This is a genomic window from Mycobacterium europaeum, from assembly GCF_002102155.1.
Lineage (GTDB): Bacteria > Actinomycetota > Actinomycetes > Mycobacteriales > Mycobacteriaceae > Mycobacterium > Mycobacterium europaeum.
The window spans coordinates 1-111,253 of record NZ_LQOU01000016.1 but is presented as its reverse complement, the minus strand read 5'-3'; the positions used below and the strand labels follow the sequence as shown (position 1 = coordinate 111,253).

Annotated in this window: 120 protein-coding genes, 4 tRNA genes and 3 pseudogenes (1 of these 127 cut by a window edge); 52 read left to right on the top strand and 75 right to left on the bottom strand. The window is 67.7% G+C overall.

The genetic code is table 11. From position 1 onward, the window contains the following. Window positions 1-169, bottom strand: partial view of a hypothetical protein gene (locus AWC03_RS08620; protein ID WP_085240087.1) — the 5' portion only. The gene continues 1,307 nt to the left of window position 1, outside the view; the window shows 169 of its 1,476 coding nt (coding positions 1-169); it begins with the start codon at window positions 167-169; the stop codon falls past the left edge of the window. 133 nt (window positions 170-302) lie between these two features. Beyond that, the gene (locus AWC03_RS08615) at window positions 303-1,112 is read right to left on the bottom strand and encodes a class II glutamine amidotransferase (RefSeq protein WP_085240086.1); all 810 of its coding nucleotides are present in this window, start codon (window positions 1,110-1,112) and stop codon (window positions 303-305) included. 5 nt (window positions 1,113-1,117) lie between these two features. Here AWC03_RS08615 and AWC03_RS08610 point away from each other — a divergent pair, with 5 nt between their 5' ends. Continuing rightward, window positions 1,118-1,669, top strand: coding sequence for a hemerythrin domain-containing protein (locus tag AWC03_RS08610; RefSeq protein ID WP_141659285.1), 552 nt, complete (start codon window positions 1,118-1,120; stop codon window positions 1,667-1,669). 265 nt (window positions 1,670-1,934) lie between these two features. On the opposite strand, the gene AWC03_RS08605 is transcribed toward AWC03_RS08610, so the two are convergent. The 6 genes and pseudogenes from AWC03_RS08605 to AWC03_RS08580 all read right to left on the bottom strand — a co-directional run bounded on the left by AWC03_RS08605 (window position 1,935) and on the right by AWC03_RS08580 (window position 8,780). After that, on the bottom strand, window positions 1,935-2,597 hold the full coding sequence (locus AWC03_RS08605; RefSeq protein WP_085240084.1) for a TetR/AcrR family transcriptional regulator: 663 nt from the start codon (window positions 2,595-2,597) through the stop codon (window positions 1,935-1,937). A 347-nt stretch (window positions 2,598-2,944) separates the two neighbouring features. Beyond that, entirely contained in the window at window positions 2,945-3,637 is a 693-nt protein-coding gene (locus AWC03_RS08600; RefSeq protein ID WP_142278353.1) for a hypothetical protein, read from the bottom strand. Between the two features lie 268 nt (window positions 3,638-3,905). Then, window positions 3,906-4,304, bottom strand: coding sequence for a cupin domain-containing protein (locus AWC03_RS08595; protein WP_085240082.1), 399 nt, complete (start codon window positions 4,302-4,304; stop codon window positions 3,906-3,908). Window positions 4,305-4,435: 131 nt separating this feature from the next. Then, window positions 4,436-5,222, bottom strand: a pseudogene (locus tag AWC03_RS08590) (integrase core domain-containing protein). 79 nt (window positions 5,223-5,301) lie between these two features. Then, window positions 5,302-8,571, bottom strand: coding sequence for a serine/threonine-protein kinase (locus AWC03_RS08585; RefSeq protein ID WP_085240081.1), 3,270 nt, complete (start codon window positions 8,569-8,571; stop codon window positions 5,302-5,304). Between the two features lie 134 nt (window positions 8,572-8,705). Further along, a tRNA-Val gene (locus AWC03_RS08580) sits at window positions 8,706-8,780 on the bottom strand. 182 nt (window positions 8,781-8,962) lie between these two features. On the opposite strand from AWC03_RS08580, the gene AWC03_RS08575 reads away from it, so the two are divergent. The 8 genes from AWC03_RS08575 to AWC03_RS08540 all read left to right on the top strand — a co-directional run bounded on the left by AWC03_RS08575 (window position 8,963) and on the right by AWC03_RS08540 (window position 12,338). Beyond that, window positions 8,963-9,035 (top strand) — tRNA-Gly (locus AWC03_RS08575). Between the two features lie 28 nt (window positions 9,036-9,063). After that, window positions 9,064-9,137, top strand: a tRNA-Cys gene (locus AWC03_RS08570). 14 nt (window positions 9,138-9,151) lie between these two features. Further along, a tRNA-Val gene (locus tag AWC03_RS08565) sits at window positions 9,152-9,226 on the top strand. Window positions 9,227-9,333: 107 nt separating this feature from the next. Then, entirely contained in the window at window positions 9,334-9,645 is a 312-nt protein-coding gene (locus AWC03_RS08560; protein ID WP_249025852.1) for a hypothetical protein, read from the top strand. Further along, window positions 9,642-10,118, top strand: a complete 477-nt coding sequence (locus AWC03_RS08555; RefSeq protein WP_085240080.1) for a hypothetical protein — start codon at window positions 9,642-9,644, stop codon at window positions 10,116-10,118. The genes AWC03_RS08560 and AWC03_RS08555 overlap by 4 nt, the downstream gene beginning before the upstream one ends. Then, entirely contained in the window at window positions 10,115-11,176 is a 1,062-nt protein-coding gene (locus AWC03_RS08550) for a tyrosine-type recombinase/integrase (RefSeq protein WP_085240079.1), read from the top strand. The genes AWC03_RS08555 and AWC03_RS08550 overlap by 4 nt, the downstream gene beginning before the upstream one ends. A gap of 135 nt (window positions 11,177-11,311) precedes the next feature. Beyond that, entirely contained in the window at window positions 11,312-11,605 is a 294-nt protein-coding gene (locus tag AWC03_RS08545; RefSeq protein WP_158089958.1) for a DUF732 domain-containing protein, read from the top strand. Between the two features lie 10 nt (window positions 11,606-11,615). Then, window positions 11,616-12,338 (top strand): DUF732 domain-containing protein, encoded by a 723-nt coding sequence (locus tag AWC03_RS08540; protein ID WP_085240077.1) that lies wholly within the window; start codon window positions 11,616-11,618, stop codon window positions 12,336-12,338. A gap of 871 nt (window positions 12,339-13,209) precedes the next feature. Here the strand turns inward: AWC03_RS08540 and AWC03_RS28100 are convergent. Next, the gene (locus AWC03_RS28100; RefSeq protein ID WP_085240076.1) at window positions 13,210-17,952 is read right to left on the bottom strand and encodes a phage tail tape measure protein; all 4,743 of its coding nucleotides are present in this window, start codon (window positions 17,950-17,952) and stop codon (window positions 13,210-13,212) included. Window positions 17,953-18,378: 426 nt separating this feature from the next. Between AWC03_RS28100 and AWC03_RS08530 the strand changes: the two genes are divergently transcribed. Together AWC03_RS08530 and AWC03_RS08520 are read left to right on the top strand one after the other, a co-directional pair. After that, window positions 18,379-18,888 carry a hypothetical protein gene (locus AWC03_RS08530; RefSeq protein ID WP_085240170.1) on the top strand — a complete coding sequence of 170 codons (510 nt, stop codon included), beginning with the start codon at window positions 18,379-18,381 and terminating at the stop codon, window positions 18,886-18,888. A gap of 712 nt (window positions 18,889-19,600) precedes the next feature. After that, entirely contained in the window at window positions 19,601-20,281 is a 681-nt protein-coding gene (locus AWC03_RS08520) for a hypothetical protein (protein WP_085240074.1), read from the top strand. Here the strand turns inward: AWC03_RS08520 and AWC03_RS08515 are convergent. From AWC03_RS08515 to AWC03_RS08455, 13 genes are all read right to left on the bottom strand, one after another. Further along, window positions 20,278-20,448, bottom strand: coding sequence for a hypothetical protein (locus AWC03_RS08515; RefSeq protein WP_249025851.1), 171 nt, complete (start codon window positions 20,446-20,448; stop codon window positions 20,278-20,280). The two genes, AWC03_RS08520 and AWC03_RS08515, sit on opposite strands and share 4 nt — an antisense overlap. Before the next feature lie 7 nt (window positions 20,449-20,455). Continuing rightward, window positions 20,456-20,725, bottom strand: coding sequence for a hypothetical protein (locus AWC03_RS26830; RefSeq protein ID WP_142278352.1), 270 nt, complete (start codon window positions 20,723-20,725; stop codon window positions 20,456-20,458). A gap of 135 nt (window positions 20,726-20,860) precedes the next feature. After that, a complete protein-coding gene (locus AWC03_RS08510) occupies window positions 20,861-21,289 on the bottom strand; it encodes a hypothetical protein (protein ID WP_249025850.1) in 429 nt (142 codons plus the stop codon). A gap of 2 nt (window positions 21,290-21,291) precedes the next feature. Continuing rightward, the gene (locus AWC03_RS27810; protein ID WP_249025849.1) at window positions 21,292-22,023 is read right to left on the bottom strand and encodes a hypothetical protein; all 732 of its coding nucleotides are present in this window, start codon (window positions 22,021-22,023) and stop codon (window positions 21,292-21,294) included. Between the two features lie 2 nt (window positions 22,024-22,025). Beyond that, window positions 22,026-22,472 carry a helix-turn-helix domain-containing protein gene (locus tag AWC03_RS08500; RefSeq protein ID WP_085240072.1) on the bottom strand — a complete coding sequence of 149 codons (447 nt, stop codon included), beginning with the start codon at window positions 22,470-22,472 and terminating at the stop codon, window positions 22,026-22,028. Beyond that, the gene (locus AWC03_RS26825; protein ID WP_142278351.1) at window positions 22,459-22,650 is read right to left on the bottom strand and encodes a hypothetical protein; all 192 of its coding nucleotides are present in this window, start codon (window positions 22,648-22,650) and stop codon (window positions 22,459-22,461) included. Before AWC03_RS26825 ends, AWC03_RS08500 begins: the two co-directional genes overlap by 14 nt. A 523-nt stretch (window positions 22,651-23,173) precedes the next feature. Next, window positions 23,174-23,443, bottom strand: a complete 270-nt coding sequence (locus tag AWC03_RS08490) for a hypothetical protein (protein ID WP_142278350.1) — start codon at window positions 23,441-23,443, stop codon at window positions 23,174-23,176. A 396-nt stretch (window positions 23,444-23,839) separates the two neighbouring features. After that, entirely contained in the window at window positions 23,840-24,121 is a 282-nt protein-coding gene (locus AWC03_RS08480; RefSeq protein WP_085240068.1) for a hypothetical protein, read from the bottom strand. A 256-nt stretch (window positions 24,122-24,377) separates the two neighbouring features. Then, window positions 24,378-25,598, bottom strand: coding sequence for an AAA family ATPase (locus AWC03_RS08475; protein ID WP_085240067.1), 1,221 nt, complete (start codon window positions 25,596-25,598; stop codon window positions 24,378-24,380). Further along, window positions 25,595-25,756 carry a hypothetical protein gene (locus AWC03_RS27805; RefSeq protein ID WP_249025848.1) on the bottom strand — a complete coding sequence of 54 codons (162 nt, stop codon included), beginning with the start codon at window positions 25,754-25,756 and terminating at the stop codon, window positions 25,595-25,597. The genes AWC03_RS08475 and AWC03_RS27805 overlap by 4 nt, the downstream gene beginning before the upstream one ends. A 284-nt stretch (window positions 25,757-26,040) precedes the next feature. Further along, on the bottom strand, window positions 26,041-26,253 hold the full coding sequence (locus AWC03_RS08465; RefSeq protein WP_085240066.1) for an excisionase family DNA-binding protein: 213 nt from the start codon (window positions 26,251-26,253) through the stop codon (window positions 26,041-26,043). Between the two features lie 93 nt (window positions 26,254-26,346). Beyond that, the gene (locus AWC03_RS08460) at window positions 26,347-26,898 is read right to left on the bottom strand and encodes a hypothetical protein (protein WP_085240065.1); all 552 of its coding nucleotides are present in this window, start codon (window positions 26,896-26,898) and stop codon (window positions 26,347-26,349) included. Next, window positions 26,888-28,069: a tyrosine-type recombinase/integrase gene (locus tag AWC03_RS08455; RefSeq protein ID WP_085240064.1), complete on the bottom strand. Its 1,182-nt coding sequence runs from the start codon at window positions 28,067-28,069 to the stop codon at window positions 26,888-26,890. Before AWC03_RS08455 ends, AWC03_RS08460 begins: the two co-directional genes overlap by 11 nt. Window positions 28,070-28,538: 469 nt before the next feature. On the opposite strand from AWC03_RS08455, the gene AWC03_RS08450 reads away from it, so the two are divergent. From AWC03_RS08450 to AWC03_RS08435, 3 genes are all read left to right on the top strand, one after another. Beyond that, window positions 28,539-29,141, top strand: coding sequence for a DUF4189 domain-containing protein (locus AWC03_RS08450; protein ID WP_249025847.1), 603 nt, complete (start codon window positions 28,539-28,541; stop codon window positions 29,139-29,141). A gap of 314 nt (window positions 29,142-29,455) precedes the next feature. Continuing rightward, window positions 29,456-29,893: a hypothetical protein gene (locus tag AWC03_RS08440; RefSeq protein ID WP_085240062.1), complete on the top strand. Its 438-nt coding sequence runs from the start codon at window positions 29,456-29,458 to the stop codon at window positions 29,891-29,893. Between the two features lie 12 nt (window positions 29,894-29,905). Then, the gene (locus AWC03_RS08435) at window positions 29,906-30,280 is read left to right on the top strand and encodes a hypothetical protein (protein ID WP_085240061.1); all 375 of its coding nucleotides are present in this window, start codon (window positions 29,906-29,908) and stop codon (window positions 30,278-30,280) included. Between the two features lie 313 nt (window positions 30,281-30,593). Here AWC03_RS08435 and AWC03_RS08430 read toward each other — a convergent pair whose 3' ends face one another. Together AWC03_RS08430 and AWC03_RS08425 are read right to left on the bottom strand one after the other, a co-directional pair. Continuing rightward, window positions 30,594-31,166 carry a hypothetical protein gene (locus AWC03_RS08430; RefSeq protein WP_085240060.1) on the bottom strand — a complete coding sequence of 191 codons (573 nt, stop codon included), beginning with the start codon at window positions 31,164-31,166 and terminating at the stop codon, window positions 30,594-30,596. Then, window positions 31,147-31,564: pseudogene (locus AWC03_RS08425) on the bottom strand (putative alpha/beta hydrolase); the annotation flags it as partial. The gene AWC03_RS08430 and the pseudogene AWC03_RS08425, both read right to left, overlap by 20 nt. 353 nt (window positions 31,565-31,917) lie before the next feature. Between AWC03_RS08425 and AWC03_RS08415 the strand changes: the two are divergent. Together AWC03_RS08415 and AWC03_RS08410 are read left to right on the top strand one after the other, a co-directional pair. Continuing rightward, window positions 31,918-33,687 (top strand): putative alpha/beta hydrolase, encoded by a 1,770-nt coding sequence (locus AWC03_RS08415; RefSeq protein ID WP_249025846.1) that lies wholly within the window; start codon window positions 31,918-31,920, stop codon window positions 33,685-33,687. Between the two features lie 163 nt (window positions 33,688-33,850). Beyond that, a complete protein-coding gene (locus tag AWC03_RS08410) occupies window positions 33,851-34,342 on the top strand; it encodes a hypothetical protein (protein WP_249025845.1) in 492 nt (163 codons plus the stop codon). Between the two features lie 277 nt (window positions 34,343-34,619). Here the strand turns inward: AWC03_RS08410 and AWC03_RS08405 are convergent, their stop codons facing one another. The 8 genes from AWC03_RS08405 to AWC03_RS08375 form a co-directional block, all read right to left on the bottom strand. Beyond that, a complete protein-coding gene (locus AWC03_RS08405) occupies window positions 34,620-35,597 on the bottom strand; it encodes an FkbM family methyltransferase (protein WP_276327179.1) in 978 nt (325 codons plus the stop codon). A gap of 93 nt (window positions 35,598-35,690) precedes the next feature. After that, entirely contained in the window at window positions 35,691-36,299 is a 609-nt protein-coding gene (locus AWC03_RS08400) for an Rv2253 family sensor-like surface protein (protein ID WP_244275430.1), read from the bottom strand. Beyond that, window positions 36,268-36,516, bottom strand: a complete 249-nt coding sequence (locus tag AWC03_RS26820; RefSeq protein ID WP_141659284.1) for a sortase family protein — start codon at window positions 36,514-36,516, stop codon at window positions 36,268-36,270. The genes AWC03_RS08400 and AWC03_RS26820 overlap by 32 nt, the downstream gene beginning before the upstream one ends. 65 nt (window positions 36,517-36,581) lie before the next feature. Then, window positions 36,582-36,914 carry a hypothetical protein gene (locus tag AWC03_RS08395; protein ID WP_085240057.1) on the bottom strand — a complete coding sequence of 111 codons (333 nt, stop codon included), beginning with the start codon at window positions 36,912-36,914 and terminating at the stop codon, window positions 36,582-36,584. A gap of 151 nt (window positions 36,915-37,065) precedes the next feature. Then, entirely contained in the window at window positions 37,066-37,344 is a 279-nt protein-coding gene (locus AWC03_RS08390) for a hypothetical protein (protein ID WP_085240056.1), read from the bottom strand. A gap of 124 nt (window positions 37,345-37,468) precedes the next feature. Then, window positions 37,469-37,699, bottom strand: a complete 231-nt coding sequence (locus AWC03_RS08385) for a hypothetical protein (protein ID WP_085240055.1) — start codon at window positions 37,697-37,699, stop codon at window positions 37,469-37,471. 33 nt (window positions 37,700-37,732) lie between these two features. After that, window positions 37,733-38,476, bottom strand: coding sequence for a hypothetical protein (locus AWC03_RS08380; protein ID WP_085240054.1), 744 nt, complete (start codon window positions 38,474-38,476; stop codon window positions 37,733-37,735). A gap of 96 nt (window positions 38,477-38,572) precedes the next feature. Then, window positions 38,573-38,920, bottom strand: coding sequence for a DUF732 domain-containing protein (locus AWC03_RS08375; RefSeq protein WP_085240053.1), 348 nt, complete (start codon window positions 38,918-38,920; stop codon window positions 38,573-38,575). Between the two features lie 390 nt (window positions 38,921-39,310). Between AWC03_RS08375 and AWC03_RS08370 the strand changes: the two genes are divergently transcribed. After that, on the top strand, window positions 39,311-39,523 hold the full coding sequence (locus AWC03_RS08370) for a hypothetical protein (RefSeq protein WP_085240052.1): 213 nt from the start codon (window positions 39,311-39,313) through the stop codon (window positions 39,521-39,523). Window positions 39,524-39,644: 121 nt separating this feature from the next. Continuing rightward, entirely contained in the window at window positions 39,645-40,565 is a 921-nt protein-coding gene (locus AWC03_RS08365) for a cation diffusion facilitator family transporter (RefSeq protein WP_085240051.1), read from the top strand. Window positions 40,566-40,580: 15 nt separating this feature from the next. Here AWC03_RS08365 and AWC03_RS08360 read toward each other — a convergent pair whose 3' ends face one another. From AWC03_RS08360 to AWC03_RS08345, 4 genes are all read right to left on the bottom strand, one after another. Next, window positions 40,581-41,519, bottom strand: coding sequence for a cytochrome c oxidase assembly protein (locus tag AWC03_RS08360; protein WP_085240050.1), 939 nt, complete (start codon window positions 41,517-41,519; stop codon window positions 40,581-40,583). 42 nt (window positions 41,520-41,561) lie between these two features. After that, window positions 41,562-41,906: a DUF732 domain-containing protein gene (locus tag AWC03_RS08355; protein ID WP_085240049.1), complete on the bottom strand. Its 345-nt coding sequence runs from the start codon at window positions 41,904-41,906 to the stop codon at window positions 41,562-41,564. Window positions 41,907-41,982: 76 nt separating this feature from the next. Continuing rightward, window positions 41,983-43,491 carry an alanine/glycine:cation symporter family protein gene (locus AWC03_RS08350; protein WP_085240048.1) on the bottom strand — a complete coding sequence of 503 codons (1,509 nt, stop codon included), beginning with the start codon at window positions 43,489-43,491 and terminating at the stop codon, window positions 41,983-41,985. Between the two features lie 251 nt (window positions 43,492-43,742). After that, window positions 43,743-44,063 carry a DUF732 domain-containing protein gene (locus tag AWC03_RS08345; protein WP_249025844.1) on the bottom strand — a complete coding sequence of 107 codons (321 nt, stop codon included), beginning with the start codon at window positions 44,061-44,063 and terminating at the stop codon, window positions 43,743-43,745. Window positions 44,064-44,186: 123 nt separating this feature from the next. On the opposite strand from AWC03_RS08345, the gene AWC03_RS08340 reads away from it, so the two are divergent. From AWC03_RS08340 to AWC03_RS08330, 3 genes are all read left to right on the top strand, one after another. Continuing rightward, entirely contained in the window at window positions 44,187-44,933 is a 747-nt protein-coding gene (locus AWC03_RS08340; RefSeq protein ID WP_085240047.1) for a Clp protease N-terminal domain-containing protein, read from the top strand. 87 nt (window positions 44,934-45,020) lie between these two features. Then, window positions 45,021-45,554, top strand: coding sequence for a hypothetical protein (locus tag AWC03_RS08335; RefSeq protein ID WP_085240046.1), 534 nt, complete (start codon window positions 45,021-45,023; stop codon window positions 45,552-45,554). Further along, a complete protein-coding gene (locus tag AWC03_RS08330) occupies window positions 45,542-46,057 on the top strand; it encodes a GNAT family N-acetyltransferase (protein ID WP_085240045.1) in 516 nt (171 codons plus the stop codon). The genes AWC03_RS08335 and AWC03_RS08330 overlap by 13 nt, the downstream gene beginning before the upstream one ends. Here the strand turns inward: AWC03_RS08330 and zapE are convergent. Next, on the bottom strand, window positions 46,035-47,126 hold the full coding sequence (gene zapE, locus AWC03_RS08325) for a cell division protein ZapE (protein ID WP_090423091.1): 1,092 nt from the start codon (window positions 47,124-47,126) through the stop codon (window positions 46,035-46,037). The genes AWC03_RS08330 and zapE overlap by 23 nt on opposite strands. Between zapE and AWC03_RS08320 the strand changes: the two genes are divergently transcribed. From AWC03_RS08320 to msrB, 4 genes are all read left to right on the top strand, one after another. After that, the gene (locus tag AWC03_RS08320) at window positions 47,125-47,886 is read left to right on the top strand and encodes a pyrimidine reductase family protein (RefSeq protein WP_085240043.1); all 762 of its coding nucleotides are present in this window, start codon (window positions 47,125-47,127) and stop codon (window positions 47,884-47,886) included. The genes zapE and AWC03_RS08320 overlap by 2 nt on opposite strands. A gap of 14 nt (window positions 47,887-47,900) precedes the next feature. Then, window positions 47,901-49,460, top strand: coding sequence for an alpha/beta hydrolase (locus AWC03_RS08315; RefSeq protein ID WP_090423090.1), 1,560 nt, complete (start codon window positions 47,901-47,903; stop codon window positions 49,458-49,460). Between the two features lie 18 nt (window positions 49,461-49,478). Then, the gene (aftC, locus tag AWC03_RS08310) at window positions 49,479-50,780 is read left to right on the top strand and encodes an arabinofuranan 3-O-arabinosyltransferase (RefSeq protein WP_085240041.1); all 1,302 of its coding nucleotides are present in this window, start codon (window positions 49,479-49,481) and stop codon (window positions 50,778-50,780) included. Window positions 50,781-50,862: 82 nt separating this feature from the next. Beyond that, window positions 50,863-51,273, top strand: coding sequence for a peptide-methionine (R)-S-oxide reductase MsrB (gene msrB, locus AWC03_RS08305; RefSeq protein WP_085240040.1), 411 nt, complete (start codon window positions 50,863-50,865; stop codon window positions 51,271-51,273). A gap of 98 nt (window positions 51,274-51,371) precedes the next feature. Here the strand turns inward: msrB and AWC03_RS08300 are convergent, their stop codons facing one another. The 5 genes from AWC03_RS08300 to hemE form a co-directional block, all read right to left on the bottom strand. Next, a complete protein-coding gene (locus tag AWC03_RS08300) occupies window positions 51,372-52,220 on the bottom strand; it encodes an endonuclease domain-containing protein (RefSeq protein ID WP_085240039.1) in 849 nt (282 codons plus the stop codon). 82 nt (window positions 52,221-52,302) lie between these two features. Beyond that, window positions 52,303-53,070, bottom strand: a complete 768-nt coding sequence (locus tag AWC03_RS08295; protein ID WP_085240038.1) for a class I SAM-dependent methyltransferase — start codon at window positions 53,068-53,070, stop codon at window positions 52,303-52,305. Beyond that, window positions 53,067-53,762 carry a hydrogen peroxide-dependent heme synthase gene (gene hemQ / locus AWC03_RS08290; protein WP_085240037.1) on the bottom strand — a complete coding sequence of 232 codons (696 nt, stop codon included), beginning with the start codon at window positions 53,760-53,762 and terminating at the stop codon, window positions 53,067-53,069. Before hemQ ends, AWC03_RS08295 begins: the two co-directional genes overlap by 4 nt. Before the next feature lie 5 nt (window positions 53,763-53,767). Beyond that, window positions 53,768-55,123, bottom strand: coding sequence for a protoporphyrinogen oxidase (locus AWC03_RS08285; RefSeq protein WP_085240036.1), 1,356 nt, complete (start codon window positions 55,121-55,123; stop codon window positions 53,768-53,770). Further along, window positions 55,120-56,169 carry a uroporphyrinogen decarboxylase gene (gene hemE / locus AWC03_RS08280; RefSeq protein ID WP_085240035.1) on the bottom strand — a complete coding sequence of 350 codons (1,050 nt, stop codon included), beginning with the start codon at window positions 56,167-56,169 and terminating at the stop codon, window positions 55,120-55,122. The genes AWC03_RS08285 and hemE overlap by 4 nt, the downstream gene beginning before the upstream one ends. Before the next feature lie 47 nt (window positions 56,170-56,216). On the opposite strand from hemE, the gene AWC03_RS08275 reads away from it, so the two are divergent. The 6 genes from AWC03_RS08275 (at window position 56,217) to AWC03_RS08250 (ending at window position 61,583) form a co-directional block, all read left to right on the top strand. After that, window positions 56,217-57,038, top strand: coding sequence for an enoyl-CoA hydratase/isomerase family protein (locus AWC03_RS08275; protein WP_085240034.1), 822 nt, complete (start codon window positions 56,217-56,219; stop codon window positions 57,036-57,038). Between the two features lie 174 nt (window positions 57,039-57,212). Further along, entirely contained in the window at window positions 57,213-57,848 is a 636-nt protein-coding gene (locus tag AWC03_RS08270; RefSeq protein WP_085240033.1) for a DUF3000 domain-containing protein, read from the top strand. A gap of 1 nt (window position 57,849) precedes the next feature. Further along, on the top strand, window positions 57,850-59,136 hold the full coding sequence (locus AWC03_RS08265; protein ID WP_085240032.1) for an HRDC domain-containing protein: 1,287 nt from the start codon (window positions 57,850-57,852) through the stop codon (window positions 59,134-59,136). A 183-nt stretch (window positions 59,137-59,319) separates the two neighbouring features. Then, window positions 59,320-60,579, top strand: coding sequence for an EspA/EspE family type VII secretion system effector (locus tag AWC03_RS08260; RefSeq protein ID WP_085240031.1), 1,260 nt, complete (start codon window positions 59,320-59,322; stop codon window positions 60,577-60,579). A gap of 56 nt (window positions 60,580-60,635) precedes the next feature. Further along, window positions 60,636-60,953, top strand: a complete 318-nt coding sequence (locus tag AWC03_RS08255) for a type VII secretion target (RefSeq protein WP_085240030.1) — start codon at window positions 60,636-60,638, stop codon at window positions 60,951-60,953. 96 nt (window positions 60,954-61,049) lie between these two features. Next, entirely contained in the window at window positions 61,050-61,583 is a 534-nt protein-coding gene (locus tag AWC03_RS08250) for a hypothetical protein (protein WP_085240029.1), read from the top strand. 47 nt (window positions 61,584-61,630) lie between these two features. Here AWC03_RS08250 and AWC03_RS08245 read toward each other — a convergent pair whose 3' ends face one another. The 5 genes from AWC03_RS08245 to AWC03_RS08225 form a co-directional block, all read right to left on the bottom strand. Continuing rightward, the gene (locus tag AWC03_RS08245) at window positions 61,631-61,978 is read right to left on the bottom strand and encodes a YbaB/EbfC family nucleoid-associated protein (protein ID WP_085240028.1); all 348 of its coding nucleotides are present in this window, start codon (window positions 61,976-61,978) and stop codon (window positions 61,631-61,633) included. Window positions 61,979-62,104: 126 nt separating this feature from the next. Next, window positions 62,105-64,030 (bottom strand): 1-deoxy-D-xylulose-5-phosphate synthase, encoded by a 1,926-nt coding sequence (gene dxs / locus AWC03_RS08240; RefSeq protein ID WP_085240027.1) that lies wholly within the window; start codon window positions 64,028-64,030, stop codon window positions 62,105-62,107. Between the two features lie 54 nt (window positions 64,031-64,084). After that, a complete protein-coding gene (locus tag AWC03_RS08235; protein WP_249025843.1) occupies window positions 64,085-65,548 on the bottom strand; it encodes a cation:proton antiporter domain-containing protein in 1,464 nt (487 codons plus the stop codon). Window positions 65,549-65,737: 189 nt separating this feature from the next. Next, window positions 65,738-66,931 (bottom strand): class I SAM-dependent RNA methyltransferase, encoded by a 1,194-nt coding sequence (locus AWC03_RS08230; RefSeq protein WP_085240025.1) that lies wholly within the window; start codon window positions 66,929-66,931, stop codon window positions 65,738-65,740. A 29-nt stretch (window positions 66,932-66,960) separates the two neighbouring features. Beyond that, a complete protein-coding gene (locus AWC03_RS08225; protein WP_085240024.1) occupies window positions 66,961-68,955 on the bottom strand; it encodes an APC family permease in 1,995 nt (664 codons plus the stop codon). Window positions 68,956-69,085: 130 nt separating this feature from the next. On the opposite strand from AWC03_RS08225, the gene AWC03_RS08220 reads away from it, so the two are divergent. Both AWC03_RS08220 and AWC03_RS08215 read left to right on the top strand, forming a co-directional pair. Next, window positions 69,086-69,751 (top strand): potassium channel family protein, encoded by a 666-nt coding sequence (locus tag AWC03_RS08220; RefSeq protein WP_167542764.1) that lies wholly within the window; start codon window positions 69,086-69,088, stop codon window positions 69,749-69,751. Window positions 69,752-69,763: 12 nt separating this feature from the next. Then, a complete protein-coding gene (locus AWC03_RS08215) occupies window positions 69,764-70,441 on the top strand; it encodes a potassium channel family protein (RefSeq protein WP_085240023.1) in 678 nt (225 codons plus the stop codon). On the opposite strand, the gene AWC03_RS08210 is transcribed toward AWC03_RS08215, so the two are convergent. Both AWC03_RS08210 and AWC03_RS08205 read right to left on the bottom strand, forming a co-directional pair. Continuing rightward, window positions 70,438-71,073: a DUF3159 domain-containing protein gene (locus AWC03_RS08210; RefSeq protein ID WP_249025854.1), complete on the bottom strand. Its 636-nt coding sequence runs from the start codon at window positions 71,071-71,073 to the stop codon at window positions 70,438-70,440. The two genes, AWC03_RS08215 and AWC03_RS08210, sit on opposite strands and share 4 nt — an antisense overlap. Before the next feature lie 74 nt (window positions 71,074-71,147). Then, window positions 71,148-71,516: an OB-fold nucleic acid binding domain-containing protein gene (locus AWC03_RS08205; RefSeq protein ID WP_085240021.1), complete on the bottom strand. Its 369-nt coding sequence runs from the start codon at window positions 71,514-71,516 to the stop codon at window positions 71,148-71,150. A gap of 137 nt (window positions 71,517-71,653) precedes the next feature. Between AWC03_RS08205 and AWC03_RS08200 the strand changes: the two genes are divergently transcribed. Further along, window positions 71,654-72,352 (top strand): hypothetical protein, encoded by a 699-nt coding sequence (locus AWC03_RS08200; protein ID WP_085240020.1) that lies wholly within the window; start codon window positions 71,654-71,656, stop codon window positions 72,350-72,352. A 166-nt stretch (window positions 72,353-72,518) separates the two neighbouring features. Here AWC03_RS08200 and AWC03_RS08195 read toward each other — a convergent pair whose 3' ends face one another. After that, entirely contained in the window at window positions 72,519-73,280 is a 762-nt protein-coding gene (locus AWC03_RS08195) for a DUF3710 domain-containing protein (protein WP_085240019.1), read from the bottom strand. A gap of 76 nt (window positions 73,281-73,356) precedes the next feature. After that, entirely contained in the window at window positions 73,357-73,821 is a 465-nt protein-coding gene (gene dut / locus AWC03_RS08190; RefSeq protein ID WP_085240018.1) for a dUTP diphosphatase, read from the bottom strand. A gap of 25 nt (window positions 73,822-73,846) precedes the next feature. Between dut and AWC03_RS08185 the strand changes: the two genes are divergently transcribed. After that, window positions 73,847-74,332, top strand: coding sequence for a DUF3093 domain-containing protein (locus tag AWC03_RS08185; protein ID WP_085240017.1), 486 nt, complete (start codon window positions 73,847-73,849; stop codon window positions 74,330-74,332). 13 nt (window positions 74,333-74,345) lie between these two features. On the opposite strand, the gene AWC03_RS08180 is transcribed toward AWC03_RS08185, so the two are convergent. Next, window positions 74,346-74,648 carry a DUF4193 domain-containing protein gene (locus AWC03_RS08180; protein ID WP_007171590.1) on the bottom strand — a complete coding sequence of 101 codons (303 nt, stop codon included), beginning with the start codon at window positions 74,646-74,648 and terminating at the stop codon, window positions 74,346-74,348. 192 nt (window positions 74,649-74,840) lie between these two features. Between AWC03_RS08180 and cei the strand changes: the two genes are divergently transcribed. Then, window positions 74,841-75,491, top strand: coding sequence for an envelope integrity protein Cei (cei, locus tag AWC03_RS08175; protein WP_085240016.1), 651 nt, complete (start codon window positions 74,841-74,843; stop codon window positions 75,489-75,491). A gap of 6 nt (window positions 75,492-75,497) precedes the next feature. Here the strand turns inward: cei and AWC03_RS08170 are convergent, their stop codons facing one another. After that, complete coding sequence (locus tag AWC03_RS08170) at window positions 75,498-76,376, bottom strand: inositol monophosphatase family protein (protein ID WP_085240015.1); 879 nt, start codon at window positions 76,374-76,376, stop codon at window positions 75,498-75,500. Window positions 76,377-76,479: 103 nt separating this feature from the next. Here AWC03_RS08170 and ppgK point away from each other — a divergent pair, with 103 nt between their 5' ends. The 3 genes from ppgK (at window position 76,480) to AWC03_RS08155 (ending at window position 79,497) form a co-directional block, all read left to right on the top strand. Next, window positions 76,480-77,289 (top strand): polyphosphate--glucose phosphotransferase, encoded by an 810-nt coding sequence (gene ppgK, locus AWC03_RS08165; RefSeq protein ID WP_085240014.1) that lies wholly within the window; start codon window positions 76,480-76,482, stop codon window positions 77,287-77,289. Between the two features lie 174 nt (window positions 77,290-77,463). Beyond that, entirely contained in the window at window positions 77,464-78,972 is a 1,509-nt protein-coding gene (locus AWC03_RS08160; protein ID WP_085240013.1) for an RNA polymerase sigma factor, read from the top strand. Between the two features lie 111 nt (window positions 78,973-79,083). Continuing rightward, the gene (locus AWC03_RS08155; protein ID WP_085240012.1) at window positions 79,084-79,497 is read left to right on the top strand and encodes a RidA family protein; all 414 of its coding nucleotides are present in this window, start codon (window positions 79,084-79,086) and stop codon (window positions 79,495-79,497) included. On the opposite strand, the gene AWC03_RS08150 is transcribed toward AWC03_RS08155, so the two are convergent. Further along, the gene (locus AWC03_RS08150) at window positions 79,446-79,811 is read right to left on the bottom strand and encodes a DUF952 domain-containing protein (RefSeq protein WP_085240011.1); all 366 of its coding nucleotides are present in this window, start codon (window positions 79,809-79,811) and stop codon (window positions 79,446-79,448) included. The genes AWC03_RS08155 and AWC03_RS08150 overlap by 52 nt on opposite strands. A 136-nt stretch (window positions 79,812-79,947) precedes the next feature. Here AWC03_RS08150 and AWC03_RS08145 point away from each other — a divergent pair, with 136 nt between their 5' ends. Continuing rightward, complete coding sequence (locus AWC03_RS08145) at window positions 79,948-80,133, top strand: DUF7455 domain-containing protein (RefSeq protein WP_082945686.1); 186 nt, start codon at window positions 79,948-79,950, stop codon at window positions 80,131-80,133. 64 nt (window positions 80,134-80,197) lie between these two features. Further along, a complete protein-coding gene (locus AWC03_RS08140) occupies window positions 80,198-81,169 on the top strand; it encodes a YihY/virulence factor BrkB family protein (RefSeq protein ID WP_085240010.1) in 972 nt (323 codons plus the stop codon). Window positions 81,170-81,177: 8 nt separating this feature from the next. Here the strand turns inward: AWC03_RS08140 and AWC03_RS08135 are convergent, their stop codons facing one another. Then, a complete protein-coding gene (locus tag AWC03_RS08135) occupies window positions 81,178-81,417 on the bottom strand; it encodes a DUF3039 domain-containing protein (RefSeq protein ID WP_067924016.1) in 240 nt (79 codons plus the stop codon). Between the two features lie 45 nt (window positions 81,418-81,462). On the opposite strand from AWC03_RS08135, the gene AWC03_RS08130 reads away from it, so the two are divergent. The 3 genes from AWC03_RS08130 to AWC03_RS08120 all read left to right on the top strand — a co-directional run bounded on the left by AWC03_RS08130 (window position 81,463) and on the right by AWC03_RS08120 (window position 83,791). Then, window positions 81,463-81,876 (top strand): DUF3099 domain-containing protein, encoded by a 414-nt coding sequence (locus tag AWC03_RS08130; protein WP_420845652.1) that lies wholly within the window; start codon window positions 81,463-81,465, stop codon window positions 81,874-81,876. A gap of 108 nt (window positions 81,877-81,984) precedes the next feature. Next, complete coding sequence (sigB, locus tag AWC03_RS08125) at window positions 81,985-82,974, top strand: sigma-70 family RNA polymerase sigma factor SigB (protein WP_067924022.1); 990 nt, start codon at window positions 81,985-81,987, stop codon at window positions 82,972-82,974. Window positions 82,975-83,101: 127 nt separating this feature from the next. Then, on the top strand, window positions 83,102-83,791 hold the full coding sequence (locus AWC03_RS08120; protein ID WP_085240008.1) for an iron-dependent transcriptional repressor DtxR: 690 nt from the start codon (window positions 83,102-83,104) through the stop codon (window positions 83,789-83,791). A 16-nt stretch (window positions 83,792-83,807) separates the two neighbouring features. Here AWC03_RS08120 and AWC03_RS08115 read toward each other — a convergent pair whose 3' ends face one another. Next, window positions 83,808-84,863 carry a DUF4192 domain-containing protein gene (locus tag AWC03_RS08115; RefSeq protein WP_085240007.1) on the bottom strand — a complete coding sequence of 352 codons (1,056 nt, stop codon included), beginning with the start codon at window positions 84,861-84,863 and terminating at the stop codon, window positions 83,808-83,810. A gap of 111 nt (window positions 84,864-84,974) precedes the next feature. Between AWC03_RS08115 and sthA the strand changes: the two genes are divergently transcribed. Beyond that, window positions 84,975-86,390 carry a Si-specific NAD(P)(+) transhydrogenase gene (gene sthA / locus AWC03_RS08110; protein ID WP_085240006.1) on the top strand — a complete coding sequence of 472 codons (1,416 nt, stop codon included), beginning with the start codon at window positions 84,975-84,977 and terminating at the stop codon, window positions 86,388-86,390. Here the strand turns inward: sthA and AWC03_RS08105 are convergent. Further along, on the bottom strand, window positions 86,387-87,241 hold the full coding sequence (locus AWC03_RS08105) for a trypsin-like serine peptidase (RefSeq protein WP_085240005.1): 855 nt from the start codon (window positions 87,239-87,241) through the stop codon (window positions 86,387-86,389). The two genes, sthA and AWC03_RS08105, sit on opposite strands and share 4 nt — an antisense overlap. Before the next feature lie 197 nt (window positions 87,242-87,438). Here AWC03_RS08105 and AWC03_RS08100 point away from each other — a divergent pair, with 197 nt between their 5' ends. Genes AWC03_RS08100 through AWC03_RS08090 form a run of 3 tightly spaced genes read left to right on the top strand, consistent with a single transcriptional unit; the run spans window position 87,439 to window position 90,223 of the window. Beyond that, the gene (locus AWC03_RS08100) at window positions 87,439-88,413 is read left to right on the top strand and encodes a proteasome assembly chaperone family protein (protein ID WP_085240004.1); all 975 of its coding nucleotides are present in this window, start codon (window positions 87,439-87,441) and stop codon (window positions 88,411-88,413) included. A gap of 45 nt (window positions 88,414-88,458) precedes the next feature. Beyond that, window positions 88,459-89,490, top strand: coding sequence for an alpha/beta fold hydrolase (locus tag AWC03_RS08095; RefSeq protein ID WP_085240003.1), 1,032 nt, complete (start codon window positions 88,459-88,461; stop codon window positions 89,488-89,490). Between the two features lie 46 nt (window positions 89,491-89,536). Beyond that, the gene (locus AWC03_RS08090; RefSeq protein ID WP_085240002.1) at window positions 89,537-90,223 is read left to right on the top strand and encodes a PhzF family phenazine biosynthesis protein; all 687 of its coding nucleotides are present in this window, start codon (window positions 89,537-89,539) and stop codon (window positions 90,221-90,223) included. A 19-nt stretch (window positions 90,224-90,242) separates the two neighbouring features. Here the strand turns inward: AWC03_RS08090 and AWC03_RS08085 are convergent, their stop codons facing one another. From AWC03_RS08085 to AWC03_RS08075, 3 genes are all read right to left on the bottom strand, one after another. Continuing rightward, window positions 90,243-90,728, bottom strand: a complete 486-nt coding sequence (locus tag AWC03_RS08085) for a peroxynitrite isomerase (protein ID WP_085240001.1) — start codon at window positions 90,726-90,728, stop codon at window positions 90,243-90,245. 64 nt (window positions 90,729-90,792) lie between these two features. Continuing rightward, a complete protein-coding gene (nrdR, locus tag AWC03_RS08080; RefSeq protein ID WP_085240000.1) occupies window positions 90,793-91,257 on the bottom strand; it encodes a transcriptional regulator NrdR in 465 nt (154 codons plus the stop codon). 86 nt (window positions 91,258-91,343) lie between these two features. Further along, a complete protein-coding gene (locus AWC03_RS08075; protein ID WP_085239999.1) occupies window positions 91,344-91,838 on the bottom strand; it encodes a LysM peptidoglycan-binding domain-containing protein in 495 nt (164 codons plus the stop codon). 290 nt (window positions 91,839-92,128) lie between these two features. On the opposite strand from AWC03_RS08075, the gene lexA reads away from it, so the two are divergent. Further along, window positions 92,129-92,827 carry a transcriptional repressor LexA gene (gene lexA / locus AWC03_RS08070; RefSeq protein WP_085239998.1) on the top strand — a complete coding sequence of 233 codons (699 nt, stop codon included), beginning with the start codon at window positions 92,129-92,131 and terminating at the stop codon, window positions 92,825-92,827. Between the two features lie 23 nt (window positions 92,828-92,850). Here the strand turns inward: lexA and AWC03_RS08065 are convergent, their stop codons facing one another. From AWC03_RS08065 to AWC03_RS08025, 8 genes and pseudogenes are all read right to left on the bottom strand, one after another. Further along, window positions 92,851-95,100, bottom strand: coding sequence for an LGFP repeat-containing protein (locus tag AWC03_RS08065; RefSeq protein WP_431523766.1), 2,250 nt, complete (start codon window positions 95,098-95,100; stop codon window positions 92,851-92,853). A 573-nt stretch (window positions 95,101-95,673) separates the two neighbouring features. Then, a complete protein-coding gene (locus tag AWC03_RS08055) occupies window positions 95,674-96,834 on the bottom strand; it encodes an acyl-CoA dehydrogenase family protein (RefSeq protein ID WP_085239996.1) in 1,161 nt (386 codons plus the stop codon). Window positions 96,835-96,927: 93 nt separating this feature from the next. After that, complete coding sequence (gene hflX / locus AWC03_RS08050) at window positions 96,928-98,355, bottom strand: GTPase HflX (protein WP_085239995.1); 1,428 nt, start codon at window positions 98,353-98,355, stop codon at window positions 96,928-96,930. A 46-nt stretch (window positions 98,356-98,401) separates the two neighbouring features. Then, on the bottom strand, window positions 98,402-99,274 hold the full coding sequence (gene dapF, locus AWC03_RS08045) for a diaminopimelate epimerase (protein WP_085239994.1): 873 nt from the start codon (window positions 99,272-99,274) through the stop codon (window positions 98,402-98,404). A 4-nt stretch (window positions 99,275-99,278) separates the two neighbouring features. Continuing rightward, the gene (miaA, locus tag AWC03_RS08040) at window positions 99,279-100,202 is read right to left on the bottom strand and encodes a tRNA (adenosine(37)-N6)-dimethylallyltransferase MiaA (protein ID WP_085239993.1); all 924 of its coding nucleotides are present in this window, start codon (window positions 100,200-100,202) and stop codon (window positions 99,279-99,281) included. A gap of 7 nt (window positions 100,203-100,209) precedes the next feature. Next, the gene (locus AWC03_RS08035) at window positions 100,210-100,899 is read right to left on the bottom strand and encodes a class III extradiol ring-cleavage dioxygenase family protein (RefSeq protein WP_085239992.1); all 690 of its coding nucleotides are present in this window, start codon (window positions 100,897-100,899) and stop codon (window positions 100,210-100,212) included. Between the two features lie 34 nt (window positions 100,900-100,933). Continuing rightward, entirely contained in the window at window positions 100,934-101,902 is a 969-nt protein-coding gene (locus tag AWC03_RS08030; protein ID WP_085239991.1) for a DMT family transporter, read from the bottom strand. A 272-nt stretch (window positions 101,903-102,174) separates the two neighbouring features. Beyond that, window positions 102,175-102,627, bottom strand: a pseudogene (locus tag AWC03_RS08025) (DMT family transporter); the annotation flags it as partial. 232 nt (window positions 102,628-102,859) lie between these two features. Between AWC03_RS08025 and AWC03_RS08020 the strand changes: the two are divergent. Continuing rightward, entirely contained in the window at window positions 102,860-104,221 is a 1,362-nt protein-coding gene (locus AWC03_RS08020) for a DUF349 domain-containing protein (RefSeq protein ID WP_085239990.1), read from the top strand. Here the strand turns inward: AWC03_RS08020 and AWC03_RS08015 are convergent. The 4 genes from AWC03_RS08015 to recA form a co-directional block, all read right to left on the bottom strand. Further along, a complete protein-coding gene (locus AWC03_RS08015) occupies window positions 104,218-104,847 on the bottom strand; it encodes an Rv2732c family membrane protein (RefSeq protein ID WP_142278349.1) in 630 nt (209 codons plus the stop codon). The two genes, AWC03_RS08020 and AWC03_RS08015, sit on opposite strands and share 4 nt — an antisense overlap. Then, the gene (miaB, locus tag AWC03_RS08010) at window positions 104,835-106,355 is read right to left on the bottom strand and encodes a tRNA (N6-isopentenyl adenosine(37)-C2)-methylthiotransferase MiaB (protein WP_167542807.1); all 1,521 of its coding nucleotides are present in this window, start codon (window positions 106,353-106,355) and stop codon (window positions 104,835-104,837) included. The genes AWC03_RS08015 and miaB overlap by 13 nt, the downstream gene beginning before the upstream one ends. Before the next feature lie 61 nt (window positions 106,356-106,416). Beyond that, window positions 106,417-106,929 carry a recombination regulator RecX gene (gene recX, locus AWC03_RS08005; protein ID WP_085239988.1) on the bottom strand — a complete coding sequence of 171 codons (513 nt, stop codon included), beginning with the start codon at window positions 106,927-106,929 and terminating at the stop codon, window positions 106,417-106,419. Beyond that, window positions 106,895-107,947: a recombinase RecA gene (gene recA, locus AWC03_RS08000; protein ID WP_007171543.1), complete on the bottom strand. Its 1,053-nt coding sequence runs from the start codon at window positions 107,945-107,947 to the stop codon at window positions 106,895-106,897. Before recA ends, recX begins: the two co-directional genes overlap by 35 nt. A gap of 344 nt (window positions 107,948-108,291) precedes the next feature. Here recA and AWC03_RS07995 point away from each other — a divergent pair, with 344 nt between their 5' ends. Continuing rightward, a complete protein-coding gene (locus tag AWC03_RS07995) occupies window positions 108,292-108,969 on the top strand; it encodes a (2Fe-2S)-binding protein (protein ID WP_085239987.1) in 678 nt (225 codons plus the stop codon). A gap of 7 nt (window positions 108,970-108,976) precedes the next feature. Here the strand turns inward: AWC03_RS07995 and AWC03_RS07990 are convergent, their stop codons facing one another. From AWC03_RS07990 to AWC03_RS07980, 3 genes are read right to left on the bottom strand one after another with little or no spacing between them, the layout of a single operon-like run. Continuing rightward, window positions 108,977-109,171, bottom strand: coding sequence for a DUF3046 domain-containing protein (locus AWC03_RS07990; RefSeq protein WP_085239986.1), 195 nt, complete (start codon window positions 109,169-109,171; stop codon window positions 108,977-108,979). A 44-nt stretch (window positions 109,172-109,215) separates the two neighbouring features. Continuing rightward, entirely contained in the window at window positions 109,216-109,479 is a 264-nt protein-coding gene (locus AWC03_RS07985) for a hypothetical protein (RefSeq protein ID WP_085239985.1), read from the bottom strand. A 31-nt stretch (window positions 109,480-109,510) separates the two neighbouring features. Further along, window positions 109,511-110,677 (bottom strand): glycosyltransferase, encoded by a 1,167-nt coding sequence (locus AWC03_RS07980; protein WP_085239984.1) that lies wholly within the window; start codon window positions 110,675-110,677, stop codon window positions 109,511-109,513. 53 nt (window positions 110,678-110,730) lie between these two features. Here AWC03_RS07980 and AWC03_RS07975 point away from each other — a divergent pair, with 53 nt between their 5' ends. Beyond that, the gene (locus AWC03_RS07975) at window positions 110,731-111,162 is read left to right on the top strand and encodes a limonene-1,2-epoxide hydrolase family protein (protein WP_085239983.1); all 432 of its coding nucleotides are present in this window, start codon (window positions 110,731-110,733) and stop codon (window positions 111,160-111,162) included. Window positions 111,163-111,253: the final 91 nt, after the last annotated feature.

Here is a 111,253-nt window from a genome sequence, read left to right as displayed (position 1 = left end):
ACGGGCCCGCCGCCATACCCGGCCGCACACGGTCTCCAAACGCACTAGTCGCCGCCAGCGCCGCATCCTTCGCGGCTGTCTTCTGCGCTACCACCTGGACATGACGCAACTCGCGCTCGTCCAGCGTTGCGACGATCCGCGGGACTAACGGAAGCAGCTGCCTGTCCATTGCCGGTCCTGAGACCAAGTACCTGTCCTATTCCCCGCACAGGGTGGGTGACCCGAGTCTACCCGCCGCGATTTGTTCGCATTCTGCTACCGTGTCCGGGCTATGGCGACCGAACGCCTTGGGAGCCAGCAACTTACAGCGGCTCACTGTCAAAGCAGAAATCCTCGGTCACCCGATACACAGAGCGTTCCGGGACCTGGCGCCAATGCTCATGGCTGATCGGTTCGGAGGCGACGACGACCGCTCGGTAGAGCCGGTCGGTGTGATGACGAATATGCGGGAAGCCACAGATTTCGCAATCGTGCACGCCTTCGCGCTGGACATAGTAGAGCGTACGTCCGATGCGGCTGCCGACCATTTGCTCGCCGTCCGTCAGGATGACGTTGAGACCGATCGGTGCGGTCGGCTCAATTTCGCCGCACCACTGTGCGATCTGACGGATCCCTTGGCGTAGCACCTCCAGCAGCGGAAGGTCCGGCGAACGCGCTTGCAGAGTGCGCAGGTAGTGGAAGACATGTTCGCTGTCCGTGTCACCGCGAATCGCGTCGCGTCGCTCCTTTGGCAAGAGCTCAAGCAGCCGGGGGCGCAGTCGGTCAAAGCCGGGAACCGTGCCGTTATGGATGAAAGACCAAGGGCCATCGACGAACGGATGGGTGTTTTCGATCTTCGGAGCACCAACGGTTGCGCGGCGCACGTGGGCGAGCACCTGCTGCGAGAAGATTCGCGAGGCTGCCCGCCGGAAATGCTCTCCTTGATAGGCAGCCCAGGCTTGCCGCTCGACATGCGGACAATGGTCTTCATAGGTCGCAATACCCCAGCCATGTGCGTTCCCTCGGCCGGTCACGTCTTCGCGGCTCTGTACCATCAGGGCGTTTTGCGCATAGACGAGTGTGCACTCCACCTTCGTGGGCTCATTCGCGCGAAAACCATATAGGCGACACATTTCCTGTGATTGCCTTTCCCGAGCACAACTATACTGTCGTCAATGTCGATGACGAAGTTTGTTCAATGACAAACGCTTGGGGCCCATCGGATCTGGCCGATGCTTTCAAGGAGGACCACGCTGTCCTCGGCCGCGGCCTGCACGAGGTCTCCGAACATCTCAGGGCGGGCGACGATCGGGCGGCCAAGGCCCGTGGCGAGCGCCTCGACCGCGAAGCCGGCGCGCACATCGCCTTCGAGGAGCAATTCTTTTATCCGGCGTTGCGTCGCATGCTCGGCGATGCCGAGGTCGACGATCTTTACGGAGAGCACCGCGAAGGCCTGTCGGTCATCAAGGCCCTCGCGGAATTGCCGGAAGGTGCGGAGCTGAGCGAAACCGACCGTCAGACTCTGCTGCACGCCTCGGAGTCGACCGAGGTGCACGTCGCCGAATGCGGCGAATTGTTCGGCGTCATGGGCCGCATTCCGCTCGAAGAGCAAAAGGCGCTTCATCGAGAACTTGTCGCCTTGCGGGAGAGGGCGCCGCGCTGGACTGAGTTCGCTGCCGCCAGGGAATAACAAAGCCTGAACCAGGCGCCGCGACGCCGGCACGAGCGCACGGCTCGCGGGTGGCGCGTTACCTCACTACTCAACTTGTCACCTGCCAGAAACCGTATGTGACTTGCGCGCGTGTGATACGTGATGTATCGACACAATTGTGGCACACCGCACGATCCCGGACTGCCCGACGCGGTACATGAGCGCCTTCACCGAGCCGACGACACGATCACAAGAGATCAGAGCGCTTCGAAATCCGCTGTGCGAGCGGCGAATTTGTAACTGGCTATCGGTTTCGTTTCTTCCCGGGTCGCGGCAACGGCACCTCCGGGTCGATGCGGACGCCGCGGTCGCGGAGGTGATGGTCGATAATCAGCCAAGCGTGAAGCACAAGCCGATCGACCAGTGCCTTGCGGGACTCGGTCCGGCGGTTCAGCCAAGCCAGAATCGACGCGTCGACAAGCCCGCTGAGCTCGACAACGATGGCGAGGGCAGCGTCGGGATCGTCCGCGAAATGCGGAAAATAGCGCGCACCGATCGCGGTGAGTTCGGCGGCGAAGTCGGCCTGATCCGCCTTGTAACGCTGGAAACTCGGCTGGTACCCGCGGCTGACGAGGAATCGATACAGGTTGCGGTTACTGTCCGCCCAGAAGACCTGGCTCTGGATCGGCGCACGGATCACGTCAAGGGGCGTATTGCACAACTCCAGCCGGCGCACGATCTCGGCTTGCAACTCCCGATAGGCGGTGCGCGCCACCTCGAGATCGAGCTCCTCCTTACTGGCAAAGTGTCGATAAACGTTGGGACGAGCCAGCCCGGCACGCTCGGCGATTTGCTCGGTCAACGCGTCGGGACCGTGCTCGTCGATAACGGCTCGAGCCGCCTCAAGAATTTGCTCGCGCCGCGGGAGCGCGCGGGGCTCCTTGCCGCGCGTAGGTGATGCAGCCACTGGTTAATCCTATCGGCCGAAATATCGATAATGCATATATCGTTTGCGGAAGAAGGACGGATGGGATCGGACGCCGCCTCATTGATGTCCAACCCGGCCGAGCTTACCCCAGGAGGGCGCGCGTAAAACGCGGTTTCGCACAGTGTCCGCAGGATGTGCGGAGCAATCTGTCGCCCTTGAGCCCCAAGAGGTCGTCAGCGGCCATGGCGTGGGCCCGTTCGTATTCGGCTGAGCTCATCACGGATGTCGCCGACGCGGCCCGGGCTGACGACGAATCCGCCGCGGCGAGACGCCGCGCCGCGTTGCCGTCGTCCGATAACGAATCGGCCCCCCAGTGCCGTTGGACGCTAACGGATCCGACCCTCGTGATAACACACGCCGCTGTGCCACTCGACGAGCGCGGCGACGACACCCACCTCCGCCGCGCTCATACGGCCGAGCAGGCGCGCCAACGCCGAGCCGACAGTGCCATCATCGATCATCGAAGCCGGGAATATCGCCACGGTGTCCCCCGGAATGTCGGCAATGAATCCGCCTGCAGCCGTGGGCCTTCCGATCTCGGCGAGACTCCAACCGTAGTCGTCGGTCAGCGTCACGGCAAACCTATAGGCAGCCCGAACCTTCGGGATGGGCTGCAGGCCGGCCGGCACACCCGGAATGGGCCAGGTGCGCCAAGTCAGCGTCGCCGGTCGCCGCAGCGGTGCATGCGCAGCGAGCAGCCGCACCAGATCGCGGAGGTAATCACGGACTTCGGCGGCGCCGGCAGCGGCCAACGTGGCAATGCTCTTGGCGAACTGCGCGGCCGGGTCGGTGGCCGGGCGGTAACGCTCGTCAACGGACACGACCCGCCGCCTCGGTGTCTCGGCCACGAAGAACCCTCCCTCCTCGGTGGTGCCGACGCGGCGGATCAACCAGCCCGCATCGATCAGTTGCGATGCGTACCAGTACGCGTCGCGCACGACGGCCGGTGCGCACTCTTCCGAGCCGAAACCACCGCTCGTGCCGGCCACATCAGCGCCGTCCATGGGAATGTTGTGCATCAATCGGCTACTCCCTCTTTTTCTCATCCGTGTTCGGAGTCTGTTCAGCGCCCCGGCCGTGGTTGTTGCCCTCCCGGCGGGTTCTCAGGCGGCTGCCAGTGGCCGTCCGGATCGGGATCGGGTGGCGCGGGCGTTTGCCTCGAAGGCCAATCCCAGTCCGCTTCTTCCGGGGTGAATGGAGGTTGGGCTGGCCCCGAGCCGGGGCCTCTAGATGCGTGTCCGCTCCCCGCGCGGCCGACGAGAGCCTCCCCTCCGAGCTTCGCCGATCTCAAAGGCCTTCCGGGCGCGGTGCTGACTTATCACGACCCGCGTAGCGGAACATGCCTTCGATTCCCGCCGGGGTATTAATCATCAGCAGATCAGCCTTACGAGAAGTGATGCGGTACGCGTGTGGAATATCCTTGGGTAAGTAAATGATTCCGCCCTCGGACAGCTCCATTTCCTGGTCATCGCACCAGACCAGAGCGGTGCCTTTGATCAGCATGAACACCTCATCCTCGCGCGTGTGCTTGTGGTAGGGCGGCGCTTCGCCCTCGCTGACATCGAAGCGTCCGATCATCAACTGGCCATTGGTTGCCTTGCCGTCGAGAAGGATCGCGAGTGTGCTGCCATCGAGCCATTCCAGTTGTTGCTGCTGCGCTGGTTGCGCGAGATAGGCCATGCTCATAGTCGTTCTCTTTTCGTGTTCGAGGTCGGCGTGCTTGAGTCTGCCGTGTCGAGGACGACGATGCGCGGCACCCTAGAAACACTTGACCTCGCCGTGCGCCGATGATGCTGGCTTCATTGAGGCGTCGCCCACTAGGACCTCAGGTGGTGAGCGTAGTGGGCGGCCTCGTGTTCATCGGGTGGGATGTAGTTGAGCTGGCTGTGTAGGCGCGGTTGTTGTACCAGTCGACCCATTCCATGGTCACGTATTCGACGTCGTCGATCGTTTTCAGCGGCCCGGTGAGGAATGGGCTGTGCAGGCCGACGGCTTCGGGTTTGAACAGGCCGATCGTTGTCTCAGCCAAGGCGTTATCGTAGGCATCGCCGATGCTGCCAATTGATGCCGCAATCCCTTCGAGCACAAGGGTTTCCGCGAAGGCGATCGACGTGTACTGCGCGCCGGCGCACGTCGGTCAGATGGGCGTCAGCCATCGTACGTGCCGACGGGGCGGCGGTCTTCCAGTTGCGGTACGTGCGTGGGGCGACCTGCACACCCTGCTCACAGAGCACGTGGCAGACCGAGTCGACCCGAAAACCGCGGGCCCGCATCTGGTCGATGAATCCGCAGATCAGCGGTGGCGCGGGTCGAGTTCCCGCGCGAAGAAAATCGAGGCCGCCTTCAGGATCTCGTTGGCCGCCTTGAGATCTCGAACCTCGCGTTCGAGGTCTTTGATCCGCTGCTGCTCAGCACTTGTGACGCCCGGGCGCTGGCTGGCATCCACCTGGGCCTGCAGCACCCACCGGCGCAGCGACTCCGCACCAACCCGACTTTCGGCCCAATCCCCCGGCAGGCCCCATACACCGATCGATACTCACCAAGGTGATCAAGGACCATCTTCACCGCGCGCTCACGGTGCTCCACCGGGTAGTGCTTCGTCATGATCCGCATCCTTCTGACAGAAGGAAGCAGCATCAAACCCAGGACGGTTCATCTTCACCATCCTTGGCGTGTTCCGCCCTCAACCGAGGCCGGCGTCGATCAGCAGCCGCGGCAAGCCGTGTTCGGTGCACAGGGCGCGCACCGCCGCGATGTCGTCGTGCGCGTCGGCGGCGCGTCGCGCGGCGGTGAGCGTTTCGACGAGCAGCAGGCGGGCCTGCAGGGCGGCCAACGGCCGGGTGGCCGGGTCAATTCCGGCTAGCAGGGCGCCGGCACGCCGGCACGCCTCGTCCCGGTCTTCGCTGGCGTGGCTGCGGGCGAGCAGCCGGATGCCCGAGGCGGCGTCGAGCTCGGCGGTGAGGATCGCGATGCCGTCGGCGCCGTGGGGAATGTCGCCTCCGGCCCGCAGCCGGTCGGCCTCCGCGGGGTCGATGGGTAGCCCCAGCCTGATCCGCTCGTGGGTGATGGCGGCCGCCAGGCGCGGCAACCGCAGCCTGTCGGCCACCGCCATGCCCGCGTCGAGGCGGTCGACCGCCGCCTCTCGATCGTCCTGCACGGCTTTGATTTTGGCGCCGACGACGTAGCGCGCCACCAGGTAGTCGACCCCGCCGCCCTCGGGCCCCAGGTGATAGCTCTCCTCGAGCAGTTCGGCGGCCTCGTCCAACTCGTCCGTCTCGTAAAGCATTTCGCCGAGCACCGCACCGGCGATGCGCGCCGCATACGAGTGCGGCCCCACCGCGGTGCCGGTCTCGAAGGCCTCGCGGAATCTGCGCAACGCGAGCGGGATGTCGAGCTGCTGGCGGGCGGCGATGCCCGCCCAGCTGCGAGCGTAGACGGCGCCGACCGCGCCGACCTGCTCGTTGAACGGCTCGGCCCATTCCAAAAGTCGTTGCGCGGTGGGGAAGTCGAAGCGGTGTATCGCCGCGAACGCCAGGGCGGTGGCGGCCGCCTGCGGCAGCACCGGACGCAGTTCGTGCGCCCGCGACATCACCTCGGCCAGCAGGTCCTCGAGGCCTTCGATCCGGTCGGCGTAGATCTCGGCCACCGCCCGCACCACGCTGGATTCCAGGCTCAGCTCCGCGCGCCGCGCCTCCGGCAGGTCGGCCTTGGCGATGGCGGCGGCGAAGCGGTCGAGCGCCACCTCGGTGGCCTGGGTGCGGTGCAGCAGAATGTTGGCCCACGACATCGCCAGTTGCAGCAGCGGTCTGGTGGTCACCAGCTGTGGGGGCAGCTTCTCGACCAGGCCGAGAAAGGTCGTCATGCGCGACTGGTTGATCAAGGACCTGGTCTCGATGTCCTCGACCAGGTCGACCGCCCGGGCGGTCTCCCCCGCCGCCAGGGCGTGGTCGACGGCCTCGCTGATGTAGCCGTGTTCGGCGAACCACACCGACGCGGCGCGGTGCAGGTCGTGGTGGCGGCCGGGGTTGTCGCGTTCGAGCCGGCGCCCGAGGAATCCGGCGAACATCTGGTGGTAGCGAAACCACTGCGGCTCATGGTCGATGTGGCGCAGGAACAGGCCGCGGCGCTCGATGTCTTCCAGCATGGCGTGTCCGCCGTCGACGCCGGCCAACACCGATGCCAGCTCGCCGCAGATGCGCTCGGTGATCGAGGTCGCCATCATGAAGTCGACCAGTTGCGGGTCGAGGATGTCGAGGACGTTCTCGGCCAGGAATTCGCCGACCTCCTCGCTCTCGCCCGACATCCGACTCACCAAAGCGCCCGGATCACCGCCGCCGCGCAGGGACAGCTTGGCCATCTGCAGGCCGGCGACCCACCCGTCCGTCGACGCGGTCAGGGCCGCCACATCGCTGCCCGCCAACTGCAGCCCGACGGTCTCGTTGAGCAGCGACCGCGCCTCGTCGGCGTCGAACCGCAGCTTCTCGCAATCGATTTCGACCAGCTCATCGCGAACTCGTAACTTGCTCAACGGCAATCCAGCGCGCGACCAACTGGTCACGATGATCTGCAGGTGATCGCCACCATGGCCGATCAAAAACCGCAGGGCATCGCCGGTTTGGGCGTCCGAGACCCGCTGCCAGTCGTCGATGACCAGCGTGACGGGTTCGCCGGCCTCGTCGATCGCGTCGATCAGCGAGGTCAACACGTAGCGGGTCGCCTCGTCGCCGCGCTGCTCGACGATCTGCTCGAGCGGTTCGGCGAGGGCGGGACGCACCCGCCGGATGGCCGCGAGCAGGTGGGCCAGGAACCACACCACGTTGTTGTCGTCGTCGTCGACGGTCAGCCAGGCAACCGCCACGCCGGAGGCGGTCAGTTCCGCGCGCCATTGGGCCACAAGGGTGGTCTTGCCGTACCCCGACGGCGCGTACAGCAGGATCAACCGCCGCCGCCCGGCCGCGCGCAGCAGCGCCATCAACCGGTCGCGTGGGACCAGCGATTGAATCGACGCGGGGGGACGGTATTTCGTCGACGGCGCCGGGGGCGTCGTCGTGGCCTCGCGCCGCTGATCCGACGATCCGGCCGGCGGCGAGCCCGCGCGCTTGAGCTCGACCGGCACCACCATGTCGTCGACCGGGAGGTGGTGGCGGCGCTGGACCTCGCGCAGCTGCTCACCGTATTCCAGAGCCGACGCCGGCCGGCGCGACGGATCGCGGGTCATGGCGGTTTCGATGACGGCGATGACGTCGTCGGGCACGCGCTGTCTGGCCAGCATCTCGGGGACGGGCCGGCCCATGGGCGGGTTGCCGGTCAGCGCACAGAACAGTGTGGCGCCCAGCGAGTAGACGTCGGATCCGGTTGTGGGCGTTGCGCCTTCGAGCAGTTCGGGGGCGATGAACGCCGGTGAACCGATGACCACACCCGAGCGGGTCTCGAAGCCGCCGGAGATGCGGGCCAGCCCGAAGTCGGTCAGCTGCGGTTCCCCGTAGTCGGTCAGCAGGACGTTGCCCGGTTTGACGTCGCGGTGCAGGATGCCGGCCCGGTGCGCGGCCTCCAGCGCACCGGCGAGCTTGACGCCGATGCTGAGCGCCTCGCGCCAATCCAGGGGCCCCTGCCCGCTGACCAGCCCCCACAGCGACCCTTTGCCGTGGTAGGGCATCACGATGAAGGGCCGGCCGCCGCGGGTGGTGCCGACCTGCAGGACGGTGACGATGTGCGGGTGTCCGGAGAGCCGGCCCATCGCGCGCTGCTCGCGCAGGAATCGGTCCAGGTTTTCGGGGTCGAGGTCGTTGGTCAGGACCTTGACGGCCACCCTGCGGTCCAGCTGAGGCTGCGCGCACCGGTAGACCGCGCCGAACCCGCCGCGCCCGATCTGCTCGACACCCGCGAAGTCGAGTTCCGCGGCGACCCCGGCTATCAGATCCTGCTGGATCGCCTCTGCATCCACGTCGGCCATCGACGGTCACTGTCCTCGCGCGTAAAGAGGGTGGCCAACCCACCGGTCGTGTCACCATAGCGCGGAATGACCTGGGCCGATGGCGGTATTTTCTTGCATCCGGGCTAGTCGACGGATGCTTGGCTGCCACGATGTGGTGGTCCCGGCTGGGATCGAACCAGCGACCTTCCGCGTGTGAAGCGGACGCTCTCCCACTGAGCCACGGGACCGGCGCCGAGAGGCGAACGACGTCGAAGACTAGCACGAGCCTCGCCTCGACAGTACCGGCCGCCTGCGGGTCGCCGATACGCCGCGCTAGCCTGGACACGGCTCGTACCAAGAAATTTGTATGTGCCCGCTCACGTGGACTATCGTCGTGCTTCGCACCGGGCGACGATCTCGTCCGAGGCGCGCGGATGTAGCGCAGTTGGTAGCGCATCACCTTGCCAAGGTGAGGGTCGCGGGTTCGAATCCCGTCATCCGCTCGAAGGTGCAAGTGGCATCAATCCCAGCGGTGGAGTGGCCGAGTGGTGAGGCAACGGCCTGCAAAGCCGTGCACACGGGTTCGATTCCCGTCTCCACCTCCAGCTTTTTGACCCCGGCGCGATTAGCTCAGCGGGAGAGCGCTTCCCTGACACGGAAGAGGTCACTGGTTCAATCCCAGTATCGCGCACCAGCGTTTTTGCAGTTCAGATCATATTTTTGAAGCTCAGATCCGCCTGCGTGCCAGATACATGCCAGATCATGTAGGCGCCCTCGGGACAACCTGAGGAGCGTCAAGGCATGAACACTTCTTCCTCTCTATCTGTCGACACCACCCAGAACGTCACCGCGCCGCCGGATGCCACCGAGGTTTATGGCTGGGCCGCGCACCGAGACGGCCTCGCTGCCCGGGTATTCGATGCGACGGTGCGTGAGTGCGCCGGCTTCGCGATCCGGGTGCACGGTCAGCAGCGCTCCAACAGCACTTGCCGCCGGTGGGTGACCGTCGACACGCGACCCGGGGCCGACGAGGAGATGTTGGAGCCCGAGGCAGTGCGGCAGCTGGCCGCAGCGTTGGTGGCTGCCGCGGATGAGATCGAGGCCCGGCGATGAGCACCGCGCATGACGACAACGCGGTCTCCTGGCGGGAGTTGGCCGACCAGCTGACACCCAAGCAGATCGCCGAGCTTGAATACTGCGAGCGCGAGCAGATTCCCCCAGGGGTGTATTCGCCTCAGAGCCAGTTGAATTGCGCGCGGGCAATGGCCCGGCACAACATCACTCAGGCGCTCTGCGCCGATGTCCCGCTGCCCTCGGACGCTGCGGGTGATGTCGCCGAGTGGGAGGAATGGCAAGGCGGCGGTCATGCCCGCATGTACACGTGCTCCGTCCGAACCGCCGGGACGTTCTCGGTCGAGATCGTCGGTATTCAGCACGACGATGACGGTCGTGTCGAGCGGTTCATTCTCGCCCAGGACACCGCCCGCGACGGGAGCATGACAGCGGCCAATGCCCGCGAATTTGCCGCGCTGCTAGTCGATGCCGCCGACGAGCTGGACTCGCTATCGGCAGGCGGTGCGCGATGAGTAGCACCAATCGGGTGCGCCGCGATCGGTACCGCGCAAAGCAACTCAACCTCGTTCTCAGCCAACGGAACACGGAGTATTACCTTCTCGACCCTGCAGGTAAAATCGTGTTGGCTGGCACCCTTGAGGAAGTCGAGGCGTGGCTTGCGGCGCGGACGCCGCTGCGGGCGCCTGGGCCGTCGCCGGATCCGGTTCCGGTGTTGTGGGAGCCGTGGATCAGCCTGTTCGTGGCCGAGCAGAAGGCCGCTAAGCGAACCCCGCGGACCATCCAGACACGTTGCGCGCACCTGGCCACGTTCGCGCGTCGCCACCCAGACCTAAGCCCGCTCGAGGTCACGCGTACCGATCTGATTTATTACTTCAGCGGTAACGAGGATTGGCAGCCACGCACCTTCCACGCGGTGCAATCGACGTTCCGGTTGTTCTTCCGGCTACTGGCGCAAGAAGGACACCGCCGCGACGACCCCGCGCGCAGCTTGCCCACGGTCCGAATCCCGCGATCGCTACCCCGGCCGTGCCCCGACGAGGTACTGACCAAAGCCCTCGAATCGATCACGGACACCAAGGTGCGCCTTGCTATACGGCTGGCCGCTGAGACGGGGATGCGGCGCGTCGAACTCGCCCGCGCCAAACCCATCGACGTCGAGGGCAGCCGAGGGGACTACCGCATCCACGTCGTCGGCAAGGGCGGCCACGAGCGGATAGTGCCGATCTCCGATGAGCTCGCCGGTCAGCTGCTCGCCATTCGAACCGAGTACATCTTTCCGACGCGGGTGCGCGCCGGGTGGAAATCGGCAGACGAACCGATCTCGCCCGGGCGGCTCGGAAAGCTGATCGACCAGGCGCTGCCCGGAGACTGGACAGCTCACACGTTGCGGCACCGGTTCGGAACCGTCGCCTATCAAGCCACGGGCGACATCCGGGCCGTGCAGGAACTGCTCGGTCATGCATCGCCGACGACCACCGCGATCTACACCAAGATCACCGACGATGCGATGCGGCGGGCCGCCGCGGCCACTCACATCGGTGCCGGCGTCATCGCGGGCAGCGCATCGTGACCGCCGTCGATGATGACGAGATCCGCAGCCGCGGCCAGCGCGTGATGACGCGCCGGGCTTCCGTGAGTGTGACGCAGGCAGCAGCGCCTCGAAACTGCTCACGCGTACAACAAGGAGGTCATAGGATGCCGATTCGTGACACGCCACGCAATCACTCTGGCCGCCGCAGTCGCCGTAATCGCGTTGGCGGGAGCGCCGTGCGCCCGCGCCGACAACGACGAGTACCTCAACTACCTGCAGAACGAAAGCTATCTGGTCAGCACCCACAGCAGCCAACAGCTACTCGACGAGGGGTACAAGGTCTGCAGCGCAGTTTCGCAAGGTGCGACAGACCAAGATGCGATTCGCATGGTCGAGCAGGATCTGTCGGTGTCGTCAGGCGCCGCGATATCCGTTTACAGCGCCGCGACTGTGATGCTGGGCTGCTAGGACAGCGTCCATGACCGACAACGCCGCGTCCGATGAGGCCGCGGCAGTCCCAGGCGACGATGAAACCGCGGCGTGGGATGACGATGGCGCGGGCGGCGCGGAAACCACTATCGTGCCGCCGGTGGCGACGGAAGCGGCGCCCGAGCTGGCGTGGTCCCTAGCCGATTCGGGCGACGATGAGGAGGTCCGGCCGCATGAGTCGTGGCGCGCGGCCCTGGTCGCCGCTGCCGCGATCGCAGTGCTTTGCGGCATAGGCGCCGCGCTCATCACAACCTTGTCACGGCACGAGTCGACCGACACCGAACTCCAAGGTGGCACCCTGGGGCCCGTCGCGACGAAACCAGCAGCCGCGCTTCCACCGATTGCGACATCGCCTCCCGTCGTGGACACGCCCGCAGCCGCGCCCCCGACGGTGACCGTCACGCCAGCACCCCCCGTGACCGTAACTGTTCAGGCCCCGCCCCCTCCCGCTCCCGCGCAAGCCCCGGCACCGCGCGACGCCGATCAAATCTTCCGCGAGGGAGTCTCGGGCATCCCCGGCATTCGGATCATCAACTGGGATGTCGCCGAGGCGGGCGCCCGCAGTATCTGCGGTGGCTTCGCCCACGGCATGTCACGCTCGCAGGTCGTCGACGAGGTGCAGCGCAACGATCCCACCTTCACCCCGTGGCAGACATCGGGGATGGTCAACGTCGCGTTGGCCGCCTACTGCCCGCAATACGAAGGGAACTGAGGCCGTCATGCAGCGCATTGCGATGGCGGCTGCGGCCGCGGTCTGCGAGATCGCCGCGATCAGCGTCGTGGGCCTGGTGTGGATCGAATTGCGCCACGGCGCCCGACCACCCCGATCGCGGTGACGGGTGGATCAGACCTACCCCGAAACCCGGACGGCCCGCACACATCCACCCCGTCGCGGGGTTACGACAGCACGTGGGCGATACCGCCCCAGTAGTCGTACGCGCCGCCTGTCGCAGCGAATGTTGCCCCCCCCCCCCGGTTGCGGTACTGATCGCTAACCCAGCACCGCCGTCTGTGCCGTTGTAGTGCGCCACGCCGCCAGACATCCCGGACAACGCGGAGACGGTCGAGCTGCCCGCGCCCCATCCGAATGACTGCAGGATCAGTTGCGACGCAGACGCTGAAACGATCTGCGACATAGCGCCCGGCGCGCCGTAAGCGGTCAGCGCGGACCCGACAGAATGGACGCCCTTGATCGAGATCGAGTTACCGATGTACCACGCGCCACCCGAGATGGAAACCCCAACCGTTGCTGCGCTTCCCGTTCCCGCACCGGCCAAATGGAAACGCACCGTGTACCCGTAGCCACCATTGCCGTCGTGAGCGACACTGGCGCCGGGCAGCGCCGTCAACGCCCGCCCGTTGTAACTGACCCCGGTAACAGATCCCCCGGCGCGGTCATAGGTGACATCGACGAAGATGTCGGCGCCGAGCGCCGCGGTGTGGCTGAATGAGAACGATCCCAGTCCGCCCCCACCGCCCCCTATGGCATCGAAGATCGGCGCTACAGCGGGCGCCTGGTGCGCCAACAGGAAATTCCTAGCAGCGAACATTGTTGTCTCCGGTCCTCATCCGCGGCCACATACTCACGACCGACTGGCCCCCACCGTGCGGGTCGCCATCGACGTCTGCTGATTCAGCTCCGAGTGCAGCTGGCTGGTGTTGTCGGCGTGCACATGCACCGGACCGAGGATCTGAATCGGGGATCCGGCCTGCGTGTTACCGCCCCCGCCGCCGTTGGCGTACTTGTCGTCCGATGCGTTGGACGCGAACGGCTGCTGGGTTTGGCCGGCGGTGTTCTGCGACGCTGCGGGCCGCACACCGGTGATGCCCATCAGCAGCCGTCCGGGGATGGTTTTCGACCAGTCCGAGCTGCTGCCGCCAGCGTCGGGGATCAACGCCTCCAGGAGCGCCTCGACACCGATACCGGCGTCCTGCGCTCCGGCGGCCGCGGCCCGGTTCAGCTCTTGGAACCCGACGTTCATCACCGAGGACACCGCGCCGCCGGCCGCGCCGAATGAACCCATATCTGCGCCCATCGCCGCGGCGGACGTCGCCGCGCCCTCAAGGCCGCCGATCAGGCCGCCTGAGAAGCCGATCCCCGGCTGTGAGGGTTGGCCGGTGCCGGGTTGCTGGGCATCAGCGCCCGGCGTCGTCAACGCCGAAACCCCTTTGTCGTTGATCGAGGTCGCCCCACCACCGGAGGGCTTGGGCCCGGCCGGCTGACCAGGTTTCGGCGCACCAGTGGGCTTCTCGATCTGCGGACCACCCGGAGCGCCCGGAGCCTTCACCATGTTCTGCGGCTGCGGCGGCGCCTGCTGGTCCGACGGTTCGTTCGTCGACCCCCCAGGCGCGTAATAGCGCACCGATGAGGGATCGATCCGCCCCTGACGCAGTTCGTTCATGAACCCGGTGCCGTAGCGGTCGACCGCCGACTTCGGCTCGACATACTCATCAGGCGACAGCCACGCCGGGATCGTGTCCGTACCCGACGGGCCCCCGGTCGCGAAATGTGAGCCGGGTACGAAGAAATTCGCGGTTTCGGGAGGCAACCCGGGCTGCGGAGGCGGAGGCGGCGCGGGCGGTGGCGTATAGGGCGGCACCTGCATCTGGTGGAAGCCGGGCCGCGCACCGCCGATGCCGGACATTCCGAACGGGTTGCCGCGCAACCAGTCGTTGGTCACCTGGGCGCCGCGGCCAGCCAGACCCCACGGAGTCAGCCCCGGGATGTTGCTGTCGTCTGGTCCTAGACCGGCGCCCGGCTGGAAACCTGGACTGCGCCCTTGAGTCGGGCCGGCGAGCAGCAAGTCGAACGGGCTTGGGCTGTCGAAACGCGGCGCAGGAGCGGGCGGCGGTGTGGCTGCCGGTGCGGGATGCGCGAATGCGCCGCGCATCAGCTGTCGTTGCTGATGGGGGGAGAGCTGCGCGATCTGATCAGCGGTCAGCGGCCCGCTCAGGTCAACCGGCGCGGACTGGTCACTGCCGCCGGATCCGCCTGCACCAGCACTAGATCCACCACCGGCCGCGCTGGCGGTGTTGTCGCGGGACGGTCCCCCCAGGTCGGGGGCGCCCACATCCCCGCCGGGGCCGAAAGTCCCTGGCGGCACGTTCGGATAACCGAACCGGTCCGCGCCGAAACCGCCGGCACCTGGCCCTCCCGCGCCCGCGCCGGCGTCGGGTGCGCCGCCGATTGCGGACCACGCCGCCGTCTCCAACGGACCCAACACCAAATCCTCAAGGAACCCGACAGCCCATTCCGCTAACCCCGGCAGTCCCTTACCGAGCCCAAAGTTGCTTCCCAACGGCACCGGCAAAAACGGGTTCCCACCGCCGCGCCCGTGGTGGAACGTGCCCCGCATCGCCTCAGCACGTTCACCCTCGGCCGCCGTCAGCTGCCGCTGCGCATCCGCCAACTCATCACGAGCCCGCATCCGCTCGGACTCCTTGGCCTTCGGGTTCTTCTCGACCTCAGCCTCACGCTCTTTAGCCTCAGCCAGCCGCTCCTGAGCCCGCGCGTAGCGGTCATCAGCGGCCTGCACCTTGGCCGGGTCCTGGCTGTAATAGCCCCCACCGCCCATGCCGCCCGCACCACCACCGAAACCGCCCGCGCCGCCACCGAAACCGGCTCCCATGCCGCTGGGACCGCCGTAACCACCACCACCGCCGCCAGCAGGGCCGTCAGGGTAGAGCCCCTGTATCGGCAAATACATGTGGTTGGTGAACTCGCTGGACTCCGCGCCCGCGGCCGAGCCCCCCAGCATGATCCCCCCGTGCTGGCCACCCGATTCGAAATGCGTGCCATCCGGCAACGTGGCCGCCATATGCCCACCACCAGGGCCACCGTTGTACCAACCGATCTGCAGCGACCCCGCAGGACCCAACCCCGGCTGAAAACCCCGCGCGGTCAACCACTGTGCAGCGTTGCCCGTGTTCATCCGGCCCCCGCCGCCCACCGCGGCGTCCACCAAAAGCGACACCGCACCTGAGCAGTCCGTCGTCCCCCACACATAACGGCCACCGTTGAGGGCCTGCGCCTCCTGATACAAACGCCCCAACGGCCCACCATCATCAAACCCGGGCCCACCACCGGAGCGGTGCAACACCAACCCGTTCATCAAATCCCGGCGGAACGCATACACCCCCGCATGGCCGCCCATCGCCTGCACCTCGTGATGAGTCAACACATGCTCACCGGGCGCCAGCAACGCCGGAACCGAATCAACCCCAGTCGGCCCGCGGCCATGCACCGCACCGCCAGCCGCGCGCCCCGTCGCAAGGTTGAACAGCCCGTAGGGCGAAACAGGGTTGTGTGTTAATCCGTACCCAATGTTGTGAAACCACGGATTACTGCTCTGCTCCGACGAGCTCCGAAGTTGCTCCGCGCCGACGATGGCAGCATTAACAGGTCCCGCAGCACCAGCGATCCCCGCCAACGCGCCCCGCAACCCACCAGCAGACACCGCCGCGCCATCCTCAGCCGCTGCCATCGTGCCCAGACCCGAAGTGATCGGCCCGAGGATGGTGGACGCAATGTTGATCGCTTTAATCGCAAGCCACGCAGAGCCAATCGCTTCCAAACCAGTCACAACCCCGTGCGCGATACCAGGATGCTTAGCCAGCTCGTCACCAACCCACTTGGCATCCTTGGCGACCTCAAGCAGGACAGGGACGAACGTTGCACCGATCTCAGACTCCGCAGCGCCGAACGCCGACTTCGCCTGGTCCATCTTGGCGTTGAGACCTTCCATGGTCTCCCCGAAACCCAGAACATCGCCCTTGGCGTCGGTCGTCGCGGCGCCGATCTGTTTGACCGCGTCCGTGGTCTTCTGCGCATCTTCCGGCGTCCCGAACAACTGTGAGAGCACATTCAGGGTCTCGGCGCCCCCGGTTGTCTCCTTGAACAGCTGCTGTATCGTCTCCAAATCCGGCTGCAACTTCCGCAGATTCGAACTCAGCCCTTCAACCTTCTGGCGCATCGAATCCCACTGCGCCAGCGCAGGATCGATCTCCTTGGCCTGCCGGATCGCCTTGAAGTCGATGTTGCCCGCGTTGATAGCATCCGCAGTCGCCTTCGCCGACGGCGACAACGCGTCATACGCCTGCTTGAGCGCTTGCGATGCATCAGCATTCTTGTAGAACGCGTCGATCGCGACCTGACCGTTCGGGCCGCCGAGTTGCCGGATACGGTCCGCTACCTGCTGTAGGACACCATCGAGACCCACGCTCGGATCACCCAGCTCGGTCTGCAATTGATGCGCGCTCAGGCCGAGTTTGCCTAGCGCGTCACGCATCTGTTGATTCGGACCCATGAAATTACGGATCGTCTGGGCCAAGTTCTGCGACGCTTGATCCGGTGACATACCAGACTGCGTCAACCGCGCCAACGAACCATAGACCTGGTCGATGCCGACATGAGCGGTCATCGCGACCGGCTCAACACTGTGCAGCGCCCCCGAGAACTCCTGCAGGTTTGTCTTAGCCAGCGACACAGCAACATTCAGCTTGGATGCCTGCACCGCTGCCTGCTCAACGGGGATGTTGTAGTCATTCATCGAGGTCGTCAACCCGTTCAGGACTTCACCCAGGTCGGCGTTCTCCGCTTTCGCGAGCTGCGCGGCGGACTTAAGCACCTTCAGACCGTCCGCGCCGCGGTAACCGGCCTTTTCCACGGTGTACATGCCGTTCGCGAGATCGGACGTTGAATAGCCGACGGCGCCGGCCATCTTCAAGATCCCGTCCGACACGGTCTTCATGTTCTGCGGCAACTCACCAGCCGAGGCTTGCAGACGAATCATCTGCTGCTGGAAATCCCCAGCCTTGCGGCCGAAGTCAACGAGTCCCACGCCCATCGCCGCGACGGAGCCGATACCGACGGCGTTGAATACCGGATTTGCCCCGATCTTCTGCAGCGTGTTCAGCGAATCAGCGCTTCCACCAGCAGCTTTCGTGAACTGGCTATGCGCGGCCGCGCCCGCAGCTACAGCCTCGGCGTGATCACGCTGAGCCCTCGCAGCGCGCGCGTTCGCATCCGCCAAACCCACATTCGCCGCGAGCGCTTTACTGCTGTCCGCCCCGTATTTCGCGGTAACCTCATTGAGGCGCGCCTGAGCGAACTGCACCTGACCCAACGCCCGCACTTCACGCCGCGCAGCGTCCTCCTGCACATCCGCAGCGCGCCGCGCAGCCTGCTCCAACATCAAGAACTCACGCCGCGCCGCGCTTCCGTCAACAGCACCCAACGCATTGGCCAGCGACGACCCCAACCCGCGCGAAATCTGGTTACCAGCATGAGCGAACTCATCAATCAACCGGCGCGACGCCGCGACCATGGCCCGCTCATCAAGACGAGAAACAACATCGAGATAGACAGGAATTCCGACCACCGCCTCGCGTGAGATCCCGGGCGCTTGAGCGCCCGTCTCAAACGCTAGAGACCAATCGGCGCAGAGACGCCAACTGCTCGCGTCAGCGCGAGTGGGCCACGTCGTTCACACACACCTACATGTGTTGTTGCACACTCCCAACAGCGTGTTGTATAGTTGCAACATGGGTCGGCATCCTCACAAAGAGATCCGCAACGCTCTCGATGAAGCCGAATCCGCCGGGCTCAGCATTACCGAAACCAGCGGACACACGTGGGGATGGGTGCGCTGCCCATGCGGTCAGCGCATCGCCGTGTACTCCACCGGGAAAAACCCCGAACACGGCGCGAAACTCATCCGCGCATTCACCAGACGACACAGAGAGCACACATGATGAACTACGAATTCGCATTGGCCGTCGACCGCGATCCCACCGAAATGGCCGACAACCTATTCGAGATCGCCGACGGCGACCTGGTGCCCGAAGGCGGCACAGGCGTCAACGTCGTGCACGTCTACCGCGAAGCGGATTCCTTCGCTACAGCGCTCTTGGGCGCCGTCAAAGACGTCGAATCAGCCGGTCTGATCGTCACTGGGATCGCCTCTGATGATCTGGTGTCGTTGCGTGACATCGCATCCCGGCTCGGGCGCACCTATGAGTCGGTTCGACTCATAGCGGGTGGTAAACGCGGCCGCGGCGGTTTCCCGACTCCACTGTCGACCGGACAGTGGTCACTGTATTCATGGGCTGAAGTTTCAGCGTGGTTTTCCCGTTCCCACGGCACCGAAGCGCCAAGCACTTACGACCGGGAGATCGCGGCCGCCGATCACCTGATCCGAGCGCGACGAATCCTTGCAGACGATGAACAACGACACGAGCTCGGCAAACTCGTCACCCTCTAAACACGCGACGACCAGGGCCCTTTAGGTTTCGCCTTGTGCGCATGAGCAGTTGAATTCCCAGCGGTCGGGCCACGATCCGGTGAGGTCGCCGTAGCAGCAGAACTCGATGCGCTCGCCGGTGTCGCTGGTAAGGGTGACTTCGTGCCAGTCCTCGTAGATACGGCAAGACCAGAGGTAAAACTTGCGGGATAACCAGCGCCGGAATGAGAGCATCGCGGGACCAATCAGGACTCCGCTCAACAGCGAAGACGACAGCTTAACGCAACCGGCGCACGCCGACCGGCCAAGACCGACCCCGAGGAGATCCCGCCGACCTGGAAAGGCCAGAAATAAGCTTCTGACCTGTTGTTGTTCTGCGCGGCGTGGGCAGGTTCCCCGAAACTTTTCACCCCGTACACACAAAAAAGCGACGTCGGGGCGGTCGCCTTGGCCCCCCTCCCCCTCGATTTTTTCGGCGGGGGGTGGTGGTGGGTTTGCTGGGAGGGCTGGCGCGCGGGTGGCTGGATGGTGACCGTGGGACCGGTGACCGGGCGCCGTGGGACCGGGCTCAATGCGACCATGCCGGTGTTAAGGCCACGCCATGACTCGGTGGCCGAGGTCGGCGCCGGTCTGTTTGTGGCGCGTCGGCCGTACTAGATCTGTACGGCGTCGCGCGCGTACTCTCGGGCGTCGGACGACGGCCGCCGCCCTCAAAATCGAGGCAGGAAGCAACATGAGTCAGGACGATCGCATGTACCAGGCAATGCATTCCGGTGCGTGGCTACCGCCGTCGGCATGGACAGACGGCGACGCCTGGGACCGACTGATCGATTGGGCCCACGACCACCTGGCCGAGACCTTCGATCTGCGGTTGATTGTCACCCCGCAGCTGCAAAACCGGTTGGGCAATCCTGAGGGGCTGAGGATCCTCACGGAGGGTGCGGAACGCCAGAACGCGCGTGGTGATGGCACGAGTAACTGGCGGCCGGGTGATGGCCCGATCATTATCGTTTGGCCGCAGGAACCGACGGTTCGGAAGTGGGAGCAGGCTGTGGCCGGGTTGAATCGGCAGCGAATCATCTTGTTGGAAGAGGGGGGCCCGGGTTTTCCGAGCTTTCACGGGTGGGCCAGCGCCGTCGGTGCGTTCAACGCAGCGACCGGTGACTACGAGCAGCCCATCCCTGAACTCGATGAGCAGCTGAACACGATTTTCTCGCGGTACGAGAACGAACTCACGGGCGCTCCGAACGCGACCACGTACGGCGTTACCCACGGCTTGCTCCGGGAGAAGCTGAAAGCGGTGGCCGCCGGCGGCTACGACGAAGATTTCATCGTGACCTATGCGATCGGGCTTGGATATCCCGGCGACTTGCCGCGGCTTCGCCAGCACTACGCAGCTGCACGGGGTGCTTAGAACGGGACGTGCATGTAGTTCATGCCGCCGTCGTGTCCGGTGCGCGCGCGGTGGCACTGGTTGATCAGCTGAATCATGGGGTCTTGCTGCCGGTGCTGTCCGGGCTGGTCGCTCATGCCCATGAAAGCGTGGTGCGTGGCCATCGTCGCGAATCGATGCTGCTGCATCGCGTCGTTATGCACCTGAAGAGCCCGCCGCGAGAACGGTCACGGAGCCTGTGCCGGAGGCAACGACTCCGTAGAGCGTGCAGCCGCCGCCGGGAATCGTCACGGTTGCACCGGGTGCGAGCGTCAGGGCTGGTGTCGCGCCGTCGGCGGACACTGATGCGTCGCCGATGAATACCGGTGCATTGCCGCTGTTTTGGATGATCCGAGCGACGCTTTGATAGTTCGATGCATAGATGAGTGTCGGCGTGGTGTCGATTGTCGTGGCTTCGATGTGCATGGGTTCACTTCCCTTTCTGGGTGGGTTCTTGTTTTCGGCACCGGCCGCCGCGCCAGGGCGGCCTCCGAGTTTCGCCTCGTCGCAGGTGGCCGGTGCCGCCTGTCCGCGCGTCGGAATCAAGGACGCGGACAAGTCTCATGACGCTGTTCCGGCTGCGCGCGCTTTCCGCTCGCGGACAGCGGCCGCGATCGTGTCGTTCCCCCACGACTGTCCCCTGTCACGCAAGGCAGTTCGGCAGGTGGGCGCGCCGGCATCCGGTGCTACGCCGAGGCGGTCGAGCGCAGCGATGCACTCGTCGACGAGATCGGTATTGTGACCCGGGACGTCGGTGGGCGCAGGCGCAGTCTGCGTGTCGTTGATCTCCTCGACGAGGCCCATGCGCAGGAAGCGCTCGCGCTGCTCATCGTTGAGGTAATCCAGCAACTCCCCCTTGTATCGGTGATGAAGCCGCCCCTCACGGTCTTTCGGGATAACCAGCGCGCATGTGACCCGGTAGCGCGGGACGAAGGCGTCTGCGTAGACGGGACCACGCGGCCCATATCCGGCTTCAGGGGTGAACGCCATGCCTACCCGTCACTTCTCGACTGGTAATTCTGCTTGGCGCGCCACTCGCCGCCTGCCTCGTCGAATTCGTAGGGTTCAACGCCGGTCGGCTGGTACCAGGCATCACGACGCGGCGGCCGCGGGACGCCCTGCGCGAAGCGCCCACCCAATCGATGCATGAACCAATTCGACTGTTCCTCCGGCGTCCAGGTTGAGGGGTCTTTGCCCTGGTAGTACCGCACCGGTGGCGGAATCCCGGGAAGCGGGATGCCGAGATCGTCGGTAGGCGGCCGCACCGACGGGTCGTACGGGTGCGGTACGCGAGCCGCAGCAGCAACTGTCCGCGGCGGCTGCTGTCCAGGCGGCTGCTGGATGATCCCCAAACGTGCCATCACCTGGCGATGGGTCCGCTCGAGGTCCGCGTCAGCAGCGAGCTTTTCGCGTGGCGGCAGAGCCGGCGCCAGGGCCGCGATCACCGACCGGTTTCCGGCGCGGTCCTTCTGCAGGGCGTCGCACCAAAACTCGATTCGGCTAGCGGGGATCTTGCCTACGTTGTATGCGGCCATGACAATGCTGCGGTCTTCGGCGCGGGCCCGCTGCTCGGCCGCGGACACCGCAGCAGCACCCTTGTCGGCCTCGATAGCCGCGAGTCGGACCTCGAGCGCCCGCTGCAGAGTCTTGTCATCGACATCAGCCGAAAGCCCAAGCACCCGAACGATTTCGGTGCGGGGCACGTTTACCATGTTCTCTGCCACGTCTAGGCTCCTCTCTGTTCGTTGAGCCGTGCTTTCAACGTCTCGATTGACGCGACGGTGACCATCAGCTGCCGTCCGACTTTGCGGCCATCGAGGTTGCCCTTTCGGTAATGCCAGCGGACTGTGTCCGCTGAAACCCCAAGTTCGGCAGCGGCCTCGTCTGTCCCAACGCGCGCGTCATGGCCTGAGATTAGAAACTCGGTGGCCATCGGGCGATCCGCCTCGCGTCGACGCGAGTCACTGATGGCGGCATACGCCTCCGCGAGTGCACGCTGGGCAGCAAGCACGCCCTCCGGCACGCCGGACTGTCCGGGCTGCTGCTTGAGCCGCGCGTAGTCGCCAAGCCAGTGGACGATGTAGCGCACGAGGTCTAGGTCGATCGGAATCGTGTTTAACCGGACCGCAGCGAAAATTCCCGGATATCGCGCCCGTATGTCATCGTCGGCCATCGCGTGCAATGCCTTCCCGCTGTCTGTCGACGACGGCGACGAGCTGGGCCGCCAGGTCGATCGCCTCGCTGTGATCCAGCACAAACACGATGTAGCCGATCTCCAACCGAATCAGCTGGTCATTCCCGGTGAATGGCCGCACATCCGGCCGCAGCTGCTTACGTCCAAGCAGATTCACTGTTCCCCCTTTGCGCTATCCACGCCCGCAGCCCGTGCACGCCTGGCCGCCCGGCGGTCGGCGATCTCATCGGCGATACGCCGCTTCGGGAGCGGCGGTAACGCATCGATCTGCTCCAAAACGCTCGTGAACTGTCGCGATAATGCGGCCAAGTCACGCTTGGACTGGCACTGGTCGATCGCGCAGGCAAGCGCGTCACGCAACGCCGCTAAAGCAGCCAATCTGCTTCCCGTCTTCGCCGCAGATACAACCGAATTACACTGTGCGCCAGCGTATTTCGTTGACGTCGTAGTTCTCCTAGCCATCAATCAACTGCCCCTTGAAGTGTGGAAAATCGGCCTGGGGAGGGAGCGAAGTGACCTGGTGGCGGTCGCGCACCACCCCCTGCCCTCTGATTTTTTCGGGGGACCGGGTCACCGGTTACTCCTTGGGCACGTGAGGCCGCTGGCCGGCAAGGGTCCGATCGGGCGGCCGCAGTGCGGGCAGGCGCGGGGTCGCTGCCGCGGCGAGTTGCGTCGCTTACTCATTCGACTGTGGTCCGGTCGTAGGCGGCGATCGTTTCGCGCAGGCGCTCGACGTCGGTGCCGTTAAGCGAGTATGGGCCGAGCTCGAGGTGCCAGCTTCCGGCGTCGTCGTGGACTAGGCGTAGCGGCAACGCGAACCACGAGTCAGTTTCGCTCATGTAGGGCTCGAGGTAGCCGAAATCGTCCTTGACGGTGCGATGTAGGAGGTTGGTGGCGTAGAGCCGTGGTGCATCGAGGACGGGAAAAACGGTGTGGTGGATGGTGGTCATCGCGGTGTCCCTTTCGTGGTGTTGGGTTGGGTGTTCGGTCGAATCGGTGTTCCGCATTCGGAGCACAGGCGGGCGATGTTGTCGGGCTCGAACAGGTTCGGGGTGCCGCAGATCGGGCAGTCGTCGGCGGTCATTTCTTGGCCTTTCGTGGTCGGCCCCGCTGCCCGGTGTTGAGGCGGCCGGCGATGACGCCGAGTGGTCGCTTTCGGGGTGGTAGTGCGTTGAGCCACTGCTGGCATGGTTTGAGGGCTGGGCAGCTTCGGCAGATGTGTTGCGCGTACTCGATGGTTTCAACGCAGTCGGTTTCGTCGAACTCGGCCCACCGGCCGCGGCATCGGGCACCGGGCAATACCGGTGCGGCGCCGATAGCGGCGAGCAGCCCAGCGATCGCGTTGCTCACTGGTCGGCTCCTTCGGTGCGTTGGCGGCGCCGGCTGATGGTGATCCGACGCACGTACTCGAGCGGCAAAGGCCCGGTCTGCTCGTGCTCGATGTCGGAGCAGTCCGCGTCGTAGCGCGCGGTGTCGTCGCCCAGTCGGTCACGTCGAGCCAGGAGCAGGTAGGCGCTGCCATCGGCACTGACCGCTGTGGCGGCAAGGTAGTCGGTCAAACCGACATCCCCGAGGCTCACCGAGTGGGCGATGAGGTCCCAATCGTCACCGGTGGTGTCGTTAGTCATCAGCGGTCCCTTCGCCGGGCCGGCACCGTGTGTCCCGGTCCCGCGTGTGGAGGGGTCTCTCTTATAAGAGACCCCACCGCGGGGACACGTCCGACCAGCGGTTTCTTGCTATGTGTCCCACCCGATTTGGGGACACGTTTAGTCGGGGTAGGCGCGCAGCATGTTCCGCGCGTGTCCCCGTGTGTCCCCACGCGTTCGGGGACACACCTGACCAGGCCTTTTCGCGGCAATCCAGAAAAGGTTGCGGGACACGCCATTACCAACCTCCTTCCGACGTGTCCCCAACGCGCTGGGGACACACTTCGGGAGCTTCAAACGTGTCCCCGTCGACTTGGGGACACGTTCCGAATAGCTCGGCCTGTGTGTCCCGAGGTCGATCGGGACACGTTGCGGCCAGCTTCCGTGCCTTCACCGCGGCGCCCACTACGTCGTTGCGGACTCGGTACTTTGCCGCGCGCAGCGCGTTCCGCGCCTTGCGTGCACCGGTGTCCGGCGGCAAGCCGATCCGGTTCATAGCGTCGATGCAAGACGCGATCCGCTGCTGCTCAGTGAGTGTTAACGGCGCCGCTTTCGCCTCGTGGTACAGCCGCGGATTGACGTCACGCAGGATTCGAATGGTTTCGGGATGAGCGCTACCGCGTTGCTTTTCGCACGTGAGGGTCACGTACGTCTCGCCGTTGGGGCCCGGCTGCTGGGTGAGCTGCCAAACGCAGTCGACGTCGTCATTCTTCGCTGACGATCCCCGTGCGCCGGCCGCTTTCGCGTCTTTGCCGCGGTGGTCCAGACGAACGACCGTGCGGCGCGCCGCCTTCAGGGGCGCGAGAGCATGCCGATACAAGGCGCGGTAGGTGTCCGCGCTGTTTTCTTCGCCGGCAACGACTCGGCTGACAGTGTCGATGATCACCAGGTCGGCGTCGTAGTGCTCGGCTACGTCTGCCAGATCGCGGCCGCCGGCAACGCTATCGAGCGGCGGCATCGTCGGGAACGACAGATAGTGAAGGTTCGCGAGATCCTTTGGCCCGTAACCCATATCGCGTAGCCGCTCGACGATGTCATCGCGACTGTTCTCGTGATCGACGTAGAGCACGTTCATCGGGACTCTCGGCGGGTGGCCGAATACCTTGCGGCCTGCCGCGAGGGCGGCAGCAACGTCCTGCAGCAGCAGCGACTTTCCCGCCTTCGCTGGCGAGACCAGCGAGTACGCGGATCCTCGCACGAGGAAGTCGTCGACGAGCCAGTCGACGTCGTCAGGTACGCCCTCGAACGCGCGTTGCCAGTCGAGTATCGGATACCGGAGGTGGGCCGGGGTGTGGCTGTCCGGGACAGCTGTCCCGTTCCGCTGCCTCGCCGGGTCGGGCTCGGGTGGCCCGGGGTCATCCGGCGGCCAAACGGGTTCGCCGACGGCCTGTGCGCCGCGTCCGGCGTTGAGCCGCTCGACGGCATCCAGTGCCTTCTGTTTGATGTCGGGATCGGTCACGCGACGAAGCCGGTCAGTTCGAGGAGACGCTCTGCGAACGCTCGGTCGTCACCACCCCGCCACCAGAGCGCTTCGAGTGCTTCTCTGTCCAGCAACGGCACGATCCCAGCCCGCATAAGGTGCTCGGCCGCGTCGCGGGCGGCGTCGACCATCTTCACCGATAGCGACGGCTCAGTGCACCGGCAGGGCCACGGATCGCGGCAGTTACAGTCCAGCGGGACAGACCGACGCGCAGCGTCACGCCGGCGCCGCAGCTGGCTCCGAACGTCCTGTGGGGTGTCCCGAACACAGGGCACCCAGACGAGCTGCTTGCGCGGGCTTTCGCTGCGTTCTGCGGTAGGCTGATCGCGGGTGTAGGTGGTTGGGTGACTGCCGAACTTGCTGGTTGAGGGTCGGTCCCGGTGGTGCGGGGCTCGGCCCTCAACTTCTTTCGGTGGCCCGGTCACGCAGCACCGCCGAATGGCTTCATGGCGGCGTCGACTTCATTCAGGTCGACACGGACAAGACGGTTGCCGCTGCGGTACCCGGCAAGGCGGCCGTCCGCGATCATTTGGCGGACTGTGCGATCGGTGACGCCTAGGTACTCAGCTGCTTGTTGAAGCGATGCCCATCTGCGCGCTTGGCGGCCCGGGGAAATAGTGGAAGATGACGGCACGGCGAAACAAACCTTTCGGAGTGTTTCGGTTGCCGAAGCCGAGTCCCGATCTAGCGATCAGAGTTCCGCGCACCGCGGGGCTAGATCAGCAGCCTACACGGAAGTGCCCTGAAATACGTGGAACGTGCGCTTCTTTGCGTGTGTCTTCGGAATCAGTTGACCGCGCATCGCGGCAACCGTGGTCGCGGGATCGGGCAGTGCAAGGGTGCCGTGCTTCGGGCAGACGATATAGCCGATCCACTCAAGAGGCATTGCGACCGACGGGTCCGCATGCCGTTTCGAGACGCGACGGGTCTTATCGACGGAACGGATAGTCAGAGAGTCCACTTCACGCTGCCGGCGCTGTATGTGCTCGGCTAGGGTTATCCCGCTCGCGTCATACAGTTCTGTCGCCGGCGGCAGGCCGAGCGCTGCGAGACGTTCGTCGTCTATGGGCTCGTAGTGCGGCACGGCGGTCTCGCCCGACTTGTGGTGTATGAGCGCGATAGCGACACTGGGATCCGCTTTGTCGGATTTGACGATGCCGACACATATTCCGCAACCGCCAATCCCGCACCGCAGCACCAGCGTTGGCGGCATCTCGGCGTTCGTGAGCCACCAGTCCCGCTGTTCGGGCAAAAGGTAGTCGAGGTTGTCATCGACCATCAGACCCCCCGTTCTCGGCGATCTTCGACAGCAGGGCCGCTATCTCGCGGTCGCGGCCTTGCGCGGCGTGTTGATATCTCATTGCCGCCTGAGGTGTCGAGTGCCCGAGCCGTGCCATCAATTCGGCCAGGCTGGCTCCGGTCGCCGCAGCCAGGACCGCGCCGGAGTGCCGTAAGTCGTGCCACCGTAGATCTTCGCGCCCGGCAGCCTTGCGCGCTTTGTACCAGTGCCGCATCAGAGTCGACGGCTGTAAGTGACGATCTCCGGCGCCTTCGGGTGGTGATACTTCACGGCCCTTGCCACGCGGCACCAGGTCACCGGCGGGAAACAGAAGCGAATCACGCTTCTTACCAACATGTTTCGACAAATGTGCTTCGATCAAGGGAATGATGTGCGGCGGGATCGCGACGTCACGGACGCTGGCCTCAGACTTGGGTGTGGTGACCTGGAATGTGCCGCCTTTGGTGCGGACCGCGGCGCGGCGGATGCGGATCACTTCTTTGGACAGGTCGATGTCGCCGCGCTGCAATTCGATGGTTTCCCCGAACCGCAGTGCGCACCATGACGCGAAGGTGACCATCAGTTGCAGCCGCTCGGGCATGGCGTCGGTCAGGATGGCCAGCTCCTCGACGCTGGCGGGCCGGATCTTGTGAACGCGCTTGGCCCGGCCGGCGCCGACGATACGGCACGGGTTGGCGTCGATCAGCTCGTCGTTGACGGCGCTGCCCATGATGGTGCGCAGGAGGCTGTAGGCGTGGCTGCGCATCGTCGGCCGGTCTGTCAGGGTGTCCGCGTACCATTCGCGGACATCTTTCGGCTTGATCGAGCGGAGCTGGCGGTTACCGAACGTCTCGATCAGGTGGTCGTCGAGCAGCGCCTGATAGTGCTCGCGAGTCCGGTCCTTGATCGGGCGGCCGGCGACCTGGCGGCCGGCCAGCCACGCGGTGGCGTAGGCGCTGAATGTGATGCTCTCGGGCTTGGCCACGGCCGCTGGATTCCACAGCTTGGCGTCGATCTCCCGGCGCCGATCGGTCAGCCATGCCTCGGCGTCGATCTTGGCTGCAAAGGTCTTGGGCGCGGTGATGTAGTTACCGTCCGGGTCGGTGAACCGGACCTGATACCGCCCCGAGGGCAATTCTCGGATGTTGCCGAATGACCGCTTGCGCACCAATTCCAGTGACCACCCAGTATCGCGTTTGTCGTGCCAGATATGTGCCTAATGAGCCTACGGCATGTTCCGCTTGCCTCCGCATGGCTCACGCGATACTGTGCAGTGCCTTACCAGTTCAGAGCCCTTCTGCGCTGGTCACGATATGAATCGCCAAACCCCGAGATCGCCTACTTCAATCCCAGTATCGCGCACCAAGATCAGTGCAGTTCAGAGCATATAGTTAGCTGTACCTAATGAATCGCATGCAATACTCATGCGATAGCGATTCGCGGCGTGTCTCATTCCTTGGACCGCCCGATAAGCCGCAATCGTTTCGTCAGGCCGCAGATGAGTTGGTTTAATGTGTCGACCGACCTCGGCATATCGAGGCGGCAAGATACCCACAGGCACCATTGTGCATTTTCCCGGCGCAGGTGCCCGCGTCGGCGTTAAATTCCTCTCCTGAGCATCACTAAGGAGAGCGGCGCCTATGCGGTCACTCATTGCCGTCATCGTCGCTGTAGTCGGCTACGGGATCATCGCGCTCGCCGCACCGCCAACCGCCGCGGCCGACGAATGCCCGGCCGGCTTCTACTGGTCGAAAGCCCACGCCACGTGCGTAGAACGTCCCGACGACAACCCAGTCGGAGCAGTTGCACTGTGCGGAGACGGAAAATACTCCCACAGTGAATCACGTAGCGGCACATGCTCGTCGAACGATGGCGTCAGGCAGTGGTGCCCCTGCGGGGCCTCACCCTCACTCGCCGACGTTCCAGCGCCCACGGGCGCTTCAGACGACGATTACGTGGCTATCGCGATCTCCCTCGTAACCGGACGTCCCGCCGGCTGGAGTACCGCAGGAAGTCCGGATAAGGCAAACCAAATCGCGGTCGCCGAATGCAGCGCTGCCACAGGCGACATCTGTGAAGCCGTGGCCGGCATGCACAATGGGTGCGCCTCAGTTGCAATCGACCCCGAGGCCGGCCGATTTCAAGGCGGTTTTGGGCCAGACACAACAGCATCAAAGACGGACGCCCTTACCAAGTTGAATTCAACCAGGGGCGTAATAGCAGCCTCGCATTGCTCTTCCTGAAGATCAACTCCTGCTGGGCGCTTGAAGATCGCCCGGCGCGCTCGCCGGCTCGGCTTTCCGCGCCGGCGTGAATAGCGATACACGGGTCGGCACGCATAAACTCGTGAGGTTATGGGGCAAGATCCATTGCAGGTCGTCCCCGCCGAGCTGACAGCGACCGCCGGCCAATGGCAGGTGCTCAGCTCCCAGCTCATTGGGGCCGTGGTGGCCTGGAACAGTTGCCCCGGCGTCGGCGGCGTTGAAGCGCCCGTAAAGTCAGCCGTCGAGGGCGCAGTAGAGTGCGCTGACATTCCGATACCGGGGTTGCCGAAGCCATGATCAACCTGAAGCGTGCTGTCCTTCTCTTGCCGGTGTACATCGCTGCGATGATCACCGTCGACATTGTGTTCAAGTCAGCCCACCTGACCCCCAGCAAGCCCCTTCCGGTGTGGATCGTGGCGGGATTCATCACCTCGGCGATCGTTGTTGTCGCGATTGGAATCTGGTATTTCACGCAACGAAGATCGAGCAAGGTCACGCAGAAGCGCGAACACGCCTACATCGCCATCATGGCGGGGGTGGCGCTATCAGGATTCGTAGGCGACACCGTGAGCGACGTAACTGGGCTATTCATGGGTGGGAAATCGTTGTGGGTCATGGTGCCCAGTTACGCGCTCGCTTACGTCGTCCTCCTGTGGACGATCGCGTTCACCGCAAAAGCACTCGACCACCGCGCCGGCAATGTCGATGAGCGCAGCGGTTCCGCGCACTGAACCAAGACCGCGATGATCGTGACAGCCCTGGAGATTTCTGCGGCGGTCATCGTTGTCGGGATTCTGGCCGGCGGCATGGCGCGTTTTGTTTTTCAGAGCGATCTCGACGCGGCGGAACGATGGAAACGCTTGGTGCCGTTCGTTTCCGCTAGATGCGGCCTCATCCTGATCGGCGCCGGATGGTACGGCTCCACTGGCATAGCGTCGGTGGCCGAGATCATCGCCGGCGCAGCAATGGCGGGCAACGGCGCGTGCCTGGCCATACGAAACCGTCGACCGCGGCTGGCCGGCGGCTCATCCAGTCAGGATTTCCACCGCGCCTACACCGACTACGCCGCCCAGGGCCAGCAAGCCGGCCAGGCACTGCAAGCCGCGCGCCCAACATGACGATCGCAATTGTGGGATTGGTCGCGATGGTGGCCCTAATGTCTCTCTTCACAGCATTCGTCTACTGGTATTGCCGCTGGATCCGAGACCGCCGCATTGACCTGTACACCGACCCGCAATGGACTTCGATCACGGGCCCAGCGTCACCGCACTCTTTGCTTGATCCCAACACCAGCATGCGCAAACGCCCTGAATGCGATGACGACCACGTTCGCTACCTACCGGAAGCGTAAACACGCTTGCGTCCGCAAAGGGTCGGCAGCACGGCTTAACACCGCGGCACTTCCTCGTTACCCGCGCTGATAACTCAGTCTTATCGCGCGGCCAACTGATCGTTGATGTTGGTCCACTGACCTTCGCCCTTGTGGTTGCCCATGTTTCGGCATTGGCCATCGAGGACGATCTGCCCGTAACTGTGGTCGGACGGCATGAAGCTGATACTGGCGGCCACGCCGTCCTTGTTCAGCGTCGCCCCGTGGTAGTGCTGGCCGGGTGGGGCACCGTCATTCCAGCCGTGGCTGATCATCGCCGTTCGTACTTGCTGGAAATAGGCGTCGGGGTCGCCGTGGATCAGGAAGCAGAGCGTGACGGTGCCCTGAAACGGCGGGTCGCCTTGGTCGTTGCAGGAGGCGAAGGAGAACGCCCCGCTGACCCCCTCCAGGTTGGCGGCGGCGACGATCTGTCTGGCCGGCTCGATCACCTGAGCCCGGGTCTGATCGTCGCTCATGGGGTGGGCCGTGTCTTCGTACGGGTTGGTAGATCCGCCGGCTTGTGGTTTCTGTTGCACTGGCGCGCATCCTCCTAACAACATGGCGACGACTAACACAGACGTGATCAGGGCTGGGCGCAACGGCACGCGTCGTTCCTTAATGGTGGTGTTGAGCATCGAACACATGGTTGTCGGTGATAGATCCTGGCGACCGCTCCCATTCCGGGTCAATGACCGCCGGCGTGTGCGGACCGATGGTGACCGGGGGCAGGCCCGGGATTCTGACCTGTACGCCCCCCGAACGAATGGCGCTGTTCGGCTGTCATGCCGTCGGCTTGGAGTTGGTCGCCGTGGCCGGAAACGATGTCGGCCATGCCATAGAGGGCTTCGCTGCCGCGGTGGTAGTAGTACGAATGGTCGTGCGGGTTGATGCCGTCGGACCCAGGAACCTCGGCGCGGAAGCGCACCGAACCGAACCCGTCCACGGCGGGGTCAACACCCAGGCTGGGGTTGGTGCCAAAGAAGTTCTCGCCGAACAACTTCTTGCTCGCACCATCGAGGTGACCGAGCCGACCGGATCGCGGAATCGGCCCTGACCAGCCATGAGCGTCAATCACCGCCCTCGAATCGGTCAGATACTTTGTGCGGCAACGGCCTTCGTCCTGCGGAAGCGAGGTCGGCGAAAACGCCAGACCCGTACAGAACCCGAGCCACGTCCGCGGACAAGCTCCAGCCAAGCCGAGACGTCACCGCCCGACAAAACCCAGACGTTCACCTCTGGGCCATTTCGGGGTTCGATACCGCGCCTTTTGCATGTGAATTGACGGTGCGATCGGCGGTAGTAGCGTTACAGCCGCTCAGAAGGGGTGGCGATGTCTGTTGACGGTGATCGAACGCGGATCGGCAGTCGCGGACAGCTCGCGGTGCGATGCAGCTCAAGTACATAAGTATCCCGGCGTTGATCGCCTTCGCTGGCGGTGATCCGTGGGCGATCGATCGGAGCTTGCAAGCCGGCAGCCCGCTGCAGATTTCCAACCTGGCGAATGCGTTTAAAGCCGCGGGCCATTCGAGCGCCGAAGCTGACCATGCCTTCGAGCAAGCGCGCTCCCGCTTCGATGCCGCCTGGAATCACCAGGACGGCGATCATCCGATCAACGCCTCCGCTGAAGTGCAGCGGGTGACGAAATCCCTTGGGGCGCAGTCCGTGCAACTGCCCAAAATCGGCGCGGACCTGGAAAACATCGCCGCATCCTTGGCCGAGGCGCAAAAAACGGCCGCCGGCCAGATAGCCTCGCTGGAAGCGCAGCTGAAGGGGCTCGACGACATGATCGCCGAGGCCGTCGAGTTGGAAAACGAGCACCCCAACCTCAGCACGGCCGACCGAAATGCGCTCAATGGCTACATCACCTCACTCGAAGACGACGCCATTCGCGACACGAAGGCCGCACTGGGCCAGCTGCAGGCAACACGCGACGGCTACTCGAACACGTTGCAGAACGCGCTGGGCACCCTGAAGAGTGATGGATACGACCCGGCAGGTATCAGGGCGCAAGAGGGGCCGCTGTCGCCGGCGCCCCCGCTGCCGGATGACCCCAATCAGTTTGCACAGGTATGGAATTCGCTCACCCAAGAGCAAAAAGACGCGGAATACGACCGCGATCATTTCATCGGCAACCACGCCGGCATGCCCTTCACCGACCGTGACCACTACAACCGCATGCATCTCGACGAATTACAGAGGTCCAATCAAGCCGACTTGGACCGCCTGCGTGCCGAGCATCCGGACTGGGCCAGCGGCTTCACGCCCGGAATCATGACCAGTACCTACCGCGACTGGAGGAAACAGTGGGACGCCGCCAACCGGACACACGACGGGTATGCGGATGTGAAGAATTCACTGGGGCCACCGCCGGACCAAGTTGCGCCAGGGGGCAAAGTCGACCCACGCAACCCGCCCAAGTATCTCGGGATCATCGACGACAAGGGCCACGCCGCGGTCTCCATCAACAATCCCGATACCGCCAAACGCGACGCCACCTTTGTGCCCGGAACGGGTCAGGATACGACACGATTCAGCGGCAGCCAGGATAAATCTCTGCGGATGTATCAGGCCGCGAGGGACGCCGACGGCAGGCTTGCGCCCGGTGACGTTTCTGTGACGACCTGGATGGGTTATGACCGGCCAATGGACGTGTTCCAAGCTGCGTCAACCAGCTACGCCCACAATGGCGCCGCCGCATTAGATGACTTCCAAGCCGGGTTGCGGGCGTCTCACAACGACGCTCTTACCGGCGGGCCATCGGTCAACACGGTCATCGGACATAGCTACGGCTCGACTGAGGTCGGGGCGGCGGCGCTCGGGGGCCACCACCTCGACGCCAACAACGTCATCGCGGTAGCCAGTCCCGGCGTGCTCACCGACCATGCCGGCGACCTCAACCTCGCCCCCGGTGCCCACGTGTACGCGACGAAAGCACAAAACGACATCATCGGCGTCGCGACCGGATGGACACTCGGCCCAGACCCGACGGGCGCAGATTTTGGCGCTACGACTTTCCAGGCCGCACCCGGACCCACCTGGCCGTTCGGGCTGCCCTCGATAGCGGCACACAGCAGCTACTGGGACAGTGGCAACCCCGCGCTCGATAACATGGGACGCATTATCGCCGGACGAACCGATGTGACACCACCCAAGTGACGGCAAAAGGATGACGAAGACAAAAACTCGCGAATTGCTCGACGTGTTCGCTGTTCTGTTGGCAGCGGCTGCACTTGCAGCGTGCTCATCGACCAATCCAACTAAGCACACAGGGTCGGGGCCATCAGCTCCGTCCGGCGCGACAATCATTCCAGGAGGGCCCATGGAACCCACACCCATTGCGCCGTCACCGAAGATCCCGAAAAGCCAACAAGAGGCCCAGGACTCAGTGCTCCAGTACCTCCAGAAAACGGTCGACGGGTTGCCGCCGGGCACCGTCCTCGACACGAGCGACACCATCGGCGGCAGCAACCTCGGGTGCGACGACAACTACACCGGCCCCGGCCCCGGCCCCACCGAGTTTTCGTTGTTCGCCAAAGTGATCGCGCCCGCCGGAACGAAGTCTGCAGATCTCGTAGCGCGCGCCGGAGAGCTTTGGCGAAGCTGGGGTATCACGGTGATGGAGCGCGACGGATTTGAAAAGCCGAACCAATTCGGTTACTTCCCGGACGGATACCGCATACAAATCAAGGCGGCATATCCCCCCGACTATCCACCGACCATCGTCGCAACGTCACCATGCTTCCCCGGCGAGCTACGTCGAGATGGCCTACCGGTTCCCAAGGTCATTCGCCAAAGTGCACCGGGAAGCTAGTTGATGCTCAAGCCGGATCAATTTCGCATCACCAGCGTCTGAGGTAGTCACTCAGCACCCTCGCCACCCGGACCTGTCGCCGCGGGAACATCGTCAGCCGGGTCGATCGACTCAGACCGGACGGCCGGGGACGACAGCACCCGGTGCGCCGAAGATGCGAATCTTGACCGGCTCGCGCAATCGCGAAGCGCGGGTCCCACACGCTGCGGACAGGCACCTGTGCGCAGCGTTTCCGGGTTGACCCCGCGAGGCTTTTCATGCCGGCATCGCGGGAGGCTCAGAAGAACGGCGCCTTGGGCCATAGGCTGGATTCGCGGCGCAGGAAGATCCCGTCCACTTGGAGCAGCGCACCGGTCGTCGGGATGCGTGAGACCGGAAACACGTCGAATAGCGAGAAACCCTGCTCGCCAAGCCATCTCATCACCTCCGCGATCAGCGGGGCGCCTCTGTTGTATTCGAGCAGGGACAACTCGATGACAATGGCCTCGACGCCCGCAAGCGTCTGTGCGCCGCCGCGCAGCACGTCGATTTCCGCGCCCTGCACATCGATTTTCAGCAGGTCGAATTCGCGGCCAGGCAGCTCGGTCAGCACGTCGTCCAATCTGCGCATGGGCAGCGAGATTGTGTCGCGCGGATAGGAGGTCTGCTCCTCGTAGAGCGATGAGCCGGAGGAGTTGATCGCAGCATTCACCTGATGGAAAGCGACACGCTCGTGGTTTTCCGCTCCCAGCAACACGATGCGATAGTCCACATCCGGTAGCTGCGCGGCGACAGCTTTGAGTTGCATCTCCTTGCTGGGCTGAGCTTCGAGCATCAGGATCGGAGATTGCCCGAAGAAATACCGCGCCGTTCGCGCGAAAGTCCCCTCGAATGCGCCGATATCGAGGATGCCCCTGGGCCGAAAACCTAGGACGTGCAGCACGTGCAATCCGAAGGGAGTTTGTGTCGGCGCCAGGTTGCCGTGCAGCCACTCCACGGCCGACTGGTAGGCGGCAAGCGCTTCGGCCACCCGGCCTTGCGCGGACAGCGCTGCCGCCAACACGTGCAGCGCCTGGGGATTCGCTGGTTGCGCTTTCAGGATTTCGCCGGCGATGGTTTCGGCTCGCGCCATCTCGTTTGCAGCCAGCGCGGCGGCGGCTTCATCCAGTGCTGTCACGGCGCGGATGTGTTTCCGCTGAAGCGCGGCGACGTGGTTGTCGTGCGATGCATCTTCAGCACTGTACGGCTTCGATACAGGGACGCTGAACGGTCTCAGATAGCGTGCGGGCGCACGGACATTGCTTCATTGAAATCTGGTGCTGGTCCAGCACCTCATGTTTGACCGTCCGGCGGTGCCGTCGGGACACATTCAGACGCGCTCGGCCTTCATGTCCATGTCGATGGTTCCCTGGCACGCGCCGCTCAAGATGTCGGTGTGCATGAGGCCGTCAAGCGACCCGTCGGGCTGGGGCGTGTAGCGCACGGTGGCTCGGGCCGGATTCCACTCGATCGAGGTGTCGGGCATCATGCAGTCCCACTGGAAATCGTTGGTTTGCGACCAGGATTTCCCGTCCCAGGTGAACTGCACCGGCTGCGGAACCGTCGGGTTAGTCGGCGGCGGGCCACTGACGATCGTGGCGACGCACTTCCCGTTCGTGCAGCTCGAGCGGAAACCGTAGACCTCGGTGTGCTGCACCTCGGGATTGCCGACCGCCATGCTGGTGCCGGCCTTCGGACCCACCATGAACGTGATCGCGTACTGGCCGTTCCACGACGGATTGTCGGCAAAGGCGGTCGAGGGATGCGACATGGCAATCGGCAGCGACGCGGCGCACAATCCGACGAAGCATTTCACGCGGTGCGACATCATCAATTCTCCTCTGAGGCCGTACCCGTTCAATGGTGATATGCCGATCGCCTCGCGGGCAAGAGTCTGGCGGGATGCCTCACCAACCCCACTCGTCATCGTCGAGGACATCCACGGTGAGAGCATTATCGGCCGCGTGTTTCGTTCCGTAGAAAAAGGTCAGCATGGTGCGCTCGTCATCGAGGGGTTCAGTCGCTGCGACGGTGGCATGCCCGATCTTCATGCGGATCTTGTCACCGGGCTTCAATTCGTCCACACGTTTAAGGGGCACGCTCCACCCATCAGCAGCACTGAAATTGCCAATGCTACCCACGGTGTGCTGATTCATAACCTGCCCTGCAGGGCAGGTTATGAGGCCCCCAACTTTCCTTTCGACCACGGCCGGGCAGCGAACTACTCCGAGGGGCTGCGGGCTTCCTCGTAGCGGGCCGAGGCCACCAACGCGACGCCGAGCAGGACCAGCAAGGGCACGAACACCAGTGGGTAGGTGGCGACCGCGGCGATGGCGATGATTGCGCTGGGCACGATCAACGCCACCGCGGCCGTCGGATGCCGCTCGCCCAGGCTGACGATCCGTGCCGGCGCCGCGAACGCCGCCGCCGCCTGCGGACGCCAATCTGGCCGATCACCATATGAGCGGTGGGTTGGCAGACCGCACCCCATGCAGGCGCGCCCGTAGGAGTAGCGAGTTTGCAGCCCGCAACCCAAGCAGGTGTGGGTGGTCATCCGCCCATGATCTCATCGCGCCGAGCGGCCGTCGCGGCTGGCGCGTCCGCGCGCCCGCCGCGTCCCCATTCCTCGACGTCCGCGGGGACGGTGCGCGTGTCGGCTACTTCACCGTCCGACGCGACGACGCCCTGTTTCGTTGCCCACCAACCTAATCCGAGTCCTCGTCGTCGTCTTCGTCGTGTCCGTCGTGTTCGTCGTCGTCGGCGTCTTCGTCGTCTTCGTCCTCGTCGGAATCCCCGGACTCCTTGGATTTCTCGGAGTGATCGAGCCTGTGGGCGAACTTCGTCAGAAGCTCAGCTAAGTCGCGCGCCTCGTCAGACGTCAGCGCCTCGTCGAATAACCGCTCGTCGTCCTCCGATACCCGCTCGAGGTAAACCGCGTTGTCCTTGATGCTGACGTCCCACCGGCCGCCCTGCTCACGAACCATCCGATGCCGCCTTCCGAGTAGTGACCTGATCGCTCAACCGACGCGTCCCGGCGCGTTACCGGCTTGGTTACCCACTTGAGCGGGTCGCGCCTCAGCGAAGTTTCACGCCGGCGCCGCGGCCCGGTTACGGCGCGATCGGCCGCTTGAAGAAGCATGCGACGGAAAAGGCTCCCCGATGGTCGGCATCGAGCCCGACCATCTCCCACCCCTGGCGGCCCAGTTCATCCGCCTTCAGCTTCATCTCGTCCATGGCGGTGTCCCCCTCGCGGTAATCCCACGTGTATTCCCACTGCTGCGGATACCACTTGCCGTCTGAGGCCAGCCACCAACCCGGGCCCGGTGAAGGATTGTCCATGTGGTCGTGAGTACCACAGATTGCCCAGGCCACCTACGGCGCGTAGGCCCACCCGAGAAAGATGTTCTGCGAATCGTACGGACTTGGTCGTATTTCCCGGATGTGCGGCGGCGTGAAGTAGTTGGCGGTGAGGTATTGGCCGTTGCCCTCGCTGAGCATCACGTGCCCAGTGCCGTGATCGAATCCCGGATTGCTCGTAAAGACGAGTGCCCCCTCCGGAATGTTCTCGGCGTTGGTATGAATCAGGCCTTTGCGGTTGAAATCGTTGAAAGCGTCCATCGCCGACGGATATCTGAACGCGTGGTTGTAGGCCTGCTCGACGAACGCCTCGCACTGGACCGTGTTGTCCGGATCCGCGGCCATCTGGCCACGCGCCCAGGCCATCGCACGTGCCGCCTTGTCTTCCACGGTCGCCGCCGCGGGGGCCGCTCCCCCACCGCCGCAGTCCGGGCCCAGGGCATCGAGGGTGCGCGTATCGACGTCGACGTCGGCGACGTAGTGACCGTCAGATGTCTTGTACCACAGGCTGTCCCAACCGCCGTCGGCGATCTGGTAGCTGAAGAAGCCCTTGACCGGCTCACCCGCGGCGTGGCACACCAGGGTCAGGACCTTGCCGGCGTCGTACACCCCGTCCTGGCCCGACTTCAGGTTGGCGCCATTCATGCGCGGGGTGGTCGGCGCTTTGACGGTGCCGGTCGTGTCGGCGCGGGCCGGCGCGGCAGTCGGCAGACCTAACGCAAAAACGGCTGCCGCCGCGACCGCGATTGCTGCTTTCATTGCCCGGTCTTTCTGCCACGCCCGCTATGAAATTGATCGGGACGCTACACCGGAAACAATGGCCGTGTCTCAGAAATGGTCCTAAGAATTCACGGGTCAGCAGTGGTCGGTCCAGCACCGCTGCAGCGGGCAATAAGTCGCGTGCGCCAGCGTCACCATGGAATGGACGTCCCCGAACGTCACATTCCTGGGGTCCAGGTTGGCGTGGACGCTCTGGGCAATTTGGTCGTACGTCCAGCCCCAGCCGAGATCGTCACAGATGAGGCGCCCCATGCCGGTCAGGGCGGCGTCGTGGTCCGGCGGCCAATTGAAGCCCGCAGCCCGCAGTTGAGCGAGGTAGGCGTCGTCGGCGGCGTCGGCGTTCGCGGTCGCCGACCCGGTGAGAAGGGCGGCGCCGGCAATGACGGGGACGACCAGTCGCGCCAGCCAGCGAGATGGGGGCATTTGCTCCGCTTCCTTTCCTCGTGCCGTTGACGACGCCCGCAGGATGCGGCTCTAATGCGGCAGGATACGAAGAATAGGTAAACCAGGGAAAATGCAACTTATCGAAAGTTGAATAATCGGCTTCGCGGCCGACGATTGCTCAATCCGGTGACGGTGACCGCACGGGCGGGGGTGTCGGACCCGGCGACGGCGGGTCGGCGTGAGCGGCGGCCCCGCTGAGCATTACGGATGCCGGGGCCCCGCCGACGACGGGATCGCGCCGGACGCAGTCGATTTGCAGCGGGTCAGTACCGGCTGAGCGTTTGCCCGCGGCTATGGCCAAGTAGACCCGCAGTTCTGCAAATTTTTCTGCCCCGCAATGAATTTCGCCACACGGGTAGAGTCGCGGGCATGAATTTCATCGAGTGGCTGAGAACCCCGCACTATCTGCGGACCCGTTTGATGATGGAACGGCAGCCGATCAGGAACATCGAGATCGAGACCGTGTTCCTCGAAATCTCCCACCGCGACGCGCTGCTGCGGTTCCCGGTGATGCTCATGTTTCTCCCGAGGCGCGCTCGCCCCACGCGCGACCGCACCCCGCGCCCCGATCAGGACAAGTGACCGCGCACGTCAGGTAGCCCGGCGATGTCGATTCCGCCCGGCCCGCGCCAGCGCCCGCCCACGGCCGTCCCGGGCGCGCAACCGGGTTGGGTGCCGGCGACCGATGGGGCATGCTTGCCCTATGCACATCGTCAACGGCGTCCGTGATCCCGCAGCAAGTTTCCCTCTCGACACCGTCACCGACGATGCGGGCGAGCGTCGGCAGGCCAACCGGGCCATCGCCGTCAGCGCCATCGGACTGGCGCTGACGGGGCTCGTCGAATTGGCCATCGCCTTGCTCTCCGGCTCGGTGGCCCTGCTCGGCGACGCTTTACACAATCTTTCCGACGTCTCCACCAGCGTCCTGGTGTTCGTCGGGTTCCGGGCTTCGCGCAAGGTCCCCACCGAGCGCTATCCCTATGGTTACGAACGCGCCGAGGACCTGGCCGGCATCGGTGTGGCACTGGTGATTTGGGGTAGCGCCGCCGTCGCCGCCTACGAGAGCGTCGAGAAGCTGCTCCGGCACGGCGGCACCGGATATGTGGGCTGGGGCATCGCCGCGGCGATCGTGGGAATCGCGGGCAACCAGCTGGTGGCCCGCTACAAGTTGGTGGTGGGCAAGCGAATTCGCTCGGCGACCATGGTGGCCGACGCCAAGCACTCCTGGCTGGACGCGTTGTCGTCGGCGGGGGCGATGCTCGGGCTGGTCGGCGTGGCGCTCGGCTGGGGTTGGGCCGACGCCGTCGCCGGGATCGTCGTCACCGGGTTCATCTGCCACGTCGGCTGGGAGGTGACCGCCGACATCGCTCACCGCCTGCTCGACGGCGTCGACCCCGAGATCGTCACGACCGCGGAGGCCGTCGCCGCCACCGTGCCGGGCGTCACGCACGCGCACGCCCGGGCCCGGTGGACGGGCCGGACCTTGCGCGTCGAGGTAGAGGGTTTCCTCGATCCCGACACTCCTCTGGCCGCGGCCGACCGGATCGGCCGCCTGGTCGCCGCCGCGCTGGCGCCACGGATCCCCGAGATGCACAACTTCGCCTGGACGGCACGGGCCGCCTGAACCACGGCCTGGGCGTCAGCCCCGGCGGAACCGCTCGCGCAGCTCCGGATCGTTCTCCCACCACAGTCCCGACGGCGCGGCGCTTCCGTCCTGGGCCCCCTCCGCCGTGTCGAGTTCGGCGTCGACCCGCACCGCATGCGCCTTCTCGTCGCGGGACAGGGCGCGCATCAACAGCAGCACGAACGGCCATCCGACCAAGTCCCCGAGAATCCACAAGACGCCGGCGCCGATCGTTTGGTCAAGCCGCTGATCGGGACCCCAGGATCGGTGCAGATCCGCGTAATACGCCGAGCCGATCAATGCGCCCTGCCAGATGACCAACCCCAGCACGCCGTCGCCGAGGGCCTCGCCGACGGTGATCAGCAGCGAGATCGACTGCGGGTACCTGCGGGGCACCGGGTCTTCCTGCAGTCGAGCATAGAAATACCCAAAGCCGATGGCCACCAGCGCGATTCGAGTCGGGGTGCCCACCCATTCGTTTTCCAGGGCCGCGGTGTACCAGGAAGTCAGGTAGAGCAGCCACGGCGTGGCCAGCATCGCCACCGACGTGGTTGCGGGGTGCGCGACCACCCGGGCCAGGCGCGTCGCCAGCAGCCGATCCACCCGGTCGCGACCGCCCGGCCCCAGCGCGGCGCGCAGGACGGTGATCGGCTTGCCTTGGGCGATCAACAGCGGCACGACGTAGAGGAGCAGCACCACCTGCAAGGCCCGCACCCAGAACAGGACGTACGCGTAGGCGCCGATCGCGCTCGTCGTCGCCAGCAAGCATACGACCGCACCCGCGGCGAACCACGCGGCTTGAGCGCGCTGGGCCGACTGCTCGGTGTCCCGGGCCCGTCGGTAGCACCAGACGTATACGGCGACGAGCAGGGCGATCACCGCGACGGAGACCGGGTCGGGTCGCCACTCCTGGACTGCGGCGCCCCACGTCAACGGTCCGGGATCGGCACGCACAGCTACCAGCGTAGTGCCGGGCACAACTGGGGCGATCGGCGCTCAGTTGCCCGTCGCGCCCTCGGGCTTCGGCCCGCGGTCTTCGCCGGTGATGTACTTCGGGCAGTAGTGCGCTGCCGAGAGGTAGGTGAACTTGGCGGCGCTGGCCCCGTGAAAATCCGGATTCTGGTTGCGCAGGTCGGTCACGATCTTCGCATCCGACTGCCCGTCGTCGAGCAGGTCGCACACCGCCTTGCCGATCGTGATCGCGTTGCCGCCGTCCTGGTAGGTGATGCCGGCATCGCGCAGGTCTTTGAGGAAGTCCTGATCGTTGTCGATGTCGGCGTGCGCGGGCGCGGCCAGGCCGATCGCGGCGGCGGCGCTCGCCAGAACCAGTAGGGATCGCATAACGCAGCGATTCTCGCAGACCCACCGGCGAATGGCATCTCGTCGGGCAAACGGTGGGTGAACTCTTGCCGGCCGGCTATGCCGCCGGCGCCCGGGAGAATCGCGGCGCCGGGCGGCGCATCGTCAACGATTCCGGCAGCGCGCCGACCTGCCGGCGCTCCGCGGGTTCCCAGATGTCGCCGTCGAGCACACCCGGCAGGGCCGCCTCGCTGGCGACGAACACGGGCGCCCGGCCCTGCGCGAACTGCCGGTGATAGTCCTTGAGCGCCGCGAACGCCCACTTGCCCAGCAAGCAGATCGTAACCAGGTTCGCGATGGCCATCACCGCCATCGTCAGGTCGGCGAGCGCCCACACCAGCGTCAGCTTGGCCAACGCGCCGAAGACGATGGACACCAGCGTGACCACCTTCAGCACGTTGGCCGCCAGGCGCCGCCCGCCCAGGTAGAACAGATTGGCCTCCGCGACCACGTAGTTGCTCAGGACCGACGCGAACGCGAAGACGAACACGACAGCGGTCACCAGCAACGTGGTCCACGAGCCGAGGTCGGCCGCGATCGCGGACTCGGTCAGGCTGGCGCCGGCGACCGCCCCCAAGCGGGCCGGGTTATAGGTTCCGGGTCCCGACAGCAGCACGATGAACGCCGTCGCCGTGCAGATCACCATGGTGTCGACGAACACGGCGAGCGACTGAATCAGGCCCTGTTCCACCGGATGCCTCACGGTCGCGGCGCCGGCGATGTTGGGCGAGCTGCCCATCCCGGCCTCGCAGGCGAACAGCCCCCGTTTGACACCGGTGAACATCGCGGCGAGCACACCACCCGCGAAACCGCCTGCCATTTGGCGGATTCCGAAGGCCCCGCCAATGATCTCCCTGATCACCATCGGCAGCTCGGTGATGTTGACGGCCACGATTCCCAGCGCCAGCAGCGTGTACGCCAGCGCGACCACCGGAAGCACCGATCCGGCGAATTGGGCGACCCGGCGCACGCCACCGAACAGCACGGGCGCCGCCAGCACCGCCAAAACGACTGTGGTCCAACCGACTCCGACGCCGTGCGACGACTGCAGCACCCCGCTGATCGCGTTGGTCTCCACCATGTTGAACGCGGTGGAGAACGTGACAACCAACAGCATGGCGAAGGCGATGCCGCCCGCCCGTGACCGCAGCCCGCGTTCGATGTAGAACGCGGGACCGCCACGGAACGCGCCGTCGTCCGAACGGACTTTGAAGATCTGGGCCAGGGTGGCCTCGATCAACGCGGTGGCCATGCCGACCGCCGCCACCACCCACATCCAGAAGACGGCACCGGGCCCGCCGACCGTCAGCGCGATGGCGACGCCCGCGATGTTACCCGTGCCCACCCGCGACGCCAGACCCACGCAGAACGCCTGGAACGACGAGATACCGCCGTCGTAATGGTGCGCCCGCCGCAGCTGCCGAAGCATGCGCCCGAAGTAGCGGATCTGAATGAAGCGGGTGCGCACCGTGAAATAGGCACCGCCACCGATCAGCAAATAGATCAAAACGTGTGTACTGAGGAGGTTGCTCAGGGGTTCGACCAACTGCTGCTGAAGAAAGTCCAAACCCTGCTCGCTTTCGACTACGGCCGCTGTCCGTCGCCGAAATGGTATGGAGCAATTGTTGATTACACGTTTCGTTCACCCGCCGTTAGGGCGCGGATATGTAAAAAGCGGATCACATCATCACCGCGGCGCCGCCGCCGGGAGGCGGCGTCGGGCACCCAAAGCGGCTGGGGGCAATACGAGTTGGCCGCGGTCGGCAAATCGTTGGCGACGTCCCGCTGACGGCCCGCCACCGGGGCCGTCCCGGGCGGCTAGGAGCTGGCGGTGGTGGTCGCCGGGGTGGACGACGAAATCGCGTCCGGGCAGTAGGCACTGGCCGCGATCGCGGTGAACTTCTCCGCTTTCTCCTCCGTCAGCGCGGCGGCCTTCGATGTCATCGCCTTCGCGATGTCCGGCATCGCCGTGCCACCGCCGGCCGCCGAGCACACGTAGTGAGCGGCCTGGATGACCTGGCCCGGATCGGCATAGGTGAAGCCGGCCGAATCCAGCGACGCAAGGAAGGCGTCGTCGGTGTCATCGGCGTGCGCGGGCACAGCCAGGCCGATCGCGGCCGCAACGCTGGCAATTGTCAAAACGAGCTTCATAAATTCGAAATCGTTCCAGACCCGGCCGCAGGTCCGCAGCCGGCGAAACAATTCTTAACGATCGTCAACCCGTGGTTGACACCTGTGTGGCGTCAACCTATCGTTGACGACATGTCCGACCCGACCCGCATCGCCTACCCGGTCCGCCTCGACGAACTGATCAACGCCATCAAATCGGTGCACACCGACGCGCTGGACCAACTGGCCGACGCCGTGCTCGCCGCCGAGCACCTGGGCGAGGTCGCCGACCACCTGATCGGGCACTTCGTGGATCAGGCCCGCCGCTCCGGGGCGTCGTGGACCGACATCGGCAAGAGCATGGGCGTCACCAAACAGGCGGCGCAGAAGCGCTTCGTGCCGCGCGCCGAGCCGACCACCCTGGACCCCGAACAGGGCTTCAGCCGCTTCACCCCGCGGGCGCGGGGCGCGGTGGTGGCCGCCCAGAACGCCGCGCACGACGCGGCCAACGACGAGATCACCCCCGACCACCTGCTGCTCGGCGTGCTCAGCGATCCTTCCGCCCTGGCCACGGTGTTGCTGCACCTGCAAAAGATCGACACCGAGGCGTTGCGCGCCGCCGTGCAGCTACCCCCGGCGGGCCCCACGACCCCCGACCTGATCCCGTTCAGCGGACCCGCACGCAAGGCACTCGAGCTGACCTTCCGGGAAGCACTTCGCTTGGGCCACAACTACATCGGGACCGAGCACCTGCTGCTGGCACTGCTCGAGCTCGAGGACTCGTCGCCCGACGAAGGCCCGCTGCGCCGATGCGGCGTGGACAAGGGCCGTGTCGAAAGCGATTTGATCAAGGCGCTGGAATCGCTCGGGGCGGGAACAAGCGCCCGCGCGCAGCGCTGACCGGGGTGTGGTCGACCCCTCCCGACCGCTCGACCGGGTGTGCGATCATTCGAAGGTCCCCTTCCCAGGGTGCCTAGGAGGCAAGACATGGCGAAGACGCACCGGTGGTTGATCGTCTTGTCCGCGTTCCTCGTCGCCGCGGCGAGCGTCACCGCCGTCGCCGTTCTTCCCGCTCCCCGCGCCTGGGCCGGCGACGCCCCGATCGGCCACATCGGTGACACGCTGCGGGTGGACACCGGCACCTACGTCGCCGACGTCACGGTCGCCGGGGTGTCACCCTGCGATCCGCCGCCCGGCTTCGGCTACACCCGCGAAGGCACCTACAAGGGCTTCCCCGGCAGCACCGTCGAACGCGCCGACGTGGTCGTTCATGCCGTCCGGGTGCCCAATCCGTTCATCATGGCGACGAACTTCAGCTTCGACGGGGTGACGCCGTTCGCCGACGCCTACAAGCCGCGGGCCTCCGATGCGCCCGACGCGCTGGACAACGTGCTCACCAACGCGCCCAACGGTGCGGTGGTGCGCGGCGAAGTGTATTGGGACGCCTACCGCGATCCCGTCTCCACCGTGGTACTGCTGGACAAGAAGACGGGTTACCACCTCGCGCAGTGGAACCTCTGACAAGCACCGTACGCGTCGTCACGACGGATTCCGTCGACGTCCGGCAGCTGGCCGATATCGCCGCGCGCACCTTCGCATTGGCCTGCCCGGCGTCCGTGCCGCCCGAGAACGTCGCGGCGTTCGTTGACGCCAATTTGTCGGCCGCGCGCTTCACCGAGTACCTGACCGACCCGCGACGCGCGATCCTGACGGCGACGATCGACGATCGAATCATCGGTTACGCCATGCTAATTCGCGATGCCGGCAACGACACGGCGGAACTGTCCAAGATCTACGTCGCGGCCGAGCACCACGGGACCGGGGTGGCGGCCGCGCTGATGGACCTAGCGCTGGCCACCGCCGCAGAATGGGGAGCGGCCCGCGTGTGGCTGGGCGTCAACCAGGCCAACCAACGCGCACAACGCTTCTACGCCAAGAGCGGCTTCACCGTCACCGGCACCCGGACCTTTCAGGTGGGCGACAGCGTCGAAGATGACTTCGTCATGACCCGTGCGGTTCGTTGACCGTCAGCGCCACAAGCCGAGACATGGCCCGCAGATACTTCTTTCGATAGCCGCCGGCGAGCATCTCCTCGCTGAAGACGCAGTCCAACCTGTCGCCGGAAGCGACCACCGGAATGCCGGCGTCATACAACCGGTCGGTCAGCGCCACCAGCCGCAACGCCACGTTCTGGTCGTCGATGCCGTGCACGCCGGTCAAGAACACCGCGGTCACCCCTTCGATCAGGGTGAGGTACCGCGACGGGTGCATGGTGGCCAAATGCGCGCACAGCGCGTCGAAATCGTCGAGCGTCGCCCCGTCGACCCGCGCGGCGCGCGCGGCGACCGCTTCGTCCGACACCGGCCGCGGCGCGGGCGGCAGCCCCCGGTGCCGATAGTCGGGACCGTCGATCCGCACGGTCGTGAAAATGCTTGCCAGGGTGTTGATCTCACGCAGGAAATCCTGGGCGGCGAACCGGCCCTCGCCGAGCTTCTCGGGCAGCGTGTTGGAGGTCGCGGCCACCGACACCCCCCGCTCGACCAGCGACGAGAGCAGCCGCGCGATCAGCGTGGTGTTGCCGGGGTCGTCCAGCTCGAACTCGTCGATGCACACCGCCGTGTAGTCGGCCAGCAGGTCCACGCATTCGGCGAAGCCGAACACCCCGGCCAGCTGGGTCAGCTCTCCAAATGTCGCGAACGCCTTGGGAGTTGACGACTCCGGCCCGTCGCCGGGCAGCTCGTAGTAGGCCGACGCCAGCAGATGGGTCTTGCCCACACCGAACCCGCCGTCCAGATACAACCCGACACCGGGGAGCACCGCCCGCCGGCCCGACAACTTTCGCCGGCCCGCGCGGCGTTGCACCGCCTGGCGGCAGAAGTCCCGGCACGCCGCGACCGCGGCCGACTGTGTCGGCTCGGCCGGATCGGGCCGGTAGGTCGCGAAGCTCACGTCGGCGAACGTTGGGGGCGGCCTCAATTGGGCGATCAGCCGCTCCGGCGACACGGTCGGATGCCGGTCCACCAGCCGCGCCACCCGGCGCGAAGGGGACCCGTGCATGCCAGAACTGTAGCGGCGTGTTGCAATCAACCTCATGGGCCTTCCCGAGACGCCGCTGTCGCTGCTCGGATCGCAACGCGAACTCACCGACGGTGAACTCCGCAGGTTTTACGACTATCCCGAAGGCGACGGGAGGTGGGTGCGGGCCAATTTCATCGCCAGCGTGGACGGCGGGGCCACCTCCGGCGGCAGCAGCGGAACGATGGGCGGCCCCGGCGACCGGTTGGTGTTCAACCTGCTGCGCGAGCTCGCCGACGTCATCGTCGTCGGGGCGGGCACCGTGCGGGTCGAGGGCTACTCGGGCGCGCAGCTCAGCGCGGCCCAGCGTCAGCGGCGCCAGGCCCGCGGGCAAAGCGAGGTCCCGCAGCTGGCGATCGTCACCAAGTCGGGTCGCCTGGACCGCGACATGACGGTGTTCACCCGGACCGAGGTGCCGCCGCTGGTGCTCACCTGCGCGGCGGCGGCGGCCCCGGCGCGCCAAGTGCTCACCGACCTGTGCGAGGTCATCGACTGCTCGGGCAGTGACGCCGGCGAGGTCGACGAGGCCGCCATGCTGGGTGTCCTCGGCGATCGCGGACTGCGCCGCATCCTGACCGAGGGCGGACCGATGCTGCTCGATTCGCTGATCCAGCGCGACATGCTCGACGAGCTCTGCCTGACCATCGCGCCGTACCTCGTCGGCGGGCTGGCCCGACGCATCGCGACGGGACCCAGCCAGCTGCTGACCCGGATGCGCTGTGCCCACGTTTTGACCGACGACGCCGGTTACCTGTACACCCGCTACGTCAAGGCCTAGCTACTGTGGTCGACATGAGTCGGCAGATCACGCTCGCCACGGTCTTGGTTGCGGTGACCACCGTGGTCGCCGGCTGCGTCCCGGGCCTGGCCGCCGACCCGCGCTTCGCCACCAATTCCGGTGCCCGGCCCCAAGGGGCGACCACCGCCAAGCCGCCCCCCAAGGGCCCGCCGCCGCTGGCCGCCCCCAAGAACGACCTGCCGTGGCACGACTGCACGTCGAAGGTGTTCGGCGACGCCGCGGTCCCGCCCGCCGCCGGCGTCCAGCTGGACTGCGCGAACTACGACGCGGACCTGGACCCGAACGGCGGTGGGACCGGCAACGTGAGCGTCGGCGTGGTCCGGGCGCGCTCGAACCAGACGCCGCGCGACGCCGGCCCGCTGGTGTTCACCACCGGCTCGGACCTGCCGTCCTCGGCGCAGCTGCCGGTCTGGCTGTCGCGCGGCGGCGCCGACGTGCTGCAGACCCACCCGATCGTGGCCGTCGACCGTCGCGGCATGGGCATGTCGAACCCGATCGACTGCCGGGACACCTCCGACCGCCAGATCATGCGCGACCAGGCGCAGTTCCAAACCGGCGACGACCCTGTCGCCAACCTGTCCGAGGTCGCGAACACCGCCACCACCAACTGCACCGACGCCATCGCGCCCGGAGCGTCCGCCTACGACAACGCCCACGCCGCCTCGGACATCGAGCGGCTGCGGACGCTGTGGGACGTCCCCGCCGTCGCGCTGGTCGGGATCGGCAACGGCGCCCAGGTGGCGCTGGCCTACGCCGCGGCGCGCCCCGACAAGGTCGCCCGGCTGATCCTTGACTCGCCGGTTGCGTTGGGCGTCAGCGCCGAAGCCGGCGCCGAACAACAGGTCAAGGGCCAGCAGGCCGCGCTCGACGCGTTCGCCGCCCAGTGCCTGGCGGTCAATTGCGCGCTGGGCCCCGACCCCAAGGGCGCCGTCAGCGGGTTGCTGGCCGACGCCCGCGCCGGCAAGGGGCCCGGCGGTGCGTCGGTGGCACAGCTGGCCGACGCCATCACCGTCGCGCTGGGCTTCCCCGCGGGCGGCCGCGTCAACGCCACCACCAACCTGGCCAACGCCCTGGCGGCCGCCCGGTCCGGGGACACCAATCAGCTGACCAACCTGATCAACCACGCCGACGCCACCCGGGACACCGACGGCCAATTCGTCAACACCTGCAGCGACGCCGTCAACCGCCCCACCCCGGACCGGGTGCGCGAGCTGGTCGTCGCGTGGGGCAAGCTGTACCCCCAGTTCGGCACCGTCGCGGCGCTCAACTTGGTCAAGTGCGTGCACTGGCCCACCGGCTCGCCGCCGGCGCCGCCGAAATCGTTGAAGGTCGACGTCCTGCTGCTGGGCGTGCAGAACGACCCGATCGTCGGCACCGAAGGGGTCGCCGCGACGGCGGCCACCATCATCAACGCCAACGCGGCCAGCAAGCGGGTGATGTGGCAGGGCATCGGCCACGGCGCCAGCATCTACTCGAATTGCGCGGTCGCCCCGCTGATCGGCTACCTCAACAGCGGCAAACTGCCCGGCACCGACACCTACTGTCCCGCCTGACTTTCCGGGCCGGCCCCGGTGTACGGTGCGCTGGTGACCGCAGCTGAATCGACCCGAGCCGGCTTGCGCGACTGGATCCTGGCCGCCTTCCGCCCCCGCAGCGGCCCGCCGAGCACCGCCACGATATTGCGGTCGGCGCTGTGGCCGATCGCCATCTTCTCGGTACTGCACCGCAGCATCATCCTGCCCCTCAACGGCAACATCACCGACGACTTCAAGCCGGTCTACCGGGCGGTGCTCAACTTCCGGCACGGCTGGGACATCTACAACGAGCACTTCGACTACGTCGACCCGCACTACCTGTATCCGCCCGGCGGCACGCTGCTGATGGCGCCGTTCGGGTACCTGTCCTTCACGCCGTCGCGGTACCTGTTCATCCTGATCAACACCATCGCCATCCTGGTCGCCTGGTACCTGCTGCTGCGGCTGTTCAAGTTCACGCTGTCCTCGGTCGCCGCGCCCGCGCTGTTGCTGGCCATGTTCTGCACCGAGAGCGTGACCAGCACGCTGGTCTTCACGAACATCAACGGCTGCGTCCTGTTGGCGGAGGTGCTGTATCTGCGGTGGTTGCTGGACGGCCGGCCCAGCCGCCAGTGGTGGGCCGGATTGGCGATCGGCCTGACGCTGACACTCAAACCCGTCCTCGGGCCGTTGCTGCTGCTGCCCCTGCTCAACCGCCAGTGGCGTGCCCTGGTTCCGGCCGTCGCCGTGCCCGTCGCCGTCAATGTGGCCGCGTGGCCGCTGGTCAGCGACCCGATGGACTTCGTCACCAAGACGCTGCCCTACATCCTGGGCACGCGCGACTACTTCAACAGCTCGATCGAGGGCAACGGCGTCTACTTCGGCCTGCCCACCTGGTTGATCGTGTTCCTGCGGGTGCTGTTCACGCTGCTGGCGATCGGTGCCCTGTGGCTGCTGTACCGCTACTACCGCACCCGCGATCCGCTGTTCTGGTTCACCGGATCGTCGGGGGTGCTGCTGTTGTGGTCGTGGCTGGTGCTGTCGCTGGCCCAGGGCTACTACTCGATGATGCTGTTCCCGTTCCTGATGACCGTGGTGCTGCCGAACTCGCTGATCCGCAACTGGCCGGCGTGGCTGGGCATCTACGGCTTCATGACGCTGGACGACTGGCTGATCTACCGGTGGATGAGATATGGCCGCGCGCTGCACTACCTGAAGATCACCTACGGCTGGTCGCTGCTGTTGATCGTGGTGTTCACCGTGCTGCTGTTCCGTTACCTGGATGCCAAAGCCGAGAACCGGCTGGAAGACGGCATCGATCCGGCGTGGTTGACGCGCGAGCGTGAGGGCGTGCGGTGATCGCAAGCGCAGCGGAGCCGGCGCCGGGGGTACCCCCCGCTTGCGGGGGGCGGGGCACCGCGACTTTCGCTAGCGTGGATGCATGACAACCCCGAAGCTGCGGCTGACCGAGGACGAGTGGCGGCAGAAGCTCACGCCCGAGGAGTTTCATGTGCTGCGTCAGGCCGGCACCGAGCGGCCCTTCACCGGTGAGTACACCGACACCAAGACCGAAGGCGTCTACCAGTGCCGGGCCTGTGGCGCCGAATTGTTCCGCAGCACAGAGAAGTTCGAGTCGCACTGCGGCTGGCCGTCGTTCTTCGACCCGGCGAACTCCGACGCGGTGATCCTGCGGTCCGACCGCTCGCTGGGGATGACGCGCACTGAGGTGCTGTGCGCGAACTGCCACAGCCACCTGGGCCACGTCTTCACCGGCGAGGGCTACCCCACCCCCACGGATCAGCGCTACTGCATCAACTCCATCTCGCTGCGCCTGGTGCCGTCGGGTTCGTAGCCGCCGGGTTCGCTGGCTCTCCGGCTTCCGCGACGGCGCGCCTTGCTCCCGCGACACATAAACCGTTGCGACGACACGCCGCAAGGCGTCGCGACGGCTTATATCTCGTGGCATCCCCGACGAGCGAGCGCACCGCGGACCCGGCTCAGGACCTCCTGCGGTTTGTCTTCCGCGATCACCCGGACGACGATCCAGCCGAGTGTCTCGAGCTTGCGTATCCGCCACTGATCCCGGGCATATTGTCGGCGGTTGCTGCGGTGGTGGTCGCCGTCGTACTCGACCGCGACCTTGTATCGCTCCCAGCCCATATCGAGCACGCCAACCATCCGCCAGCCCTCATTCACTGCGATCTGCGTTTCGGGAGCCGGCATCCCGGCGTCGATCAACAGGAGGCGCAACCAGGTCTCCTTGGGCGACGCGGCACCGGGATCGACGAGCGGAAGCGTCGCGCGTAATCGCCGCAGGCCCCGCGCACGCGGGTAGCGCGTGGCCAGGGCCAGCACCTCGTCGGGGCGAAACGGGCTCGCCCGCATCAGCGCGTCGAGGCGCGCCACTGCCTCATCCCTAGGGAACTGCCTGGCCAGGTCGTAAGCCGTCCTCGCCGATGTGGTGACCGGCAGACCTGCCACGCCGGTCACCTCGTCGGGCTCAACCCGCTGATTGCGGGTGAGTACGCCGGCGGGTGCGTGCTGATTGCCCCAGATGAGTTCGATGGGCTCGTCGTCGTCGATCCATTCGGAGCCGTGCAGGGCAGCCGCGGCAAGCCCGGCCACAACACCGCGTCGGCCCGACCACAGCCAGGCCCCGACGCAGCGCGTTCGCAACGACCGGGTGGCCCGCTCCCCCAGGTACACGTCGGGGTAGATCGCACGAAATCCGATTCGCAGCTGATACGGGCTCAGCCTGCCCTGTCGCACGGCCTCGCTGCCGATGAACACGTCCTCCACGAACGAAAGACGCCGGCGCCCGGCCGGAGGATCCACGAGACATAAGCTGCTGCGACGGTTTCCGGCGTGTCGTCGCAAAGGTTTATGTGTCGCGGAAAAAACGCGACACGCGGGTGGCGTGCACTTCCCAGAACGGGGCGTGCACCCGGCCGTCGACCAGCCACGGCTCCATCAAGCGGAACTGCTCCAGCAGTTCCTGGACTTGATCGGCCGTATCCGGGTTTCGCGCGGCCATCATCTCCAGCGACTCGGTGCTCATGTTGACCAGATAGGTGGTCGGGCCCAGGTAGGTGATCTCCCAGCCGCAACGGGGAAGCACGTCACGAAAAGCCTTGTCGGACAACGTCCGCAGCATTTTGAAGCCGTTGACGTTGTGTTCGCCGAACTCGAACATGTACAGCCGCGCACCGGGTTTCGTCGCACGGTGCAACGCGTGCAGGTAGGAGTGCTGCAGCTCGGGGTCGGTGCTGAAGGTGTGGTAGAAGGCGCAGTCGACGACGGTGTCGAACCGGCCGTCCATGCCGTCCAGCTTGGTGGCGTCGGCCAGTTCGAAGTTGACCGAAACCCCGGCCTTGCGGGCGTTTTCGCGGGCCCGCTCCAACGCGCCCGCCGACCCGTCGATGCCGGTGGCCGAGTAGCCCTGGGCGGCGTAGTAGATCGCGTGGTGGCCCGGCCCGGTGCCCGGGTCGAGCACCTCGCCCTTGATCGCGCCGAGCGCGACCAGCCGCTGGACCACCGGTTGCGGCCCGCCGATGTCCCACGGCGTGGCGGCGGGCAATCCGTGCGACGTCCGCTCGTCGCGGTACATCTCCTCGAATCGGGCGGGATCGGTGACGTCCGGCTGGCTCATGGCAGGGAGTTCACCAGCTGCTCGACCGCCACCCGCGGGCCGGTGAAGAACGGCGTCTCCTCACGGGTGTGGCGGCGGGCGTCGGTGGCGCGCAGCTCCCGCATCAGGTCGACGATGCGGTGCAGTTCGGGGGCCTCGAAGGCCAGGATCCACTCGTAGTCGCCGAGCGCGAAGGCCGGCACGGTGTTGGCGCGGACGTCCTTGTATTCGCGCGCGGCCATGCCGTGTTCGGCGAGCATGCGGCGGCGCTCCTCGTCGGGCAGCAGGTACCACTCGTAGGACCGCACGAACGGATAGACGCAGATGTAGTTGCCGGGCTCCTCACCGGCCAGAAACGCCGGGATGTGGCTCTTGTTGAACTCGGCCGGCCGGTGCAGCGCCACGCTGCTCCACACCGGCGAGCTGGCCTGCCCCAGCGCGGTGGTGCGCCGGAAGTCGGCGTAGGTGGCCTGCAGCGCCTCGACCCGTTCGGCGTGGGTCCAGATCATGAAGTCGGCGTCGGCCCGCAGGCCCGCGACGTCGTAGAGGCCGCGCACCACGACGCCGCGCTCCTCCTGCTGCTTGAAGAACGTCGACGCCTCGTCGATGACGTCGTCGCGCTGGTCACCGAGTTCACCGGGCTCCACGGAGAACACCGAGAACATGAGGTAGCGGATCGTGGAGTTGAGCGTGTCGTAGTCGAGCTTGGCCATGGAACCTATCGTGCCACTTCCGCCGCGAGGGCCTCGACCGCGCGGCCGGCCGCCCCGACGCATGCCGGCACGCCGATGCCGTCGAGGTAGCTGCCCGCCACGGCGAGCGTCGGCGGCAGGCCCGCCCGAATCTCGGCGACCAGCTCGGCGTGGCCGGGACCGTACTGCGGCATCGCCTCGATCCAGCGCTGCACGCGGGCATCCACCAGATTGACGTCCAGACCGAAGACGGTGGCCAGATCGTCCACCGCCCACTCCAGCAGCTCGTCATCCAGCGCCGTCTCGGCCAGGGCGTCGCCGCATCGACCGAACGACAGCCGCAGCAGTTGCGTGTCCCCGCGCGCGCCCCACTTGCGCGACGACAGGGTGATCGCCTTGCTGTGCAAGGCTTCCCCGCTGGCCACCAGCACGCCGGAGCACTGCGGCAGGGCGGTGTCACCCGGCACCGCCAATGCCACCACCACCGACGACGCGCTGGTGATCCGGCCGGCGGCGGTCGCGCTCGCGGGCGCGACGTCGGCGATCAGGCGCACCAGCCGCGGGGCGGGGAGGGCGAGGATGACCGCGTCGGCGTGCCAGCGGGTGCCGGCGTCGTCCAGCAGCGACCATCCCGGCCGGGCCGGCTCCAGCCGCTGCACCGCGGCCCGTACCCGGCGCGGCCGGGCGCGCTCGACGAGCGCGTCGAGCAGGACCTGGTAGCCACCGTCCAACGCCCCGAACAGTGGGCCGCCGGTCGCCGGGGGCAGCGCCTGCCGGACCGCCTCGGTCAGGCTGGTGGCGCCGCGGTCCAAGGCCGCCGCGACGCCCGGGGCCGCCGCGCGCAGGCCGATCGTGGCCGCCGAACCTGCGTACACCCCGCTCAGCAGCGGGTCCACCGACCGGGCGACGACCTGCTCGCCGAACCGCTCGCCCACCAGGTCGGCCGTCGCGGGATCGCTGCCGGGCCGCCAGTCCAGCGGGCGGCCGGGCTCGGCTTCGATGCGCGCGACGGTCGCCTCGTCGACCAGCCCGGCCATCGAGGCGGCCGACGACGGAATCCCGACCACCGTGCCGGTGGGCAGCGGATGCAACGTCCGCCGGCTGTAGATCAGCGGCCGGGCGCCGGTGGACTCCAGCCGGCGCTCCGACAGACCCAGCTCGGCCAGCAGCGCCGGCATCTCGGGCCGGCGCAGGATGAACGCCTCGGCGCCGACGTCCATGGTCTGCCCGCCGACCCGCTCGGTGCGCAGGATCCCGCCCAGCCGGTCGCCGGGTTCGAACAGCATGATGGCCGCGTCGTCGCCCACCGCCGCCCGCAGCCGGTACGCCGCCGTCAACCCCGAAATTCCGCCCCCGACAACGCAATACGAGGGCGACGTCATAGCGAGTGGACCAGCGACACCAGGTCGGTCAGCACGCAGGGGTCGGTCTCGGGCAGCACGCCGTGGCCGAGGTTGAAGACGTGACCGATCGCGCCCGCGTCGACCGCGCGGCGCCCGTCCTCGACCACCGCCCGGGCCGAGCGTTCCACGGCCGGCCACCCCGCCATCAGCACCACCGGGTCGAGGTTGCCCTGTAGCGCCGTCCCCGGCGCGACGCGGGCGGCCGCGTCGGTGAGCGACGTCCGCCAGTCCACACCCACCACCGTCGCGCCGACGGCCGACATGGCGCCCAGCAGCTCGGCGGTGCCGACCCCGAAGTGCGTCATCGGCACGCCGTGCTCGGCCAGCGCGCCGAACACCCGGGCGCTGTGCGGCTGCACGTAGGTGCGGTAGTCGGCGAGCGACAGCGCACCCGCCCACGAGTCGAAGACCTGCACGGCGTCCACCCCGGCCTCCAGCTGCGCCCGCAAAAAGCCGACGGTGATGTCGGTGAGCTTTTCCATCAGCGCGTGCCAGGTGGCCGGCTCGGCCAGCATCATCGCCTTGGTGCGGGCGTGGTGTCGGCTGGGGCCGCCCTCGATCAGATAGGACGCCAGGGTGAACGGCGCACCAGCGAACCCGATCAGCGGGACGTCGCCGAGCGCCGCCACCAGCAGCGTGACGGCCTCGGACACCGGCTGGATCCGTTGCCGGTCAAGGGGTTTCATCGCGTCGACGTCGGCGGCGGTGCGCACCGGCGACGCGATGACCGGCCCGACCCCCGCGACGATGTCGAGGTCGACGCCCGCGCCGAGCAGCGGCACCACGATGTCGGAGAACAGGATCGCCGCGTCGACGTCGTGGCGGCGCACCGGCTGCAGGGTGATCTCGCAGACCAGCTCTGCGTCGAAGCAGGCCGCCAGCATGTCGGTCTGGGCCCGCAGCGCCCGGTATTCGGGCAGCGAGCGACCCGCCTGCCGCATGAACCAGACCGGGATTCGGTTGGGTTTCCCACCGGTGACGGCGGCCAGATACGGCGACTCGGGAAGGTCGCGGCGAGTACTCATTGTCCTCAATGCTGCCATGACGGTGCCGCTGCGTAATATCGACGACCGTGCCAGTCAGCCAGCCGCCGGTCAGCTACGACGAGTTCCCCAGTCTGCGCTGTGAGGTGGGCGACGACGGCATCCTGACGCTGGTGCTCGATGCGCCCGGCCTCAACTCGGTCGGGCCGCAGATGCACCGCGACCTCGCCGACGTCTGGCCGGTGATCGCCCGCGATCCGGCCGTGCGGGTCGTGCTGGTCCGCGGCGAGGGCAAGGCCTTCTCCTCCGGCGGCAGCTTCGACCTGATCGCCGAGACCATCGGCGATTACGAGGGCCGCATCCGCATCATGCGGGAGGCCCGCGACCTGGTGCTCAACCTGGTCAACTTCGACAAGCCCGTGGTCTCGGCGATTCGCGGCCCGGCCGTCGGGGCGGGCCTGGTGGTGGCCCTGCTCGCCGACATCTCCGTGGCGGGCCGCGCCGCCAGACTCATCGACGGGCACACCAAGCTGGGCGTGGCCGCGGGTGACCACGCCGCGATCTGCTGGCCGCTGCTGGCCGGCATGGCCAAGGCCAAGTACTACCTGCTCACCTGCGAGACGTTGCTCGGTGAGGAAGCCGAGCGCATCGGCCTGGTGTCCACCTGCGTCGACGACGACGACGTGCTGGCGACGGCGACGCGCATCGCGGAGGATCTGGCCCGCGGCGCCCAGAACGCGATCCGCTGGACCAAGCACAGCCTCAACTACTGGTACCGCATGTTCGCGCCCGCCTTCGACACCTCGCTCGGCCTGGAGTTCCTCAGCTTCAGCGGCCCCGACGTGCAGGAAGGCCTCGCCGCGCATCGGGAGAAGCGGCCCGCCCGATTTACCGGCGGAACAAGGTCCTGAGCTGGGTCGATAGGCTGCCATGGGGTCTTATAACGGCTTGATCGCGGTCGGCGCGCCTGATGCCGCGCGTCCGCCGATGGGTCTACCGTCGGACCCTGTGACCCGTGCCGTGACGACGCAGGACTGCGCAGATGGGGCGGGGGCACCACCCGCTTGCGGGGGAGAGTGGCGCTCATGACCTACGCCGCGCCGCCGCGAAGTGGCCTGGATGAACAGGAGCGGCGCCAAGTGACCTCAGCTGAACCGGAGCCCTTCCGCGAGGCGGTCGCGGCCATGAACGGCGTCACCGTGCGGCCGGAGATCGAGCTGGGCCCGATCCGCCCGCCGCAACGCCTCGCGCCCTACAGCTACGCGCTGGGAGCCGAGGTCAAACATCCCGACCGCGAAATCATCCCCGAGCGATCCGACGGCGACGCCTTCGGCCGCCTGATCCTGCTGTACGACCCGGAAGGCGCCGACGCGTGGGACGGCACCATCCGCCTGGTCGCCTACATCCAGGCCGACCTGGACCCCAGCGAGGCCGTCGACCCCCTGCTGCCCGAGGTGGCGTGGAGCTGGCTGGTCGACGCGCTGGAATCCCGGATGGAGCAGGTCACCGCGCTGGGCGGCACCGTCACGGCCACCACATCGGTGCGCTACGGCGACATCTCCGGGCCGCCGCGCGCCCACCAGCTGGAGCTGCGGGCGTCGTGGACGGCGACCACGCCGCAAGTCGGCGTCCACGTCGAGGCGTTCTGCGAGGTACTCGAACACGCGGCGGGGCTCCCGCCGACGGGCGTGACCGACCTGAGCTCGAGGTCGCGCGCCTGACATGTCCGAGCCGGCCGCCGACGGGCAAGGCAGCACCGAGCCCGGCAGCAGCGAACCCCAGCCCACCCCGCTGCTGCGCCCGGCCGAAGGGATCCCCAACCTCTCCGTGACCGTCCGCCAGATCGAGGCGGCGGCCGAACTGCTGGAGCGTGGGCGTGGACCGTTCGCGGTGGACGCCGAGCGCGCGTCCGGTTTCCGGTACTCCAACCGGGCCTACCTGATCCAGATCCGGCGGGCCGGCGCCGGCACCGTGCTCATCGACCCGGTGAGCCACGAGGCCGACCCGCTCGAGGCGCTGCGGCCGGTCGCCGAGGTGCTGCGCGACGACGAATGGATCCTGCATTCGGCCGACCAGGACCTGCCCTGCCTGGCCGAGGTCGGCTTGCAGCCGTCGGCGCTCTACGACACCGAGCTCGCCGGCCGGCTGGCCGGGTTCGAGCGGGTGAACCTGGCGACCATGGTGGAACGGCTGCTGGGGTCCGGTTTGGCCAAGGGCCACGGCGCGGCGGACTGGTCCAAACGCCCCCTGCCCGAGGAATGGCTCAATTACGCGGCGCTGGATGTGGAACTGCTCATCGAGCTGCGCACCGCGATCGCCGACGTCCTGGCCCAGCAAGGCAAAACGGATTGGGCCGCAGAGGAATTCGACTATCTGCGGGCGGCGGGCACGAAGGAGCCCGCGATGCGGCCGGACCGGTGGCGGCGCACGTCGGGGATCCACCGGGTCCGCGACCGGCGCGGCCTGGCCGCGGTCCGCGAGCTGTGGTTGACGCGCGACCGCATCGCCCAGCGCCGCGACATCGCGCCGCGGCGCATCCTGCCGGACTCGGCCATCATCGAGGCCGCCCTGGCCGACCCGAAGACGGTCGAGGAGCTCACCGCGTTGCCGGTGTTCGGCGGGCGCAATCAGCGTCGCAGTGCCGCCACGTGGCTGGGTGCGCTGGAGGCGGCCAGGCACACCAAGAATCCGCCCGTGGACGCCGAACAGCCGAACGGGCCGCCGCCGGCGGCGCGGTGGAGCCGGCGCAAACCGGAGGCCGCCGCACGGCTGGAGGCGGCGCGGGCGGCACTGTCCCAGGTGTCGGAGCGGGTCAACGTCCCCACCGAGAACCTGGTCTCCCCGGATCTGGTGCGACGGCTGTGCTGGGACTGGGAGCCCGCGCCCGATCCGCTCGAGGCGGTCGACGCGTTTCTGCGCGCCGGTCAGGCGCGGCAGTGGCAGCGGGAACTGGTGGATCCCCCGCTGGCCCGGGCGTTGCAGCCGCCCGCCGCACCCGAGGAGACCTAGGGCGGGGCGGAGCTATTCACTCGGCGCACGGGTGATCTTCGCTGCCGCCATTTCCTCGATGAGAGGCGGTCGGTAGCAAACCGCGACTAACGCCTGGATTGCCACAAAATTGGTGCTCTAGCCACCGTCTGGCAGCTGTTAGGCTCGACGCAAGGCACGAACTCCCTACTCGCAGAAGGGATCATGGAAATGGTCGTTGCCGCATCCGAAATCGGCGGTCTGGTAGGGAGCCTGGCCGGCATAGGAAAGAACGCCGCCGCAAAGGACTGGGTTGCGACCGGAATCGGCGCCGGCGCATTCGGCATGGAAACGACCAAAATTGTCGTCAAGGGGATCGCTGAGCGACGCATAAAGGCCGAGATAGAACGCGGTCTCGAGGAGCGAACAAATCCCTGGGCGGCGGAGGTGCCGATCATCGAATGGGGCATCGTCGCCATCACGGTTTTCGAGTATTTCCTTGGCCTTGGCGACGCCACCAAGGGAGCGGAGTTCGACAACGCCCGTTCCAAGCTCGATTCGCCCAAGAAAGACCTGGAGTCCGCCTTCCCCGACAGCAGATGGGAGGGCTCAGCGTCGGAAGAGTACGCCAAACAGAACCAAACCCAGCTGGACCGCGTGACCCTGATGCGAAATCAGGACCAGGCAATGATGAAAATCCTGGAGGCCGAAGTCGATCAGCTCACCGAGGTCCGCCGTGCCATCGCCGGAATAAAGGACGGCCTCACCGGCTGCATCTTTGTCGCCCTCCTGATCAAAGCCCAAGGGAGTGAAGCCTCGTCCCTGGTGTTTCAGAAAGTCGTCACCATCCTGGCGATCACCGCGACGGTGAGCGCCATTGGCTTCATGGAATTCTTCTCTGGCACGGAGACCCGGCCGAAGGTGCAGGAAGTAGTCCGGGAGTACGAGAAGATCATCGCGGAGATGAAAGAATATCTGTCGACTTCTCGGATTGCGCCATCCGCTCACATGGCGTCCTCGGCGACGTCCACCATCTCCGATTTCTCCACCGACTTCACGTCGTCCGAGGTTCCCGGCACATCCCTGCCGGCCGGTGCGGCCGCACCCGCCAGCCCGGCAACGGCTCCTCGCCTGAGCGAACTGATCCAGATGTCGGGCCAGCAGGTGAGGGGCATGCCCGCCCCGACTCAGCCGGCGGAGGCGCCCAGTCAAGCCGGCCAACCTGCAGGACAAACCTCGGCCCTGACCGGCCCCGGCTACCCGCAACGGTCGGCCTCCACCGCCCGGGAGCGCAAGGGGCCCGCCACCGCCGCCGACGGGACCCCGATAGCGGGTGCCGTCCCCGAGGACGTCACCGCGAGCGACGGCGCCGCAGTGGCGGGCGCGGCCGCGGGCGCCGCGGCGACCGAGCGCGCACCCGCCGCCGTCGCGGCGCTCGAAGCCGACCAGGCGGGAGAGCCGCGCCGGCCGCAGTCCGCCGTGTAAAGCACATTGACAACCCGATCTCTCTGCGGCGCAATCGAATCCAACGAGGAGGTTCCATGGCGAACTTGAGCGTCACGTCGAAGTACCTTGACGAAGTGCTGGCGCGCGCGCAGGACGCGACCAAGGAGGATTTCAAGTCGTCCGCCGGGGCGGTCGACGGAGTCGGCGTCAACGTGTGGGTCAACCATGGTCTGGCCTGCGGACCCGGCAATGATGCCGTCGTGGGAGTCGAGGTCCGCCGCGCGGAGGCGATCGGACTCATGATCGAGGTCGCCACCGACCTCGCCGCCAACCTGCGTGCCGCCGCCAAAGCGTACGACGGCATCGACCACGATGCCGCCCGAAACCTTGACAAACAGGTGCTTCCCGGCTGAGCTACCGGCTAGCCGAACAGGGGATGAATGCGAGAGAGGGACGTCGTGGCGCAGCTTCCGAATGGTAACGAAGACCCCACCGATCTTTTCGCCGCAATGAACTTCGCGCCCACCGGCGACACCGCGGCCGACCGCGAACCCGACGCGCTGACTGCCCTCAGCTTCGCCGCCGCCGAGGACGGTGCCGACGACTCCCCGCTCGAGCCGGCGCCGGAGTACGCGGCCGCCGAGCCCGTAGACACCGCGACCGTACTCGCCGCACAGGCTGGGGCTCCCGAGGAGGACGACGAGGAGGACGTCATCCCGCTGTTCACCGTGACCAACCCGCCCGGGACGGTATCGGTGTCGGCGCTCGGCGACGGCGGAATCGAGCAAGTCGCCCTCTCGGAGAAGGTGGCCAGCATGACCGAAGCCGAACTGGCCGAGGAGATTATTGTGATCGCGCACCTGGCCACCCAGAAGGGGCAGGCGGCCCAGCACGACTTCCTGCTGCAAAACATGCGCGAATTGGGGGCGGATGATCCCGATGCCGTGCGCGACCTCCTGGAGTACGGCATGGAACTCACGTCGCCGGAGCGGGCCGCCGAGACCCAGGCCCACGTGTTCGCCACCCGGTACGCGACCGAATGACGGTTTTGGCCCCGGCAGCGGAACCGTTGCCGCCGTTGGGAGCTCGGCTACGCCAGGCCCAGTGACTCCGTCATCAGCGTGGCGATGCCCGCCAGTGACTCGACGAGCTGCCGATGCTGGGCTTCGTTGGCCGCGTTCACCTCAGCCGCCGCGTTGCGCAGGGCCTCGTTGACGCGTTGCTCGACCGTTTCGGCGCCCAGCCGCAACAGGCCATCCTCGATATGGAGATCGGTGATCCCGTGGCGCCCGTTCAGCGTCACCTCGACGGTCTTGCCTTCGTCTGTGGCGGTGAAGGTTTCGGTGTTGGTTCGGTGCATCTGATCTTCGAGGGCGGACTGGAACCGCTGCCCGAACTCCATGGCCTCGGCCAGCTGCGGGTGCATCCCTGCGGTCATGTGATGTCCTTCGTCCTCGGGTGACGGCATGGCCCACTACCGCTCCCAGTCTAAGGCGAGCTGCGCTGGCTCACGTCACCCATTTTCCGGCCTCGACCTGAGCGTCGCACCGCCGAAGCAGCACGCCTAATCCAGGTGCTCGCGGATCTCCGCCTCGGTGACCGCGCTGCCCAGCGCGGCGACCCAGCCGGTGATGCGGCGGGCCACGTCCTGATCGGTCAGCCCCAGCTCGGCCAGCAGTTCGCCCCGCGAGGCGTGCTCGTAGAACCGCTGAGGCAGGCCGACATCGCGGCACGGCACGTCGATGTCCGCGGCGCGCAGGGCCGCGGACACCGCCGACCCGACGCCGCCGTTGACGCCGTTGTCCTCGCACGTGACGACCAGTTTGTGCCGGGCGGCGAGCTCGAGGACCGCCTCGGAAACCGGTAGCACCCACCGCGGGTCGATCACCGTCACGCCGATCCCCTGGTTGTGCAGCCGCTTGGCGACCTCCAGCGCCATCGGGACGAACGCCCCGACGCCCACCAGCAGCACGTCGTGGTTCAGCCCCTCGGCCGGCACGGCGAGCACGTCGATAGCCGAGGTGCCGGCGCCCCGCCGCTCGATGGCCGGAATGTCTTCGCCCACATCACCTTTGGGGAACCGGAGCGCGGTCGGGCCGTCGTTGACGTCGAGCGCCTCACCGAGTTCCTCGCGCAGCCGGGTGGCGTCGCGCGGCGCGGCCACCCGCATGCCGGGCACGATGCCCAGCATCGACATGTCCCACATGCCGTTGTGGCTCGCGCCGTCCGAGCCGGTGATGCCCGCCCGGTCGAGCACCATGGTGACCGGCAGCTTGTGCAGGGCCACGTCCATCATGATCTGGTCGAAGGCCCGGTTGAGGAACGTCGAATAGATGGCCACCACCGGGTGCATGCCGCCCATCGCCAGGCCGGCCGCCGACGTCAGGGCGTGTTGCTCGGCGATGCCGACGTCGAACAGCCGGTCCGGGAACTGTTGCCCGAACGCGCTCAGCCCGGTGGGGCCGGGCATTGCCGCGGTGATCGCCACGATGTCGCGGCGTTTCCGGGCGTAGCCGATGAGCGCATCGGAGAACGTGGCGGTCCACCCGGGCCCGGCGACCTTGGTGGCCTGCCCGGTGACCGGATCGATGACGCCGCAGGAGTGCATCTGCTCGGCTTCGTCGTCCTCGGCCGGGGCGTAACCCATGCCCTTGCGGGTGACGACGTGCACGATCACCGGCCGGCCGAAGCCGCGCGCGTGGCGCAGCGCCGCCTCCACCGCGCGCTCGTCGTGGCCGTCGACCGGTCCCACGTACTTGAGCCCGAGGTCGGTGAACAGCAGCTGCGGGGACAGCGAGTCCTTGATGCCGGCCTTGACGCTGTGCATGAACCGGTAGGCGAGCTCGCCGAGCAGCGGCATCGAGCGCACCGCGTCGCGGCCCTTCGCCAGCGCCTGCTCGTAGGCCGGCTGCAGCCGCAGGGTGGCCAGGTGATCGGCGACGCCGCCGATCGTCGGCGCATAGCTGCGGCCGTTGTCGTTGACCACGATGATCACCGGGCGCTTCGACGCCGCGATGTTGTTCAGCGCCTCCCAACACATGCCGCCGGTGAGCGCGCCGTCCCCGACCACCGCGACCACGTGCCGGTTGCGGTGACCGGTCAGCTCGAACGCCTTGGCCAGCCCGTCGGCGTACGACAGCGCCGCGCTGGCATGGCTGGACTCCACCCAGTCGTGCTCGCTCTCGGCGCGCGACGGATAGCCCGACAGCCCGCCCTTCTTGCGCAGGCCCTCGAAATCCTGCGCGCGCCCGGTCAGCATCTTGTGGACGTACGCCTGATGGCCGGTGTCGAAGATGATCGGGTCGTGCGGCGAGTCGAACACCCGATGCAGCGCGAGGGTCAGTTCGACCACCCCGAGGTTGGGCCCGAGATGCCCACCCGTGGCCGCGACCTTGTGGATCAGGAACTCGCGAATCTCGGCGGCGAGTTCACGCAGCTGTTGTTGGGACAGGTGTTGCAGGTCAGCGGGCCCGCGAATCTGTTCCAGCATCCCGATAGTCTACGCAGCGAGCGCCGGAACAACAGGGAGCCGGAGGTCGCCGGCCTACGGGGGCCCGAAAAGCTCGACCAGGGTGTCGTGCAGCTCGGGTTCCGCCAGCACGACGACCTCGTCGCCGGCCTCAAGTTCGGTGTTCCCTCGCACCGGCACCAGGCCGGTGGTGCGGACCACGATGCTCACCCAGATGTCGCCGACACGGTCACTGAGCCCCTCTACCGTGCACCCCTCGGCGGCGGACCCCTTGGCGACGCTGAGGCGATGGACCCCCTCCGGTTCGTCCGCGAGCCGCACCCCTATCTCCCACGGCTGGGTCTCCACCGTGCGCATGGGCAGCCGCAACAGATTCGCGACGCCGGGCACCGAGCTGCCCTGCACCAGAACCGAGAAGATCACGACGACGACCACGATGCCGTAGAGGCGTTCGGCGTTGGGAACGTGCGCGGCCCGCAGCAACTCGCCGAGCAGAATCGGCACCGCCCCTTTGAGGCCGGCGAACAGGATGAAGAGGCGCTCGTTTCGCTCGAGTTGCACGCCAAGCAGGCAGGCGCTCACCGCCAGCGGGCGAATCAGCACCGTCAGCCCCGCGCCGAGAGCGAGCCCGGGTATCCACACGTCGGGGTGGGTCAGCACGTTGAGGTCGACGGTCAGACCCAGCACGACGAACGCGACGATTTCGGCCAGACCGGCCAGGGCGGCGTGGAATCGCTTGATCTCGGGCTTGTAGGGCGCGCGCGCGTCACCGATCACGATGCCGGCGACGAACACCGCCAGAAATCCCGACCCGTGCGCAAGCGTGGCGATGCCGTACAGCATCAGGCTCGAGGCCAGCGTTCGCAGCGGGTAGAGGCCTTCGCTCGGCAGCGCGACGCGGCGCATGAAGACGAGCAGGGCGCGGCCGCCGATCACCCCCACGGCCAGGCCGATCGCCATCTGCAGAGCGAATTGGGTTCCGACGCTGGCGAATCCGGCTGTACTGAGGCCACCGGCGGCGATCAGGCTGGACATCAACGAGATGCCGACCGGATCGTTGGCGCCGGACTCGCCCTCCAGGATGGTGCTGCTGCGGCCCCTGATTTCGCGTTTGCCCAGGACCGAGAACACCACGGCCGGATCGGTGGGAGCCACCGCGGTTGCGACGAGCACCGCGGGAAACCAGCTGATTCCGCAGGCGTAATGCAGCACCAAGGCGGCGCCGGCGGCGGTGAGGCCGGTGCCCAGGACGCCGACCGACAGGATGGGGGCAACCGCCCTGCGGAACCGGGCAGGCCCGATATGCATCCCGCCGTCGAACAGCACCAGCACCAGCGCGACGGTGATGACCTGTTGCACGATCCGCTCGGTCGGTGGCTGCACCGCCGGTACCGAGTGCACCACCGCTGCCGTTCCGACGAGCACGAGCAGGGGCACGGGGACCTTGACCCGCTCGGTCAGACGGTTCGCCAGCACCGCGACCAGACCGACCGCGCTGGAGAACAAGATGATGAGCGCGAACCGAAGATCGTCGTTCACGATTGCGGCACCCGGAGACGGGACGGCGTCTTGGCGGTAGGCACTCATGCCTTTCGGTTGGTCGACAGGGACATCGAGGACATCGCCGACCAGACTTCCCGGCACACCGCGACGGAGTCTATCGGCTCCCGCCAAACATCACCGGCGAACGCGTAGCGATGACGGCGGTCTGGTCGCCCGATGACGCCGCTACACCCGGGTCAGCAGGGCGACGCATTCGGTGTGATGGGTGAGCGGGAACGCGTCGAACACCTTGATCTTTTCGACGGCATAGCCGTGGCGGAGGTAGAGGCCGATGTCGCGCGCGAAAGACGCTGCCTCGCAACCGATGTGCACCACCCTCGGCACGGCGGCGGCGGCCAGTTGGTCGATGATCTCGCGCCCGGCGCCCGCCCGCGGCGGATCCAGCACGGCCACGTCGGCGCCCGCCCGTTGCGTGCCCAGCACCCGCCGCACCGAGTCGGTGACGACGTGCACCTGTGGCAGGTCGTCCAGCGCGACGCGGGCGGCGCGCGTGGCCGCGCGCGAGGTGTCGACGGACAGCACCCGCCCGGACTCCCCGACCGCGGCGCCGAGCGCGGCGGCGAAGACGCCCGCGCCGCCGTAGAGGTCCCAGGCGGTCATGCCGGGACCGGGCTGCGCCCATTCGGCGACCAGCCGGCTGTACACCGCCGCCGCGCCGCGATGCGCCTGCCAGAAGGCGGTCACCGGGATCTGCCAGCTGCGCCCGCCCACCCGCTGCACGGCCTCGTAGCGGCCCTCCACCACCTTGGTCGCCGTCTTCCTGCCCTGCCGCAGGGTGCGCACCACGTGGCGCGCACCGTCATCGTCGACGGCGACGTGCAATTGGGCGGTCGGCGGCCACGGGGAGTCGGCGAGCCCGTCGAGCATGCCGGCCGGCAACTGCGCGCAGCGCAGATCGGTCACCAGCTGGTCGCTGTGATACCGGTGAAACCCGGGGCGCCCGTCGGCGCCGACATCGAGCCGGACGCGGGTGCGCCAGCCCGTCGGCCCCGAGTCCGACAGGGGTTCGGCCGCACCGTCCCAGCGGTGTCCGCCCAGTCGCTCCAGCTGGTTGGCGACGACCTGCGCCTTGAGCGCGCGGGCCGCCTCCGGGGCGGCGAAGGCCAAATCGCAACACCCGGCGCCGTCCACCCCGGCGATGGGGCACAACGACTCGATGCGGTCCGCCGACGGCTCGAGCACCTCGACAACCTCGGCGTGCCAATAAGATCCGCGGTCGGCGATGACCCGGGCCCGCACCCGCTCGCCCGGCAGCGCGTAGCGGACGAACACCACGCGCCCCTCGTGGTGCGCGACGCAGCTGCCGCCGTTGGCCGGGGCGCCGGTGACCAACGTCAGCTCATCGCACGGCGGCAGCACCCCGTGAGGCGGGCCTGGTGATCCGCGAGTCAATCGAAGATTCCCCGGCGAGCGTCACCCGGTGCCGCATGCGGCTGCAGCGCCTGCAGCCGCTCCGACGAAGTCAGTTGCCACGGAACAGAAGTCACCATCACGTTGGGCATGAACAACAGCCGGCCCTTGAGCCGCAGCGCGCTCTGGTTGTGCAGCAACTGCTCCCACCAGTGGCCCACCACGTACTCGGGGATGAACACGGTGACCACGGTGCGCGGCGACTCTTTGCTGACCCGCTTGACGTACTCGAGGATGGGGCGGGTGATTTCGCGGTAGGGCGAGGCGATGACCTTGAGCGGCACACTGATGTCGCTCTCTTCCCATTGGTGCACCAACTCGCGGGTCTCCCCCTCGTCGACGCTGACCGTGAGCGCCTCGAGCGCGTCCGGACGGGTAGCGCGGGCGTACGCCAGGGCGCGCAGCGTCGGCAGATGCAACTTGGACACCAGCACCAGGGCGTGATTGCGGCTGGGCAACACCACGTCGTGCTGGGCGGCGGCCTGCTCCTCCAGCTCCCGGCTGACGGTGCCGTAGTGCCGGTGAATCATCTTCATCATCACGAACAGCAAGCCCATGGCGAACAGCGCGATCCACGCGCCGGCGAGGAATTTCGTGACCAGGACGACCAGCAAAACCGCGCCGGTGGAAAGCAATCCGACGGTGTTGACGACCCGGGAACGCATCATCTTGCGCCGCGCCCGTGGGTCGGTCTCGGTGCGCAGCAACCGGGTCCAGTGCCGCACCATGCCGATCTGGCTCAACGTGAACGAAATGAACACGCCGACGATGTAGAGCTGGATCAGGGCGGTGACCTCGGCGTGGAACGCGATGATCGCCAACAGGGCCGCCCCGGACAGGAACAGGATTCCGTTGGAGAACGCCAACCGGTCCCCGCGGGTGTGCAGCTGGCGCGGCAGGTAGCTGTGCTGCGCCAGCACCGAACCGAGCACCGGGAAGCCGTTGAACGCGGTGTTGGCCGCCAGCACCAGGATGAGGGCGGTCACCGTGGCGATCAGCAGGAAGCCGATGTGGAAGCTGCCGAACACCGTTTCCGCCAGCTGGGTGACCAGGGTCTTCTGGTAGTAGCCCGGCGGGGTGCCGGTCAGTTGCCTGGCCGGATCCTCGACCAGCTGAACCCGGATCTGCTGGGCCAGCACGATGATGCCCATCAGCAGGGCCACCGCGATCCCGCCCAGCATCAGCAGCGTGGTCGCCGCGTTGCGCGACTTGGGCTTCTCGAACGCCGGGACCCCATTGCTGATCGCCTCCACACCGGTCAGCGCCGCGCAACCCGACGAAAACGACCGCGCCACCAGAAACGCCAGCGCGAAGCCGACGACCTGGCCGTGCTCCGCGTGCATCTGGAAGCCGGCCGACTCCGCCCGCAGCGGATTACCCAGCACGAAGATCCGGAACAGCCCCCAGCCGATCATCACGAACACGCCGACGATGAACGCATACGTGGGGATCGCGAACGCCACCCCCGACTCGCGGATGCCGCGCAGGTTCAACGCCATCACCAGCAGGATCGAGGCCACACAGAACCACACCTTGTGCTCGGCCACCAGCGGGATGGCCGAGCCGATGTTCGCCATCGCCGACGCCGTCGAAACGGCCACGGTGAGAACGTAATCGACCATCAGCGCGCTGGCCACCACCAGGCCGGCCGTCCCGCCCAGGTTGGTGGTGACCACCTCGTAGTCGCCCCCTCCGGACGGGTAGGCATGCACGTTCTGCCGGTAGCTGGCCACCACGACCAGCATCACCGCGGCCACGGCCAGCCCGATCCAGGGCGTCAGCGCGTAGGCGCTGACGCCGGCCACCGAGAGCATCAGGAAGACTTCCTCGGGTGCGTAGGCCACCGACGACAACGCATCGGAGGCGAACACCGGCAAGGCGATCCGCTTGGGCAGCAGGGTGTGACTGAGCCGGTCGCTGCGAAAGGGCCGGCCAATTAGCAACCGACGCGTTGCGGTTGAAAGTTTGGACACGAGAGCCAAGAGTAAGCCCACAAGGGTTTGGCGGTAGCTTCGTAGGCGAGAATGTTTGCCGACGCGAAATCGGCTGGCCGACGTGGGTTGCCGATTTCAGAACACAGGGCGCAGCCGAGAGGATCGGAAAGTGCGAGTAGTGGTGATGGGCTGCGGCCGCGTCGGTTCCTCGGTGGCCGACGGGCTATCGCGGATCGGCCACGACGTCGCGGTCATCGACCGCGACAGCACCGCGTTCAACCGGCTCAGCCCGGAGTACGCCGGCGAGCGGGTGCTGGGCCAGGGATTCGACCGGGACGTGCTGCTGCGAGCCGGCATCGAGGAGGCGGACGCGTTCGCCGCCGTGTCATCCGGGGATAACTCGAACATCATCTCGGCGCGGCTGGCCCGCGAGACCTTCGGCGTCAAGCGCGTCGTCGCCAGGATCTACGACGCCAAGCGCGCCGAGGTCTACGAACGCCTCGGCATCCCGACCATCGCCACCGTGCCCTGGACCACCGACCGCCTCCTCAACGCGCTGCTGCGGGAAACCGAGACCGCCAAATGGCGGGACCCGACCGGCACGGTGGCCGTCTCCGAGGTCGTCCTGCACGAGGAGTGGATCGGGCATCGGGTCACCGATCTCGAACAGGCCACCGGCGCCCGCGTCGCGTTCCTGATCCGGTTCGGCACCGGCGTCCTGCCGGAACCGAAGACGGTGATCCAGGCCGGCGATCAGGTCTACGTCGCCGCGATCTCCGGCCGCGCCGCCGAGGCCGTGGCCATCGCGGCCCTGCCACCCAGTGAAGATTCGTAAGGAGCGGCGAAAATGAAGGTAGCTGTCGCCGGGGCCGGCGCGGTGGGCCGCTCCGTCAGCCGCGAACTCATCGGCAACGGCCACGACGTGACACTCATCGAGCGCAACCCGGACCACGTCGACGTGGACGCCATCCCCGCCGCCCACTGGCGGCTCGGCGACGCCTGCGAGCTGAGCCTGCTGGAGTCGGTGCACCTGCACGAGTTCGACGTGGTGGTGGCCGCGACCGGCGACGACAAAGCCAACGTCGTGCTCAGCCTGCTGGCCAAGACCGAGTTCGCGGTGCCCCGCGTGGTGGCCCGGGTCAACGACCCGCGCAACGAATGGTTGTTCACCGACGCCTGGGGCGTGGACGTGGCGGTGTCGACCCCACGGATGCTGGCCTCGCTCATCGAAGAGGCCGTCGCCGTCGGTGATCTGGTGCGCCTCATGGAGTTTCGCAGGGGGCAGGCCAACCTCGTCGAGATCACCCTTCCCGATGACACCCCCTGGGGCGGCAAGCCGGTGCGTCGACTGCAGCTGCCCCGCGACGCCGCGCTGGTCACCATCCTGCGCGGCCCCAGGGTGATCGTGCCCGAGGCGGACGAGCCGCTGGAGGGCGGCGACGAGTTGCTCTTCGTCGCGGTCGCCGAGGCCGAAGAGGACCTGCGCAAGCTGCTGCTGCCGGACGGCCCGGCGCTGACCGACTAGTCGGGGCCGGCCTCGACCCCGACGCCGGCGTCACCGGTCGCGGACATGGCCCGCAGCGCGGACTTGATCGCCAAATACGTCGCCAGCGCGGCCGCCACGGTCAGCGGCCACCCCATCGCGATGCGCGCGACGGCCAGCCAACCGGTCCGGTTGGCGTCGTAGAGCATGCCCTGCACGACGAATCGGGCGGCGAAGACGAGCACCCAGCATCCCGAGGCGATGTCGAAGGCGTAGACGGCCCGGGGGACATCGCGCCAGCCCTGACCGCGCCCGGTCGCCCAGCTCCACACGTAACCGACCAGCGGGCGGCGGATGACGACCGAGACCGCGACGACCACCGCCCACAGCAACGACATCCAGATGCCCACCAGGAAATAACCCTTGGACTCCCCCATGACGTAGGCGACGAGGCCGCAGATGCCGACGCCGAAGAATCCGGAGAATGCCGGCTGCGGGGATTCCCGCCGAATCAACCGCCACACCAGGACCAGTGCGGCCGCCGCGAGCGCGGACACGATCGCCGCGAACAAGCCCGACACCGACGAAGCAATGACGAAGATCACAACGGGCAGCGACGAATAGATGACTCCGCTGACCCCACCCGCCTGCCGGATCAGACGTTCCACCGTGATGCGGTCGACGGTCGCGCGGTCGGGCGAGCCCGACTCGTGGGCTTCCGCACCCGCCCCCGGATCACCGGGTCGTGTCACCGCTGAATTTCGTAGTGCGGGTTGTAGATGGCCTTGCTGCCGTTCTCCAACGTGCCCAGCCGGCCCCGCACCCGCAGCTTGCGGCCGGAGTCGATGCCGGGTATCCGGCGCTGCCCCAACCAGACCAGGGTCACGGTGTCGCTGCCGTCGAAAAGCTCGGCGCGGACACCGCCCGCGCAGGCCTTGCCGTTACATTCCACGCTGCGCAGCGTGCCGATCATCGTGACCTCTTGGCCGCGCTCGCAATCGATCGCCCGTTGCGCGCCGGCGCTCTCTACCTCGTCGGACAACTCTTCGGAGTCGCGTTGCTCCGGAGCCTCCGTCAATCGGCGGCTGAGCCGGCGCAGATATCCCTGGGCCCCCATGGCCCCTCCTGACAATGCTGATAAGCCTTGGCGCTTCCATTTATGCCAACGGACACCGTAGACCCCTTGGTTCCCCCGCGCCAACCCAATCAAACGTCGTGTTGGAGCGCAGGTGAACACCGGGGCACTATCTGGGGGTGGCTGTGGATCTGCGGGGTGTCACCATCGTGTTGTTGCCCGGTACGGGCTCCGACGACGACTACATTCGCCGGGCCTTTTCCGGTCCGCTGCGTGACGCCGGCGCCGTGTTGGTGGCGCCGCCGCCCCACCCGGACCGGTTGATCGACGGCTACCTGTCCGCGTTGGATGCCGCCGCGCAAACGGGCCCGATCGCGGTCGGCGGCGTGTCGATCGGCGCGGCGGTGGCGGTCGCCTGGGCTCTGGCCCACCCGGACAAGGCGGTCGCGGTGCTGGCCGCGCTGCCGGCCTGGGCCGGTGCGCCCGAGGCGGCGCCCGCGGCCCTCGCGGCGCGCCACACCGCATCGCAGCTGCGCGCCGACGGACTGGCGACGACCACCGGCCAGATGCGGGCGTCGAGCCCGCCATGGCTGGCCGACGAGCTGGCGCGGTCGTGGCGCGCCCAGTGGCCCCAATTGCCCGACGCCATGGACGAGGCCGCCGCCTACGTGGCGCCGACCCGAGCGGAGTTGGCCGGGCTCGCGGCCCCGCTGGCCGTGGCGGCCGCCGTCGATGACCCCATCCATCCGCTGCGGGTGGGCGTGGAGTGGGTCGACGCCGCGCCGCGAGCGGCGCTGCGGACGGTGACGCTTGACGAGATCGGCTCGGATCCGGCCGCGCTGGGCGCGGCGTGCCTGGCCGCCCTCGCCGAGGCTTGATGGTGGCGACCCGCAGCGCCCGGCTACGCCGCGCTCGCGATCACCACGAGGCTTGATGGTGGCGACCCGCAGCGCCCGGCTACGCCGCGCTCGCGACCACCACGAGGCTTGATGGTGGCGACCCGCAGCGCCCGGCTACGCCGCGCTCGCGATCACCACGAGTCCACTAGCCCCCGGTGGTGGTGCGCAGCTGCTGCATGGCCGAGCCCTCGGCGCTGCGCCGCGCCGCCGGCTCGTTGGCCCCTTCCTGCTCCGCTTGTTGCGCCTGGGCTTGCTGGGCGGCCGCGGCTTCCCGCAATTGCTGCGCCATGGCCTCGGGCAGCTGCACCGTCAACGGCGTGCGCACCGGAAGCGGTGTGTCACCGCGGCGAACCACGGTGTCCGCCAACGCGGCTCGCGCCTCCTGCTCGAGCGCTTCCATGGTCTCGTGCGGGCCGTTGATGACGCAGCGGATCATCCAGCGGTAACCGTCGACCCCGATGAAGCGCACCGCGCCGGACGCGGAGCCGACGACCTCGCGGCCCCAGGGTCCGTCCTTGATGCTGACTTGGGCCGAGTCCCTGCGCAACGATTCGGCGAGCTCGCCGGCGACTTCGCGCCACAGTCCGCCCGTCTTCGGTGCCGCGTAGGCGGCGATGGTGAAGCGGCCGTTGGGCGTGACCACCCACACGGCGCTGGGAACGCCCGTCTCGGTCAGTTCGACCTGCAGCTGACCCGCCTCCGGCATGGGAATGAGCACCGACCCCAGGTCCAGGCGCGCCAGCTCGGCGACCGACGGGTCGTCGAAATCGTCGATGTCGAACGGTCCCTCGAGTTCTTCGACCTCGTCGGAGGCCACGTCGCCGGGCGACGTGACGATGTCGCCGGCCGGGCCGGCCGCGGTCTCGTCCTTGTCGTCTTTGCGTGCGCGCTTACCGAATCCAGCCATCAGCGCCGCCCTCCCCCGCAAGCGGGTGATTCCCCCACCTCATCGCGGACTCCTCTCTGCATGGTCGCCGGCGCGCTCACAAACTCGCATGTCCGCCGGAGGAACCGTGGCCACCATCGCCACGGGAGGTTTCGGCCAGGCCCGCCTCGTCGAACGACGACACCTCGACCAGCTCGACCAGCTCGACCCGCTGCACGAGCAGCTGGGCGATGCGGTCGCCGCGATGCACCACGATGGGCTCGGCCGGATCCAGATTGATCAGCGCGACCTTGATCTCGCCGCGATAGCCGGCGTCGATTGTGCCCGGACTGTTGACGATCGAAAGCCCCACGCGCGAAGCCAATCCCGAACGCGGGTGAATCAGGCCGACCATTCCGAAGGGAATCGCGACGGCCACGCCCGTGCGCACCAGGGCGCGTCGTCCCGGCTCCAGCTTGAGGTCTTCCGCGCTGTAGAGATCGACGCCGGCGTCGCCCTGATGGGCGCGCGTGGGCAGTGGCAGCTCGGGATCGAGGCGAACGATGGCCAGACTGGTCGACACGGGGCCACAGATTACCCTTGACTGCGTGTCCGGTACGCGCGTCGCACCGCACAGCGTGCGATATCGCGAACGACTGTGGGTGCCATGGTGGTGGTGGCCGCTGGGCTTCGGCCTGGCGGGGCTCATCGCTTTCGAAGTCAACATGGGTGTCGCCCCCCGGCCGTCCTGGCTGCCGTACGCGACGCTTTTCGCGGTGGCGGCCGGCACGCTGTTGTGGCTGGGCCGCATCGAGATCCGGGTGACCGCCGACCCGAGCGCCCCGGGCGGGGTGGAGCTATGGGCCGGCGAGGCGCACCTGCCGGTCACCGCGATCGCCCGCTCCGCCGTGGTGGAGCCGCCGGCCAAGTCCGCCGCGTTGGGCCGCCAGCTCGACCCGGCGGCCTACGTGCTGCATCGGGCATGGGTCGGGCCGATGGTCCTGGTGGTACTCGACGATCCGGACGACCCGACGCCGTACTGGCTGGTGAGTTGCCGCCATCCCGAGCGGGTGCTGTCGGCATTGCGAAGCTGACCTGCGAAAACGGTCAAGCCGCGCAGTCGGTACAGATCATCAGGCCGTTCTTCTCGCTGGCCAGCCGGCTGCGGTGTTGCACCAGAAAACAGCTCGAGCAGGTGAACTCGTCAGCCTGCTTCGGGATGACACGCACCGACAGTTCTTCCCCGGACAGGTCGGCGCCAGGCAACTCGAAAGACTCAGCGGTCTCGGATTCGTCGACGTCGACGACGGCCGACGCCGCCTCGTTGCGTCGTGCTTTGAGCTCCTCCAGCGAGTCCTCCGAGACGTCGTCGGTCTCGGTGCGCCGTGGAGCGTCGTAGTCGGTAGGCATACCTGTTCCCCTGCCCTGTTGCCTCTTCATGCCTCTAATGCCAGGCATCGCTTTGTACCAGCGTCGAACGCATCCACCAAATGATTCGTGCCCGTATCGCGGCCCATTAACGTGTGATTTACGTCACAGCACCATTGTGGGCCTTGCGTTCGCCTTTGAACAGTGCGTTTACCGTGCGACTAGAGTGCACCTGTGGTCGCACAAATCACCGAGGGTACCGCCTTTGACAAGCACGGTCGGCCCTTTCGGCGCCGCAACCCCCGGCCCGCGATCGTCGTGGTGGTCTTCCTCGTCGTGGCGACGGCCGTGGCGTGGACCATCGCGCTGACCCGGCCGGCGAAGGTGCACGAGGTCGCGGTCTGCAACCCGCCGCCGAAAGCGACCGGATCGGCGCCCGCCCAGCTCGGTGAGCAGGTGTCGCGAAGCGCGATGATGGACGTCACGCCCGCCAAGCTCAGCGACACCAAGGTCCGCGTGCTCAACGCCAGCGGCCGCGGCGGACAGGCCGGCGACGTCGCCGGCGCGCTGAAAGACCTCGGGTTTGCTCAGCCGACCGCCGCCAACGATCCCCTCTATACCGGCACCCGGCTCACCTGCGAGGGCCAGATCCGGTTCGGCACGGCCGGACAGGCCACCGCGGCAGCGGTTTGGCTGGTCGCGCCCTGCATGGAGCTGTTCAACGACAGCCGCGCCGACGACTCCGTCGACCTGGCGCTGGGGACGGACTTCACCGCACTGGCCCACAACGACGACATCGACGCCGTGCTGGCCACTCTGCGCCCCGGTGCCACCGAGCCGTCCGACCCCGCGCTGCTCACCAAGATCCACTCCAGCAGCTGCTGACGCGGCTCAGTCGAGAATCGGGTCCAGGCCGTCGATTTCGTCCAGGGCGGCCAGCAGCTGCTCGGCGATCCCCGGCGCGGCGGCCAGCACCAGCCCCGCGCCGTCGATCTCCGGCGGCGGCAGGAAGACCCGGGCCCCCGCCTCGGCCGCGATCAGCGCCCCCGCGGCGCAATCCCATGGCTGCAGGCCGTGCTCGTAGAACGCGTCGAGCCGGCCCGCCGCGACCATGCACAGATCCAGGGCCGCCGAACCGATGCGCCGAACGTCGCGCACCACCGGCAGCAACCGCGCCAGCAAGTCGGCCTGCGCCGCCCGGCGCTGGCGTGCGTAACCGAAACCGGTGCCCAGCAACGCCATCGACAGGTCGTCCACCGTGGCGCACCGCAACGGCCTAACCCCGTTCTGGTCGATGACGTGCGCGCCCAGTCCGGTCGCCGCGGAGTAGACAAGGTCGCCGACGACGTCGGCGACCGCGCCCGCGACCGACACGCCGCCCACTTGCACACCGATCGACACCGCGTACGCCGGAATGCCGTAGACGAAGTTCACCGTGCCGTCGATGGGGTCGAGCACCCAGGTGACCGCGTCCGCGGGCGTGCCCGCGGGATCGGTCGGCCCGCCGCCCTCCTCGCCCAGAATCGGGTCACCGGGCCGTAATTCGGCCAGCCGGTCCCGCAGCAGGTGCTCGGTCTCGGTGTCGACGACGGTCACCGGATCGGTGGGGGTGGTCTTCGACCGCACCGCGCCGTCGCCGGAAAGTTTCGACCCCGCCGCGGCTTCGCCGAACACCTCGGCCCGGCGACGCCGCACGAACGCGGCGGCTTCCGTGGCCAACGTCTCGGCGACCGTGCGCAGCCGGGCGGGGTCGTCATCAGCTCGGGTCACCGGTCTATCGCATCACAGCCGCCACGGCCCCGCAGATGCCCCGTGGCCACACCGGCGCCGGGCTAAGGTGGGCGCACAGTCCAAGTCACGCGCAGGAGCTTCGATGACCAGCACCGACTCGACCACGGAAACGCCCGGCACCGGCACCGCCGTCGGCACCCCACAGCGTCGGGGATTCGGCGTCGATGTCGGCGGCAGCGGCATCAAGGGCGGCATCGTCGACATGGACACCGGGCAGCTCATCGGCGAACGGTTCAAGCTGTTGACCCCGCAACCGGCGACGCCGCAGGCGGTCGCCAAGACCATCGCCGAGGTCGTCAACGCGTTCGGCTGGACCGGCCCGCTCGGCGTCACCTATCCCGGGGTCGTGACCCACGGCGTCGTCCAGACGGCCGCCAACGTCGACAAGTCGTGGATCGGCACCAACGCGCGCGAGATCATCAGCGGCATGCTGGACGGGCAGGACGTCACGGTGCTGAACGACGCGGACGCCGCCGGGCTGGCCGAGGAGCACTACGGGGCCGGCAGGAACCAGTCCGGCCTGGTCGTCCTGCTGACCTTCGGCACCGGAATCGGCTCCGCGGTCATCCACAACGGCACCTTGATACCCAACACCGAGCTGGGGCATCTCGAGGTCGGCGGCAAAGAGGCCGAGCAGCGGGCGGCGTCGTCGGTCAAGGAGAAGAACAACTGGAGCTACGAAAAGTGGACCGCGCAGGTCACCCGGGTGCTGGTAGCCATCGAGAACGCGATGTGGCCGGACCTGTTCATCGCCGGCGGCGGCATCAGCCGCAAGGCCGACAAGTGGCTACCGCTGCTCGGGAACCGCACCCCGGTGGTGGCTGCGGCCCTGCTCAACACGGCCGGGATCGTCGGCGCGGCGATGGCCTCCACCTCCGACGTGACCCACTGATTTTCCCCGGCAGAGCCGTTCGACGGCCCGCTGTCGTTACAATGGTCATCGGCGACCGCCCGAACGACAGCGTGCAAACACGAACGCTGATCCAACGCCGACATCGACATAGCAGACACTTTCGGTTCACCATGCCCTTACCCACCGAAGGTGAGCCCAAACGAAGGGGTGTAAGTGGCAGCGACCAAGGCCAGCCCGGCAACCGACGCGCCGGCGAAACGGACCGCCACCAAGTCTCCGTCCTCCCCCGCTAAGCGCCCGGCGGCCAAGGCCGCCAATGGCGCTGCCCCCGCCAAACGCGCCGCGAAGGCGCCGGGACGGACCACCAAGGCCGAAGGCGAGGCCGGCGCCGAGCTGAAGAAGACCCGCGCCGCCAAGGCCCCGTCGGGCCGTGGGACCAAAGCGGCCAAGGGCGCCCCGGGCGATGCCGACGTGGAGCTGGAGGTCGTCGAGGACCTCGACGACACCGAAATCGACGCCGAGCCCGGCGAGGATCTCGAGATCGACGCCGGCGACCTGAGCCTGGACGACCTGGAAGACGACGTCGCGGCGGACGGTGAGGACGCCGACATCGAGCCGGCCGACGCCGACGACAGCGAAGAAGAGGGAGCCGCCCCGGCCGCCGCGGCCGGCGAGGCCGCCGACGCCGAGGACGAGGAGATCGCCGAGCCCTCCGAGAAGGACAAGGCGTCCGGTGATTTCGTCTGGGACGAGGACGAGTCCGAGGCGCTGCGTCAGGCGCGCAAGGACGCCGAGCTCACCGCGTCGGCGGACTCGGTCCGGGCCTACCTCAAGCAGATCGGCAAGGTGGCGCTGCTCAACGCCGAGGAAGAGGTCGAGCTGGCGAAGCGGATCGAGGCCGGCCTGTACGCGACGCAGTTGATGGCCGAGATGGCCGAGCGGGGCGACAAGCTGCCCGCCGCGCAGCGCCGCGACATGATGTGGATCTGCCGCGACGGGGACCGCGCGAAAAACCACCTGCTGGAAGCCAACCTGCGCCTGGTGGTGTCGCTGGCCAAGCGCTACACCGGCCGCGGCATGGCCTTCCTCGACCTGATCCAGGAAGGCAACCTGGGCCTGATCCGCGCGGTGGAGAAGTTCGACTACACCAAGGGCTACAAGTTCTCCACGTACGCCACGTGGTGGATCCGCCAGGCCATCACCCGCGCCATGGCCGACCAGGCCCGCACCATCCGCATCCCGGTGCACATGGTCGAGGTCATCAACAAGCTGGGCCGCATCCAGCGCGAGCTGCTGCAGGACCTGGGCCGCGAGCCCACGCCTGAAGAGCTGGCCAAGGAGATGGACATCACGCCCGAAAAGGTGCTGGAGATCCAGCAATACGCCCGCGAGCCGATCTCGCTGGACCAGACCATCGGCGACGAGGGCGACAGCCAACTCGGCGACTTCATCGAGGACAGCGAGGCCGTGGTGGCCGTCGACGCGGTGTCGTTCACCCTGCTGCAGGACCAGCTGCAGTCGGTGCTGGAGACGCTGTCCGAGCGGGAGGCCGGCGTGGTGCGGCTGCGCTTCGGCCTCACCGACGGCCAGCCCCGCACCCTCGACGAGATCGGCCAGGTCTACGGCGTCACCCGCGAGCGCATCCGTCAGATCGAGTCCAAGACGATGTCGAAGCTGCGCCACCCCAGCCGTTCCCAGGTGTTGCGCGACTACCTCGACTAAGCGCGTTTCGCGCGTCCTCTCCGGAGGCGTTGCGGCGTTGCTGCGCAAGGATTTCCGGCCTGCCCGGAAAATCCGTCGCGCAGCCGGCGGCGGCGTCGTACGGTGACTGCCATGTCAGCCCACCGCACCCTGGTCTCGTCCGACTCCGAGTTCGAAACGGCCGTCGGCTATTCGCGCGCGGTCCGGGTCGGCCCGCACGTGTCGGTGGCCGGAACGACCGGCGCCGGACCGGCCGGAGATATCGCGTCGCAGGCTCGAGACGCCTTGCGCCGCATCGAGATTGCGCTCGGGCAGGCGGGCGCGACGCTCACCGATGTGGTGCGCACCCGCATCTACGTCACCGACATCTCGCGCTGGCGCGAGGTCGCCGCGGTGCATGCGCAGGTCTTCGGCGCCATCCGTCCCGCGGCGACCATGGTAGAGGTGTCGGCGCTGATCGCACCCGAGTTCGCGGTAGAGATCGAGGCCGACGCCTACGTGCCGTCCCCCGCAGGCGGGAACGCGCCGTCGGGCCCCGGCCGGTAGTCGGTGACCCGGATCACGGCGTTCGCGGGCAGCGGGCCGTACAGGTGCGGGAACAGCATCGACGCGGGATCCGTTGCTACACCTGGTTCCCACCGCACCTCGGAGTCCAATCGGGCCGGATCGATGTGCAGCAGAACCAAGTCACCGCGACCGCGGTAGAGCCGGTTGGCCGGCAGATGAACCTGGTCGGGCGTCGACAGATGGATGAACCGCCCGCCGCCGGACGCGTCGGGGCGAATCTCACCGCACTTGCGGGCACGGGACCACTCGTCGCGCCCGCACAGATGTACCAGCAGGTCAGGAGCGAAGGCCACGAATGATCACTGTAGAGAGCACTACGAAACGAAACGTTTACAGCCCGTGAGAAACGACACACCCGATAACGATCAGGGAACAACGCGAAAACCCCATACGTCTGAGAGAGTGAATGAAAGCAAGAACGGAGAAGCCATGAATGCAACTCTGACCAGTCCCGAGCTAACCCGTGCGGACCGCTGCGATCGCTGCGGTGCCGCTGCTCGAGTCCGCGCCAAGCTGCCTTCTGGAGCCGAGCTTCTCTTCTGCCAGCATCACGCCAACGAGCACGAGGCGAAGCTGACCGAGCTGTCTGCCGTGCTGGAGGTCAGCGGAAGCTAGTTCCGCCAACTCACCCGTCGCCAATGTGGGCGACGGGGGCGGTCTTCGGTAATGCTGGACGGGTATGAGCGATCAAGTCGCAAGACCGTCCCGCCATCACATCCGGCGACTCAGTCTGAGGACCCTCTCGAAAAGCTGGGATGACTCCATCTTTTCCGAGTCGGCGCAGGCGGGTTTCTGGTCGGCGCTGTCGCTACCGCCGCTGCTGCTGGGGATGCTGGGCAGCCTCGCCTACGTGGCGCCGTTGTTCGGCCCGGACACGTTGACGGCGGTCGAGAAGAGCATCATCTCCGCGATCCGCAGCTTCTTCTCGCCCAGCGTCGTCAACGAGATCATCGAGCCGACCATCCGCGACGTCACCGCCAACGCCCGCGGCGAGGTGGTGTCGGTCGGCTTCCTCATCTCGATGTGGGCCGGATCGTCGGCGATCTCGGCCTACGTCGATGCGGTGGTGGAGGCGCATGACCAGACTCCCCTGCGCCACCCCGTGCGCCAGCGGCTTTTCGCTTTGTTCCTCTACGTGGTGATGCTGGTCTTCGTGGTGTGCGTTGCGCCGGTGCTGGTGGTCGGTCCGCGCAAGCTGAGCGAGCACATCCCGTACAGCCTGGCCAATGTGCTGCGTTACGGCTACTACCCGGCGCTGATCCTCGGCCTGCTGGTCGGGGTGGTCATTCTGTACCGGGTGGCGCTGCCCGAACCGCTGCCGACGCACCGGCTGATCTTCGGTGCCGTGCTCGCCACGGCGGTCTTCCTGATCGCCACGCTGGGGCTGCGGGTCTACCTGCGGTGGATCACCAGCACCGGCTACACCTACGGCGCGCTGGCCACCCCGATCGCGTTCCTGTTGTTCGCGTTCTTCGGTGGTTTCGCGGTCATGCTGGGCGCCGAACTCAACGCCGCCATCCAGGAGGAGTTCCCGGCGCCCAAGACGCACGCGCACCGGCTGCGCAAGTGGCTGGAAGCCCGCCTGACCGTGCGGAAGCGACCGACTGGTTCCTCGCCGGAGCGGGCACCCGCCGACAACGCGACGCTGTGACGGCGGGCCTAGCCCTTCTTCATCCGGTCGTAGATCCGCTTGCAGTCCGGGCACACCGGCGATCCCGGCTTGGCCGCCTTGGTGACGGGGAAGACTTCCCCGCAGAGCGCCACCACGTGGTTGCCCATGACCGCGCTCTCGGCGATCTTGTCCTTTTTGACGTAGTGGAAGTACTTCGGCGTATCGCTGCCGGTCCCGTCGTCGACGCGTTCGTCGGTCTCGGTGCGTTCGATCGTCTGGGTCTGCATGCCTCACATTGTGCCCCGTGACTCGCCTCTGCCGGAATCGGCCGGGTGTGGGAGAGTGGAGAAATGAAGCGCGAATCCGATCTGGGGTTCGACGATGAGGGCCGACCGGTGCTCATCACCGCCGCTGCACCCTCCTACGAGGAGCAGCACCGCGCGCGGGTCCGGAAATACCTGACGCTGATGGCGTTTCGGATCCCGGCCCTGATCCTGGCGGCGCTGGCGTACGGCGCCTGGCACAACGGTCTGATCTCACTGGCGATCGTGGCCGTGTCGATCCCGTTGCCATGGATGGCGGTCCTGATCGCCAACGACCGGCCGCCCCGGCGCCCGGACGAACCCCGGCGGTTCGACGACGCCGAGCGACGGACGCCGCTGTTCCCCAGCGCCGAGCGGCCGGCGCTCGAGGCGCACCCGCATCCGCACTCGACCTGGCCCATGGGACCGCAGGGCTGGGAATAGTCCGCAGTTCTTAGGACATTCTCAGGTCGGCGGGACATTTGTGCACGTCAAGACGTGTGAGATGGAATGGGGCTGGGAACTCTCAGGGCTGATCTGTCGTTGAACTCAATGACAGTACAAGCCGAACGGGAGGTCGCTATGGCGAACGCCAGCACGAGCAGATTTGATGGCGATCTGGATGCTCAAAGCCCCGCCGCGGACCTCGTGCGCGTATATCTCAATGGCATCGGTAAGACGGCGCTGCTGAACGCGGCGGGCGAGGTTGAACTGGCCAAGCGCATCGAGGCCGGGCTCTACGCCGAGCATCTGCTCGAAACTCGCAAGCGCCTCGGCGAGAACCGCCGACGCGACCTCGAGGCCGTGGTGCGCGACGGCGAGGCCGCGCGCCGTCACCTGCTGGAAGCCAACCTGCGCCTGGTGGTGTCGCTGGCCAAGCGCTACACCGGTCGCGGGATGCCGTTGCTGGACCTGATCCAGGAAGGCAACCTGGGCCTGATCCGCGCCATGGAAAAGTTCGACTACACAAAGGGTTTCAAGTTCTCCACCTACGCCACGTGGTGGATCCGCCAGGCCATCACCCGCGGCATGGCCGATCAGAGCCGCACCATCCGGTTGCCGGTGCACCTGGTCGAGCAGGTCAACAAGCTGGCCCGGATCAAGCGGGAGATGCACCAGAACCTGGGCCGCGAGGCCACCGACGAGGAGCTGGCGGCCGAATCGGGCATCCCGGTGGAGAAGATCAACGACCTGCTCGAGCACAGCCGCGACCCGGTAAGCCTCGACATGCCGGTCGGCTCCGAGGAGGAAGCCCCGCTGGGCGACTTCATCGAGGACGCCGAGGCGATGTCCGCCGAGAACGCGGTGATCGCCGAACTGCTGCACACCGACATCCGCAGCGTGCTCGCCACGCTCGACGAGCGCGAGCACCAGGTGATCCGGCTGCGGTTCGGCCTGGACGACGGCCAGCCGCGCACGCTGGACCAGATCGGCAAGCTCTTCGGCCTCTCCCGCGAGCGGGTCCGGCAAATCGAGCGGGACGTAATGTCCAAACTCCGCCACGGCGAGCGCGCCGACCGGCTACGGTCGTACGCGAGCTAAGGCTCCCGGAACTAGTAGCAAGACGGTATGCCCGCCGCGGACGCGGCGGGCATACTGCTTGTCGGGGAAGCGTTACACCCATTCACGCAGCTGGCCAAGTAGACTCGGCGTCGATGGAGGGTGCTGAATGAACGACCTGGTTGACACCACCGAGATGTACTTGCGGACCATCTACGACCTCGAAGAAGAGGGCGTTACGCCGCTGCGCGCGCGCATCGCCGAGCGCCTCGAGCAGAGTGGGCCGACTGTCAGCCAAACCGTATCCCGCATGGAGCGCGACGGGCTGCTCCACGTCGCCGGCGACCGCCACCTGGAACTCACCGACAAGGGCCGGGCGTTGGCCATCGCCGTGATGCGCAAGCACCGCCTTGCCGAGCGGCTGCTCGTCGACGTCATCGGGGTGCCCTGGGAGGAAGTGCACGCCGAGGCATGCCGGTGGGAACACGTGATGAGCGAGGACGTCGAGCGGCGGCTGGTGAAGGTGCTCAACCACCCGACCACCTCCCCCTTCGGCAACCCGATCCCGGGGCTTCTGGACCTGGGCGTGGGCCCGGAATCCGGGGCGGAGGAAGCCATGCTGGTCCGGCTGACCGAGTTGCCGCCCGGCTCGCCGGTGGCCGTCGTCGTCCGCCAGCTGACCGAACACGTGCAAGGCGACATCGACCTGATCACCCGTCTGAAGGATGCCGGCGTCGTGCCCAACGCCCGGGTGACCGTCGAGACGGGGCCCGCCGGGGTCACCATCGTCATCCCCGGCCACGAGAACGTCACCCTGCCGCACGAGATGGCGCACGCCGTCAAGGTCGAGAAGGTCTGACCCGCTCGCCGTCGGGCTAGCACGCCCTGCGGCCCAACCGGCGCGGCGGTATCCGCACACCGAGCTGTTTGGCCAGCCGATAGCCGGTGAGCGCCAATTCCCGAATGTCCTCGGGCCGCAGCCCCGACTGCAACGCCGTGTCCAGCATGCCCGCCATCCGGTGGTCGGGCCGGCAACGCAGTGCGGCCTCCAGCGATACCCCGGCCAGCGGCCCGTCGCCGCGGGCGTAGGCACTGAACGCGAGCAGCACGAGGGCCTCCACCCGCCACGGTGGAGGCAGGGTGCGGGCCAGCAACGCCCACAATGACTCCGCCTCGCCAGCGTTCTCGCCGACGGCCAGGGCGTAGAGGATGTCGCGCACCTGCGCGTCGCTCAGGGCGCAGGCCAGCTTCGCCAGCTGGGCGTCCGACGGCACCTGGCCGGCGGCCGCACGCGACGCCACCGTCATGGCGAGCCGCACGTCGCCACGCACGCAGCGGTCCGGGTCGGTGCGGTGGGCCGCCCGGCGTCTGGTCGCCTGCCGCTCGATCACCCCGGTCAGCCCGGCGCTGCGCGCCGCGTCCTCGGGCGTGATGACGGCCTGCAGGTCAGCGCGGCGCGCGTAGAGCCGCCTGCCGTCGAGCACCGCCGCGGCCGCCAGCGGCGACGCCGAGGGATCGTCGACCGGGCCGCTCGAACCGCAGCCGTCCACGCAATGCCAGCGCCCGCCGAGCGCGACGCGGTCGACCACATGGGCCGCCCACAGCTCGATACCGTGATCCGACAACGACTTCGCCAGCGCGCCGCACACCTGCCGGTAGTCCTCGTTACAGGATGGACAGTGCGCCCCCTCCGCGTCGACGATGACCGCAATCGCGGCGTCGGGCCGGGCCGCGGCGGCGACATCCGCGAGGTGCCTGACCCCGGCGGCGAGTTCTTCGGAGAGGTCGACGCGCAGCACCGCGCCGAGGTCACCACCATCCAAAGACACCACTACCAATGAGTTTTCGGGGACGAAGCCGAGAACGGCCGGCAGGGCGGCGATGAGTGCGCCGGGGCGGTTCAGTTTGAAGTCAGGTCGATGCGTCGTCATGGGCACCACGGTGACGGGCCCCGCCGTCAACGGGCGCTCGCGAGAACGGGTGTAATTGGGCACCTGTGCATGAACCCGGCACTGTGAGTTCTGCTGCTCTACTGTTTACCCATGAGTTCGGCGCAAGAGTACGACATGGTGGTCATCGGTTCGGGGCCCGGCGGGCAGAAGGCCGCCATCGCCTCGGCCAAGCTCGGCAAGTCGGTCGCGGTCGTCGAACGGGGCCAGATGCTCGGCGGCGTGTGCGTCCAAACCGGCACCATCCCGTCAAAGACGTTGCGCGAGGCCGTCCTTTACCTCACCGGGATGAGCCAGCGCGAACTGTACGGGGCGAGCTACCGGGTCAAAGAGAAGATCACCCCGGCCGACCTGCTGGCCCGCACCCAGCACGTGATCGGCAAGGAAGTCGACGTGGTGCGCAACCAGCTGATGCGCAACCGCATCGATTTGTTGCTGGGCCACGGCCGCTTCGTCGACCCGCACACCATCGAGGTGGAAGACCCCTCCCGACGCGAAAAGCTCACCGTCAGCGGCAAATACATCGTCATCGCCACCGGCACCCGACCGGCGCGGCCGTCCGGCGTCGAGTTCGACGAGGAGCGGGTGCTCGACTCCGACGGGATCCTCGACCTCAAATCGCTGCCCACCTCGATGGTGGTGGTCGGCGCCGGGGTGATCGGCATCGAGTACGCCTCGATGTTCGCCGCGCTGGGCACCAAGGTCACCGTCGTGGAGAAGCGGAGCGACATGCTGGACTTCTGCGACCCTGAGGTCGTGGAGGCGCTGAAATTCCACCTGCGCGATCTGGCGGTGACGTTCCGGTTCGGCGAGGAGGTGACGGCGGTGGACGTCGGCTCGGCGGGCACCGTCACCACCTTGGCCAGCGGCAAGCAGATCCCCGCCGAGACGGTGATGTACTCCGCGGGGCGCCAGGGCCAGACCGATCACCTCGACCTGCACAACGCCGAGCTGGAGGCCGACGGCCGCGGGCGAATCTTCGTCGACGACTTCTTCCAGACCAAGGTGCCGCACATCTACGCCGTCGGCGACGTGATCGGCTTCCCCGCCCTGGCCGCGACGTCCATGGAACAGGGCCGGCTGGCCGCCTACCACGCCTTCGGGGAGCCGACCGACGGCATCACCGAGCTGCAGCCGATCGGCATCTACTCCATTCCCGAGGTCTCGTACGTCGGCGCCACCGAGGTCGAGCTGACCAAGGACGCGATCCCCTACGAGGTCGGCGTGGCCCGGTACCGGGAACTGGCCCGCGGCCAGATCGCCGGCGACTCCTACGGCATGCTCAAACTGCTGGTATCCACCGATGATCTCAAGCTGCTGGGCGTGCACATCTTCGGCACCAGCGCCACCGAGATGGTGCACATCGGGCAGGCCGTGATGGGCTGCGGCGGCACAGTCGAGTACCTGGTCGACGCCGTGTTCAACTACCCGACGTTCTCCGAGGCCTACAAGGTGGCCGCGCTCGACGTGATGAACAAGGTGCGCGCGCTCAACCAGTTCCGCCACTAGCAGCTGTCGTCGGGCTCACCCGGGATCGGGTCGCCGGGGCCGCCCGCGTCGGCGCGGGCCAGCAGCTGCGCGGTCTGCGCGTCGAACGGCGCCGAATACGAGACGTTTGCGGCGCACCCGCCGCGCTCGAAACCACCGATCACCCCGGTCAGCGTCGTGCCGTTGACCCAGGGGGCGCCGCTGGTGCCGTCCACCAGCCCCTCGCACGGAAACGAGGGAAACCCCGCCTCGGTCAACGACGTGCTGGCCTGGCATCCGATGGGCGCCCCGCCCACGCCGGCCGGGTAGCCCATCACGGTGATGTGACTACCGGGCGGCGGGGTCGTGCCCAGCGTCAGCGCCAGGCCGGCACGTGCCTCGACCGAGCTTCCCGCGTCGTTGCTCATGCGCGCGATCGCGTAGTCGGCGTTGGGGTCCTTGCTGGCGGTCCAGCGGGGGTCGAGGTAGACCGCGTCGGCCTTCCACACATCGGTCGGGGGCGGGGGCGCGTCGCCGGAGAAGCCCGGCACGAACGTGATTTTGGACGCCCCGGCCAGGCAGTGCGCCGCGGTGATCATCAGGTTGCCGCCCGCGGAATGCACCACCGACCCCGTGCACACGTGCAGAAGGCTGCCGTCGATGAAGATGGCGCCGACGCGCTTGTCCGGGTCCACCGGTCCCGCGACCGCCTTTTGCTCGGGCTTTTGCTCGGGCTGACTGAGCCGTTGCGCCGGCGCACCGCTTCGCGGAGGCGGCGGCGGCGGCGGAGCCGACGCACGATCGCCCGGCGGCCGCTTGCACGACGTCACTGACGTTGCCACGGCGACCACCAGGCACAGCATCACGGTCGGTACGCGCATCGCTGTCATCATGCCTGACGCCTGCGCGACGGGCCGACTCCAACGCGTCGCGTCCCCCAGACCCGCCGGCAAGGCGCATTCGCCACCCCCACGATGTTCTCTTCTGGATTAAACGCGAACTTCACACCGCTGTTCGATATTGGCGCCCACCGATTCGGGGGACACTGGTAGGGCACCCTGGAGAGATCCCCGAGAGGAGGCGGTCGGTGATGGCTCACGGTCAGGATCCGCAGGAACCGGACTACCAGCCGGGACAGGCCGGCATGTACGAGCTCGAGTTGCCCGCGCCGCAGCTGTCGACGTCGGACGGTCGAGGCCCGGTGCTGGTGCACGCGCTGGAGGGCTTCTCGGACGCCGGTCACGCGATCCGGCTGGCCTCGTCGCATCTGAAGGCGGCCCTGGACACCGAGTTGGTCGCGTCCTTCGCCATCGACGAACTGCTCGACTACCGGTCGCGGCGGCCGATGATGACCTTCAAGACCGACCACTTCACCAGCTATGAAGAACCCGAGCTGAGCCTGTACGCCTTGCGCGACACCATCGGGACCCCGTTCCTGCTGCTCGCCGGCATGGAGCCCGACCTGAAGTGGGAGCGCTTCATCACCGCGGTCCGCCTGCTGGCCGAGCGCCTGGGCGTGCGTCAGACGATCGGCCTGGGCACCGTCCCGATGGCGGTTCCGCACACGCGGCCCATCACGATGACGGCGCACTCCAACAACCCGGAGTTGATCGCCGAGTTCACCCCGTGGATCTCCGAGATCCAGGTCCCGGGCAGCGCGTCCAACCTGCTGGAGTACCGGATGGCCCAGCACGGTCACGAGGTCGTCGGCTACACCGTGCATGTGCCGCACTACCTGACGCAGACCGACTACCCCGCCGCCGCCGAGGCGTTGCTCGAGCAGGTGGCCAAGATCGCGTCGCTCGAGCTGCCGCTGACGGCGTTGACCGAAGCGGCGGCGGTCATCCGCACCAAGATCGACGAGCAGGTCGAGGCGAGCGCGGAGGTTGCTCAAGTGGTGACCGCGCTCGAGCGCCAGTACGATGCCTTCATCGACGCTCAGGAGAACAGGTCGTTACTAGCAAGAGACGAGGACCTGCCTAGCGGCGAAGAGCTTGGCGCAGAGTTCGAGCGATTCCTCGCCCAGCAGGCGGAGAAGAAGCGCGACGACGACGACCAGGCCTGACCTTTCCCCCGGCCCGCATCCCGGCCCGACACCAAGGTTGGCGACATGACCGAGCGGAAGCGCAAGAGCACTCTCCGCCCGGTGCGTGAGGTCGCCGCCCCCCGGCTGGAATTCCGCACCATCCACGGGTACAAGCGGGCCTACCGGATCGCCGGTGACGGGCCCGCGATCCTGCTGGTCCACGGTATCGGCGACAACTCCACCACGTGGAATACCGTGCAGGCCAAGCTGGCCCAGCGGTTCACCGTCATCGCCCCCGACCTGCTGGGCCACGGGCGATCCGACAAACCACGCGCGGACTACTCGGTCGCCGCCTACGCCAACGGGATGCGCGACCTGCTCAGCGTGCTCGACATCGAGCGGGTGACCGTCGTGGGCCATTCGCTGGGCGGCGGCGTCGCCATGCAATTCGCCTACCAGTTCCCGCATTTGGTCGACCGGCTGATCCTGGTCGCCGCCGGTGGCGTCACCAAGGATGTCAACGTCGCCCTCCGGCTGGCCTCGTTGCCGATAGGCAGCGAGGCCCTCGCCCTGCTGCGGCTGCCCCTGGTGCTGCCGGCGGTTCAGCTGGCGGGGCGCATCGCGGGCCTGGCGATCGGATCCACCGGGCTGGGGCGCGACCTGCCCAACGTGTTGCGGATCCTCGACGACCTGCCGGAGCCGACGGCCTCGGCGGCCTTCAGCCGGACCCTGCGCGCGGTGGTGGACTGGCGCGGCCAGATCGTCACCATGCTCGACCGGTGCTACTTGACCGAAGCGATCCCGGTGCAGATCGTCTGGGGCACCAAGGATGTGGTCGTCCCCGTTCGGCACGCGTGGATGGCTCACGCCGCCATGCCCGGCTCCCGCCTGGAGATCTTCGAAGGCTCCGGCCACTTTCCGTTCCACGACGACCCGGCCCGCTTCATCGACGTGGTCGAACGCTTCATCGACGGCACCGCACCCGCCGAATACGATCAGGCGGCCCTGCGCGCGTTGCTCCGCAGCGGCGGCGGCGAGAAGGCCGTCAGCGGCCCGGCGACCACCCGCGTCGCCGTGCTCAACGCCATGGGCTCCGACGAACGCAGCGCTACCTGAACCACCTTGATCGGTGCGCCCGGGTCCGGGGCCGTACAGTCGGGCCATGGGTATCGACGTCACCGTGTTGCGGGTGTTCACCGATCGGGACGGCAATTTCGGCAATCCGCTCGGCGTCGTGGATGCCGGCCGGGTCGAACCGGCGGACCGGCAACGGCTGGCAACTGAATTGGGCTACAGCGAAACGGTTTTCATCGATATTCCCGCCGCCGGGTCAACCACCGCGCACGCCACCATCTACACCCCGCTGATCCAGATTGCGTTCGCGGGGCACCCCACGGTCGGCGCGGCGTGGTGGTTGCGGGAGAACCGTACGCCGATCAACACGCTGCAGGTGTCGGCGGGCCTGGTACAGGTGAGTTACGCCGACGACCGCACCGGCATCAGCGCCCGCTCGGAGTGGGCGCCCGAGGTCGCGCTGCACGAATTCGGTTCGCCCGACGAGCTTCTGGCCGCCGACCCGGGGGATTTTCCCGACGACACGGCGCACTACCTGTGGGCCTGGACGGACCAGGCCGCCGGTTCGCTGCGCGCCCGCGTGTTCGCCGCCAATCTCGGCGTGCGGGAAGACGAGGCGACCGGCTCGGCGGCGATGCGCATCACCGACTATCTCAGCCGCGACCTCCACATCACCCAGGGCAAGGGATCGATCATCGAGACGACGTGGAACGCCGAGGGCTGGGTGGGGGTGGCCGGCCGCGTCGTCAACGACGGTGTCCGCCATCTGAACTGACCCCGGCCGGCCCCGGCGCTCAGCGCTGGCGGTGCAGCACCGCGGCGAGGTGGTGCTGCAACGGTTGCCCGACCGCCCCCATCCGCACCGAATACGACAGCTCATCGCCGTCGATGCGGAAAGAGCGGCCCAGCGAGGTGACCTCCTTGGCGGTCGGGGTGAGCCCGACGTCCGTTGTGGAGAGCTCGATTTCGATCAGGCCGCCGCTGACCGTATACGTGCCCACCTCGATTTCGGTGATGCCGCTCGGATGGGCCAGCACCAGCTCGAGGTGACCGGGTTGCGGCACGCGCAGGTAGCCGGTCTCGGCGTGCAACGGCTTGCCGTCGGCCGCCGCCTTGGTCTTTTGCGCGTACGCCAGAAACGGCTTGCCGACGTGAGAGAAGACCACTTCTTCGAGGTAGTCGAAGGGCTCGATCGTCGGGTACTCCCCCGCTCCCCGGCCGGCCCAGGTGCCCAGAAGTGGCGCCAGGGAGTCGAGATCGGGATGCAAGTCCATGGGCATGAAAACGAGCCTAGCCGGGCGGGGATGGGGACCGGCACGGCCCGCCGGCGCTGCGGGCCGGGGGTCAGCCCGGCGTCGTGACCTGACGGTGTTCGCGCAGCGCCTGGATCTCGCGTTCGAAATCCTCGGCGGACTCAAAGGACCGGTACACCGACGCGAACCGCAGGTAGGCCACTTCGTCGAGGTCGCGCAGCGGGCCGAGGATGGCCAGGCCGACCTCGTGACTGGGGACCTCGGGCGAACCCGCGGCGCGCACGGTGTCCTCGACCTGCTGGGCCAGCAGGTTCAGCGCATCGTCGTCGACCTGGCGGCCCTGGCAGGCCCGGCGGACCCCGCTGATGACCTTCTCCCGGCTAAACGGTTCGGTGACACCGCTGCGTTTGACCACAGCCAGCACCGCGGTCTCCACGGTGGTGAAGCGCCGTCCGCACTCGGGGCACGATCGGCGGCGCCGGATGGCCTGCCCTTCATCGGTTTCCCTCGAGTCGATCACCCGGGAATCGGGATGACGACAGAACGGACAATGCATGACCGCTCCTTCGCCGTTCCGACAACCAGGTACCGCAGCACTTCGAGCGTACCCGTGCGCCCACCTGCGCGGGCGAGGCCCGGGTGTCAGCCGACGGGGGCGATCAGCGTCTGGCCCGCCACCACATTCGGCGAGTTCATGTCGTTGAGTTCACGAATGCGGTCGGCGACCTGCCGGGCCGGAGCGTCCGGAGCCACCCGGTGAGCGACGTCTTGCAGCGACTCGCCCGCCTCGACGCGTACGACGGCCAACCGGTCCGGTAAGTGCGCAGCCGAGCTGCCGGAGTCGCCGTTGAGCACCTGGCCGACGTTGCCGACCAGGCCCAGCCACAGGGTGATCGCGCCGGCGGCCAGCGCCAGCCAGATCGTGGTCGCCACCGTGACGGGCCGCCTGCGGTGCGGCGCGCCCGACATCGCGACGCCGGTGCCGCGGTAGCGCGCGGGCGCGCCCGCCGGCCGCGACGGGCCGGGGCGGCGCAGACGATCCAGCCCGTCCCGGCCGTAACGAAGGCCCTGGACCGGTCCGTTGACCGGACGCCGTGGGCTGCCGGTACGCGGCGCCAGCGTGTGGATGATTGTCATCTGCGTTCCTCCGGTCAACTAAATTCGCTCAGCTGTTCGACTGTATCGCTCGTGTGTTCGAAATCCGAACATGTGAGCGAAGCGTGTCGCACGAGCCGAACGCTAGACCACCCCACCGACAAGTTCGCGGGCGCTAGCGCTGACATGCGGCTGAAATACCCGATCCGCCGAAGAGTTACACCTTTGTGATTTACGACTTCGGCGTGTTTTTCGCGCGCGGCGGAGCGGTGGCGACACGCTAGTCGAACACATGTTTGATTCTTGGGCGCGCTGGGGTTACATTCAGTGCCATGAGCGACAGCAACGACACCTCATCGGCCGGCGCGGACGGTCGGCTGCACGCCGTCGATTCATCGCTGACCGAACGGCAACGGACCATCTTGAACGTCATTCGCGCGTCGGTCACCAGCCGTGGCTATCCGCCGAGCATCCGGGAGATCGGTGACGCCGTCGGTCTGACGTCGACGTCGTCGGTGGCGCATCAGCTGCGCACACTGGAACGCAAGGGATACCTGCGTCGCGACCCGAACCGCCCCCGGGCGGTCGACGTCCGCGGCGCCGATGACGACGTGGCGGCAGCGACCACCGAAGTCGCCGGCTCGGACGCGCTGCCGGAGCCGACGTTCGTTCCGGTCCTCGGGCGCATCGCGGCCGGTGGCCCCATCCTCGCCGAGGAAGCCGTCGAGGACGTCTTCCCGCTGCCGCGCGAGCTGGTCGGCGAGGGCACGCTGTTCCTGCTCAAGGTCGTCGGCGACTCGATGATCGAGGCGGCGATCTGCGACGGCGACTGGGTGGTCGTGCGACAGCAGAACGTCGCCGACAACGGCGACATCGTCGCCGCCATGCTCGACGGGGAAGCCACCGTGAAGACCTTCAAGCGCGCGGGTGGTCAGGTATGGCTGATGCCGCACAACCCGGCGTTCGATCCCATTCCCGGCAACGATGCGACCGTGCTCGGCAAGGTCGTCACGGTGATCCGCAAGGTCTAGCGCCGTCGCGGCCGCCGGCCGGCTCAGTCCGCCTTGACGAAGCCGTTGGCCTGCGCCACTTCCTCACTGGACAGCCAGATTTCGGCGAGCGTGTCGTGGTAGAGCTCGCTGCCCGGCGTGTAGTACAGCCCGGAGCGGGCGCTCGCCTTGATCGGGTATCCGTCGGGTGCCTGGTAGGGGTCGTCGAGGGGTAGGTGGATGGTGGGGCGCCCGCCCGGGCCGGTCGCCACGCCGCTGTCCTCGTCGTCGGCGGCCGCGTGCCGCCCGCCGCCGCGCTGCTCGGACGTGCCGGCGGCCGCGACCTCGGGCGCGATGGCCTCCGGGGCGGCTGCCTCGGCCTCGAACACGTCCGCCGGGACGTGCGGTGCCGCGACGTCCGGATGCTCGGGCTCGGGGGCGGGAGCACCTTCGTCGAACCCGGCGTCGGGAGGCGTGTGGGGAACGGCGACATCGAGGTATTCGGCCTCCGCGTACTCGCCGTCGGCGCGGTCGGTGTCGTCGTAGGCGGGCTCGGGCTCGTCGTCGGCGTATCCGGCTTCGGCGTAATCCGTTTCGGCGTAATCGGATTCCGCGTATTCGGTTTCGCCGTACTCGGCTTCGGCGTATTCGGGTTCGGCAAAGCCGGCTTCGGGGTGGCCGGCCTCGGCTTCGGCTGCGGGATAGCCGGCCTCGGAGAGGTCCGCCGGCGAGACGGCGGAGAACGAGTCGGTGTCGACCGCGTCGGGGTCCTCCTGCTCGAGGTCGAACGAACCCTCCTCCGCGCCGCCCCGCCGCCAGCTCACCCGTCCGGCCGCCCCGGCATCCGGGGCCGCCTCCTGGCGGGCGAAATGCTCGGTGGTCACGTCGTCGTGTCCCCAGGGCTGGTCGCCCGCGGTGTCGTAGCCGAGATCGAAATCGCGGCTGGGCTCGTAGCCGGCGTCGTCGGCGGCGCGACGCCGGCGCCACCGGAAGGCCAGCAGCCCCGCCAGCACGATCAGCGCCAGCACCGGAACGACGGCCAACAACCACCACGACTGCCAGGTGAACTTCTTGGCATGGGTGGGCATCGCCGAGCTGCTCGGCTGATTCTGCCCCGACACCTGCAGGCCGGAGAGCAACGGCGCGAGGTTGGCCGGATCCGTGCTGAACGTGTTCTTCGCCCGGTTCCACGAGATCTTGCCGCCGGCGAACTGCTGGGAGACGACGTCGCCGTCGACGGCCTGGTCGCCGACCGGCGCGCCCAGCTTGCCGGTCGGTCCGCGGAGCTTGTCCCACGCGGCCTTCATCGCCCCGCGGACCACGAACGCGCCGTGCTCCGAGGTCCAGAAGATCACCGGCTTGTCGGCGCCGGAGAACGTGACGACGCGGCTGGACGGGATGCCGCCGTCGGACTCATTGGTGGTGGGGAAACCCAGGTCGCTGCCCGCCGGTCCGCCGAGCGACTCGTACTTGGCCAGGATGTTGGTTTCGACGGCGTTCGCGCCGGTGGCGGGGGTGAAGTACACCTTCCCGTTGGCGAAATCCTGGACGATGCCCTCGCCGCCGACCGGATACTGCGCGCCCTTCTTGACGCCCAGGGGACCGTTGGGGCCGCCGGCCGCGCGCCAGGCCATGTTGATGGCCGCGGTGGGGTCGATCGCCACCTGCAGGCCCTTCAACTGGTCGGCCAAGGCCGGCGGCTCGGTGGTGAACTGCTTCGTCTGCCTGTTCCACGAAACCTGGCCGCCGCTGAACTTCTGGGCGGACACCTCGCCGTTGTATGTCTCGTCGCCGATCGGCACGCCGAGCACGCCGCCCGAACTGCCCAGCTTGTCCCACGCGGCGTTGATCGCGCCGCGTACCACGAATGCGCCGTGCTCGGGTGTCCAGAAGATCACCGGCTTGTCGCTGGCCGAGAAGGTGCTCACGCGGCTGTCGGGGCCGGCGAGGCCGGGCACTTCGTTGATGGCCGGGAAGCCGAGGTCGCTGCCGGCGGGGCCGCCCAGCATCTCGTATTTGTCCAGGATCGGCCCGTAGATGAACTTCGCGCCGGTCGCCGGCGTGAAGAACATCTTGCCGCCGTCGAAGTCCAGCACGAAACCGTCCCCGGCGGGATAGACATCGCCCTTGCGGGCGCCCAGGGGTGAAGCGTCGCCGCCGGCTTTCTCCCAGGCCGCCATCATGGCCGCCTCGGCGTCTCCGATCGGAGACGCCGCCGCCGGCGGCGCCAGCAAGGCAGCGGCCATTGCCGTAGCGGCCAAGCTGACCAGCGCGCTCCCGACCAGCCTGCGCATGTGACCTCTCTGCCCGTTCACCCAGCCTCCCAGCCGACGGCTATTCCCCTATCAGCGGCCATGCCCGTTTCCGCACAGCCGGCGAGCGGGCCGCAGTCCGACCGCGGAGAAACGACCGCGTACCGAACCGCATTTGCGCCGGGCTCGCATAACTTTGCTCCAGCCAACGAAAAATGCGAAGTCAGATCAGGAATATTACAAAAACGGATACCACGCCGATGTCGAAATGATGCCGAGCCACGCTCAAATCGCGACTGGGCGTCCGGTCGCGCGCGCCCGATTGGGCTAATCGCGCCGAAACTCGACGACGACGATCGCCTGCGCAATGGGGCGTCCGTGCCGTCGCACGCAGCCATTCGGCATTCGCCGGAGTTGGCGAGCGTGACCAGGCGCTCGGCGCCGTCATGCTTTTCGGCGTGACGATGCGCCATTGCCCGGGCGGCGTACCCAAAACGCATGTGCCGACGGTACGTGAAGCCATTAACTCCGCAACGATCCACCCGAGAATTCGGCCCCGCGGCGGGCACTGATCCGGTTTGCCGACGAGGTGCGAATTGGCCGGTCCGACGGCGCTTCCGGCCAATGGCGCGCGGGCTAGACCCCCAGGCTGCGACCGATGATCTCCTTCATGATCTCGGTCGTTCCGCCATAGATGGTCTGCACCCGCGCGTCCAGATAGGCACGGGCAACGGGGTATTCGCGCATGTAGCCGTAACCGCCGTGCAGTTGCAGGCAACGGTCGATGAGGTGCACCTGCTTTTCGGTGGAGTACCACTTGGCCATCGCCGCTTGCTCCGCGGTCAGCTTCTTGTCCAGGTGCAGCCGGATGAACTCGTCGACCATCATGCGCACCACGGTGGCCTCGGTCGCCAGCTCGGCAAGCACGAAGCGGCTGTTCTGGAAGCTTCCGATCGGCTTGTTAAATGCCTTGCGCTCCTTGGTGTATTGCAGCGTGTGTTCCAGCACCTGCTCCATCGCCGCGGCGGCCATGATGGCGATCGAGATGCGTTCCTGCGGCAGGTTCTGCATCAGGTAGATGAACCCCATGCCCTCCTGCCCGAGCAGGTTCTCGGCGGGCACCTTCACATCGGTGAACGACAACTCGGCGGTGTCCTGCGCGTCCAGCCCGATCTTGTCCAGGTGGCGGCCGCGCTCGAAGCCCTCCATGCCACGTTCGACGACGAGCAGCGAAAAGCCCTGCGCGCCTTTGTCGGGATCGGTCTGGGCGACCACGATCACCAGGTCGGCGTTGATTCCGTTGGTGATGAACGTCTTTGCGCCGTTGAGCACGTAGTGGTCGCCCTGCTTGACCGCGCGGGTCTTGATGCCCTGCAAGTCGCTGCCGGTTCCCGGCTCGGTCATCGCGATCGCGGTGATGATCTCGCCGCTGCAGAACTTGGGCAGCCAGCGCTGCTTCTGCTCCTCGGTGGCCAACGCCAGCAGGTACGGCGCCACGATGTCGTTGTGCAGGCCGAAGCCGATGCCGCTGTAGCGGCCGGTGGTGGTCTCCTCGGTGATGATCGTGTTGTACCGGAAGTCGGGGTTGCCGCCGCCGCCGTACTCCTCCGGCACCGCCATGCCCAGGAAGCCCTGCTTGCCGGCCTCGAGCCATACGCCGCGGTCCACGATCTTGGCCTTCTCCCAGTCGTCGTGGTGCGGCGCGACGTGGCGGTCCAGGAAGGCGCGGTAGGACTCACGGAACAGGTCGTGCTCCGGCTCGAAAAGAGTGCGCTGGTACTTGACGGCACTGCCCATGTGAATGACCTCCGGCGACGGGGAACTCTGTCGCCCAACATATACCAACCAGACGGTTGGTCGGCAGTGGGCGGGGTCCGACCGCCGACTAAATCAGTGGGCCGCGAACTCTTGCAGCCGGCCGGCCAAGGCCACCGGAACCCGGGCCTTGATCCGGGTGCCGTCGGGGTTGTGCTCCTCCTGCTGCACCCGCCCATCGGCGTGCAACCGGGCGACCAGGTCACCGCGGTGATACGGGATCACCACGTCCACGGCGGTATCGGCGGGAACGGCCATCTCGCCCATCCGGCGCCGCAGGGCGTCGATGCCCTCACCCGTGCGGGCCGAGACGAACATCGCGCCGGGCAGCGCGTGCCGCAGCTTGGCCAGCGTCAGGCCACTCGCGGCGTCGACCTTGTTCACCACCAGCAGCTCGGGCGGTGGGTCACCATGATGGTCGGCGATGACCTCCGAGATCACCTCGCGCACCGCGTTGATCTGGGCCAGCGGGTTGACGTCCGAGCCGTCGACCACGTGCAGCAACAGGTCGGCGTCGACGACCTCCTCCAGCGTGGAGCGGAACGCCTCGACCAGTTGGGTGGGCAGGTGCCGGACGAACCCGACGGTGTCGGTGAGCACCAGCGGGCGACCGTCTTCGAACTCGGCGCGGCGGGTGGTGGGCTCCAGCGTGGCGAACAACGCGTCCTGCACCAGGACCCCCGCTCCGGTCAGCGCGTTGAGCAGGCTCGACTTGCCGGCGTTGGTGTAGCCGACGATGGCCACCGAGGGCACGTCGCTGGCCCGCCGGCGGCTGCGCTGGGTGTCGCGGACCGTTTTCATGTCCTTGATCTCGCGGCGCAGCTTGGCCATGCGTTCGCGGATGCGGCGGCGGTCGGTCTCGATCTTGGTTTCACCCGGACCGCGCAGGCCCACGCCTCCCCCGCTGCCGCCGGCGCGACCACCGGCCTGCCGGGACATCGACTCACCCCAGCCGCGCAGTCGCGGCAGCATGTACTCCATCTGGGCCAGCGATACCTGCGCCTTGCCCTCCCGGCTGGTGGCGTGCTGGGCGAAGATGTCCAGGATCAGCGCAGTGCGGTCGATGACCTTGACCTTCACCGCCTTTTCCAGCGCGGTCAGCTGCGCCGGGGACAGTTCACCGTCGCAGATCACCGTGTCGGCGCCGGTCGCCAGCACCACCTCGCGCAGCTCCTGGGCCTTGCCCGAGCCGATGTAGGTCGACGGGTCGGGCTTGTCGCGGCGCTGGATGAGCCCTTCGAGCACCTGGGAGCCGGCCGTCTCGGCCAGGGCGGCCAGCTCGGCCATGCTGGCCTCGCTGTCGGCGGCGGTGCCGTCGGTCCAGACACCGACCAGCACGACGCGTTCCAGCCGCAGCTGGCGGTACTCGACTTCGGAGACGTCGGTGAGCTCGGTGGACAGACCGGCGACGCGGCGCAGCGCCGACCGGTCTTCGAGGGCGAGCTCGCCGGTGCTTGGCTCCGCGACTGCGGGAGCGGGATTTTGAAATTCAGGCTGTGTCATAGGCAATACAAGATGATGCACGGCGAATCGGCGCCGTGCACCCGAATTAACGCTCCTGCGCGTCCCACCATTCCTCGCTGACCTCCCCCCGGGCCACCAACACCGACGGCCCCCTCAGGTAGCTGGTGGCGTCGGTGATCGTGACGACGACGTCACCGCCCGGCACCCGCACGGTCAGCGTGCCGGTGGCCGCACCGGCGGCGGCCAGCGCGGCGACGGTGGCCGCGACCGTGCCGGTGCCGCATGAGCGCGTCTCGCCCACGCCCCGTTCGTGTACCCGCATCCGCACCTCGCCGTCGACGGGTGAGGTGAGGATTTCGATGTTGACCCCGTCGGGGAACTGGGCGCGGTCGAAGCTGACCGGGGCGGCCACGTCCAGCCCCGCCAGCTCCTCGGCGGTCAGGCCGGGGTCCACGCAGGCCAGGTGGGGGTTGCCCACGTCGACCGCCAGGCCGGAAAACCGGCGGCCGCCGACGACAGCGCTTCCGGGACCCAGCGTGTTGGCCTTGCCCATGTCGACGCTGATGTCGGCCCGGGTGGCCTCGGCGCGGTGCACGGTGATCGGCCGCGGGCCGGCCGGTGACCCCACCACGAACTCGTCGCGAGCCTCCAGCCCGCTGGCGCGCAGGTAGTGCGCGAACACCCTGATGCCGTTGCCGCACATCTGGGCGAGCGAGCCGTCGGCGTTGCGGTAGTCCATGTACCAATCGGCCGAGGCGACGCCGTCGGGCAGCCGGTCGAGCACGCCTGCCGCCAGCGCGGCGCCGGCGGTGGTGACGCGCAGCACCCCGTCGGCGCCCAGCCCGCGCCGCCGGTCGCAGAGGGCGGCCACCCGGGCGGCGGTGAGGTCGAGCGCGGCGTGCTCGTCGGGTAGCACCAGGAAGTCGTTCTCGGTGCCGTGGCCCTTAGCGAATTGCACCTGCTCAGGATACGTGGCGCCAGGCGTGCAGGGCTTCGTCGACGAGCCGGGCGCCGTCGCTCGCGTCCAGCCAGCGGACCCGGTGGTCGCGGCGGAACCACGACCGCTGGCGCCGCACGTAGCGTCGGGTGCCCACGTACGTCTGCTCCCGGGCGTCGCGCAGTCGATCGGCGCCACCCCCGGCGTCGAGCGCCTCGATCACCTGCGCGTAGCCCAGGGCGCGCGACGCGGTGACCCCGTCGCGCAGGCCCCTGCCGAGCAGCGCGCCCACCTCGTCGACCAGGCCCTGGTCGAACATGGCGTCGGTGCGACGGGCCAGCCTCTCGTCGAGAGTCGTTGTCTCGCAATCGAGTCCGATGATGACGGTGTCCCACCTCGGTGCGCCGATGCGCGGTGCGGACGCGGCGAACGGCCGTCCGGTCAGCTCGACCACCTCGAGCGCGCGCACCGTGCGCCGCGCGTCGGTGGGCAGGATGGCCGCGGCCGCGGCGGGGTCGCGACGGGCCAGCTCGGCGTGCAGGCCGCCGACCCCGACCTCGGCCAGCCGCCGTTCCCAGCGCGCCCGCACGGCCGGATCGGTGGCGGGGAACGACCAGTCGTCGAGCAGGGACTGCACGTAGAGCATGGAGCCGCCCACGATGAGGGGCACGGCGCCGCGGGCCGCGATCGCCTCGACGTCCGCGGCGGCTGCGCCCTGGTAGCGGGCGACGGTCGCGGTCTCGGTGACGTCGAGAACGTCGAGCTGGTGGTGCGGGATGCCGCGGCGTTGGTCGACGGGCAGCTTGGCGGTGCCGATGTCCATCCCGCGGTACAGCTGCATCGCGTCGGCGTTGACGACCTCGGCGCCGCCCTCGAGCCGTTCCGCGATGTCGAGGGCAAGCTGCGACTTGCCGGTTCCGGTGGGGCCGATGATCGCCAGCGGTCGCACGGTTGCCTCAGAGCTGCCAGGCACCGGCGAAGTAGCCCACGCCGTAGGGGGCGCCCCGGTACAACTCCTTGGCCGATCGCGGTCCGGGTTCGGCCAGCCCGGCCAGGACCTGGAAGGCGGCCCGGCCCAGGATCTGCCGCGGCAGCCGCGTCAGTGCTGCGACGTCACCGGTGGCCAGCGCGTCGTCGAGGGCCTGCTGCGCGTCGGCGTTCCCCGGGTCGTAGCCCCCGGGGGCGGCGGGGGTCAGGGTGTTGGCGCCGTCGGCCACCACCAGCACGCCGATGGGCTCGGGTGAGGCGTCGATCTCGGCCCGTAACAAACGCCCGCGGTCCAGCGCGGTGCCGGCGTCGTGGTCGGCGGAGTAGACCCGTGCCCGCGCGGTGGCGTCGGGGCGGACCTGGCCGCGGAGCCAGGCGGCGAGCAAGACGCACACGGGCAGGTCGGCCGGCGATTCGTCGTTGGCCGACGGGGACAGCCGGACGCGGAGGTCCGCCCCGAAACCCGCGAAAGTGCCGGCCGTGTGGGGACCGCACGCCTCGTCACGCGCGGCAGTCCCGATGACGGTCCAGCGCGCGGGCAGCAGGGCGGCCGCCGCCAGCACCGCGGCCGCCAGGTCGGTCACCTCCGCGGCGGCGGCTCCGGCGAGCTCGGGCACCAGCAGCGGCGCCGACGGAACGATCGCAATGCCGCTGAGCACGCCACCAAACTAACGTTTCGCCGGCGCGGCGTTTTCAGGCCTCGGCCGTCGCCGCCATGATGTGACCGCTAACAGGGCCGGTCTCGCCGTCGCCGGGCGACCACGTGCCCGGCGCGATGTTTCCCGCGTCACGGCCGACCTTCGCGACCATGGTGGCGGCCTCGCCGCGGGCCAGCGCGATCGTCGCCACGATCACCACGGCCACCGCCGCGACCAGCACGAAGGCCTTGGGTCCCGTGGCGTTCAGCGTTTCGCCGAGCACGAAGATGCCCAGCAGGCCGGCCACCACGGGCTTCGCCACGGTCATCGTGGGCATGGAGGCCGTCAGCGCGCCGGCACGGAACGCCGACTGCTGGAAGATCATCCCGGTCAGCGCCAGCAGCAGCCAGGGCACGAACTCCGGTGCGGTCAGCACGTTCAGCGGGCCGTCCTCGGACACCTGAACGATGCCCTTGGTCAGCACCGCGAACAACGCCAAGGCCGACCCGGCCACCACGGCCAGCAGCGCGGCCGCCAGCGGGCTGCCCGACCAGATCCGCGCGGCCACCACGCACGCCACCAGCAGTGGCACCGCCACCGCGGCCACGACGGCCCACGTCCCGACCGCCGCGCGCTGGTTGCCGGCGGCCGGGTCGCCGACGAGGATGACCACGGCCAGGGCGCCGGCCAGTATCACCGCCCAGAGCCACTCCCAGCGGGTCACCTGCCGCTTGGTCAGCCGCGCGTAGATCGGCAGCGCGAACAGCAACGCGGTCACCTGCAGCGCGGTCACCAGCACCACCGAGCCCCAAGCCAGCGCGCCGGCCTGCAGGCTGTAGTTGACGATCGCCGCCAGGCCCCCCAACCACCAGCGGGTGTCCCGCAGCGACATGCGGAACAACTCGAGATGGCCGACATCTTTGTCCGTGATCTCCTGCGCCGAGCGCTGGCGGATCACATCGCCGACCGCGGACGCCATCGCCGCGCACAATGCGATCAACGCCGCGACATCAACCTTCGACATAGCGACCCCTCACCTCAAAAACTGCCCCGACCAGCTTTCCCTCGCGCAACGGCAAATACACTCAAAATTCGCCTTCAATTCAGCAACAACCGTATGACGTTGCCCACGCCGCAGGCGTTCAGCGAATCACCCTCGTCGTTCATACGTCATCAACCTATGGAAGTGCTGTGGGTAACACTGCAATCGGGTAACGCCGGCAAGTCACCCGGGCTGGGCTGCGGCGAGTCCGAGCCGCGCCGCGACCCGGTCCCGCGTCGCGCAGGCGTCGACCCGCACGCTGCCAGCACCGGTGCCAGGACCGCCGCCACGGTGGCCGACGTCCGTAGCGACGCCGTCGCATGGCCCGCCTGCGGGTTGCCGACCGTCACGACCACCGTCACCGCCGCGATCAGCACCACCGCCCAGGCCCACTCCCGCGCGGTGACGGAGCGGCCTGCCGACCTGGCGCTGATGGGCAGCGCGAACAGCAGCGACAGGACCAGCAACGGCTGCACCAGCAACACCGAACCCTGGTTCAGTGCGGCCGCCTGCAGGCCGATGCTGACCACCAGCATCACGGCCCCGCACCTCCACCGCCGGTTGCCGAGCAACCTGCGGAACAGTTCAAGGTGCCCGACCGACGTGTCGGTGATCCGGTGTGTCGCACGCTGCTGCAGCACGTCGCCGACCGCGACGCAGAGCGCCGACGCCAACGCGAGCAAAGCGGCGATGTCCGCCTTGGCCATGGTTTCTCCGCCCGAGTCAGGGTACGGAGAACTGTCGTACCCGCTGCGTCTGCGGCGATGCATCCCGCGCGAAAGGATCACCGGTGGCGGCGCACGGGCCGCCAAGCTGCTTGAATACTGGTGAGTAGCTGTTGGGAGAGCCGCGATGCCGACCCACAGGTACAGCAGACGGTGCCGCTACGCGCGGCAGGTGCGCGGAACAGCAACCGCGCGAAGGGTAGGTGACGAGCGCATGACGGCTGACGAACCCCACGGCGCAGAGCCGGCCGGGCCGGCGCCCCAACCGGTTCCGGGCCCGGTGCCACGCCCGGGACCACGCCCGGGTCCCCGGCCGCAGGGCCCGGGGCCGCGGCCCGCCGTCCACCCGGTGCCGGCACCGCCCACCAGCGATCCGCACCGGTTCGGCCGCGTCGACGACGACGGCACGGTGTGGCTGATCACCGCCGGCGGCGAGCGCGTCGTCGGCTCCTGGCAGGCCGGTGACCCCGAAGCCGCCTTCGCCCACTTCGGCCGCCGCTTCGACGACTTGAGTACCGAGGTCACGCTCATGGAGGAGCGGCTCGCGGCGGGCACCGGCGACGCCCGCAAGATCAAGGCGCACGCCTCCGAGCTCGCCGAGACCTTGCCGACGGCGGCCGTACTGGGCGACGTCGACGCGCTCGCGCGCCGGCTGACCAGCCTCGTCGAACAGGTCGAGGCCACGGTCGCCGCGGAGCGATCCCGTCGCGACGAGCATCGCGCCGCCCAGACCGCGCGCAAGGAGGCGCTGGCCGCCGAGGCCGAGGAGTTGGGCGCCAACTCCACGCAGTGGAAGACCGCCGGCGACCGCCTGCGGGCCATCCTCGACGAGTGGAAGACCATCAACGGCCTGGACCGCAAGGTCGACGACGCGCTGTGGAAGCGCTATTCGGCGGCCCGGGAGGCGTTCAACCGGCGGCGCGGATCCCATTTCGCCGAACTGGACCGCGAACGGCTGGGCGTTCGCCAGGCCAAGGAACGACTCTGCGAGCGGGCCGAGGAGCTGTCCGATTCGACGGAGTGGGCCGCCACCAGCGCGGAATTCCGCAAGCTGCTCACGGAGTGGAAGGCGGCGGGCCGAGCGGCCCGCGACGTCGACGACGCGCTGTGGCGGCGGTTCAAGGCGGCCCAGGACGTCTTCTTCACGGCCCGCAACGCGGCGACGGCGGAGAAGGACGCGGAGCTGAGGGCCAATGCCACCGCCAAGGAGGCGCTGCTGGCCGAGGCGGAGAAGATCGACACCGGCAACCACGACGCGGCCAGGGCGGCGCTGCGCTCGATCGCCGAGAAGTGGGACGCGATCGGCAAGGTGCCGCGGGAGCGGTCCGCCGAGTTGGAGCGTCGGCTGCGGGCGGTCGAGAAGAAGGTGCGCGAGGCGGGCGAGGCCGACTGGTCGGACCCCCAGGCGCAGGCGCGCGCCGAGCAGTTCCGCACGCGCGCCGAACAATACGAGCAGCAGGCCGAGAAGGCCGCGGCGGCGGGCCGCACCAAGGAGGCCGCAGAGGCCAGGGCCAACGCCGAACAGTGGCGGCAGTGGGCCCAGGCGGCCGCCGAGGCGCTGACCCGTAAGCCTTAGGCTTCGGATCCCCGGGACATCGGGTCGGGGCGGTTCGGAATGTCGGCCCTGGGTCCGCCGCCCAGGCTGTCGAGCAGCGTCATCGACTGCTGCTGCGCCGCGACCCGGCGCCGCTCCTCCTCGGCCGCGAGTTGCACGATGGTCCGCGACCACACCACCCGGGTCCACTGATAGGTCAGCACCAGGACGACGATCCACGCCGCGATCAGCCCCACCCCGGGGCCCGGATGACCCGCGGCCACCGTCTGGCGCGACCAGATGGCCAGCAGCCCCGCCGCACCGGCGAGCGCCGAACCCGCCAGCGCGACCCAGGCCAGCGCCCAGCGGCGGGTCACCAACGCCAGCATCGAGAACCCGACGCCGAACACCAGCGTCAGCCAGCCGAAGACGCGCGACGGCAGCGCCACCGCGGCCGCGCCGGCCCCGCGGCTGGTGAACAACACGTCCCAGCCCCGCACGGAGCCGGTGTGCGGCAGGATGAACGATCCCAGCAACACGAAGACCAGGATCGCCACGACGAAGCCGCGCGGGCCCGGGTCGAATCCGCGCGCGACCCGGCGCTCGGCGGCCTCGATTTCGCTCCGCAAGGCGTGGTAATGCGGGTGTTCTTCATTCATCGGGCACATCCAAGGGGTTGGGTGGATTTCGTGGGGCCGGGCGGTCCCACGGCGGGCATGCCGAGACCAATGCCGCCGGGGCGCTGCCCGGCGGCGTGCGCGTCTCCCGCGCGGGTCTGGCGGTGGCTGAGGATGCCGGCGTCGGCGATGAGGTGGTGCGGCGCGGCCTGGGTGATCACCGCGGTGACGACGTCCCCCGGTCGCACCCGGTCGTCGGCGCCGAAGTGCACCAGGCGGCCGTCGCGGGCACGGCCCGTCATCCGGGCCGTGCGGGTGTCCTTGCGCCCCTCGCCGGCGGCGACCAGCAATTCCACGGTCTGGCCGACCAGCGCGCGATTACCCTCCAGCGAGATCTGCTCCTGCAGCTCGACCAGCCGCTCATAGCGTTCCTGCACAACGGCTTTCGGGAGCTGCCCGTCGAGTTCGGCGGCCGGGGTGCCGGGCCGCTTGGAGTACTGGAAGGTGAACGCGGCCGAGAACCGGGCCTGGCGCACGACCTCCAGGGTTTGCGCGAAGTCCGCTTCGGTCTCGCCGGGGAACCCGACGATCAGGTCGGTGGTGATGGCGGCGTGCGGCATGGCCGCGCGGACGCGGTCGATGATGCCGAGGTAGCGCTCGGCGCGGTACGAGCGCCGCATCGCGCGCAGCACCCGGTCGGAGCCCGACTGCAGCGGCATGTGCAGGGCGGGGCAGACGTTCGGCGTCTGCGCCATGGCGTCGATGACGTCGTCGGTGAATTCGGCGGGGTGCGGGGAGGTGAACCGCACGCGTTCCAGGCCGTCGATGTCGCCGCAGGCCCGCAGCAGCCGCGCGAAGGCGCCGCGATCGCGGGGCAGCGTCGGGTCGGCGAACGACACCCCGTAGGCGTTGACGTTCTGGCCCAGCAGCGTGACCTCGAGCACGCCGTCGTCCACCAGCGCCCTCACCTCGGCCAGGACGTCGGCCGGGCTGCGGTCGACCTCCTTGCCCCGTAACGAGGGGACGATGCAGAAGGTGCAGCTGTTGTTGCACCCGACGGAGACGGAAACCCAAGCGGCGTAGGCGGATTCGCGCGCGCTCGGCAGCGACGACGGGAACTCCTGCAGCGACTCGGCGATCTCCACCTGGGCGGTCTTGTTGTGCCGGGCCCGTTCGAGCAGCGTGGGCAGCGACCCGATGTTGTGCGTGCCGAACACGACGTCGACCCAGGGCGCCTTGCGCAGCAGCGCGTCCCGGTCTTTCTGCGCCAGGCAGCCCCCGACCGCGATCTGCATCTCGGCGTTGGCCCGTTTACGCGGGGCCAGGTGGCTGAGGTTGCCGTACAGCTTGTTGTCGGCGTTTTCGCGGACGGCGCAGGTGTTGAAGACGACGACGTCGGCGTCGGCGCCCTCGACGGCCCGCCGATAGCCGGCTGCTTCCAGCAGACCCGCCAACCGCTCGGAGTCGTGCACGTTCATCTGGCAGCCGTAGGTGCGGACCTCGTAGGTGCGCGCGGGCCCCGCGTCGCCGGCCGCACCCGCAGCGTCCCGCACCACCATCGAAGTCACGGAGCCATGGTACGGCGACCGGTCGGCCCGCGAGAAACCGCACTTCAGCGGGCTAAACTCGGCGGCGCTCCCGTTCGGCGGCCAGCTCGGCCAGGACCACTTGGCCCGCGAGGTTCTGGCTGTAGCCGCGACGCGCGAGCATTCCGACCAGCCGGCGGGTCACGCGCGCGTCGTCGCCGTCGAGCGTTTCCCGGCGCAGCTTCGCCCGCACCAACTGCTCGGCCCGGTCCCGTTCGGCTCCCGCGTCGATTTCGGACAGCGCCGTAGCGATCACGTCCCCGTCGACGCCCTTGGTGTGCAGTTCGGCGGCCAGGGCCCGCCGGCTTTTCGCCCGGCGGGACTGCACCCAGTGCTGCGCGAAGTCGGTGTCATCGACCAGGCCGACGGCGGCGAGCCGGTCGAGCACCGAAGCGCTGACGTCCTCGGGGTAACCGCGTTTCGCCAGCTGGCCGTGCAGCTCGGCCCGGGTGCGCGCCCGCGCGGTGAGCAGGCGCAGGCACAGCGTCCGCGCCTGCTCCTCGCGGGAGGGCTCAGAAATCGACGGGGGCGGGCAGGACGCTGTCATCGGACAGGCCATCGGTCACGACCGCACCAATGCCGAGCTTTTCCTTGATCTTCTTCTCGATCTCGTTGGCCACCTCGTCGTTTTCCATCAGGAAGGTGCGGGCGTTCTCCTTGCCCTGACCGAGCTGCTCACCTTCGTAGGTGAACCAGGAACCGGACTTGCGGATGAAGCCCTGCTCCACGCCCATGTCGATCAGCGAGCCCTCCCGGCTGATCCCCCTGCCGTAGAGGATGTCGAATTCGGCCTGCTTGAACGGCGGCGACACCTTGTTCTTGACGACCTTGACGCGGGTGCGGTTGCCGACCGCGTTGGTGCCGTCCTTGAGCGTCTCGATCCGGCGCACGTCCATGCGCACCGACGCGTAGAACTTCAAGGCCTTTCCACCCGTGGTGGTTTCCGGGCTGCCGAACATCACCCCGATCTTCTCGCGCAGCTGGTTGATGAAGATCGCGGTGGTTCCCGAATTGTTCAGCGCGCCGGTCATTTTCCGCAGCGCCTGGCTCATCAGCCGGGCCTGCAACCCGACGTGGCTGTCACCCATCTCGCCCTCGAGTTCCGCGCGGGGCACCAGGGCCGCCACCGAGTCGATGACCAGGATGTCCAGCGCGCCGGAGCGGATCAGCATGTCGGCGATCTCGAGGGCCTGCTCCCCCGTGTCGGGCTGGCTCACCAGCAGGGAATCGGTGTCCACACCAAGCTTTTTGGCGTAATCGGGGTCCAGGGCGTGCTCGGCGTCGATGAACGCCGCGACGCCACCGGCGGCCTGGGCGTTGGCCACCGCGTGCAGGGCGACGGTGGTCTTACCCGAGGATTCCGGGCCGTAGATCTCCACGACCCGGCCGCGGGGCAGCCCGCCGATGCCCAGGGCCACGTCCAGTGCGATGGATCCGGTCGGGATGACCGAGATCGGCTGACGCATCTCGTCGCCGAGACGCATCACCGAGCCTTTGCCATAGCTCTTTTCGATCTGGGCCATCGCCAGCTCGAGAGCCTTCTCGCGGTCGGGGGCTTGCGCCATGGTGCCTCTCCTATGGTTCGGTGTGTTCGGTGACCGGTGTCGGTCGGTTGGCCGTGACACTAGAGAGGGCCACCGACAAGTTGACTCACCGAACGTTCCCCACAGTAGCCGAACACGTGTTCGATTCAAGTGGACACGCCGGGCCCGGCAACCCCATGTGGCAACATCTGCTGCCGAAAGGCGCTTGACGGGGCCGATAAAGCCCGACGAGCCTGAGGAAACCGGCGTGAATCCGGTGCGGTCCCGCCTGACCGGAGTCCGCCCCGTGAGCCGGACACTCGCCGTCGGCGCTCCCCCAGGATGTCGGGCGGATCTCCCCTTGAAGGAGGCTTGGTCGCGCACACATGGACATCTCTGCTGAGCTGGCCGAAATCTCTTCCCTCCACGGGTTTTTCGCGTTGACCGTGGGTGGCGACGCGGCCGGATGGCACCCGGCCGGCCGGTCGTACGCCGACGGCTTCACCGACTTGGTCGACGCCACCGCGAAGCGCTATCGCACGACGGACCTGCGGATCGCGGCCTCGCTGGTCCAGCTCGGTCACGCCACCCGCCTGTGGTCACCGGTGCTCGCGTGCGCGCTGGGCCATGGGGTCGTGCCCGACCTCGACGACCTGCAACGCGCCGACGAGGGGGCGCAACTGCGGTTGCCCGCACCCGTCGGGCGGCCCGTCGACCGGCCGTCGGCGGGATTTCTCTACCGCATCGTCGTCGAACAGCACCTGCGGCCGCTCGCCGCCGGACTGCGGGTCAAGCTGGCGCCGGCCCTGCTGGCGGGCAACATCGCCTCCGCGCTGGTCGGGGCGTCCCGCGCCCTGCTGACGGCGCGGCCCGGCCTGCGCGGCCCGATCGTAGAGGTGACGAACTCGCTGCTGGACACCGGCACGCTGGCCGGATCCGGCGCCGTCACCGGCGCCCTTCTCGACTTCAGGCGGCGCAGTTGCTGCCTGTTCTACCGCGTGCCCGGCGGATCGGTGTGCGGCGACTGCGTGTTGCGCCGAACACCGCGCCGCACCCGCGGATAGCCCGGATTCACCACTGGTCGCGCGGCACGTCGAAGTCGACGCACAGGGCCCGCCACACGTCGCGGGGCTCGACGCCGTCCTCGATCGCCTGGTTGGCGGTGCGGCCGTCGAATCCGGTCAGCACGTGGTCCGCCAGCACCGAAGAGCCGTACGCCGCGCCGAATCGCAGCACGACCCGCTCGTTGAATTCCGTTAACCGCACGCCAGCAAGATACCCACCGGTGCAGTGATCAGACACCGGCCCCGTCACCGCCAGCTGGCCGGCAGGTCGGCCCAGTGATTCGGGCAGTAGTCCTGAACGGCCTCGGACATGATGGTCCGCGCGCGCTCCGCCGACATCCTGGAACGCAACTGCATGAAGGCGTATTCGACCGGCTCGAATCCCTGCTGAGCGGCCGCCGGGTCGTCCATCAACTGGCAGGCCTGCTGCTCGTCGCCGCTGTCGGCGTGCGCGATGCCCGAGCCGAACACCAGGGCCAGAAGCAGGCCGCCGGCGGCGATCGTCCTCATTGCCATTGCCCTCCCGTCGCGAACCGGCCAATCATCCCGCAGGGGCGAGCGCTTCGTGGCACACGCGGACCGGATCGGCCACACTGGCGATGCTAGCGGCGGCGGCCCGGGCGGCTGCCCGGTATCGGGGCGAGCACAGCACCTCGTTGACCGCGGCGACCAGCGCCTCGGGGGTCAGCGGCCGGATCAGCCGCCCGCTGCCCTGCCGGACCACCCGGTTGGCCATCTCCCATTGGTCCCCGCCCCCGGGCACCACCACCAGGGGCACCCCCGCCAGCAGCGTCTTGGCCACCATGCCGTGCCCGCCGCCGCAGACCACCACGTCGGCGTGCGTCAACAGCTCGGCCTGGCTGCCCAGCCCGACCACCGCCCACGGCGGCACCTGCAGATCCGCCCCGCCCAGCCGCGAGACCACCAGCCGCGATCCGGCCGGGAGCGTCTCCCCCGGCCGCAGATGAGCCAGCGCGACCTCGGCCAGCCCCTCGGTCCCGGTCAATGCGGTCGACGGCGCGACCACCACCACGGGCCCCGAGCCGGCCGGGATGTCCAGCACCCGATCGGTCGGTTCGAAGTGCAGGGGCCCCACCAGCACGGCCTCCGGCGGCCAGTCCGGCCGCGGCACCTCCAGGGCCGGCAGGGTGGCGATCAGGCGCCGCAGCGGCCCGGGGTCACGGGCCGGCAGCCCGATCTCGACCCGCGCGGCGGCGCGCTGCCGCAGGCCCGCGCGCCAGGACCGCGCGCTCAGCGCGCGCATCGCGGCGTCGCGGAGCCGGCCGCGCAGGCCGGTGCCCGGCGCCAGTCCGCTGCCGATCGGCGGCAGCCCCTTCGACGGCAGGTACAGCGGATGCGGGTCGAGCTCGATCCACGGGATGCCCAGCAGCTCGGCGGCCATGCCGCCGCCTGCGGTGATGACGTCGGAGACCACCAGGTCGGGCGCCAGGTCGCGCAGCGCGGGCGCGTTGAGGACGGCCATCCGCGCCGCGCGCCGATGGATGCGGGCCCCGGCGTCGACGTCGTCGTCGGTGGCCACCAGACCGTCCAACGCGGCGGCGTTGATGCCGGCGGCGCGGGCGGTGTCGAGCCACTGACCGCCGGTGAACAGCGTGGGCTGGTCGCCGGCCTCGGCGAAGCGTTGGCACAGCGCGATCGCGGGAAACGAGTGACCGGGATCCGGCCCGGCGACCACAGCGACACGCATCGGCCTCACCCTGCCACAGCGCGCGACCCGCACGCTCGCCTACGCTGGCAGTCATGACCGAGCTGACCGGTACCGCCGTTGCGAACACCCGCACGGTGGAGGGCTTCCTGAACGCCCTGCAGGACGCGGACTACGACACCGCCGACGCGGCGCTGGACGACAACCTCGTCTACGAGAACGTCGGGTTGCCGACGATTCACGGCCGCGTCCGGGCCATGAAGCTGTTTCGCCAGATGGACGGCCGCGCCGCCTTCGAGGTGAAGATCCATCGCATCGCCGCCGACGGCGGGGCGGTGCTCACCGAGCGCACCGACGCCCTCATCTTCGGCCCGCTGCGGCTCCAGTTCTGGGTGTGCGGGGTGTTCGAAGTCCACGACGGGCGAATCACGTTGTGGCGCGACTACTTTGACTTCTTCGACATGTTCAAGGCCACCCTTCGTGGCCTGGCGGCCGTGGTGCTGCCGTCGCTCAGGGCGACGTTCTAGTGTCCTGAGTCATTAATTGCAATCTAGTTGTTAGACTGGGTTGTGCCGACGCCTCATGCCGCCGAGATCGTGCTGTCCGCTGGGGAGCGGG

Coding starts and splice junctions, on each gene's coding strand:
- AWC03_RS08615 (WP_085240086.1), bottom strand. CDS start 1,112: ATGTGTCGCCTATATGGTTTTCGCGCGAATGAGCCCACGAAGGTGGAG.
- AWC03_RS08600 (WP_142278353.1), bottom strand. CDS start 3,637: ATGCACAACATTCCCATGGACGGCGCTGATGTGGCCGGCACGAGCGGT.
- AWC03_RS08595 (WP_085240082.1), bottom strand. CDS start 4,304: ATGAGCATGGCCTATCTCGCGCAACCAGCGCAGCAGCAACAACTGGAA.
- AWC03_RS08585 (WP_085240081.1), bottom strand. CDS start 8,571: ATGGCCGACGTGGATGCAGAGGCGATCCAGCAGGATCTGATAGCCGGG.
- AWC03_RS08560 (WP_249025852.1), top strand. CDS start 9,334: ATGAACACTTCTTCCTCTCTATCTGTCGACACCACCCAGAACGTCACC.
- AWC03_RS08555 (WP_085240080.1), top strand. CDS start 9,642: ATGAGCACCGCGCATGACGACAACGCGGTCTCCTGGCGGGAGTTGGCC.
- AWC03_RS08550 (WP_085240079.1), top strand. CDS start 10,115: ATGAGTAGCACCAATCGGGTGCGCCGCGATCGGTACCGCGCAAAGCAA.
- AWC03_RS08540 (WP_085240077.1), top strand. CDS start 11,616: ATGACCGACAACGCCGCGTCCGATGAGGCCGCGGCAGTCCCAGGCGAC.
- AWC03_RS28100 (WP_085240076.1), bottom strand. CDS start 17,952: ATGGTCGCGGCGTCGCGCCGGTTGATTGATGAGTTCGCTCATGCTGGT.
- AWC03_RS08530 (WP_085240170.1), top strand. CDS start 18,379: ATGAACTACGAATTCGCATTGGCCGTCGACCGCGATCCCACCGAAATG.
- AWC03_RS08520 (WP_085240074.1), top strand. CDS start 19,601: ATGAGTCAGGACGATCGCATGTACCAGGCAATGCATTCCGGTGCGTGG.
- AWC03_RS08515 (WP_249025851.1), bottom strand. CDS start 20,448: ATGCAGCAGCATCGATTCGCGACGATGGCCACGCACCACGCTTTCATG.
- AWC03_RS26830 (WP_142278352.1), bottom strand. CDS start 20,725: ATGCACATCGAAGCCACGACAATCGACACCACGCCGACACTCATCTAT.
- AWC03_RS08510 (WP_249025850.1), bottom strand. CDS start 21,289: ATGGCGTTCACCCCTGAAGCCGGATATGGGCCGCGTGGTCCCGTCTAC.
- AWC03_RS08500 (WP_085240072.1), bottom strand. CDS start 22,472: ATGGCCGACGATGACATACGGGCGCGATATCCGGGAATTTTCGCTGCG.
- AWC03_RS08490 (WP_142278350.1), bottom strand. CDS start 23,443: ATGACCACCATCCACCACACCGTTTTTCCCGTCCTCGATGCACCACGG.
- AWC03_RS08480 (WP_085240068.1), bottom strand. CDS start 24,121: ATGACTAACGACACCACCGGTGACGATTGGGACCTCATCGCCCACTCG.
- AWC03_RS08460 (WP_085240065.1), bottom strand. CDS start 26,898: ATGGTCGATGACAACCTCGACTACCTTTTGCCCGAACAGCGGGACTGG.
- AWC03_RS08450 (WP_249025847.1), top strand. CDS start 28,539: ATGCGGTCACTCATTGCCGTCATCGTCGCTGTAGTCGGCTACGGGATC.
- AWC03_RS08440 (WP_085240062.1), top strand. CDS start 29,456: ATGATCAACCTGAAGCGTGCTGTCCTTCTCTTGCCGGTGTACATCGCT.
- AWC03_RS08435 (WP_085240061.1), top strand. CDS start 29,906: ATGATCGTGACAGCCCTGGAGATTTCTGCGGCGGTCATCGTTGTCGGG.
- AWC03_RS08430 (WP_085240060.1), bottom strand. CDS start 31,166: ATGCTCAACACCACCATTAAGGAACGACGCGTGCCGTTGCGCCCAGCC.
- AWC03_RS08415 (WP_249025846.1), top strand. CDS start 31,918: ATGCAGCTCAAGTACATAAGTATCCCGGCGTTGATCGCCTTCGCTGGC.
- AWC03_RS08410 (WP_249025845.1), top strand. CDS start 33,851: ATGGAACCCACACCCATTGCGCCGTCACCGAAGATCCCGAAAAGCCAA.
- AWC03_RS08400 (WP_244275430.1), bottom strand. CDS start 36,299: ATGTCCTCGACGATGACGAGTGGGGTTGGTGAGGCATCCCGCCAGACT.
- AWC03_RS26820 (WP_141659284.1), bottom strand. CDS start 36,516: ATGAATCAGCACACCGTGGGTAGCATTGGCAATTTCAGTGCTGCTGAT.
- AWC03_RS08395 (WP_085240057.1), bottom strand. CDS start 36,914: ATGACCACCCACACCTGCTTGGGTTGCGGGCTGCAAACTCGCTACTCC.
- AWC03_RS08390 (WP_085240056.1), bottom strand. CDS start 37,344: ATGGTTCGTGAGCAGGGCGGCCGGTGGGACGTCAGCATCAAGGACAAC.
- AWC03_RS08385 (WP_085240055.1), bottom strand. CDS start 37,699: ATGGACAATCCTTCACCGGGCCCGGGTTGGTGGCTGGCCTCAGACGGC.
- AWC03_RS08380 (WP_085240054.1), bottom strand. CDS start 38,476: ATGAAAGCAGCAATCGCGGTCGCGGCGGCAGCCGTTTTTGCGTTAGGT.
- AWC03_RS08375 (WP_085240053.1), bottom strand. CDS start 38,920: ATGCCCCCATCTCGCTGGCTGGCGCGACTGGTCGTCCCCGTCATTGCC.
- AWC03_RS08370 (WP_085240052.1), top strand. CDS start 39,311: ATGAATTTCATCGAGTGGCTGAGAACCCCGCACTATCTGCGGACCCGT.
- AWC03_RS08365 (WP_085240051.1), top strand. CDS start 39,645: ATGCACATCGTCAACGGCGTCCGTGATCCCGCAGCAAGTTTCCCTCTC.
- AWC03_RS08355 (WP_085240049.1), bottom strand. CDS start 41,906: ATGCGATCCCTACTGGTTCTGGCGAGCGCCGCCGCCGCGATCGGCCTG.
- AWC03_RS08340 (WP_085240047.1), top strand. CDS start 44,187: ATGTCCGACCCGACCCGCATCGCCTACCCGGTCCGCCTCGACGAACTG.
- AWC03_RS08335 (WP_085240046.1), top strand. CDS start 45,021: ATGGCGAAGACGCACCGGTGGTTGATCGTCTTGTCCGCGTTCCTCGTC.
- AWC03_RS08320 (WP_085240043.1), top strand. CDS start 47,125: ATGGGCCTTCCCGAGACGCCGCTGTCGCTGCTCGGATCGCAACGCGAA.
- zapE (WP_090423091.1), bottom strand. CDS start 47,126: ATGAGGTTGATTGCAACACGCCGCTACAGTTCTGGCATGCACGGGTCC.
- AWC03_RS08315 (WP_090423090.1), top strand. CDS start 47,901: ATGAGTCGGCAGATCACGCTCGCCACGGTCTTGGTTGCGGTGACCACC.
- msrB (WP_085240040.1), top strand. CDS start 50,863: ATGACAACCCCGAAGCTGCGGCTGACCGAGGACGAGTGGCGGCAGAAG.
- AWC03_RS08295 (WP_085240038.1), bottom strand. CDS start 53,070: ATGAGCCAGCCGGACGTCACCGATCCCGCCCGATTCGAGGAGATGTAC.
- hemQ (WP_085240037.1), bottom strand. CDS start 53,762: ATGGCCAAGCTCGACTACGACACGCTCAACTCCACGATCCGCTACCTC.
- AWC03_RS08285 (WP_085240036.1), bottom strand. CDS start 55,123: ATGACGTCGCCCTCGTATTGCGTTGTCGGGGGCGGAATTTCGGGGTTG.
- hemE (WP_085240035.1), bottom strand. CDS start 56,169: ATGAGTACTCGCCGCGACCTTCCCGAGTCGCCGTATCTGGCCGCCGTC.
- AWC03_RS08270 (WP_085240033.1), top strand. CDS start 57,213: ATGACCTACGCCGCGCCGCCGCGAAGTGGCCTGGATGAACAGGAGCGG.
- AWC03_RS08265 (WP_085240032.1), top strand. CDS start 57,850: ATGTCCGAGCCGGCCGCCGACGGGCAAGGCAGCACCGAGCCCGGCAGC.
- AWC03_RS08260 (WP_085240031.1), top strand. CDS start 59,320: ATGGAAATGGTCGTTGCCGCATCCGAAATCGGCGGTCTGGTAGGGAGC.
- AWC03_RS08255 (WP_085240030.1), top strand. CDS start 60,636: ATGGCGAACTTGAGCGTCACGTCGAAGTACCTTGACGAAGTGCTGGCG.
- AWC03_RS08250 (WP_085240029.1), top strand. CDS start 61,050: ATGAACTTCGCGCCCACCGGCGACACCGCGGCCGACCGCGAACCCGAC.
- AWC03_RS08245 (WP_085240028.1), bottom strand. CDS start 61,978: ATGACCGCAGGGATGCACCCGCAGCTGGCCGAGGCCATGGAGTTCGGG.
- dxs (WP_085240027.1), bottom strand. CDS start 64,030: ATGCTGGAACAGATTCGCGGGCCCGCTGACCTGCAACACCTGTCCCAA.
- AWC03_RS08215 (WP_085240023.1), top strand. CDS start 69,764: ATGAAGGTAGCTGTCGCCGGGGCCGGCGCGGTGGGCCGCTCCGTCAGC.
- AWC03_RS08205 (WP_085240021.1), bottom strand. CDS start 71,516: ATGGGGGCCCAGGGATATCTGCGCCGGCTCAGCCGCCGATTGACGGAG.
- AWC03_RS08195 (WP_085240019.1), bottom strand. CDS start 73,280: ATGGCTGGATTCGGTAAGCGCGCACGCAAAGACGACAAGGACGAGACC.
- AWC03_RS08180 (WP_007171590.1), bottom strand. CDS start 74,648: ATGCCTACCGACTACGACGCTCCACGGCGCACCGAGACCGACGACGTC.
- ppgK (WP_085240014.1), top strand. CDS start 76,480: ATGACCAGCACCGACTCGACCACGGAAACGCCCGGCACCGGCACCGCC.
- AWC03_RS08155 (WP_085240012.1), top strand. CDS start 79,084: ATGTCAGCCCACCGCACCCTGGTCTCGTCCGACTCCGAGTTCGAAACG.
- AWC03_RS08145 (WP_082945686.1), top strand. CDS start 79,948: ATGAATGCAACTCTGACCAGTCCCGAGCTAACCCGTGCGGACCGCTGC.
- AWC03_RS08140 (WP_085240010.1), top strand. CDS start 80,198: ATGAGCGATCAAGTCGCAAGACCGTCCCGCCATCACATCCGGCGACTC.
- AWC03_RS08135 (WP_067924016.1), bottom strand. CDS start 81,417: ATGCAGACCCAGACGATCGAACGCACCGAGACCGACGAACGCGTCGAC.
- sigB (WP_067924022.1), top strand. CDS start 81,985: ATGACAGTACAAGCCGAACGGGAGGTCGCTATGGCGAACGCCAGCACG.
- AWC03_RS08120 (WP_085240008.1), top strand. CDS start 83,102: ATGAACGACCTGGTTGACACCACCGAGATGTACTTGCGGACCATCTAC.
- AWC03_RS08115 (WP_085240007.1), bottom strand. CDS start 84,863: ATGACGACGCATCGACCTGACTTCAAACTGAACCGCCCCGGCGCACTC.
- sthA (WP_085240006.1), top strand. CDS start 84,975: ATGAGTTCGGCGCAAGAGTACGACATGGTGGTCATCGGTTCGGGGCCC.
- AWC03_RS08105 (WP_085240005.1), bottom strand. CDS start 87,241: ATGATGACAGCGATGCGCGTACCGACCGTGATGCTGTGCCTGGTGGTC.
- AWC03_RS08100 (WP_085240004.1), top strand. CDS start 87,439: ATGGCTCACGGTCAGGATCCGCAGGAACCGGACTACCAGCCGGGACAG.
- AWC03_RS08095 (WP_085240003.1), top strand. CDS start 88,459: ATGACCGAGCGGAAGCGCAAGAGCACTCTCCGCCCGGTGCGTGAGGTC.
- AWC03_RS08090 (WP_085240002.1), top strand. CDS start 89,537: ATGGGTATCGACGTCACCGTGTTGCGGGTGTTCACCGATCGGGACGGC.
- AWC03_RS08085 (WP_085240001.1), bottom strand. CDS start 90,728: ATGCCCATGGACTTGCATCCCGATCTCGACTCCCTGGCGCCACTTCTG.
- nrdR (WP_085240000.1), bottom strand. CDS start 91,257: ATGCATTGTCCGTTCTGTCGTCATCCCGATTCCCGGGTGATCGACTCG.
- AWC03_RS08075 (WP_085239999.1), bottom strand. CDS start 91,838: ATGACAATCATCCACACGCTGGCGCCGCGTACCGGCAGCCCACGGCGT.
- lexA (WP_085239998.1), top strand. CDS start 92,129: ATGAGCGACAGCAACGACACCTCATCGGCCGGCGCGGACGGTCGGCTG.
- AWC03_RS08055 (WP_085239996.1), bottom strand. CDS start 96,834: ATGGGCAGTGCCGTCAAGTACCAGCGCACTCTTTTCGAGCCGGAGCAC.
- hflX (WP_085239995.1), bottom strand. CDS start 98,355: ATGACACAGCCTGAATTTCAAAATCCCGCTCCCGCAGTCGCGGAGCCA.
- AWC03_RS08030 (WP_085239991.1), bottom strand. CDS start 101,902: ATGTCGAAGGTTGATGTCGCGGCGTTGATCGCATTGTGCGCGGCGATG.
- AWC03_RS08020 (WP_085239990.1), top strand. CDS start 102,860: ATGACGGCTGACGAACCCCACGGCGCAGAGCCGGCCGGGCCGGCGCCC.
- AWC03_RS08015 (WP_142278349.1), bottom strand. CDS start 104,847: ATGTGCCCGATGAATGAAGAACACCCGCATTACCACGCCTTGCGGAGC.
- miaB (WP_167542807.1), bottom strand. CDS start 106,355: ATGGTGGTGCGGGACGCTGCGGGTGCGGCCGGCGACGCGGGGCCCGCG.
- recX (WP_085239988.1), bottom strand. CDS start 106,929: ATGACAGCGTCCTGCCCGCCCCCGTCGATTTCTGAGCCCTCCCGCGAG.
- recA (WP_007171543.1), bottom strand. CDS start 107,947: ATGGCGCAAGCCCCCGACCGCGAGAAGGCTCTCGAGCTGGCGATGGCC.
- AWC03_RS07995 (WP_085239987.1), top strand. CDS start 108,292: ATGGACATCTCTGCTGAGCTGGCCGAAATCTCTTCCCTCCACGGGTTT.
- AWC03_RS07985 (WP_085239985.1), bottom strand. CDS start 109,479: ATGAGGACGATCGCCGCCGGCGGCCTGCTTCTGGCCCTGGTGTTCGGC.
- AWC03_RS07980 (WP_085239984.1), bottom strand. CDS start 110,677: ATGCGTGTCGCTGTGGTCGCCGGGCCGGATCCCGGTCACTCGTTTCCC.
- AWC03_RS07975 (WP_085239983.1), top strand. CDS start 110,731: ATGACCGAGCTGACCGGTACCGCCGTTGCGAACACCCGCACGGTGGAG.